90 protein-coding genes and 3 pseudogenes (2 of these 93 cut by a window edge) are annotated in these 115,343 nt (G+C 61.1%); 47 read left to right on the plus strand and 46 right to left on the minus strand.

Annotated elements, in window-relative coordinates:
- The 5 genes and pseudogenes from HHL24_RS00250 to HHL24_RS00270 all read left to right on the plus strand — a co-directional run.
- Positions 1–721: the 3' portion of a saccharopine dehydrogenase family protein gene (locus HHL24_RS00250; protein ID WP_169483386.1), read on the plus strand. It extends 311 nt beyond the left edge of the window; the window shows 721 of its 1,032 coding nt (coding positions 312–1,032); its start codon lies off the left edge, out of view; the stop codon is at positions 719–721.
- Positions 722–1,543: 822 nt separating this feature from the next.
- The gene (locus HHL24_RS00255) at positions 1,544–1,741 is read left to right on the plus strand and encodes a hypothetical protein (protein ID WP_169483387.1); all 198 of its coding nucleotides are present in this window, start codon (positions 1,544–1,546) and stop codon (positions 1,739–1,741) included.
- Positions 1,742–2,040: 299 nt separating this feature from the next.
- The gene (locus HHL24_RS00260) at positions 2,041–2,610 is read left to right on the plus strand and encodes a phasin family protein (protein ID WP_169483388.1); all 570 of its coding nucleotides are present in this window, start codon (positions 2,041–2,043) and stop codon (positions 2,608–2,610) included.
- Positions 2,611–2,764: 154 nt separating this feature from the next.
- A pseudogene (locus HHL24_RS43780) lies at positions 2,765–2,912 on the plus strand (beta-ketoacyl-ACP reductase); the annotation flags it as partial.
- Between the two features lie 6 nt (positions 2,913–2,918).
- A complete protein-coding gene (locus HHL24_RS00270) occupies positions 2,919–3,077 on the plus strand; it encodes a hypothetical protein (protein ID WP_169483566.1) in 159 nt (52 codons plus the stop codon).
- Positions 3,078–3,132: 55 nt separating this feature from the next.
- Here HHL24_RS00270 and HHL24_RS00275 read toward each other — a convergent pair whose 3' ends face one another.
- The 3 genes from HHL24_RS00275 to HHL24_RS00285 form a co-directional block, all read right to left on the minus strand.
- On the minus strand, positions 3,133–4,170 hold the full coding sequence (locus HHL24_RS00275; protein ID WP_169483389.1) for a methyl-accepting chemotaxis protein: 1,038 nt from the start codon (positions 4,168–4,170) through the stop codon (positions 3,133–3,135).
- Positions 4,171–4,455: 285 nt separating this feature from the next.
- A complete protein-coding gene (locus HHL24_RS00280) occupies positions 4,456–4,776 on the minus strand; it encodes a cache domain-containing protein (RefSeq protein WP_329606558.1) in 321 nt (106 codons plus the stop codon).
- On the minus strand, positions 4,760–6,433 hold the full coding sequence (locus HHL24_RS00285) for an FAD-dependent oxidoreductase (protein ID WP_169483390.1): 1,674 nt from the start codon (positions 6,431–6,433) through the stop codon (positions 4,760–4,762). Before HHL24_RS00285 ends, HHL24_RS00280 begins: the two co-directional genes overlap by 17 nt.
- Positions 6,434–6,624: 191 nt before the next feature.
- On the opposite strand from HHL24_RS00285, the gene HHL24_RS43550 reads away from it, so the two are divergent.
- On the plus strand, positions 6,625–7,431 hold the full coding sequence (locus HHL24_RS43550; RefSeq protein ID WP_206002649.1) for a 2OG-Fe(II) oxygenase: 807 nt from the start codon (positions 6,625–6,627) through the stop codon (positions 7,429–7,431).
- A 143-nt stretch (positions 7,432–7,574) separates the two neighbouring features.
- Here the strand turns inward: HHL24_RS43550 and HHL24_RS00295 are convergent.
- A pseudogene (locus tag HHL24_RS00295) lies at positions 7,575–7,787 on the minus strand (LysR substrate-binding domain-containing protein); the annotation flags it as partial.
- An 11-nt stretch (positions 7,788–7,798) separates the two neighbouring features.
- On the opposite strand from HHL24_RS00295, the pseudogene HHL24_RS00300 reads away from it, so the two are divergent.
- From HHL24_RS00300 to HHL24_RS00310, 3 genes and pseudogenes are all read left to right on the plus strand, one after another.
- A pseudogene (locus tag HHL24_RS00300) lies at positions 7,799–8,143 on the plus strand (MFS transporter); the annotation flags it as partial.
- Positions 8,144–8,677: 534 nt separating this feature from the next.
- Positions 8,678–10,603: a potassium transporter Kup gene (locus HHL24_RS00305; RefSeq protein ID WP_169483392.1), complete on the plus strand. Its 1,926-nt coding sequence runs from the start codon at positions 8,678–8,680 to the stop codon at positions 10,601–10,603.
- Positions 10,604–10,892: 289 nt separating this feature from the next.
- Positions 10,893–12,098, plus strand: a complete 1,206-nt coding sequence (locus tag HHL24_RS00310) for an oligosaccharide flippase family protein (protein WP_206002650.1) — start codon at positions 10,893–10,895, stop codon at positions 12,096–12,098.
- 44 nt (positions 12,099–12,142) lie between these two features.
- Here HHL24_RS00310 and HHL24_RS00315 read toward each other — a convergent pair whose 3' ends face one another.
- A complete protein-coding gene (locus HHL24_RS00315; RefSeq protein ID WP_169483394.1) occupies positions 12,143–15,088 on the minus strand; it encodes a putative bifunctional diguanylate cyclase/phosphodiesterase in 2,946 nt (981 codons plus the stop codon).
- A gap of 130 nt (positions 15,089–15,218) precedes the next feature.
- Entirely contained in the window at positions 15,219–16,337 is a 1,119-nt protein-coding gene (locus HHL24_RS00320) for an N-acyl amino acid synthase FeeM domain-containing protein (protein WP_230417277.1), read from the minus strand.
- An 80-nt stretch (positions 16,338–16,417) separates the two neighbouring features.
- Between HHL24_RS00320 and HHL24_RS00325 the strand changes: the two genes are divergently transcribed.
- Positions 16,418–20,887 (plus strand): NACHT domain-containing protein, encoded by a 4,470-nt coding sequence (locus HHL24_RS00325; RefSeq protein WP_169483395.1) that lies wholly within the window; start codon positions 16,418–16,420, stop codon positions 20,885–20,887.
- A gap of 8 nt (positions 20,888–20,895) precedes the next feature.
- On the opposite strand, the gene HHL24_RS00330 is transcribed toward HHL24_RS00325, so the two are convergent.
- The gene (locus HHL24_RS00330) at positions 20,896–22,230 is read right to left on the minus strand and encodes an MFS transporter (RefSeq protein WP_169483396.1); all 1,335 of its coding nucleotides are present in this window, start codon (positions 22,228–22,230) and stop codon (positions 20,896–20,898) included.
- A gap of 12 nt (positions 22,231–22,242) precedes the next feature.
- Positions 22,243–23,961, minus strand: a complete 1,719-nt coding sequence (locus HHL24_RS00335; RefSeq protein ID WP_169483397.1) for a hypothetical protein — start codon at positions 23,959–23,961, stop codon at positions 22,243–22,245.
- A 448-nt stretch (positions 23,962–24,409) separates the two neighbouring features.
- On the opposite strand from HHL24_RS00335, the gene ilvD reads away from it, so the two are divergent.
- On the plus strand, positions 24,410–26,272 hold the full coding sequence (gene ilvD / locus HHL24_RS00340; protein WP_169483398.1) for a dihydroxy-acid dehydratase: 1,863 nt from the start codon (positions 24,410–24,412) through the stop codon (positions 26,270–26,272).
- A gap of 1,485 nt (positions 26,273–27,757) precedes the next feature.
- Here ilvD and HHL24_RS00345 read toward each other — a convergent pair.
- The 5 genes from HHL24_RS00345 to HHL24_RS00365 form a co-directional block, all read right to left on the minus strand.
- On the minus strand, positions 27,758–28,483 hold the full coding sequence (locus tag HHL24_RS00345; RefSeq protein WP_169483570.1) for an aspartate/glutamate racemase family protein: 726 nt from the start codon (positions 28,481–28,483) through the stop codon (positions 27,758–27,760).
- 8 nt (positions 28,484–28,491) lie between these two features.
- Positions 28,492–29,718, minus strand: coding sequence for a DUF917 domain-containing protein (locus HHL24_RS00350; RefSeq protein WP_169483399.1), 1,227 nt, complete (start codon positions 29,716–29,718; stop codon positions 28,492–28,494).
- Positions 29,708–32,026: a sigma-54-dependent transcriptional regulator gene (locus HHL24_RS00355; protein ID WP_169483400.1), complete on the minus strand. Its 2,319-nt coding sequence runs from the start codon at positions 32,024–32,026 to the stop codon at positions 29,708–29,710. The genes HHL24_RS00350 and HHL24_RS00355 overlap by 11 nt, the downstream gene beginning before the upstream one ends.
- 607 nt (positions 32,027–32,633) lie before the next feature.
- The gene (leuB, locus tag HHL24_RS00360; protein WP_169483401.1) at positions 32,634–33,722 is read right to left on the minus strand and encodes a 3-isopropylmalate dehydrogenase; all 1,089 of its coding nucleotides are present in this window, start codon (positions 33,720–33,722) and stop codon (positions 32,634–32,636) included.
- A 473-nt stretch (positions 33,723–34,195) separates the two neighbouring features.
- Positions 34,196–35,125 carry a LysR family transcriptional regulator gene (locus HHL24_RS00365; RefSeq protein ID WP_169483402.1) on the minus strand — a complete coding sequence of 310 codons (930 nt, stop codon included), beginning with the start codon at positions 35,123–35,125 and terminating at the stop codon, positions 34,196–34,198.
- Positions 35,126–35,304: 179 nt separating this feature from the next.
- Here HHL24_RS00365 and HHL24_RS00370 point away from each other — a divergent pair, with 179 nt between their 5' ends.
- Entirely contained in the window at positions 35,305–35,907 is a 603-nt protein-coding gene (locus HHL24_RS00370; protein ID WP_169483403.1) for an NADPH-dependent F420 reductase, read from the plus strand.
- A gap of 268 nt (positions 35,908–36,175) precedes the next feature.
- On the opposite strand, the gene HHL24_RS00375 is transcribed toward HHL24_RS00370, so the two are convergent.
- From HHL24_RS00375 to HHL24_RS00430, 12 genes are all read right to left on the minus strand, one after another.
- Complete coding sequence (locus HHL24_RS00375) at positions 36,176–37,009, minus strand: AraC family transcriptional regulator (protein WP_169483404.1); 834 nt, start codon at positions 37,007–37,009, stop codon at positions 36,176–36,178.
- Between the two features lie 114 nt (positions 37,010–37,123).
- The gene (locus tag HHL24_RS00380; protein ID WP_169483405.1) at positions 37,124–38,626 is read right to left on the minus strand and encodes a DHA2 family efflux MFS transporter permease subunit; all 1,503 of its coding nucleotides are present in this window, start codon (positions 38,624–38,626) and stop codon (positions 37,124–37,126) included.
- 180 nt (positions 38,627–38,806) lie between these two features.
- The gene (locus tag HHL24_RS00385) at positions 38,807–39,484 is read right to left on the minus strand and encodes a glutathione S-transferase (RefSeq protein ID WP_169483406.1); all 678 of its coding nucleotides are present in this window, start codon (positions 39,482–39,484) and stop codon (positions 38,807–38,809) included.
- 159 nt (positions 39,485–39,643) lie between these two features.
- Positions 39,644–41,284 carry an AMP-binding protein gene (locus HHL24_RS00390; RefSeq protein WP_169483571.1) on the minus strand — a complete coding sequence of 547 codons (1,641 nt, stop codon included), beginning with the start codon at positions 41,282–41,284 and terminating at the stop codon, positions 39,644–39,646.
- Between the two features lie 76 nt (positions 41,285–41,360).
- Positions 41,361–41,756 (minus strand): RidA family protein, encoded by a 396-nt coding sequence (locus HHL24_RS00395; protein ID WP_169483407.1) that lies wholly within the window; start codon positions 41,754–41,756, stop codon positions 41,361–41,363.
- Positions 41,753–42,196: an acyl-CoA thioesterase gene (locus HHL24_RS00400; protein ID WP_169483408.1), complete on the minus strand. Its 444-nt coding sequence runs from the start codon at positions 42,194–42,196 to the stop codon at positions 41,753–41,755. Before HHL24_RS00400 ends, HHL24_RS00395 begins: the two co-directional genes overlap by 4 nt.
- Positions 42,193–43,383, minus strand: coding sequence for an acyl-CoA dehydrogenase family protein (locus tag HHL24_RS00405; protein ID WP_169483572.1), 1,191 nt, complete (start codon positions 43,381–43,383; stop codon positions 42,193–42,195). The genes HHL24_RS00400 and HHL24_RS00405 overlap by 4 nt, the downstream gene beginning before the upstream one ends.
- A gap of 28 nt (positions 43,384–43,411) precedes the next feature.
- Positions 43,412–44,263 (minus strand): enoyl-CoA hydratase family protein, encoded by an 852-nt coding sequence (locus HHL24_RS00410; protein WP_169483409.1) that lies wholly within the window; start codon positions 44,261–44,263, stop codon positions 43,412–43,414.
- An 11-nt stretch (positions 44,264–44,274) separates the two neighbouring features.
- A complete protein-coding gene (locus HHL24_RS00415; protein ID WP_169483410.1) occupies positions 44,275–44,832 on the minus strand; it encodes a MarR family winged helix-turn-helix transcriptional regulator in 558 nt (185 codons plus the stop codon).
- On the minus strand, positions 44,829–45,602 hold the full coding sequence (locus HHL24_RS00420; RefSeq protein ID WP_169483411.1) for an SDR family NAD(P)-dependent oxidoreductase: 774 nt from the start codon (positions 45,600–45,602) through the stop codon (positions 44,829–44,831). Before HHL24_RS00420 ends, HHL24_RS00415 begins: the two co-directional genes overlap by 4 nt.
- Positions 45,599–47,971: a bifunctional salicylyl-CoA 5-hydroxylase/oxidoreductase gene (locus HHL24_RS00425; RefSeq protein WP_169483412.1), complete on the minus strand. Its 2,373-nt coding sequence runs from the start codon at positions 47,969–47,971 to the stop codon at positions 45,599–45,601. The genes HHL24_RS00420 and HHL24_RS00425 overlap by 4 nt, the downstream gene beginning before the upstream one ends.
- A 412-nt stretch (positions 47,972–48,383) precedes the next feature.
- Positions 48,384–49,622, minus strand: a complete 1,239-nt coding sequence (locus HHL24_RS00430) for a LysR family transcriptional regulator (RefSeq protein ID WP_169483413.1) — start codon at positions 49,620–49,622, stop codon at positions 48,384–48,386.
- 590 nt (positions 49,623–50,212) lie between these two features.
- Between HHL24_RS00430 and HHL24_RS00435 the strand changes: the two genes are divergently transcribed.
- The 9 genes from HHL24_RS00435 (at position 50,213) to HHL24_RS00475 (ending at position 62,660) form a co-directional block, all read left to right on the plus strand.
- Positions 50,213–51,514 (plus strand): gallate dioxygenase, encoded by a 1,302-nt coding sequence (locus tag HHL24_RS00435; RefSeq protein ID WP_169483414.1) that lies wholly within the window; start codon positions 50,213–50,215, stop codon positions 51,512–51,514.
- A 504-nt stretch (positions 51,515–52,018) separates the two neighbouring features.
- Positions 52,019–53,107 carry a porin gene (locus HHL24_RS00440; RefSeq protein ID WP_169483573.1) on the plus strand — a complete coding sequence of 363 codons (1,089 nt, stop codon included), beginning with the start codon at positions 52,019–52,021 and terminating at the stop codon, positions 53,105–53,107.
- A 73-nt stretch (positions 53,108–53,180) separates the two neighbouring features.
- Entirely contained in the window at positions 53,181–54,530 is a 1,350-nt protein-coding gene (locus tag HHL24_RS00445) for an MFS transporter (RefSeq protein ID WP_169483415.1), read from the plus strand.
- A gap of 66 nt (positions 54,531–54,596) precedes the next feature.
- Positions 54,597–55,622: an amidohydrolase family protein gene (locus tag HHL24_RS00450; RefSeq protein WP_169483416.1), complete on the plus strand. Its 1,026-nt coding sequence runs from the start codon at positions 54,597–54,599 to the stop codon at positions 55,620–55,622.
- A 2-nt stretch (positions 55,623–55,624) separates the two neighbouring features.
- Positions 55,625–56,308 (plus strand): 4-carboxy-4-hydroxy-2-oxoadipate aldolase/oxaloacetate decarboxylase, encoded by a 684-nt coding sequence (ligK, locus tag HHL24_RS00455; RefSeq protein WP_169483417.1) that lies wholly within the window; start codon positions 55,625–55,627, stop codon positions 56,306–56,308.
- 13 nt (positions 56,309–56,321) lie between these two features.
- Complete coding sequence (locus HHL24_RS00460) at positions 56,322–57,029, plus strand: substrate-binding domain-containing protein (protein WP_169483418.1); 708 nt, start codon at positions 56,322–56,324, stop codon at positions 57,027–57,029.
- 278 nt (positions 57,030–57,307) lie between these two features.
- Positions 57,308–59,074 carry a tannase/feruloyl esterase family alpha/beta hydrolase gene (locus HHL24_RS00465; protein WP_169483419.1) on the plus strand — a complete coding sequence of 589 codons (1,767 nt, stop codon included), beginning with the start codon at positions 57,308–57,310 and terminating at the stop codon, positions 59,072–59,074.
- A 381-nt stretch (positions 59,075–59,455) separates the two neighbouring features.
- Complete coding sequence (alr, locus tag HHL24_RS00470) at positions 59,456–60,523, plus strand: alanine racemase (protein WP_169483420.1); 1,068 nt, start codon at positions 59,456–59,458, stop codon at positions 60,521–60,523.
- Between the two features lie 202 nt (positions 60,524–60,725).
- Entirely contained in the window at positions 60,726–62,660 is a 1,935-nt protein-coding gene (locus HHL24_RS00475; RefSeq protein ID WP_169483421.1) for a putative bifunctional diguanylate cyclase/phosphodiesterase, read from the plus strand.
- Positions 62,661–62,706: 46 nt separating this feature from the next.
- Here HHL24_RS00475 and HHL24_RS00480 read toward each other — a convergent pair whose 3' ends face one another.
- The 8 genes from HHL24_RS00480 to msuE are packed head-to-tail and all read right to left on the minus strand — an operon-like array spanning position 62,707 to position 70,563.
- Positions 62,707–63,501, minus strand: coding sequence for an ABC transporter ATP-binding protein (locus HHL24_RS00480; protein WP_169483422.1), 795 nt, complete (start codon positions 63,499–63,501; stop codon positions 62,707–62,709).
- Between the two features lie 2 nt (positions 63,502–63,503).
- Positions 63,504–64,865 carry an ABC transporter substrate-binding protein gene (locus HHL24_RS00485; protein WP_169483423.1) on the minus strand — a complete coding sequence of 454 codons (1,362 nt, stop codon included), beginning with the start codon at positions 64,863–64,865 and terminating at the stop codon, positions 63,504–63,506.
- Positions 64,866–64,923: 58 nt separating this feature from the next.
- Positions 64,924–66,000 (minus strand): branched-chain amino acid ABC transporter permease, encoded by a 1,077-nt coding sequence (locus HHL24_RS00490; protein ID WP_169483424.1) that lies wholly within the window; start codon positions 65,998–66,000, stop codon positions 64,924–64,926.
- Positions 66,001–66,008: 8 nt separating this feature from the next.
- Positions 66,009–66,890: a branched-chain amino acid ABC transporter permease gene (locus tag HHL24_RS00495; RefSeq protein WP_169483425.1), complete on the minus strand. Its 882-nt coding sequence runs from the start codon at positions 66,888–66,890 to the stop codon at positions 66,009–66,011.
- Between the two features lie 13 nt (positions 66,891–66,903).
- Positions 66,904–67,683 carry an ABC transporter ATP-binding protein gene (locus HHL24_RS00500; RefSeq protein ID WP_169483426.1) on the minus strand — a complete coding sequence of 260 codons (780 nt, stop codon included), beginning with the start codon at positions 67,681–67,683 and terminating at the stop codon, positions 66,904–66,906.
- Positions 67,684–67,701: 18 nt separating this feature from the next.
- Complete coding sequence (locus HHL24_RS00505) at positions 67,702–68,847, minus strand: AMP-binding protein (RefSeq protein WP_169483427.1); 1,146 nt, start codon at positions 68,845–68,847, stop codon at positions 67,702–67,704.
- Positions 68,848–68,849: 2 nt separating this feature from the next.
- Positions 68,850–69,953, minus strand: coding sequence for a dimethylsulfone monooxygenase SfnG (gene sfnG, locus HHL24_RS00510; protein WP_169483428.1), 1,104 nt, complete (start codon positions 69,951–69,953; stop codon positions 68,850–68,852).
- 28 nt (positions 69,954–69,981) lie between these two features.
- Positions 69,982–70,563 carry an FMN reductase gene (gene msuE, locus HHL24_RS00515; protein ID WP_169483429.1) on the minus strand — a complete coding sequence of 194 codons (582 nt, stop codon included), beginning with the start codon at positions 70,561–70,563 and terminating at the stop codon, positions 69,982–69,984.
- Between the two features lie 543 nt (positions 70,564–71,106).
- On the opposite strand from msuE, the gene HHL24_RS00520 reads away from it, so the two are divergent.
- Both HHL24_RS00520 and HHL24_RS00525 read left to right on the plus strand, forming a co-directional pair.
- Positions 71,107–72,336 (plus strand): acyl-CoA dehydrogenase family protein, encoded by a 1,230-nt coding sequence (locus HHL24_RS00520; protein WP_206002651.1) that lies wholly within the window; start codon positions 71,107–71,109, stop codon positions 72,334–72,336.
- A complete protein-coding gene (locus HHL24_RS00525; protein WP_169483430.1) occupies positions 72,333–73,448 on the plus strand; it encodes a sigma-54 interaction domain-containing protein in 1,116 nt (371 codons plus the stop codon). The genes HHL24_RS00520 and HHL24_RS00525 overlap by 4 nt, the downstream gene beginning before the upstream one ends.
- A 112-nt stretch (positions 73,449–73,560) precedes the next feature.
- Here HHL24_RS00525 and HHL24_RS00530 read toward each other — a convergent pair whose 3' ends face one another.
- On the minus strand, positions 73,561–74,805 hold the full coding sequence (locus HHL24_RS00530) for an acyl-CoA dehydrogenase family protein (RefSeq protein ID WP_169483431.1): 1,245 nt from the start codon (positions 74,803–74,805) through the stop codon (positions 73,561–73,563).
- Positions 74,806–75,147: 342 nt separating this feature from the next.
- Between HHL24_RS00530 and HHL24_RS00535 the strand changes: the two genes are divergently transcribed.
- The gene (locus tag HHL24_RS00535) at positions 75,148–75,567 is read left to right on the plus strand and encodes a hypothetical protein (RefSeq protein ID WP_169483432.1); all 420 of its coding nucleotides are present in this window, start codon (positions 75,148–75,150) and stop codon (positions 75,565–75,567) included.
- A 209-nt stretch (positions 75,568–75,776) separates the two neighbouring features.
- Positions 75,777–76,001, plus strand: coding sequence for a hypothetical protein (locus tag HHL24_RS00540; RefSeq protein ID WP_169483433.1), 225 nt, complete (start codon positions 75,777–75,779; stop codon positions 75,999–76,001).
- A 156-nt stretch (positions 76,002–76,157) separates the two neighbouring features.
- Here the strand turns inward: HHL24_RS00540 and HHL24_RS00545 are convergent, their stop codons facing one another.
- The 10 genes from HHL24_RS00545 to tssK all read right to left on the minus strand — a co-directional run bounded on the left by HHL24_RS00545 (position 76,158) and on the right by tssK (position 86,139).
- Positions 76,158–76,421, minus strand: coding sequence for a transposase (locus HHL24_RS00545; RefSeq protein WP_169483434.1), 264 nt, complete (start codon positions 76,419–76,421; stop codon positions 76,158–76,160).
- A 150-nt stretch (positions 76,422–76,571) separates the two neighbouring features.
- Complete coding sequence (locus HHL24_RS00550; protein ID WP_329606559.1) at positions 76,572–77,270, minus strand: DUF2894 domain-containing protein; 699 nt, start codon at positions 77,268–77,270, stop codon at positions 76,572–76,574.
- Positions 77,263–77,910 carry an OmpA family protein gene (locus tag HHL24_RS00555; RefSeq protein WP_169483435.1) on the minus strand — a complete coding sequence of 216 codons (648 nt, stop codon included), beginning with the start codon at positions 77,908–77,910 and terminating at the stop codon, positions 77,263–77,265. Before HHL24_RS00555 ends, HHL24_RS00550 begins: the two co-directional genes overlap by 8 nt.
- Entirely contained in the window at positions 77,907–80,261 is a 2,355-nt protein-coding gene (locus HHL24_RS00560; protein WP_169483436.1) for a DUF802 domain-containing protein, read from the minus strand. Before HHL24_RS00560 ends, HHL24_RS00555 begins: the two co-directional genes overlap by 4 nt.
- 10 nt (positions 80,262–80,271) lie before the next feature.
- Positions 80,272–81,027: a DUF3348 domain-containing protein gene (locus HHL24_RS00565; protein WP_169483437.1), complete on the minus strand. Its 756-nt coding sequence runs from the start codon at positions 81,025–81,027 to the stop codon at positions 80,272–80,274.
- 119 nt (positions 81,028–81,146) lie between these two features.
- On the minus strand, positions 81,147–81,569 hold the full coding sequence (gene tssE / locus HHL24_RS00570; protein WP_169483438.1) for a type VI secretion system baseplate subunit TssE: 423 nt from the start codon (positions 81,567–81,569) through the stop codon (positions 81,147–81,149).
- A gap of 131 nt (positions 81,570–81,700) precedes the next feature.
- Positions 81,701–82,186 carry an Hcp family type VI secretion system effector gene (locus tag HHL24_RS00575; protein ID WP_169483439.1) on the minus strand — a complete coding sequence of 162 codons (486 nt, stop codon included), beginning with the start codon at positions 82,184–82,186 and terminating at the stop codon, positions 81,701–81,703.
- Positions 82,187–82,304: 118 nt separating this feature from the next.
- Positions 82,305–84,035, minus strand: coding sequence for an OmpA family protein (locus HHL24_RS00580; RefSeq protein WP_230417279.1), 1,731 nt, complete (start codon positions 84,033–84,035; stop codon positions 82,305–82,307).
- Positions 84,035–84,775: a DotU family type IV/VI secretion system protein gene (locus HHL24_RS00585; RefSeq protein WP_230417280.1), complete on the minus strand. Its 741-nt coding sequence runs from the start codon at positions 84,773–84,775 to the stop codon at positions 84,035–84,037. Before HHL24_RS00585 ends, HHL24_RS00580 begins: the two co-directional genes overlap by 1 nt.
- Positions 84,776–84,789: 14 nt before the next feature.
- Positions 84,790–86,139, minus strand: coding sequence for a type VI secretion system baseplate subunit TssK (gene tssK / locus HHL24_RS00590; RefSeq protein ID WP_169483441.1), 1,350 nt, complete (start codon positions 86,137–86,139; stop codon positions 84,790–84,792).
- A gap of 572 nt (positions 86,140–86,711) precedes the next feature.
- Here tssK and tssB point away from each other — a divergent pair.
- From tssB to HHL24_RS00670, 16 genes are all read left to right on the plus strand, one after another.
- A complete protein-coding gene (gene tssB, locus HHL24_RS00595) occupies positions 86,712–87,224 on the plus strand; it encodes a type VI secretion system contractile sheath small subunit (RefSeq protein WP_169483442.1) in 513 nt (170 codons plus the stop codon).
- A 74-nt stretch (positions 87,225–87,298) separates the two neighbouring features.
- Entirely contained in the window at positions 87,299–88,888 is a 1,590-nt protein-coding gene (gene tssC, locus HHL24_RS00600; RefSeq protein WP_169483443.1) for a type VI secretion system contractile sheath large subunit, read from the plus strand.
- A 92-nt stretch (positions 88,889–88,980) separates the two neighbouring features.
- Positions 88,981–91,323: a type VI secretion system Vgr family protein gene (locus HHL24_RS00605; protein WP_230417281.1), complete on the plus strand. Its 2,343-nt coding sequence runs from the start codon at positions 88,981–88,983 to the stop codon at positions 91,321–91,323.
- Between the two features lie 8 nt (positions 91,324–91,331).
- Complete coding sequence (locus tag HHL24_RS00610; RefSeq protein ID WP_169483444.1) at positions 91,332–93,818, plus strand: glycoside hydrolase family 19 protein; 2,487 nt, start codon at positions 91,332–91,334, stop codon at positions 93,816–93,818.
- Positions 93,815–94,360 carry a hypothetical protein gene (locus HHL24_RS00615; protein ID WP_169483445.1) on the plus strand — a complete coding sequence of 182 codons (546 nt, stop codon included), beginning with the start codon at positions 93,815–93,817 and terminating at the stop codon, positions 94,358–94,360. The genes HHL24_RS00610 and HHL24_RS00615 overlap by 4 nt, the downstream gene beginning before the upstream one ends.
- Positions 94,357–94,695 (plus strand): glycoside hydrolase family 19 protein, encoded by a 339-nt coding sequence (locus HHL24_RS00620; RefSeq protein WP_169483446.1) that lies wholly within the window; start codon positions 94,357–94,359, stop codon positions 94,693–94,695. Before HHL24_RS00615 ends, HHL24_RS00620 begins: the two co-directional genes overlap by 4 nt.
- A gap of 90 nt (positions 94,696–94,785) precedes the next feature.
- Positions 94,786–95,580 carry a hypothetical protein gene (locus HHL24_RS00625; protein ID WP_169483447.1) on the plus strand — a complete coding sequence of 265 codons (795 nt, stop codon included), beginning with the start codon at positions 94,786–94,788 and terminating at the stop codon, positions 95,578–95,580.
- A gap of 140 nt (positions 95,581–95,720) precedes the next feature.
- Positions 95,721–96,395 carry a hypothetical protein gene (locus HHL24_RS00630; RefSeq protein ID WP_169483448.1) on the plus strand — a complete coding sequence of 225 codons (675 nt, stop codon included), beginning with the start codon at positions 95,721–95,723 and terminating at the stop codon, positions 96,393–96,395.
- Positions 96,396–96,447: 52 nt separating this feature from the next.
- On the plus strand, positions 96,448–96,705 hold the full coding sequence (locus tag HHL24_RS00635; protein WP_169483449.1) for a PAAR domain-containing protein: 258 nt from the start codon (positions 96,448–96,450) through the stop codon (positions 96,703–96,705).
- Entirely contained in the window at positions 96,706–97,950 is a 1,245-nt protein-coding gene (locus HHL24_RS00640) for a hypothetical protein (protein WP_169483450.1), read from the plus strand.
- Positions 97,947–101,918, plus strand: coding sequence for an ImcF-related family protein (locus HHL24_RS00645; RefSeq protein ID WP_169483451.1), 3,972 nt, complete (start codon positions 97,947–97,949; stop codon positions 101,916–101,918). The genes HHL24_RS00640 and HHL24_RS00645 overlap by 4 nt, the downstream gene beginning before the upstream one ends.
- 12 nt (positions 101,919–101,930) lie before the next feature.
- The gene (gene tssA, locus HHL24_RS00650) at positions 101,931–103,511 is read left to right on the plus strand and encodes a type VI secretion system protein TssA (protein WP_206002662.1); all 1,581 of its coding nucleotides are present in this window, start codon (positions 101,931–101,933) and stop codon (positions 103,509–103,511) included.
- A gap of 12 nt (positions 103,512–103,523) precedes the next feature.
- The gene (gene tssF, locus HHL24_RS00655) at positions 103,524–105,350 is read left to right on the plus strand and encodes a type VI secretion system baseplate subunit TssF (protein WP_169483453.1); all 1,827 of its coding nucleotides are present in this window, start codon (positions 103,524–103,526) and stop codon (positions 105,348–105,350) included.
- Positions 105,347–106,453 carry a type VI secretion system baseplate subunit TssG gene (gene tssG, locus HHL24_RS00660; RefSeq protein ID WP_169483454.1) on the plus strand — a complete coding sequence of 369 codons (1,107 nt, stop codon included), beginning with the start codon at positions 105,347–105,349 and terminating at the stop codon, positions 106,451–106,453. Before tssF ends, tssG begins: the two co-directional genes overlap by 4 nt.
- 13 nt (positions 106,454–106,466) lie before the next feature.
- Complete coding sequence (gene tssJ, locus HHL24_RS00665) at positions 106,467–107,009, plus strand: type VI secretion system lipoprotein TssJ (protein ID WP_206002652.1); 543 nt, start codon at positions 106,467–106,469, stop codon at positions 107,007–107,009.
- A 371-nt stretch (positions 107,010–107,380) separates the two neighbouring features.
- Positions 107,381–109,072 carry a purple acid phosphatase family protein gene (locus tag HHL24_RS00670; RefSeq protein WP_169483456.1) on the plus strand — a complete coding sequence of 564 codons (1,692 nt, stop codon included), beginning with the start codon at positions 107,381–107,383 and terminating at the stop codon, positions 109,070–109,072.
- 82 nt (positions 109,073–109,154) lie between these two features.
- Here the strand turns inward: HHL24_RS00670 and HHL24_RS00675 are convergent, their stop codons facing one another.
- Positions 109,155–109,760 (minus strand): ParB-like protein, encoded by a 606-nt coding sequence (locus tag HHL24_RS00675; RefSeq protein WP_169483457.1) that lies wholly within the window; start codon positions 109,758–109,760, stop codon positions 109,155–109,157.
- A 170-nt stretch (positions 109,761–109,930) separates the two neighbouring features.
- On the opposite strand from HHL24_RS00675, the gene HHL24_RS00680 reads away from it, so the two are divergent.
- The gene (locus HHL24_RS00680; protein WP_154567003.1) at positions 109,931–110,242 is read left to right on the plus strand and encodes a hypothetical protein; all 312 of its coding nucleotides are present in this window, start codon (positions 109,931–109,933) and stop codon (positions 110,240–110,242) included.
- Between the two features lie 65 nt (positions 110,243–110,307).
- Here HHL24_RS00680 and gcvA read toward each other — a convergent pair whose 3' ends face one another.
- Complete coding sequence (gcvA, locus tag HHL24_RS00685) at positions 110,308–111,198, minus strand: transcriptional regulator GcvA (RefSeq protein WP_169483458.1); 891 nt, start codon at positions 111,196–111,198, stop codon at positions 110,308–110,310.
- A gap of 194 nt (positions 111,199–111,392) precedes the next feature.
- On the opposite strand from gcvA, the gene HHL24_RS00690 reads away from it, so the two are divergent.
- The 5 genes from HHL24_RS00690 to HHL24_RS00710 form a co-directional block, all read left to right on the plus strand.
- The gene (locus HHL24_RS00690; protein ID WP_169483459.1) at positions 111,393–112,238 is read left to right on the plus strand and encodes a transketolase; all 846 of its coding nucleotides are present in this window, start codon (positions 111,393–111,395) and stop codon (positions 112,236–112,238) included.
- Positions 112,235–113,233 carry a transketolase family protein gene (locus HHL24_RS00695; protein WP_169483460.1) on the plus strand — a complete coding sequence of 333 codons (999 nt, stop codon included), beginning with the start codon at positions 112,235–112,237 and terminating at the stop codon, positions 113,231–113,233. Before HHL24_RS00690 ends, HHL24_RS00695 begins: the two co-directional genes overlap by 4 nt.
- Before the next feature lie 104 nt (positions 113,234–113,337).
- Positions 113,338–114,102 (plus strand): SDR family NAD(P)-dependent oxidoreductase, encoded by a 765-nt coding sequence (locus tag HHL24_RS00700; protein WP_054033623.1) that lies wholly within the window; start codon positions 113,338–113,340, stop codon positions 114,100–114,102.
- 170 nt (positions 114,103–114,272) lie between these two features.
- Positions 114,273–115,316: a TRAP transporter substrate-binding protein gene (locus HHL24_RS00705; RefSeq protein ID WP_169483461.1), complete on the plus strand. Its 1,044-nt coding sequence runs from the start codon at positions 114,273–114,275 to the stop codon at positions 115,314–115,316.
- A 4-nt stretch (positions 115,317–115,320) separates the two neighbouring features.
- On the plus strand, positions 115,321–115,343 hold the 5' portion of the coding sequence (locus HHL24_RS00710; RefSeq protein ID WP_169483462.1) for a TRAP transporter large permease. 1,837 nt of this gene lie beyond the right edge of the window; 23 of the gene's 1,860 nt are visible here — the first part of the coding sequence; its start codon is at positions 115,321–115,323; the stop codon falls past the right edge of the window.

Here is a 115,343-nt window from a genome sequence, read left to right on the forward strand (position 1 = left end):
GGAGCTAGAGGCCAATCTGGATACGTTCAAGCATTACGCCGAACGGGCGCGCGATGCGGGCATCGTGATTGTGCCGGCTATGGCGTTCTTCGGCGGCTTGGGCGATCTCCTTGCCACGGCGGCAATGGGCGATTGGGCGGCCGCGGATGAAATCTGCATCGCCTATGGGCTCAGCAGCTGGAAGCCGACGCCCGGCACAAGAGCTGCGGGTCAGGTTTCGAGGCAGCGCAGAGACGGGCGGCGACTTGTCTTTACGAACGGGCAGATGGCGTTCCGTTCGGACGCAGCGCCGATTGCCGAATGGAAGTTTCCCGCACCGCTCGGAACGCAGCCGGTGGTTGCAGAATTTACGATGGCGGACACGGTGACCATCGCGCGCCATCTGAAGACACCCGAGATACGCTCGTACATGACGGTTGCGGCGGTTAAAGACCTAATGGAGCCGGATGCGTCGCCGCCTGTCGCAGTTGAGGAGAACGGACGCTCCGCGCAAACCTTTCTGGTCGAGGTGGTCGCGCGGTCGGGTGGCAACGAACGCCGCGCATCGGCAAGCGGTCAGGATATCTACGCAATCAGCGCGCCCCTGGTGGTTGAAGCGCTCAGGCGTGTCGTCAGTGGGCTGGTCCATGGGACGGGCGTCCTCACCGCCGGCGAGGCCTTCGACGCACGTGACTTTCTGGAGTCGCTCCGTCAGGAGCATCTTGCATTGGAGATGCCATGAATTGTGGCGGTCAGTTCGCTCGGCTTGGGCCTGCTCGCCGATGCCGAGTCGTATTGGCGCCGTTTGATTCTACGTAAACACGCCGGTAGCTCAATTGTCGTCTGACCTCTTTGGTAGATGCTCGTGCGGGACGGGCTCCGCTTTTGCTGCATCAGGAACGTCACCCGGCGTGCCCGGCGCAGGTTTGGGAGCCGGCGACATGCTGTCTGGCGTAACGCCGTGGACGGGGTGGTTCGGAAGTCCTGGCCGGTGAATCGTTCGTGTGGTCGGGTTTGAGGGCATGATTTCCTCCTACTTTGACGTGACCAGCAACAACCATCATATCTCTATGGATGTTGAGTCTTTGCCTTAAGCTAAATTCGGGTAAGCAAATTCACACGCTGTAATAAATATTTCTCAATATCAGAGTATAGGTGGCGGCCTCAATAAAAAGCCAACCTATAAATGCAAGCTTCAAATATGAACTTAGTCAATGAAGTCAAAATGAAATGATATGAATAACTAAGTCATCATTTCAGACATTGACGTGTGGCCGGATAACCCGATCGGCTATGCCAGTCGGGCCTCCACTGGTGTCGGATGTCATGTTGCGGGTAATAATGCACGGTCGTGCGATATCACGTCATTCAACAGATGAAACGGCCCGTTTAAAAAAAGCATTTCGCATATTGCGTTCGAAAATTGAGCGGTTATGATGACGTCTCCGTGATCCGATCTCTCGAATGATCGCTTTACGGAGACGGCAGAAATATTTGCCGGGCACTTGCGCTTGAGAGGGTAATTAATACTCCCCCGTATGACAGACTAAATCGAGGAGACGATATGCTGAGTCCCCATGAATTTGCGACCTTAATGCTCATCAAGGACGCACCGGATCAGATTGAACTGGACCGCGCCGAGCTCGACGCTCTGTTCGAGCGGCAACTTATATCTCTGGAAAACCTCGCGTCAGGACGCTCACGTCCTCAGATCACGAGCGACGGCGATTCCATTCTCAAGGCGCTTGCCCGGGTGCGCTAGACATCTGCGACGTCCACCTTACAGCTCTGAATAAAATTGCGGCGTTTGCCGTCACCGATGCTCGACACGGGCGCTACTAATCCACACGGCGAGTGCACCGAAGAACAGTCGCGAACGAAGTGTCCCCGTTAGGGTTCAAGTTTTACTGCCTGTTGATGTAATGACCGTTCGAAGTCGTCGCGACGCGTGCTGCCTGGCAGGCGTCCCTGCGCTTCGATTTATCCACCATCGCGATCCGCCGCAACACGCCCGTTCAATTGGGGTTTCGCGCGCCGGAGCGGATTTTAAGGAATTCAACAATGACTCTATCGAGTCCCGAGCAGGTTGCTGTTGCGAAGGCCAACTTCGACGCGTTCTTCGGGTTGGCTGGGAAGGTATTTGAAGGCGTCGAAAAACTGGTCGCGCTGAACCTGCAGGTCATCAGGTCCACGCTGGCCGAGGCGCAGGAGAACTTGACGAAGGTACCCGGCACGCCAGAGCCGCAGCAGTGGTTCGCGCTGCAAGCAGGTTTCATCGGGCCCTTCGCGGAAAAGTCGCTGTCATACAGCCGGCAGGTGTTCGACATCGCGTCAACCACTCAGACTGAAGTCACGCAACTCGCCCAGACGCAGTACGAGCGGTATAACAATCGCGTGCAGGCACTCGTCGAGGAAGCGGCGAAGAATAGTCCCGCAGGTTCCGAAGCAGCGATCGCTGCGTGGAAATCCGCGATTGCTGCCACTACGACGCTGTACGAAACGCTGCAGAAAACGGGGCAACAGGCCGTTCAGGCTGTCGAGAGTAATTTTGATGCAGTCACGGCCACGGCGTCAAAGGCCGTGCGAAGCAACGCCGATCAGGCTCTCGTAGCCACGGGCGCGAAGCGGTAGAACTGACGCGGGCAGCAATGCCCGCGGTGACGCTTCTACAGTATATAAAGGATTCCTTACGGAGCAGAGATGCGGGGCTTTCAGTATCCCATGCTGGACTGAATACAGTATTGTTTCAGATGAGCATGACGCTGGCTTTTACGAGGACGATTCGATGGCGAAGCAGATTGTCGTGGTGACGGGTGGAATGGGCGGACTTGGCGAAGCGATCAGCATCAAGCGTGCATGACGCTGGGCATGCGCTCGTGGTCAGGTGTTCGCCGGGCAATACCTGCAGTGAAGCGGATAGGTCTCCAATGGAGGTTCCGATGAATGAAGCAGTGGCAATCGTTGTGGGTTCGTTTGTGCTGGGGATGGCACCCGTGTTCGTCGCCACTCATTATTACCTGGAGCAGATGCGTCGAAAGCGGCTCAGACAGCTGGATCACCATCACTACTGGCCGCACTGGAGCAACGCCCGGCATTGAGCTTCTGCGCTCGCTATGCTGTTGTTGCGCCACACCAGGCGGTCGAGGTAAAGGTCTAAGGCGGCGGTGACTGCACGATCACGCCGTACCACCCCAGGCCGCGATAGCTCTCGTAGCCCGGGGTGGCGGCGAACGATAGGGTGCGGCCATCAGTCAGTTGATAAAAGCCTGCCGGACGGCCGTTGGTATTCAGACGGAACTGTTCGTCGAGCACGCCTTTGTCGTCCGAACTCGCAATCACGCGGTGCGATGCGTTGACGATCATGCAGCGCGTGCGCCGCCATTCTTCCTCCGTGAGCCGCACGCCTTTAACAACGGCCGACGCTTGTGGCGCCCAATCGAAAAAAATCACCAGCGCACCAAGCGGCTTGCCGTCGACCGCGCCGTTTTCACGAATGGCCGTCGCATAGGTCGCGACGTGCGCGTGCTTCAGAAGCGGCAGCGCCTCGATATCGCCCGCAACAAAGTCCGCGCCCGAAGGCGTTTTCATCGCATCGCGAAACCAGCTGGCGTCAGCGACATTGCGGTCGTGCACCGCATACATATCCGGCCGGCCGTTCGCGACCACATTGCCCGCCGCGTCGATGATCCATAAATCACGGTACACGGTATAGCTGTCCAGAATCACCGACAGACGGCGCGACGCATACGCTCGAGTTTCGGCACTCTTATTGGCGAGGCAGTCGACCACGGCGGAATCGGTGGCCCACCAGCGCACATCGCATGAGCGCTCGTACAGATTGCGGTCGATCACGTCGATCATGTTCAGCGCGAGATCGGCACAACGCTGGCCCTCGTGTGAGCGCAGCCGTTCGATCATGCTGTCGCCGAGATCGGTCAGCTTGGTCAGCGAGCCGGCAAGCTCGCGATTGAGCACCGTAGTGATTTCGCCGATCCGCGCGGACACATGCTTGACCTGATTCGCCACGACCGCGAAGCCGCGACCCGCATTGCCGGCGCGCGCCGCTTCGATCAAGGCATTGAGTGCGAGGAAAGTGGTCTCGCGATTGATGTCGTTGATATCGGAGATTTTCCCCGTCGCGAGCTTCCTGACGTGATGCGTCAATTCGACGATTTCGAGCGGATTCGACATGGCCTTGCCCCGTAGCTGGAAAAATGTTGTGCCTGCATAAGAGCAAACATTGGGCCGGGTTGATTCCGCAGGCTTCGCGGGCGCTGTCATGCACACCGCAAACGTTTGGCGGTGCATCTCATGGTGCAGGCAGAACATGCGGTGACCGGCGACGCACCGGGTACGTGCATCGCGGCGAGGGACGGCATATCCAGCCAGCCCCGGTTTGTTGATGAAATATCAAGCGTTGAGTGCGGTTGTCTGAAACGCCCGCGCGTAACGCTTTGGCGGCAATCCGGCACATCGTCAGACGACCGCACCTTCCAGCCGGAACACGTTGACGACGTCCTTGTTGCGCAGATCCGCGAGCGTCGGATGCATGATGACGACCGGCGTCGCCGTCGTGATAATCATGTAGCCATTGCCGGGATAGCGCATTACGGACAGTCGCGCCATCGCCTGTTGCTTCGCCTGATCGAGCGTCAGCTCGTGCCGATCGACAAGCTTCGCGTAGTCGGCCACGATGCCGTACGCGCATTCAACTACGCTTTGTACCGCCGCATTGCGCTCCGACAGCATCGCGGACGAATTGGGTAACGCTCGACAGACGTCACCCGCAGCTTGCAAGATATTGGTGAACGGCCTGAATGGCGGCTGCGCCCTCTCCCACGGCAGCCGCCACTCTCTTGACGGAGCCACTCCGCACGTCACCGGCTGAAAAGATGCCAGGCCGGCTCGTCTCGAGATCATGCGGCGGCCGATCTGCTTTCCACTTGTCGCCGGTATCGGCACCGGTCAGCACAAACCCATCCTTGTCCAGGGCGACGCAATCGCCAAGCCATCGGGTATTGGGCTGGGCTCCAAGAAAAAGGAAAACGTGCCGGATGGACTTGTGTTCGATTTGCCCCTGCCGGTTCCATCGGATCGCCTCAAGTCTCGACTCGCCGCATAATTCGACGATCTGTGTGCTCGTGTGAAGCGTGATGTTGGCCGCCGCGTTGATCCGTCTGATCAAATACGCCGACATGCTTGCACTGAGTCCGTCGCCGCGAACAACGACGTGGACATGGCGCGCGAACCTCGCCATGAATACCGCAGCCTGTCCGGCCGAATTCCCGCCGCCCACTACAATCAGCTCTTGATTGTTGCAGAAGCCGGCCTCCATGAATGTCGCGCTGTAGTAGATACCGCGACCCTCGAAATGCTCAAGACGGGGAAGGTCCGGCTTCCGATAGCGCGCGCCCGTGGCAATGACGACAGCGCGAGCGTACACGCACTCGTCTTGATCGAGGCCGAGGTAAAACGATTGGGTGTCCGTGCAGTCGATCGTCAGCGCCTCGATGGGCACGCCGACCTCGGCGCCGAACTTGCGGCATTGAGACAGGCCGCGGCCAGCTAACGCTTGCCCCGATATGCCAGTCGGAAAACCAAAGTAATTCTCGATCTTCGAACTGGTGCCAGCCTGCCCGCCCGGCGCCTTGGCATCCAGAACCGCCACCTTCAGTCCCTCCGATGCGGCATAAACCGCGGCCGCGAGGCCTGCGGGTCCCGCACCCACCACAACGAGGTCGAAGTGCTCGCCATTGAGCCTGTCCGGACTCAGGCCGATTGCATCTGCGACGGCCCTGTGGCTGGGTTGCGTCAGCACAGCGCCTTGCAACGTGATCACCACCGGAATGTCGGTTTCCGCTGCACCGTAGCGCGTCAGGAGTTCTATGGCCTCGGCGTGCTCGACGATATCGAAGTAGGCCGAAGGTTGACCGTTGCGGCTCAAGAAGTGGCGCAGACGTAGCGTAGGCGGCGACGATGTACTGCCAATCACCATCAAACCTACTTGTTGACCCTGGATGAAAGCGACCCGGCGCAAGATATAGGCGCGCATGATGGTTTCGCTTAACTCCGCTTCGGCAATCACGAGCGCATGGAGGGATTCCTCATCGATGACGATGACCTCGCAATCCGAAAGGGCGCGTGTCGTGGCCACCGCAGCCCGGCCGGCGAGCGTGCCAACCTCGCCGGTGAAACTGCCGGGGCCATGCGTGCCCAGGAATCGGGAGCCCTGAACAGACCCTCTGGTCGCTTCGATCGTTCCGGAAAGAATGGCGAACATCCCCGTATGCCGGTCGCCTTCGGAATAGAGGATGTCGTTGGCTTTCAGCTTGCGCCGCTCGCCGTATCGCTCCAATATCGCCAGTTGCGTTTCGTCCAGCGTGGGATACACCTGATGGTAGCGGCTGCCGCCTGACGACAGTTCGTTGGGATTGCCTGAAGAGTCGTTGCTCATGGCGAGCTCCATCAAGTCAAGACGCGATCCTTGTCGTAGAACTGCTGCGTCCAGTGTGGATATGTTACCTCTGGTTGCGACCCAAGATCGAGCATCAACGGTCGGTTTGTCCGACTCGTGTAGACTGCGCCGTTGTCCCAACAGATCGGCTACCTCGACCCGGCTTTTCCTCCTGGGTCCGGCGTGTGTCAATGCCCGCGTTTGACGCGACCCCACCAACGCTTGATGGTTTTGACCAGCTGGTAGCAGGCCGGTGCGAGTACTCGATCGAGCCGCCAGCGGAAGAACAAATAAAAAGGGATGCGTTTCTGGAACACCCCCTGATTGAAGCGGAAATCGAATTGCTGGATGATTGCCGGATCGGCGACGCCGCTCCCGACGAGGCAATCGATGTCTCGACGAATTCCCGATCCGGCGAATTCGACATCGTGACAAGCGCGCTCGCCGTCAATGGCTGGTGTGTCGTGTCGAACTTTTTGTCACAGACCCAGACACAGGCATTAGCGACCGAATGCATGGCGATGTACGCAGCCCAGTTGCTGACACCGGCCCGTGTGGGGGCCAACCGCGCGGCCACGCTTTTGCGCGGCGATAGTACGCGATGGTTCCAACCCGACGCGCTGAGCACGCGGCAGCAGGCGTTCGCCGATCGCATCGAAGCGCTACAGAACGCGCTCAACCGCGAACTGCTTCTAGGGCTGGTCGATAGCGAATCACACTACGCGGTGTATCGGCCAGGTGCCGGATACGCACGCCACCTCGACTGCCTGCGTAATAATGACAGCCGCGTGATTTCCGCCGTGTTCTACCTCAACGAAGCGTGGCAGGACGCCGAGGGTGGCGCACTGCGGCTCTACCTTGCCGATCAGGCATATCACGACGTCTTTCCGCGCGCCGGAACGCTGCTGTTGTTTCTCTCTGCACAGTTTGAACACGAGGTGCTGCCCGCGACGCGCGATCGCATGAGCATCGCGTGCTGGATGAGGCAACGGGTGTAAGCCGAGGCGTCCGCAGCGATGATTTACGTCCATGATCGCGCCTCCTTTCGGGGGCGAATGGCGACCCATGTCCGCTGGAGCATGGGGCGCTCCTTCAGCGAGTTCATGGCCGATCAGGTTGGCCAGCGTCATGAGCCGTCCCTTTACGGAACCCTAAACAGTTTCGCGCACATGAAATCGACGAACACCCTAAGCTTCGACGACAACTGCCGACTCGATGGCCACAGGATCGAGAACTGTCCTGGGGCGATCCAATGCTCGTCGAGCAAGGTCGTGAGCATGCCCGTCGCGAGCGCGTCGCGTCCCAGAAAGTCCGGCAGGTACCCAATGCCAAAACCCGCGATGACAGCCTCTCTGGGGAGCGTCGATGAGCAAAACTTTTTTTTCCGTTTCATTGGGGCGGCCAGTCGCAATTTTCACCGCCGTTTGTCTCGCTGCGCTCGCGTTGCCGCTCAGTTTCTCGGCTGGTGCGCTGGCAACGCCCGCGATCGGCCGGGAACTCGCTGGTGGCCCGGTCGAGTTGAACTGGATCACGAATGCATTCATGTTGACCTTTGGCAGCCTGCTGATGGCGGCGGGGGCACTCGCGGACAGGTTTGGGCGCAAGCGTTTATTTGCGATTGGTGTAAGCGGATTCACGCTGGTCTCGCTGCTGCTCGGCTTCGCGCCGTCGATCCTGGTTGTCGATCTGCTGCGCGCTATGCAGGGCGTACACCGACGCGTTCAGTCTTTTGCTCGGGGGTTTGACTGTCGTTACGCTGCTGTGCGCAATTGCGGTGTTCGTGATTCTTGGGCGCACTCGCGCCGACGACGATTCGTCTGCGAATCGCGAGAGGCGCGCGCGCGTGATGACGAATGATCGAGAACACGCATGAGTTGTCGTCTGATCAGTCTGCCCTTTCCGGACACCTGCTGTCGGACATGATGCGCAATTCCTTCTATACGCAGTGGCCAATGGTATATGTTGAATTGGTAGCACCCTGTTGTCCTTCAGGCAAGGAGACAAGTCACGTCTGACGAAGACAGGGTACGCAAAACATCAGAAGAATTCGGCGTCGCGTTCAGCAGGTTGGCCAAAGGGATGTGCGTTCAACGCAGGGATGTTGCTTCGGCGATGCCGGCTGTTGTATGGGGGCGCAGGCGACTCCTCGAAACAAACGAGGCCTGATAAAAGCATGAATCCGTTCCGCAGCCGCAGCGGCCTACCCGTGTGTTGCACTGCGAGAACGCTAAATTGGAGTGAGACATGGGCTCGTCAGTATCCGCCGTGCCCGATGCGGGCCATTCCAGCGGGCATGGGCATCACCGGCCGGCGATGCCTGCACTCGCGCTTGCTGCTCTGGGCGTGGTGTATGGCGACATCGGCACCAGCCCGCTGTATACGCTGCAGACAGTGTTCGATCCAGCCAACGGTCTGTCGCTCAATGCGCTGAATGTGGTCGGCATCGTCTCGCTGATCGTCTGGTCGCTGATCGTCGTCGTCTCGCTCAAGTACGTCACGCTGATTCTCCGCGCGAATAATCATGGCGAGGGCGGCATCATGGCACTGCTGGCGCTGGCCGCGTCGTCGGTCGCTGCGCGGCCGCGATTGCGCCAGACGCTGCTGGGTGTCGGCATCATGGGCGCGGCGCTCTTCTACGGCGACAGTGTGATTACGCCGGCGATCTCGGTGCTGAGCGCGGTCGAAGGCCTGGAGGTCGCGGCGCCGTTTCTCAAGACCTGCGTGATTCCGGTGACGCTGGCTGCGCTGGTCACACTGTTCCTGATGCAGAAGCGCGGCACAGCCGGTATCGGCATCGTGTTCGGACCGGTGATGGTGCTCTGGTTCCTTGTGCTTGCCGTGGTGGGGGTCATCAACGTGATGCGGGCGCCCGCGATTCTGGTTGCGCTCAATCCACTCACGGGGCTTGCATTTTGCCTCCATCACCGATTGCTTGCGTTCGTTGCGCTGGGCGCGGTCGTTTTGTCGTTGACGGGCGCGGAAGCGCTGTATGCCGACATGGGACATTTCGGCGCGAGGCCGATCCGGCTGACGTGGTTCGGCCTGGTGTTTCCCGCGCTCGCCTTGAACTATCTGGGGCAGGGCGCGTTGCTGCTTGCCGATCCGGGGGCGCTGCAGAATCCGTTCTACAAGCTGTTCCCCTTATGGGCGCTGTATCCGATGATCGTACTGTCGACGGTCGCGACCGTCATTGCATCCCAGGCAGTCATTTCGGGTACGTATTCGATGACCAAGCAGGCGATGCAACTCGGCTTCCTGCCGCGCATGAGTGTCATCTACACGTCGGAAAGGGAAATGGGGCAAATCTACGTGCCAGGAATCAACTGGACGTTATTGGCTGCCGTCGTGGCCGCTGTGATCGGCTTCGGGTCATCTGCGGCGCTCGGTGCCGCGTACGGCATCGCCGTCACCGGCACGATGCTGATCACGACGATCCTGACGTTCTTCGTGATTCGCTACGCGTGGCATTACAACTGGCTGTTATGCGTGTTTGCGACCGTATTCTTCTTCGTGATCGACGCAGCGTTCTTCTCCGCGAACTTGCTGAAGATAGTGCAGGGCGGCTGGTTCCCGCTTCTGATCGGGCTGATTATCTACACGATCATGGCGACCTGGGGGCGAGGCTGGGAAATAATGCGTGCCGAAGCGCGCGTCAGGGCCGGGACGATGCCGCTCAAGTCCTATCTGACGACGCTGCTGGCCCGCTCGCCGATCAGGGTCGGCGGGACGGCGATCTTTTTGTCGCCCGATCCTGATAGCGTGCCGCATTCGTTAATAAACAATCTGATGCACAACGGCGTGCTGCACAAACGCGTTGTTTTCGTGACAGTGAACAGTGAGGAGATACCCTGGGTTCCTGCGAGTGAGCGTGTGACCGTGCACCCGCTAGATTCGGACTGCTATCAGATCACGATCACGTATGGCTTCATGGACGAGGTCGATCTGCCGTGCGCACTCAAAACTTGCGAGGCGTATGGTCTTACCTTCGAGCCCACGGAGACTTCCTATTTCCTCAGCCGCGCGACCTTGGTGCCCACGCGTGACAGCGGCATGGCGATGTGGCGCGAGCGCCTGTTCTCGGTCATGCTGCACAACGTCGGTAACGTCGCGGCCTATCTCAAGCTACCAGCCAATCGGGTGATCGAGTTGGGCGCGCGCGTGGAAATCTGACAACGCCCGGCCGCTGCATGTTGGGAATTTTTAATGACTTGCGGTCGTTGCGCCAGAAGGGAGGCCGGCGCGGCACCGCGGGAACCTATCTGCAGCGCGACGTTCAGTGCCGCACAGTTCTTCTTGAGCCGATGATTCACATTCGATCGACGTCGCATCAGCCCTGATCGCTTAAAAGCAAGCCATCCAGGGAAGTAAGCGACCAGGGAGGGGTGGAGTGAGACCGGTTAGGGGGGCGGCATTCTCAGTGCGAGCGGGCCTCGGGCCGAGTGCTCCCACTTGGGTACTGATGCAGCAGCTTGTTGTGCGCGGTCTCGTCGCGGTGAAGTTCCTCGCGCTCGGCCGCATTCTCGGGCCGTCTGCGATCGGGAGCGTCAGCATCGCGCTACTCGCGGTCGCGATCGCGGAATCCCTTTCCGACACGGGTCTCCCGCAGGCGGTCATCCAGGGGGGCAATGCACCGACCCGCTCAGAACTCTCGGCCGTCTGGACAACACTCGCGACACGCGGCGTGCTGGTCGCGCTGCTGCTGATCGCACTCGCGCCGGTGATGAACAGCCAGTTTCACCTCGGCAATGCCCTCGCGCTGTTACAGCTTGCGGCAGTGCTGCCTCTGATTCGCGGTGTTGCATCGCCCGCTTACTTTGTGGTTCAGCGCAACCGCGGCTTTCAGCACATCGCGGGGATCGAAATGGCTGCGGCGTTTGTTGATTGCTGCATTGGCCTCACGTTCGCGTTTGGCGGTGCGGGAGCTTACTCCTTGCTAGTCGGCATGATCGTCGGCGATACGCTGAAAAGCACCCTCACGTGGGCGACGATGACGCCGCGGCCGCCGCTTCGACCCGCCTGGTCGGGGATCGGCCATTACCTTGGCTTCAGCCGCTGGATCTGGGCGGGGAGCGTCGTGAATCTACTGCTCAACCAGTTCGACAAGATTGTTGTCGGGAAACTGCTCGGGCCGGCGCAACTGGGCGCGTATCAGATGTCGTCAAAGCTCGCGCAGATGTTGCTGACGGACGCAGCGTTTGCAATGGGGCAATACCTTTTTCCGACGTTTTCCGCGCAACACCGGCACGACGCGCGCGTGGCGGCGCGGCTTGTCAAACTGTACCTGGTTGTCGTCGCCGGAGGCCTCACGATGTTCGTCGTGCTGCTGCGGAGCACTGCGGAGCCGCTCTTCGCGTTGATTCTCGGTGCCGCCTGGATGTCGGCGGTCCCGCTCTTCAAGATTTTCGTCATCAACATGGCGATCGGTGCATTGATCGCGGTGCTCGTCGCCTACTTGCGCGCGGTCGGCGATGCGAAGGCGACGACGCACGCGTCGCTGATACAGATGGTCATTCTGTTCGCGATCGTGCCGCCCGCGACGCACTACTGGGGCGTGACGGGCATCGCATGGTCGATGACGGTCGGCATGGGCTCGGCAGCCATGTGGATGCTCTACCGAACCTTGAGGCGGCATGACGATCCGGTCCGCGAAAAGTGGACGCCATAAGGTTGATACTCAGCCTTATGGCGGCCGGAGCGCGGTGACTCGCGTCAGACCGCGCTTTCGCGCTCCATGTGCTCGTCACCTGCGCTGCGGTGCAGCGTCTGCTGTGCTTTCAGATAGCGTGCGAGTTCGGCGTTAGTCACGAAGCTCGCGGCGGAGGAGGCCGCGAGAATGTCCTTGGCCTCTTGCGGTCTCGCGATCGCGAAGCCCTGCACGTAGTCGACGCCTAGTTCCTTCAGCGCGCGCAAGGTCTCGAAGTCTTCGACCCATTCGGCGATGCTACGCATGCCGAGATTGCGTGCGAGCGTAATGATCGCCTCGACGATTGCGATGTCGGCCGGATGGTTACACATCGTGCGCACAAACTCGCCGTCGATCTTGAGTGCATCGGCCGACAGCTTCTTCAGGTAACGTAACGATGTCTGACCGGCGCCGAAATCGTCGATCGCGATCTTTGCGCCCATGTCGTGCACGCGCGCGATGAAGCGCTCTGTGTGCTCGAGATCGTGCAGCGCGATGCTTTCGGTGATTTCGATGCACAGGTAATGGATGATGTCCTCGTGACGCGAGAACAGCGCGAACAGCTCGTCGAGGAAGTGTTCGTCGTTGAGCGAACCACCGCTCAGGTTCACGCACACGAAGCAGGTGTTGGAGAGCGACGCGCGGTTCTCGCTGAGCCATGCGAGGGTCGTCGTGAGCACCCAGCGGTCGATCGCGATGATGGTGCCGGAGTCCTCGGCGGCGGCGATCAGCTTCGCGGCGGTCGCCACCGAGCCGTCCGGCATGCGCAGACGCAGCAGCACCTCGAAGTCGAGCGCTTCTGCCGGTGCGCGCATCGACATGATCGGTTGCATCACGAGGAACAGTCCTTCGGGCAGCCGGCTCTGTCCCAGCGCCTCGATCAGATTGATCTCGGCGGCGCGCTCCTCGAACGCCGGCGCACCCTTGCGCAGTGCGACGAGCCGCGCATTGCCGCCGCGTTTCGCGGCGCGACACGCGCGGTCGGCATAGGCAAGGGCGTCCAGGACCCGTTCACCTTGCGAGCACTCAACTACGCCGATCGACCCCCTGACCTGGAACGCTCGTGTGTCGACATGAAACGGTGCGGAGTTCAACGCCATGACGAGTTCACGGCAGCGCGCGATTGCATCGTCGATCGCCATGTTCGCGAGCACGCACACGAATTCGTCACCGCCAATGCGCCCGATCTGTACGTGAGGGCCGAGACGCTCGACGAGGCGCGCCGCGACATGCCGCAGTATTTCGTCGCCGGTCCCGTGGCCGAACAGGTCGTTGAGCAGCTTAAACCGGTCGAGATCGAGATACGCGAGTGCCCACGGGCCGCTTTCGCCGCTTTGCCGGCCGATTGCATGCTCGATGCCGCGACGGTTCAGGAGACCGGTGAGGGGGTCGTGCTCGGCTAAAAAGTGCAGCCGCTCGACCGCTTTCGAGCGGTCCGTCACGTCCTCGAGCGAACCTTCGATGAAGCCGTTCGCGCGAATCGCCCGCAGCGAATAGCGCCGCGCGTCTGTCTTCGTGCCGGCTGCGCCCTCGATTTCGATCGACGCCGAGTCTTCGCGCTCCAGCAGTTCACCAAGGGCGCGCTCGGCGCCCGGGGCAAAATAGTCGGCCCAGCGATACGTGCCCTGGTGCTGATGAGACAGGCCCAGCATCGAGTGCAGCGCCGGATTGGCACGGACGAAGCAGCTTTCCCCGTTCAGCGTGAAGAGGCCGATCGGCGTGACGTCATAGGTATTGCGCAGCTCGATCTGCATTTGCCGGCGGCGCTCGCGCTCTTCGCGCATGCGTTCCGCAATCGCGAACGCACACAGCATGCTCGACGACAGCGCCGTCACCACGGGGCTCAGCGCGCCCGCCAGCGCTTTCACACCGAGCGCGGCGGCGAGTACTTCGGACAGTGTCGCGAATAGCACGATGGCCATTGACGCGACATACCAGAGCACGGTGCGCGAACGCGCCTTGACTACCAACTGCGCGAGGAAGTAGGTCAGCACCAGTATGCAGAAGCTGGCGCTTGCCCACAGCACCGGAATGAAGTGCGCGTAACTCAGCGTGAATGCGGCGGCCATCAGCAGGCAGCCGCCATACCGCACGGCATGCAGGCTCCAGCGCAGGCCGATTGCTTTCAGCTCGCGGCGAAAGAGCTCCACAAAGAGCGTCGTGGTCAGCACGTAGTAGGACGCGAACGTGAATTCCCGCAAAAACGCGATATGGTCGGGCGGGATGAGCCGGCCCAACCATTCGGTATCGAAGCCCAACGCGTTGGCGCTTAACCGGAGGTTGCCGACGAGCCAGGCGGCAAAGATCACGTAAGTCCACTCGCGATTGATGATTGCCGTAACAAACACGAAGATCGCGAGCGTCAGCAGGCCGCCGGTGATCAGCGATGCGCCCTGTTGAAAATCAAGGGTTGATATCTCGAGCTTTTCTTCGCTCGATGCAGAAGCGGCGATATACGCGGGTCCGGAGAAGGTGCCTCGGCACAGAATCTGCGCAGGGGGAGCATGCTCGTCGAGCCTGAGCGCAAAGCCGGCCTTGTTGAAGCTCATCTCGCCGCTCGTGCCATGGCGGTCGCCCGTGCCGAGCAGCGTCAAAACGGGGGCCGTCCGCCAGCAGGATAGCGTCTGCGCGTGCCGCGACGGCAGGTCGATGAACGTGGCGCCTTCACTCGCCAGGACAGGCGCGGTGAGCATGAACCAGAATGGCGTTTCCGCGAGATGGGTGCTGTAACGTGCAGTGGGCGCAGTGTCGCGCAGGCGGGCGATGGCGATGGCGGGCGACAGCGTCGCCGACGGATCCGCAAGCACGGGAAAGCTAAGCGGGACCGTCCCCGTGGTATCGAATTGGCGCGGCGCCCAGAGCATGACCGCGACGCTGCCAAGCACGATCACAAATGGCGCCACGTATACTGAGAACCGCTGGAAAGCCCAGCCGGTCAGTCGGTCCCGAAACGCCCACTTAACGCTTGTCATTTGCTGCCCTTCCCCAATGACTTCATTCTCGATTTCATTGTGATGCTGCGATGGTCAGCAGCGAAAGCACGACTGCGCTGACGCCACCGACTTCTTGCCCGCCCGAATTCCTTCGGGCGGGCATCTTGCTTTACGCTTCGCTCAGCGACCGCGGACGGCCTAAGGCGCTGCCCGGCAGGTCGCCGCACTCAGCGCCGTGGCCGGTTTCACCCTGCTTCGACGCAACGCTGACGTCGATATCGGGGTGATCCGTTTCAAAAAAGAATCCCAGGAACGGATGGTTGACCTTCGACCAGCGCTGACGGACCAAAGCAACCGGTTTCGCCATCACCCGATGGGGCATCCCGCCAACGTGCGCCATCGGCAGGAATTCGTTCTGGCCATATACATCGCCGAACAGCATCGCTTCGTATTCCCGATCGAGCGGTGAACGCGCCGTAATTAACATCCAGTCGACCCCGTTCTGCGCGCAATACATAAAAAACGCCTTGCACAGCGCCACCTTCACCGTCCGGCCGATTGCACCGCGCGCGACGCCGAGCCGCGTCGCCTCGGCGAGGCGCGCCTGGCCCAGCCAGTCCGGCAGGCGGACCGATTGTTCGACGGCAAGCGGACCGAATGCGTTCGTCTGGACCCGCATGGTGCCGAGCGGGCCGCCATCCAGCCGCGACTGCGCGAGTAGCACGACCGTGCCGGGCGCGCCATCCAACGCCTCGACGCCCATGGTCTCGGCAAATTCCGGCAAGTGGCGCCGATAGGCGGCGCGGCGCATCTCGACGGCCTTGTCGAGGTCAGCCAGGTTACTTACCACCTTTATCGTAAACGGCAACCTTTCCGTTTTCTTTACGGTGCTCAGATTAAAGCGTTCTTCGAGCGGCGCATAACCCGTATTTTGCGTCAAAACGACTGAATCGATGCGGTCCATTTCAACCCCGTAGGTGAGTGAGAAAAAAAAGCGTCGCTGTGTCGACGCGGCAGAGACGCGCCTAACGCGACAAACTAGATTCTCATGAACGCAAACACGGTGATATGCACAGCCGGGAAAATTCGGAGAGCCGGGTTTGAGGAGAAAGTTTTTGGAATCCGAAAAGAATTTGCGCCAGAGACCTCGAACCGCCTTTCTGACTGAGGCGGCGAGCGCAAAAGTGCGTTTGAGGGAAGATTGAATCGATACCCGGCGGACGCCGGGCGGACACGGGCGAAAGCGCGAAACTTGTGGCCCGGCGCGCTCATCCGGGAAAAGCACCACATCGCGCGGCGTGTTAGCTACCTATACTCGGTTTTGGCCTGCTGTCGCCGACACGCGGCTTACCTCTTCTTGTCCACGCGATGAACCCGATCGACTTCGAGTCACTGCACGCGCGGTTGCTAGCTTCGGACGATGACGACATCAAAAAGACGGCGCATCATTTTGAACCGGTGTTTCGTAGCGTAAAGTTCCGGCCGCGCGAGCCGGTTTCTGCCGTCGACGACGCGCGCCTCGCGCAACTGTGCGCCGCTTTTCCGACGCCGTTCGCCCGCAAGGTGTCGGACTGGTCCGTTGCAATGGACACGCTGAACGCGAACTGTCGCGCGTGGGAAGCAGCAACAGGCGAATCGTCGTTAAAGCGCGAACTGCTGGCGGCCCAGGTTTCAAAAAGCTTTCAGGAGGTCTTCCTCAGCATCTGGGACTGCTGGCGGCAAATTGTCCATTTCCTGCCCTTCATCCTGATTGCGATGCTGCGTCGCATCGACGACGACACGCTCCGCCAACATGCAGCGCACCAACTGGGTAGGGCGCTCTTTTTCTACAAAACCTTCTACGAAAAAATCGGCGACGCGCGCCGCCGTGAAGCCGACCAACTGGAGCTGGTGATCTTCCTGCTGCTCGTGTTTCGCCGCCTGTCGCGCAGCCGTCAGCTAGGCAGTGAGTTTTTTTTCGCTCCGCTTGCGGCCAGTCATCCGAACGGTTTTTCAGGCGTGTTCCCCGAGCGTTTCGACGAGAACCTGAGGCTGATCCAGCGAATCCGCAATCGCGTGATTCACGACGGCATTCAGAGCCGCGCGCCCGACCTGATCGAACCGGTCATCCGCCTCACCAGCGTGTGCTTTCTGGACATGCTCGGCACGCTGCTGCCGGTGTGCGAGGCGTATTCCATCGGCTATGTGCTGAACCTGCAGGTCGGTGAGGATCGCATCAAGGCCACGGTGCTGGATTTCTCCGGGCTCGAGGGTCCGCTGGAAATTCAGCGCGAGGTGGTGACCGAGCCGCAATCCAGCGAATACGCATTTGAGGAGTTGCAGCTTTATCTGATCGCCAGACAGAGCGCTGCGAACACTGCGCCGCTCGGCCATGCGGATTATCTCGATCTCACGCCGTTTCTGATCTCCGAGCGCCCGCGTGAAGCACCAGGCGGCCCGAGGCAAATGCTGTTCGCGCTGCAGCAGTATCTTGCGCCGCTCAGCCAGTTGCTGTTTCGGGAGTTGAGCGGCACGGCGCAACGCAACCTGCCACTCGGCGTCGACAATCCACAGGGACGCTCGCTGCTCGACAAGATCGAAAGCTTCAAGTCGCGCACCGGCGAACTGACCGCGCAGATCGTGATTCGTACCGGCTCGGGCGTCAGCGTCGCCCAAATGCGCAGCGTGCTGTGGAGCATCGCCAAACATCATTTGAGCGATCTTCTGCCGACCTCGCTTTATGACGAACGCGGCGCGCTCACGCCGCTGCAGATGACGTTGCCCGACGCGTCTCGCATGGCCTACGATCCCGCATTATTCGTCGAACCGCAAAACGGCGGCCAACTGCTGACCTTCTTCGGCTCCGACCGGCGTGGGCTGCTGGTGATCGGCGACTCGGGCTGCGGCAAGTCGAATCTGCTGATTCATCACTATCTGGCGAGCCTGCGCGCCGGCGGTCTCGCGATTTTTCTGGCCGGCAGGCAGTTCGATACGGCGTTGTTTCGCGACACGCTGGCCAACAGCGTGCTCGCGAAGGTGTCCGCCGACTGGAGGACGCTCGCCGACCTGCACGAATTTCTGGACGAGTACGACGAGACACTGCTGATCTTCATCGATGCGGTGAACGAATACAGCGGCAAGCAAGGCGCGCTCGCTCTGCTCGACGATCTGATCGATACGGTGCAGACCGATCCTGCGCTGCGCCGCTGCAAAGTGATCGCGAGTTGCCGCAGCGAGACGTGGAATCGCTATGCCGAGCAGCGCAGAAGGACGCTCGATGCCAGCGTTTTTCTACTCGAAGACGGTGCGCCGCTGCACCTGCACGCCTTCGACAGTGTGGCGCTGAGGCGCACACTTTATGAGCATTACCAGCAGCACTATCGCTTGCTGCCCGCCTCGTTCGACGCGTTGTCCGACGCGGTGCGCGAGTTGATTGCGCAGCCTCTGCTGATGGCGCTGGTCGCGCAAGCCTATGCCAACGACAGGCCCGGCGAGGCCGCGCCCGGCGTCTCGATTCCCGCCGATCTCGACTACTACACGCTGTTCGACCGCCTGACTGAGCGCAAGAAAGACGCGGCCCTGGTGCTCGTACCGGTCGATGACGTGCTCGATCGGGAAACCGCGCCGGAAAAGCTCGACAAGTTCTGCAGGCTGCTCGCCGAGATGATCTATGCGCGCCTGACGGCCCCAGGCTCGCGCAAGGACGGCGCCGCCAGCCGCGACGCAGTGCCGGTCGACGAAGTGGACAAAAACCCCGCACTGCAAGCGTATGTGCGGCGCAGCGGCGTACTTTGCATACTCGATCTGGCGCTCGGCGTCGGCCTGATCGAGCGCAGCGAGACGCCGCAGCGCGATCCGAACGGCAAGCGCATCGTCGGCCGCGCTTTCCGTTTTTTTCATGATCAGTACACGCAGTACTGGCTATCGGCCGCCTATCAGCAAAGTATTCTCGGCTGGTTGGACGTCGAGGCGCTCGCCGATCCGGCACGGCTTGACGCACTAGTCGCGACGATGGCATCGATCGCCGCACACGCGATCGATGCGCCGGTGCTGACCGGCGCGCTCGACCACTGGCTACAGCGCAACCTGATTGATTTGCACGAAGGCAAGCTCGCCCCCATGATGCCGCTGCTCGAGCGGATCGTCGCGCACGAGTCGGCCGCGTTGCAAGTGCAACTGGTATCGATGCTATCCACGTTGATCTTGCGCGGCGCGCTGCCGGCGCCACAGGTGTACGAGCCGATCTTTGCGCAAGGCACGCCCGCGTTGCGCTTGCGCCTCGTGAGCAGCTTCGTCGATTTCTGGCCCGCGCTGCCGCCCGCCGCGGCGCGCGCACTGATCGAAGCCTGCGATGCGGAGCGCGACCGCGAAGTTCTGGAGCGTCTCGCGGACGTGTTTACCGTGCATCTGCTCGAAGATCATGCGGCGGTCATCGCTTACCTCGATACGGTGATCGACGCGTTCACCGCCGGCAGTGTGCTCAAGCTGGCGAGCGCGCGGCGGCAATTCCGTTTCATGCTGCAATTCACGGTGTTTTCGCTGATGGCGTCGTTCGATCACGCTGAGCGCGTCGCCGCGTTGCGGCAGTTGTTTCGCGCCAAATATGCGTCGGTCGCCGATCTGCTGTTCGGCGCGGATCACGGTGCGAGTCTGAAGGCGAAAGCCCGCACGCTGTTCCGCCAGATCCTCTATGCGCGGGCCGAGAGTTTTGGTGTGTCGCAATGGCATCGCTTCATCGGCTACATGGAGGAAAGCGGCAATCGCGAGTTCTACGTCGCGCGCGACGGCGTGGTTCAGCACGACCTGCTGCGCGAATTCCTGCCTTACGCGATCCAGTTGCATAACGGTGAGTTCGGCCAATTGACGCTCGAGCCGGGCACGCCGTTTCACGATTTGATGCTGCGTATGCTCGACTATCGCGTGATGAGCATCGTCGGCTATAACGCCGTGCTGGCGCTGCCGAGCGTGCTGCTCAGGCACGACTGGCCGGAGACCGAAGCGTTCGTGATGACATTGCTCGAGCGGCGTACCGACGCGGTCCGCTTCTTCGGCAACCTGCTGCTGCTCAATCTGTCGTATAGCGATCCGGCGCGGGCGCAGGCCTGCCTGAAGCTGATGCACGAGCGCATCGTGCCACTGATGCTGAGAGAGCGGCTCGACTGCGACTGGTCGATCATCTTCTGCATTGCCGATCTCGACGTGGAGGCGCTGTGGCCGACCTTCGAGCCCATCGTGCGGCAGCTGTTGGACCATGTCGAAAGTGCGGGCGATGCCGCCGCATGCGCCGCGTTCGGCGACGTACTGTACAAAGTCTGCTATTGCCCGGAGATCCGGCTGGGCCGCCGTATGATCGAGTTTCTGCTGACCGGTCAGTCGCGCTTTCTCGGGCCGCTATGGCGCGTGTGCACGCTGAAGGTATTCGCCGCGATGCTGGCGCGCAGCCCGGCGACGCTGCGCGCCGTGTGCGCCGCGCATGGCGTCGGCGAATCAGTGATCCGCGAGGCGCGTGCGCTGCAGTCGGACGATATCGTCATGCAGAGCCGGTTGTTTCCCATGCAGGTCGATGTGAATCGATTTACCGCATGGGTGTATGTCGGCGAGCCGCGGCTGCGCCGGACCGTCATCAAGTACTTTGTCGGCAGCCTGGCAACCGGAGATTCAATCGAGGATTTTTCGACCGGCGTGCGGCAAACCGTGGTGGCACTGATGCGCGTGTTCTTCGGCGGCGACGCGACCCGTACGCACGAGGTGCCGGCCGGGCCACTGTCATTCGACGATATCGAGGCCGCCACGCTTGCAGCACGCGGCTGGCGACGCCGCGCCGCGCGGGTGGCGATGGGGCCCGCCAGTTCTCCCTGAAAGCAGGATCAATCGCCAGCGGCGGCAACCGCAACAGCCGCGCCCGGCGCAAGCCGCACCCGCGACACCAGCCACGCCGCCAGCACGAACCACGCGGCGGCAATCGCAAACGCGACCACATAGGCAGGCCCCGCGCCCGCAAAACCCTTGACCCACGAGAGCATCCAGCCGGTACCCGCGGGCCCGAGGATCTGCGGCAGCACCATCGAAATATGCCAGATGCCCATGTCCTTGCCGGCCGATGAGCCGGTCGGCAGTACTTCGAGTGCGAGCGCCCAGTCGACCGACTGATAAGCGCCGTACGCGGCGCTGAACACGAGCGCGACCGGCACCACCAGCACCAGTGCCGGATGCAGCGCGAGCAGCACGTATCCGACCGCCGCGCCGGCCATGATCCAGCTCGTCACCCGGACAATCGCGACCACGCCGTGCCGATCCGCCAGCCGCGCGCCCCAAACGCTGGCCGGAATCGCCAGCACCGCACCGGCGCCGAGCAGCGCGTTTAGCACGTCAACCGGATGATGCAGGCCGATGGCGTCTTGCAGATAGAACAGCATGAAGGTGAAGATCGACCAGATGCCCATGTTCGCGAAGAGCCGCGTCACCAGCACCCAGTAGAAGTTCGCATGCGCATGCGGGTCGAGATAGAACGACCTGACGAACGCGCGCCATGCGATCGGTTCGTGCGCAGCAACGGGCGTCGGTTCGCGCTTGCCGCGCACGGTGAAATACAGACAGACGAGTGCAATCGCGATGAATGCTCCAAGCGCCGCGCCAAGATGGCCCGGTTTATAGAGCGCGAGCAGCACGGCGTTGCCGGTCACGCTGCCCAGCACCGTCATCACATTCAGCCACGCGCTGGCTCGAGTACGCTCGCCCGGAGGCACGACATCCGGCACCAGACCGGCATACGCGCCGGCAGCCCAGTTCCACCAGAACTGCAGATGCAGAAACGCAAGCGTATAGAGCAGCACGGTGCCGGCCGAGTCGAACGGCGCGAGCAGCGCGAGCGCGACGCAGGTGCCGAGCATGCCCGTCACGATAAACGGCCGCCGCCTTCCGCCTGGCGCCACGCAACGGTCTGATAACGCGCCCGCCAGCGGCGCGACGACCAGCGCCATCGCCGCACCGGCCGCGATCACGCTGCCGCTCACGCCTTCCTTGAGCGCGGCGTTCGGTCCGAGCAAGCGGGCAATCTGGTCCGGCACGATCACCGGCACGACGGTCATCCACTGCGCAAACAGCGCAAACCACAATGCGGCGAGCTGCACATGGGTGAGCGTCGAAAAGCGCCGCGCCGACGACACGGTGCGGGTAACGGGCGCGGCGCTGGAGAGGCTCATCTGCGCCGCCGTTCAGGGTCGCCGCACCAGATCGGCGGCGCTCGACGCGGACGCGCGCTCTTCCGAACTCTGCAGCATCTGATCGAGCAGGGCGTCTTTGGCGCGGTCTTCCTGTTCTTCCTGCTCTTCCTGTTTTTCCTGCTCGGTGGCTTCGTCGCGGCCGTGGCTGCGCGCGTGATGGCTGGAGACACGCCGGTACGTGCGCCAGAACACCAAAGCGAACACCGCAATACCGAACACCGCGCCGATCAGATCGGCCTTGCCTTCGAACGTGAAGTGGCCCAGCAACTGCGCGAAGCCTTTGATTAGCTCGCGTGCGATCGTCAGCGCGGTCAGCCCGGCAAACGCTCCGGCACCGACGGCGGTGAGCTTGCGCGCGCTATACGCGCGGCGCAACTCGCTCTCCGTGCGCAGGTAGGCGTCGATGTCGTTCACGTCGTCGGTGAATTCGCGGAACATCTGATCGAGACCGAGCGCGCGGCGAAATGCCCGGTTCAACTCGTTGTGCATGCTGATGTGGCTGACCTGCGTGAAGCGGAACCAGTCGCGAAACAGTAGCGCGTCCCGGCGCAGCTCAGCGAACTTTTCGATGGTCTCCTCGGAACGGATGTCGTCGATGTGATGTGGCATCACCGAGCGGTGCGTGCGATCCACCAGAAAGCCCAATTCATGGGTCGCCAGCAGCGCAATCGGCACATAGTGCTGGCGCAGCGTATTGCTCTTATAGTCGAGCAGGAACGACGGCAATTCACCCGCGCCCGGTGCGGGCGCGACGATGGTCGCGCTGCCTTCCAGCGACACCGTATGCCCCACCGTCTCGAACGTCCGTACGCGCTCAATGCCGGCAAGCTGCGCGTCCACGACGTAATCGGTCGTGTAGTGGCGAGCGAGGTAGAGACCGAAGTGATCGGCATCCGCATGTGTCATCGGCGTGGCGAAGCGGGCGTAGGTGTAGCTGCGCAGGCGCCGCGTGTCAGCGGGCTTGCCGGCGCCGATCAGGCTGCGCACCAGCTGGTCGAGCGAAAACGCCGGCGCGTCGAGCGGCGTGCCTTGCCGCTCCACCCAACGGAGTTTGTGCGCATGCGTGAGCGCCACCAGGACCTCGAGTAGTTCGAGGGGCGTGAGCGCACCGCCGCCCAGCGGCGACGCGACTACGCGCACCGACATCAGCTGCTTGAGGGTCGACGGAAACACATACAGGTTCACCGCGTCGAGCGTGAGGGTCAGCGGCCTGGCTGCGACGCCGTGCGCTTCAAGCCGGGCCAATTCACGCCCGCGCCAGGTCAGCGCGATGCGCTTGCGCAGGCGCTGCTCGGGCGGCACGCTTTCTTCGTACAGGTCGGCGGAGTCAATCAGACGCTGCGCATGGACGCTGAGTTTGCAGCGGGTGGCGCGCAGCGGCACCGCCTCGCCGCCGCACGCCAGATCTCTGACATGGGGATAGAAGTCGCTGCCGACATCGCCGGGGGCTTTTTTCCAGACGCATTCGTTCGCATAACGGCGGCTCAACGCGGCGAATTGATCGGGTGGCAAACCAGAGAGGGCGACGTCCGCCAGGGCGGCGAGCGGCGTTGACGGACAGATCGTCGGGGGTTCCGTGTCTGGCGACCAGAAGCGGGCCCACCACCCCTGCGGAGGGGGCGGCGGCTCCGGGAGATCGAATTCATAGAACAGATGAATCTCATGATCCGCAAGCACCTGCCCGGCAATCCCCGACCATGCGCCTGCCATGATTCATGTCCTTGCTTTTGACCGCGTGCTTTTGACCGTTTAACGACGGTAGGACATCGATCGGCATTGCGCAAGCGCCGCCATCGCGCGCGCGTTCGGCGCACCGCGCAGCGCTGCCGGGGCGCCGGGACTGTGGATCGATCAGCGTCATTAACTACGGTTTCCGCGCAGTTCGAATTGCAGTAGCTATCGTGTCAGGACAGCATCACAGCCCTTTTCTTGCCTTGGCCACTGTCAATTAATATCTTTTGCGACCTAATTGCGCCGGAAAAATATATTGGACGTCTTACCGGTGCTCTCGCATTATTCGTACTTTCCCAGCAAACGCCGCCCCGCTATCGCGCGCCACCGCCTACGGGCCATCGGCGCGCCGGCACTGTTTTCAACCGTGCAGTGGCTGAACCGGGCGCAATTCTAATTTCAATTACCCCAATACCTGAGGACACAGATGCCTGATTATCGATCACGAACTTCGACCCATGGCCGCAACATGGCCGGCGCCCGCGCCTTGTGGCGCGCCACCGGAATGAAGGACGGTGATTTCGGCAAGCCCATTATTGCGGTGGTGAACTCGTTCACCCAGTTCGTGCCGGGCCATGTGCATCTGCGCGACCTGGGTGCGCTGGTCGCGAAGGAAATCGAAGCGGCCGGCGGCGTAGCTAAAGAATTCAACACCATCGCAGTGGACGACGGCATCGCCATGGGACACGGCGGCATGCTGTATTCGCTGCCCTCGCGCGAGCTGATTGCCGACTCGGTGGAATACATGGTCAACGCGCACTGTGCCGACGCCATGGTCTGCATCTCCAATTGCGACAAGATCACCCCGGGCATGCTGATGGCCGCCATGCGCCTGAACATCCCCGTTGTGTTCGTCTCCGGCGGTCCGATGGAAGCGGGCAAGGTCAAATCGCCGACCGACGGCCAGGTGATCGCCAAGATCGACCTGATCGACGCGATGATCAAGGCGGCCGACCCGAAGGTCAGCGACGCGGAAGTAGCCGAAATCGAGCGCAGCGCCTGCCCGACGTGCGGTTCCTGTTCGGGCATGTTCACCGCGAACTCGATGAACTGCCTGACCGAGGCCATCGGCCTCGCGTTGCCGGGCAACGGCACGATCGTCGCCACGCATGCATGGCGCAAGGGCCTGTTCGAACAGGCCGGGCGCCTGGTGGTGGACCTGTGCCGCCGCTACTATCAGGAAGAAGACGCGTCGGTCCTGCCGCGCAGCATCGCCAGCAAGCAGGCATTCGAGAACGCCATGGCGCTCGACGTGGCCATGGGCGGTTCGACCAATACCGTGCTGCATCTGCTGGCAGCGGCGCAGGAAGCCGGTGTCGATTTCACGATGTCCGACATCGATCGCATCTCGCGCAAAGTGCCGTGCCTATGCAAAGCGGCGCCCGCAACCGACAAATACCATATCGAAGACGTGCATCGTGCCGGCGGCATTCTCGGCATTCTCGGTGAACTGGCCCGCGCGGATCTGCTCGACCTGTCGTGCGGCAACGTGCATAGCGGCACGCTGGACAATGCCATTGCGAAATGGGACGTCGCTGGCGGCGCGGGCGAAGAAGCGCAGAAATTTTTCCGCGCGGCCCCGGGCGGCATTCCGACTACCGTCGCGTTCAGCCAGGAAGCCACGTTCGCGTCGCTGGATACCGACCGCAAGACCGGTTGTATCCGCAGCAAGCAGGACGCGTATTCGAAAGACGGCGGCCTCGCCGTGCTCTACGGCAACCTCGCGGAGAAGGGTTGCATCGTCAAGACCGCCGGTGTCGACGAATCGCAATGGATTTTCTCCGGGCGCGCGCGCGTCTTCGAGAGCCAGGACGACGCCGTCGAAGCCATTCTGGGCGACAAGGTGGTGGCGGGCGACGTGGTCGTGATCCGTTACGAAGGCCCGAAGGGCGGCCCGGGCATGCAGGAAATGCTTTACCCCACGTCGTATCTGAAATCCAAGGGCTTGGGCAAGACCTGCGCGCTGTTTACCGATGGCCGCTTCTCCGGCGGTTCGTCAGGGCTGGTGATCGGGCATGCTTCGCCGGAAGCGGCCGAAGGCGGCACGATCGGCCTGGTGGAAGACGGTGATGTGATCGAGATCGACATTCCTACGCGCAAGATGCACCTGGTGGTGTCGGACGCGGAATTGGCACGCCGTCGCGAAGCCATGGAGGCACGCGGCGACAATGCCTGGATGCCGGTGGGTCGTGAGCGCGTGGTGTCGCAAGCGTTGCAGGCCTACGCGGCGCTGGCGACCTCGGCCGACCGTGGCGCGGTACGGGATCTCTCGCAACTTAAGCGCAAGTGAAGCAGAACGGCTCTGTCGCGCCAAGGCGATCAGGGCCAAAGAGATCGATAGGCCGAGTAAGGCCTATCGGTCGCGGTGCTGATCGGCCTACAGGCGTCGACCAGCGACAGCCGCGGACGGCCACGCCCTCGCAATGAGTGCGGGCCGCCCCGATACCCCCCGCATCGGGTGGGTAAGCTGGCAAATGCTCCGGAACGTCACGCTCCAAACTTATCATTCCAACGGTGCGTTCCATCATTGCCATGTGCCCCGTTCACCGGGAAGTATCGAAGGTTGGGGTTACCCGCTAAGTTCGGCGACAAGGCCGGACAGGCGGGCAATGCGGTAGCGGTACAGGGGTGCTTGCGGACAATTTTTTAGATGTTCGACGCGATCTCGCCAGTATGTCGGCGGAAAAGGTTTTTGTGGCGCGCATGCGATCACGCGTTCTAAATGAACGAGTTCGCTTTCGAAAAGGTGGTGGTGCATTGTTTGAATCCCCCGTGGATGGCCAGTCTGGTCCGTTCGCGACGCCGCTAACAATCTGACACCGCGTAGGGCTGCTAAAGCAGATTCTCTTTCCGCGCAGTGGATCTCGGCGGCTATGCAATGCAAAAAGACCGCTGACCTGGCTCTCCAGATAAATCTGTCGGAGTGGCCGGGTGTGCGAGTGCCGCGGTCAGATTATTTGAATGCTCTGCTGAGGATCGGTGGATTTGCCGCGGTCGGCGCAGGCTAATTAAAAAGGGCGAGCCGCCGCTGCTTGTCCCCGGAAGGGGGCAACGACGGCCGAACCCCGCAGCGTCTCGCCCGGTGCGTAGCCAGACGAATTCCGCCATTTCGGCGCCACGCATCGCAACGATCTTCTCTACGGAAGCATTCAGTCGCCATGTGTCGACACACGACAGTCACAACTACAGCACGGCCCTCTCTCAATCTGCCACCATCGACTCGGTGTCGTTGGCGTCGATCGGCGCGTCGGCAATAATTCGGAAAACTAACCGAAGGATCGTGATGACTAGCGGCGATCCCTCGATCAGCGACGTCGGCTATCCAGCAACAAAAACGGGACGTCGCCGGACGTCGGTGCATCGAATACATTGCAGCGCGCGATCTTGTTTGGTCTCTCAGGCTCCCCGGTATTTCGGACAGATTCATTGCACGTTCTGGGCGCCGCTACCGCCTGTCTGGGCTGTTCTTTTGAGGCGGTGATCGCTATCGGTTTTAAGTAAGCAATGATCGTGCCATATCGGTAAGCCGCGTGGAAGCGGGAACATCGGAACATTTCATTCACGACATTGGACAGTCCCGTCCATGTGTTGCGTTGAAAGTGGACGATTTCGTCCAATTGAGTGGTTCCGGCACGTTGAGGGGCCATTTCGTCCACTTGGGGGGCGAAATCGATAAGGAGGCTGGGAAGCGTTTGGGACAGGGCCGATTAAGGCGAGAACATCCGGCGCGGCAATCGCGCGCCGCGCCGGATGGACATGGAGAGACGCGCGGCGGTTACGACTGGAGGCTGACCTTACTGTAGGTCAGCCGGCTGGGGCGCACCTGCATACGAACCAGCGACACGAGGAAGCTGAAACCGGCCTGATTCGGATCGATCACCGGCACATAGGCGCCCAGTTCCTCGCTAAGCAGCGTGGAGACGCGGCTCGCGACGTCCACGAAACCTGTGCACCCGAGCAGAATGGCTTGCGCGCCGTCGTCCTTGATCGCCTTCAGCGCCGCTTCAAAGGTGTGAACGACCACTACGTCGATGTTGTCGAGTTGCGCGACGGGGCAATCGATCGCGCGGATCGACGCGAAAGAGTCCTCAATGCCATAGGTTTGTGGATGACCGCGCTGCATCGCGAGCGTGCTTTGCAGGATCGTGATGATCGAGAATCGCTGGCTGAGCGCTAGGGCTGTGAACGCCGAAGCGGGAAAACCGCCGATGATCGGAATGTCGATCACCTCGCGCGCGGCTTCAACGCCGCACATATCGAAGTCGGTCAGCCAGATGCCGTCGAAACCGTCGTTTGCGATGGCCTGCGCGAGTTCGACCACCGGCATGCCGTTCTGCAGCCAGTTCGTGCGGTTCTCAATGTCGGGATGCCCCTCGGTGATGTTGCGAATCTCGACCTGTACGTCGGGCGGTACGACTGGCGCGATCGCCTTCAGGATGCGGTCGTTGTATTGCGACGTGGCGACGGGCACGAGCACGCAGATGCGCAGAGGTGACTTCAAAGGTGAGTTCAAGATGCGTCTCCCTTACGCACGGACTGGAGCGACTGGAGTGATTCCAGCGGCACATACGGGCCGAGATAGCCGAGCGAGTTCAGCAACTGCATGAAGCTGTCGAGGATCAGGCCTGGCTTGCGCAGTTCGGCTTCGGCACGCCAGGCGATTAGTGTCACGGGACGCTTGCCGATCACCGGGTTCAGCGAACCGTCATCTTGCACAAGATCGCCGTTACTGAAGATCGACTGGCCTTCGCCACCGACGAAATAGGCGACGCTGTCCGGCGACAGCACGATCGGCTGAGGACACGCGCTGTCCCACGCGAGCAGCGACTCGTTCTGGTACATCACCGTGTAGGTACGCTGGCCGGCCTGAATGCGAATCTTGCCGACGTCGAAGCCGCCGCTCGTATCGACTTCCGCCGAGACCAGCTCGCCGGGCTCGGAGATGGCCCGCGCGGCGAGCCCGCAATGTTCGGCGAGATAGCCGATCATCTGCCGGGCGCTGCCAATCTGCCCGGCTTGCAATGCGCGCCCAAGGTCCAGTGCGCGCGTCAACGTGCCACGAATCGGCGTCGCGCGGCCGATGTCGGTCGGCTTCATGACCCACATCGCGAGGCCGCCAAACTGGCCGAATTCGGGATCGGCGACGACCGGCCGCATCATCTGCTCGACGATCGCCGACACGTCGCGTTGATGGGTCGGACCGCCGTGGTTGCTGTCGCGCGGCGTCACGTCGAGCTCGACGCACAGGCCGCCCTGGCTCACGAGGAACGCCGGGCGTGGATCGATCTCGGCGGCCGCGAAGGTGAGCATTGGCAGCGAGGGCACGGCGCGGCCGGCGCCGTCGGCGTCGATGACCGCGAGGCCGAGCTTCGCTGCCACCAGCGCCGCCACCGTAAAGCCCAGCGCGCCGCTTTCCGGCGGCATCACATAAGCAAGCTTCACGGATTGCGAAGCGAGCCGGGTCTGGACGTTCTGCACGGCCGTCACTGGCCCGATCGGGTAGGTCGCTGAGTTGATTGCTTCCGGCGCGCCGAGATAGGCGACCATGACTGCCGCGCCTTCTGTGGCCTCGTCGACCGACACGACCTTGACCGTGTCGGCCGGGTAGTAATCGCCGGCTACAAAATGCGCGGCAAGGTGCCGCGCGGATTCGATCGTGCCACCGCCGCCGCTGCCGAAGAACGCTGCTCCCAATAGCAGCGGTTCCAGATCTTCCCGACGTAATTCATATGCCATTTATGGTTCCTTTATTGTCGACGTTGAAAGTAGCGTCCTGCTGGAGTTCGGCGAGCAAACCCATGGCGCTGGTGAAGCGAGTGGTCGGATCCGCCGTCAGCGAGCGCAAACCGCGCTCAAGTGTGTCGATTGCTTCGGCTATGCGGCCGGTGGAGCGCAGCAGGTCGGCGAGGTAACGCGCGGCGTCCACGCGCGCAGGCACCGAGCCGAACGCGAGTGCGGTGGACAGCGCGGTGCGCAGACCCAGTTCGGCAGCGTTCACTTCGCCGAGTGCCCACTGCGCGCGTGCCCGGGTGACCAGGAGTTCGCCCAGGTAGACACGTTCCTGACGGGCGAGGGTCTCGTCGATCGCGGCGGCGAGAATCGCCTCGCAGGTCTTCGCGCGACCGGCGCGCAGCAGCGCCTCGCCGTGCTGCCACGCCTTGAAGGAATAGAACAGCGCACCGCCGTTGCAAACGACGTGGTTGTCGTAGCCATCGAGCATAACCGCTTCCGCTTCGTCGGAATGGCCGAGCGAGCTGAGGTGGCACGCGCGGAGTATCTGGCCGATGCCGCGATAGAACGCGAAGCCGTTCGCGATCGACACCGATTCGAGTTCGCTCGCGAGGGGCCCTAGCCGGTCCAGGTCTTCGAACAGGCAGGCGAGCCAGGCGGCGCCCTGCAGGTTGACGGCATGAGCGAACGCGTGCGCGCCTGGCTCGGACGCGCGCAGGATCAACATCTCCATGGCGCGCCGCGCCTGCGCGAATGCGCCGATCTGGTAGGCGGCGAGTCCTTCGAAAGTCAACGCGAGACTGGCGAGATCGATCCCTTGCGAGCCAGTACGCGTGTCGTCGCGCGCCACGCCAAGCAGGTTGCCGCGCGCGAGACAGGCGAGGGCTTCCTCGCTGTCGCCAAGCCAGAAGAGGGTATTGGTCATCGCGACGTGAGCTTCGTCGAGTGAAACCCGGTCACCGCCGTTCTGCGCGCGCTCAAGCATGTTCTGCGCGGTCGCACGCGCTTGCTTGAGTTGAAGCGTCGTCAGCTGTGTGGTCCAGACGCCGAACTGGATCGCGGCGATTTCGGCGGGGGCACAGACGCCTTCGCCAATTGCCAGTGCGGCGGCGTAGCAGGCGGTAGCCTCCGCGTACAGCCAGCCATGCACGCTACGCAAGCTCATGCCGAGCAACCGGTAGGCGTCGAACTGTAGACGGCGCGCGGCCTCCTGTTCGTGGGGTGTCTGTAGCAGGTCGAGGCAGCGGCGCAACGGCGGAATGGCTTCGGCGAACTTCGATTCCTCGATCAGCGCGCTCGCATGTTCGAGACACTTGCGCGCTTCCCGGTGATGTTCCTCGCGCGATTTCAGACGCCGCTCGATTGTCTTGCGGCCCACGCCCAGCAGTGTGGCCGCCGCACTCTTGTTGCCTCCGGTCCGCTCGAGCGCGCGGTCGATCAAAAGGTCTTCGGCAGCGGCGAGCTTGTCGCGTCCTTCGAGTTGCAACAGCATGTCGGCCAGGCTTGCGCGCGACACCGGTCCACCGGTTTCGTTGGCGAGAAACGGCTCGAGCGAGTCGACATCGATGAGTGTGTTTTCGGCGAGCACGCTCAACTGGCTGATCAGGTTGCGCAATTGCCGGATGTGGCCCGGCCACCCGTGCTGAGCAAGCCGGCGGACGGCGGCCGGTGAAAACTCAAGACGACGCGCGTGCTGCGACGCGAAGTGGGTGACTAGGGCAGGGATGTCCTCGACGCGCTGCTCAAGTCCGGGCACTGCAAGCACGAAGACCGCGAGCCGGTAGAAGAGGTCCTCGCGGAATAGCCCTTCGCGCGCGAGTTCGCGCAGGTCGCGGTGGGTCGAGGCAACCACGCGTCCTGCGAAGTGCAGACTGGTTGACGAACCAATCGGACGGAAAGTTCGCGTTTCAAGTACGCGCAGCAGTTTGGGTTGCAGCGCGAGCGGCAGTTCGCCGATTTCATCGAGCAGCAGCGTGCCCTTGCCGACCTGCTGGAAAAGTCCCTGGCGGTTTTCGCCCGCGCCGGTGAACGCGCCTTTAACGTGCCCAAACAGTTCGGCTTCGACGAGGTTCTCTGGAATCGCGCCACAGTTGACGTCGACGAACGGTTGATCCTGGCGCAGGCTGTGCGCGTGCACACGGCGAGCGATCAGTTCCTTGCCCGAACCGGTTGGCCCAAAAATGAGCAACGGATGATCGGTAGGAGCGACCCGATCGATCATGCGGACCAGTTGGCGAAACGCTGGCGCGCCGCCCACGAAGGCGCCGGAATCAGCCTTGTCGTGGACGAACGGAACGATAGGGGGATAGCTCATTACAAAATACGCTCCACAAGAACCGCGCGTGGCTCTACGCGGAAATTGCCGTCGAAAAGACGGCGGTCATGCATTGACCTGGTGTCTGGCGAAGTCTTCCGATTGCACTGTCGGGACCGCCCGCCGCAAGAAGACAAGGAGTATGACGGCTTGTCGTCGCTATTGTCCTTTCGAAATTAATCCTCGCGCCAGCGCCTCTGCGGATTTCATCGCAGTGTCCTGCGAACTATGTATCGCTTTCTGGCTGATGACTGATGAAAGGTTGCAGCGGTGACGCCGATTCGGCGACGGTCGTGGTTTATTGCGGGTAAGGGCCGGGCATAAATGAGTATTTGCCGCGACGGCGGAAGCACGCCTAGCCGGTTTGACGATGCATTACCCGGATAACGGCGTCTCAGCGATGGTTCTTTAATGGTACCGAAGGGAGCGTTACAGAACCTGGACTGTGCAGCGGACTTGAGCGAGCAGATGAGCTCTCTGCGGTAGCGGTGATCGTAAAAATGAAAAGCGTCACGGATGCCGTCCCTGGCCTATCGCGCGAAAGGTGAATGTCAAAATTGGCGACCGCGCCGCAGCCGCCTGATCATTGAGCTTGCGGCCGAACGGTTCAGCCCGTGGAAGCATTCCTGGTAATGGCCGCCACGACTGCGTCACCCATCGCGCATGTGCCGACCTTGGTGGTGCCTTCGGAATAAATATCTGCCGTACGTAATCCCGATGCGAGCACATCTCTGACCGCAGATTCAATACGGTTTGCGGCGGCAGCCTGATTGAGTGAGAAACGCAACATCATGGCAGCGGACAGTATCGTAGCCAAAGGATTCGCGATGCCTTTGCCCGCGATGTCCGGAGCGCTGCCGTGGCTGGGTTCGTACAGGCCCTGGTTGCCTGCGTTCAGGCTGGCCGATGGCAGCATGCCAATGGAGCCAGTGAGCATTGCGGCTTCGTCACTGAGGATGTCGCCAAACATGTTGCCGGTGACGATCACGTCAAATTTCTTCGGCGCCTTGACCAGTTGCATCGCCGCATTGTCGACGTACATATGGTCGAGCTCTACGTCTGGGTAGTCCTTGCTGACTTCGGCCATGATGTCCCGCCAGAATTGAGAGGTTTCCAGCACATTAGCCTTGTCGACGCTGGTGACACGCCCATTGCGTTTGCGCGCAGCCTGGAAGGCGACATGGGCAATGCGCTCAACTTCGGGACGCGAGTAGCGCATGGTGTCGAAGCCTTCTTCCGCGCCGGGGAAATGACCGTCCGCCGCGGTGCGGCGTCCACGGGGTTGGCCAAAATAAACGTCGCCGGTCGCATCGCGGATGATCAGTATGTCAAGACCTGAGATGAGTTCCGGCTTGAGACTTGAAGCGCCGACCAGTTGCTCGTAGCAAATCGCAGGGCGGAGATTGGCAAACAGACCGAGATTCATACGCAGTCCGAGGATTGCCTGCTCGGGACGCAAGGGGCGGTCCAACTGGTCGTATCTCCAATCGCCCACGGCGCCGAACAACACGGCGTCGGCCTCCTTGGCCAGCTTCAGCGTGGCTTCCGGCAGCGGATGATTGGTTGCCGCGTAGGCCACACCTCCAGCCAGGGCGAATTCGGTTTCAAGTTTCAGGTCCAGGACATTCAGGACCTTGATGGCTTCAGCGACGATTTCGGTTCCGATGCCGTCGCCCGGAAGGATTGCGATTTTCATGGGCAGATTTTCTGTAGGTTGAATAATTCACTGGCTCGTTTCAGGTCTTTTCGTATCGACCGGCGCGTCGATTCGCTCAAGATCTCTGCCTTTGGCGTGGGTCTGCTTTGACTAGATACGCGTGCGCACTGGGCTCGAACCGCACACTGAAGACTGCGTTGGATCCGTTGTTATCTGAAATGAACTCGCGGCTGGTGAATTAAAAAGTATTGTTCACCCACTTTTAAACCCGGACAAGGCAAGTGTCGATCCCGGTATAAATGGTGCCGTGATCGATTCTCATACTCGGCGAGCGCAGAGAACTTTCAAGCTCGAACTTCCTGATCGGAGCAACGTACGCGCGGCGGTCGGCGAACCCTGGCTCGAAATGTTGTCGACTCTTCCCGTCCCGGTGAGCTCGCCGAAATCGAGCGACACCAGCAGTGGCTCCGGCAGCTTCTGCGTTGCCCGGCTTCGCCGGCCGGCGGCGCGACTCATGCGATGCTGCCCGCAAACCTTTCAGCTAATCGCTCCCGCTCGAACGCCTCGACGACGAAATCGACAAACACCCGTGTTTTCGCCGGCAGCAGCGCTCGCGTTGCGTAATAGATCGAAATCGTTCCGGCGTCCGCGTACCAGCGCGGTAGCAATCGCACGAGTTCGCCCCGTCCGATCGACGACAGCGCGTCCGACACGGCCAGCAGCGCAACACCCAGTCCGAGAATCGCGGCCTCGCGCATCGCTGCCGGGTCGTCGACCGTGATGGTCTCGCCGAGTCGCGCAAGCATTTCGCCGCCCACCGTATCGCGCATCGTCCGGTGGAGCACGCGGCCGGTGCGGCTCGAGCGCATCACGATGCCGTCGAGGTCCGCAAGATCACCGGGATCGGTTGGTGGCACGCGGCCGGCCATGTAAGCCGGAGACGCCACCGCCACGAGATGCGCAGGCGCCAATGTGCGCGACACGACGCCCGGTGCGAGCTCGAAACCACCACCCAGCGCTGCATCGTATCCCTCTGCAATCAAGTCGACCTGTCGGTTCTCGAAGTGCCAATCCGGACGAATCATCGGATAGCGGGCGAGGAACGCCGGCAGCAGCGGCATGACGTACGTCATGCCAAACGTCGGCGCCATGCTGACTTTCAGCGCGCCCGCCGGCTCGCTGCGATCGGTCGAGACGGACGCGATCGCTGCCTGCAGCGCGTCCAGACTACCGCCAATTTCCGCTAGAAAGCGCTCTCCCGCCTCGGTCAGCGTGAGCTTGCGCGTCGAGCGTTGGAACAGTCGCGCGCCAAGATTGCGTTCTAGCAACGCAACGTTCCGACTAACCGCAGCGGGCGTCAGCGCAAGACGCCGCGCGGCCGCGGAGAAGCTGCCCGTTTCGGCGCTGCGTACGAACGACTCGAGGTTGGCGAGGGTTTCCATACACGGATCTTAAAGCATTGCTTGAAAATAATTCAAGAAATTACCCGCTAATCATCGAGCAATTAAGGCGGCAACATTCGCTCGTTCGCCTTGGGGAGTGAACGTCACATGTCCTTCCCTTGCCGGCACGGACGGCGGCTTTACCACTTGATTCATCACCCTTCATCAGGAGCATTGTTATGAGCACCATCGGTATCATCGGAGCAGGCGCCATCGGGTCCGCGTTCGCGAAAGCGTTGGCGGGCAAAGGCCTCGAAGCCATCATTGCGAACAGCCGAGGGCCGGCCTCACTCGCGGACCTTGCGCGCGAACTCGGCCCCTCGATCACCCCGGGAACGCGCGAACAAGCGGCCGCGCAGGACATCGTCCTCGTCGCAGTGAACTGGTCGAAGCTGCCGGCCGCCCTAGCCGGGCTGCCGGACTTCGGCGGACGTATCGTGATTGACGCGAACAACCCGATCGAGGCGCCGCTGTTCGAACCAGCCGAATTGCATGGCCAGACGTCGAGTGAAGCATTCGCGGACCTCGTGCCGGGCGCACGCGTCGTGAAGGCGTTCAATCATCTGCCGGCGCACCTCATCTCCGATGATCCACAGGCCGAGGGCGGACACCGCGTGTTGTTCTTCGCAGGAGATGACGCGCATGCGAAATCGGCTGTGAGCGGACTGATCGAGCGGCTCGGCTTCTTCGGTATCGACCTGGGTTCGCTTGAAGGCGGGGGGCGGCTAGTTCAAATCCCGGGCGGCCCGCTGCCTGTGCTGAACCTCGTCAAACTGGGATAGGCAATGAAAGGCGCGGTATGAGGCGCCTTTCACACAAAAACTCAGGCACGCCCCGCGAGCGGCTGCTCTAGTGCGCAAACGGTCACTCCTATACCGAGTTCGCGTACGACAGCTCTGGGTCCGATCGTGCGCATTCGCTGAAGTCGAGATCGGTTGTTCGGTGCCGCCGCATTACGGTACGCCGTGCGGCGAGCCTGCTTGCAGAGGCAACGCCTCAGCGCAAGCACGGAGACTTTCCCGCCGACGATCAAGCCGGCCAACCCGCAAATCAAGCCCTCAACGGCAGCCAGATCTCGAGCCCGCCCATGCCGCTGATGGGATCGAACTTCTCGTCATAGCGCTCGAAATTCGGCGCATCCGCAGGCACATGCCCCGACGCCGGCAGCCATTGATTCCAGATCGTGTTCACGGTGCGCCGGATCGTCGAGATATGCTCGCGATGGCTGAATACCGCATAACGTTGCGCGGCAATGCGTACGCGGCTTAACTCCGCGGGCAGGGCCGAGAAGTCGCTGACTTCGACGCCGCACAGGTAGTCGAAATTGCCCGCGTCATCCGCGTTGTAGCAGACGCCGTAAGCTACTCCGCCCACTTGCCCCGGCACCTCACCGAAGTAGTCGCCAAAGCGCTGCCATTGCGACGGAATGGCTGTGCTGGTGTCGCAGGTATACCGCTCGCTCAGGCCTGCGACGAGAAACGGTTTGCCGTCTTCGAAACGCGGCTGTTCGAAATGTGTGAGAAGGGTTTCGTCCATTTTGATCGGCTCCACGAGGTTGAGATTGTCGAGGTGACCACGCGCGCGCAGCGCTTCGGGCGTGAGTCCGAATTGCTCGCGAAATGCGCGCGTGAATGCTTCGTGAGAACCGTAACCGGCGTCGATGGCGACCGTCAGGATGTCGGGGGCACCGTGGGCGAGGCGCCGTGCCGCTTCGCTCAAGCGACGGGCGCGAACATAGCGCATCACCGAAAGCCCAGTGGCCGCCTCGAAAGCACGCGCCAGATGAAAGCGCGACACGCATCCGCAGTTGGCGATATCGTCGAGCGTCAGTTCGCGGGCAAAATGGCTTTCGATAAACCAGAGCGCTTTTCCAACGGGGTTCATATCGGCTCTCATGTCTGCATGAAGCCAGCATAGCCAAGCGTGATGCGCCGCATTTGATCGCGCTTGCGGTCTTGCAGTTGGGCGTGATCGATTGCCGACACGGCTCGTGTTCGGTCAGTAGTGCTCTGTCTCTGCCGCGTTGCCGGTTGTGGGTGCAGGGCTCGCTGTCGTTACGCCGTGACTGTCTGCATCGGGGTGCGCATCGGCGCCACCTGGCTGCCCCGGACGCAACAGCAAACCGCCCAGCACACCCGCCGCCGCCGCGAAGATCGCACCGAACAGAAACGCCACGTGATAACCGCTATTGAGCGCCGCCGTGGCGCTTTCAGAAGCCTGCATCGCGTCGCTGCGCGCGGCAGCGAGACTCGCGAGCACCGCGAGACCGAGTGCGCCACCCATCATGAACGACGTATTGACGATACCGGACGCGAGGCCCGAATCGCTCGGGTCGACGTCGCTCATGGCAGCCAGCAGCATGGGATTGAACGCGATGCCCGCGCCGAAGCCGAGCAGAATCATGCCGGGCAGCACGTCGAGCACGAAGTTGCCGTTGACCGGTGCGCGTGCGAATAGCGCGAGGCCACACGCCGCGACGAGCAGCCCGACGGCAAGCGGAAGGCGCAGACCGAAGCGCATCACCACACGCGCCGACAGGCCCAGCGAAAAGAACGCCATGATCAGATTGGCCGGCAAAAACGCGAGCCCCACCTGCAAGGGCCGGTAGCCGAGTACGCGCTGCAGATACAACGCGGAGATGAAAAACCACGCGAACATGGCCGCCGCCCACAGCACGCCAATCACGTTGGCGGTGGCGACATTGCGCAGGCGGAACAGACCAAGCGGCATCAACGGATGCTGCACGCGCGCTTCGATAACGAGAAACACGGCCAACAGCGCGAGCGCGGCGAACAGCAGGCCCAGCGTCTGCGCCGAGGTCCAGCCGGCTTCGTTGCCGTTCACGACTGCGTACACGGCGAGCATCAGCGAAGCAGTCACCGTCACCGCGCCAGCCACGTCGAGCCGTTCGCCATGAGCATGGCCGCGTGCCGACGGCAAGAGCGCGACGCACAGCGCGTAGACGGCGATGCCGATAGGCAAGTTGACGAGAAAGATCCAGTGCCAGCTCAGCAGGTTGGTCAGCAGACCGCCGAGCAATACGCCGATGCTGCCGCCCCCCGCGCAGACAAAGCCGTATACGCCCATCGCTTTGGCCCGTTCACCGGTCTCGGTGAACAGATTCATGATCAGCGACAGCGAGACAGCGGAGACAACCGCGCCGCCCAAACCCTGCACGGCACGCGCGCACACCAGCAGGATTTGCGAATTCGCCATGCCGCATGCGAGCGACGCCAGCGTGAATAGCGTGATGCCGCCAAGGAACAGCTTGCGGTGGCCGTAAAGATCGCCGAGCCGCCCGCCAAGCAGCAGGCAGCCACCGAAGGTGAGCATGTACGCATTGACCACCCACACCAGCGAGGTCTCGGTAAAGCCGAGGTCCGCGGCGATCGACGGCAATGCGACGTTCACGATCGTCGTATCGAGCACGATCATGAGCACGCCGAGGCACAGAACGATCAGCGCCAGCCAGCGTTTGTTGCCGTGGATGGAATGGGTCATGCAGGGACTCCTTTGCCGTGGTCAAGCGGATGCAATCGGGTACAAACGGATGCCGGACGTGCCGCCGCTCGGCACGAAGTCGGAAACCCGGTCGGCAACCCGTTGATGGCAATCGGAAATTTTAGTCTAGCACCCGCGACTTTTGACCCACAACTACGAATTCCTGGGCGGCGTTGGCCGTCAATCGCCACCCAGTAGTTCGTACTTGCCGCCGCGCTCCAAGGCCCGCTGATAAGCCGGCCGCGCGTGAATGCGCTTCAGGAAATCGACTACGGCGGGAATCTGCCCTTCCATGCCCCCGCGTGCAGTGGCGGCTTCGAGCGGAAAGCTCATCTGAACATCGGCCGCCGTGAAATCGTTGCCGACGAACCAACCGGTCGCGCCCAATTCCTTATTGATGTAGCCGAGGTGCAGCTTCAACTGCGGATCGATGAAACTCGATTGCAGCGTCGACGCGATCTTGCGGGCGATCGGTTTGGCGAAGAACGGCATCGGCGCGCTGGCGATGCGCAGGGCCACCAGCTTGAGCAGCAGCGGCGGCATCGCTGAGCCTTCCGCATAGTGCATCCAGTACGTGTAACGCAGACGCTCGGGCGTGCCCGCTGCGGGCGCGAAGCGGCCTTGACCGTACTTGTCGACCAGATACTCGATGATTGCGCCCGATTCGGCGATGGTCTGGCCGTCGTCGGTAATGACGGGCGACTTGCCGAGCGGATGGACCGCACGCAACTCGGGCGGCGCCAGCATCGTTTTCGGGTCGCGCTCGTAGCGCTTGATCTCGTACGGCACGCCGAGTTCTTCGAGCAGCCACAACACGCGTTGCGAGCGGGAGTTGTTCAGATGATGGACGATCAGCATGGGTCGAGGGACGTTGGCCTGTGGAGTGTCACATCATAGGGATGTTGTGCCGAGGTGTGGCTCTAGTTGCTCGCCCCTTCGATGAAAGAGGCGGCCATGTGGCGCTTACTCCGATCCCATGCAAAATAGTTGCTGAGGAAAGAAGCGCTACTTAAGAGGCTACGCGAGCGTACGCAATTCAAAGCGTTTGAGCTTGCCGGTTTCGGTGCGCGGCAGCGAACTGATGAACGCGATGACGCGCGGGTATTTATACGGCGCCACGCTTTTTTTCACGAAATCCTGCAGTTGCGCGACCAGTTTGTCATCTGGCGTATAACCTGGGTTCAGCACCACGAAGGCTTTGACGATCTGCCCGCGCGTCTCGTCGGGCACACCGATCACGCCGCATTCGGCCACCGCGTCGTGTTGCAGCAGCACGCTTTCCACTTCCGGTCCGGAGATGTTGTAACCGGCGGAGACGATCATGTCGTCGGCGCGGGCCTGATAAAACACGTAGCCGTCTTCGTCGAGATAGACCGAGTCGCCGGGAAGGTTCCAGCCGTCGCGGACGAACTTCGCTTGCCTTTCGTCGGCGAGATAGCGGCAGCCAGTCGGCCCACGTACCGCGAGTTTGCCGATCGTGCCGGGCGCAACGGGTTGCATGGCGTCGTCCACGGCTTGCACGACATAGCCCGGTACCGCGCGGCCAATGGCATGCGGGCGGATTGCGTCGCCTTGCGCCGAGATGAAAATATGGATCAGTTCCGTGCCGCCGATCCCGTCGATCATTTCAATGCCGGTTGCGTCGTGCCATAGGCGGCGCGTCGAGTCCGGCAAGGCCTCTCCTGCCGAGACCGTTTTCTTCAAGCTTGAAACGTCGTGATGCGCGACCAGCGGCGCCATTTGCCGATAGAACGTCGGCGCGGTGAACATGATCGTCGCGTGAAAGCGTTCGACGGTTTGCAGCAAGGTCTCGGGCGTGAGCCGCTCGATCAGCACGGTCGATGCACCCACTCGCAGCGGAAAGCACAGCAAGCCGCCAAGGCCGAATGTGAAGGCGAGCGGCGGCGTGCCGCAAAACACATCGCTCGATGAAGGCTTTAAAACATGACGCGGAAACAGATCGCACATCGCCAATACGTCGCGATGAAAATGCATGCAGCCTTTCGGTGCGCCCGTTGTGCCGCTGGTGAAGGCGATCAGGCAGACGTCGTCAGCGGCGGTATCGCACGCGGTGAAGTGGTCCGGTTTGTTGACCGCGAGGGTGTCGAGCGAATCGGCGGAATCGTCATGAAACAGGCGCGTCTGTTTCAGGTCCGCGCAGTAGAACTCGTCCTGGGGATTGTTGCAGCGCGCGAGTTCATCGGTCAGGCGTGCGTCGCATAGCGCGGCGCTGACTTGCGCCTTCTCGATGATCTGCTTGAGTTCTTTCGCACGCAGCAGCGGCATGGTGGGCACCACGACAAGGCCGGCCTTCAGCGCGGCGAGCGCCGTCACCGCCATATGCAAGGTGTTCGGTCCGCGCAGCAGCACGCGGTTGCCCGGCTGCAAACCCATTTCATCGACCAGCACATGCGCGCTACGATTCACCAAGGCAAGCAACTCACCGTAAGTGGTCGCTTGCGGCTTCCCATCTACGTCCGACCAGATCGCCGGACGGTCGCGATGTCCCGCTTCGATCGTTCTGTCGAGCAATTCCGTCGCGCAATTGAAGCGAGCCGGGTAGGCAACGTCCGGGTTGTCGAGCAGAAAGACAGGCCATTGATCCTGCGGCGGAAGATTGTCGCGCGCGAAGGTATCGACGTGTGCTGACGGTTCCATCATGGTCTCCCGGGCGTTGAGCCGGCTGAATGCGCTTCGGTTGGCGTGGTGGTTAGGTGTTTCGTATTTCGTGCGCTTACTGAGGAATCACTGCCGTCGCTTCGATTTCAACCTTGGCTTCGTCTTCGATCAATGCGACGACCTGTACCGCGCTCATCGCGATGTCGTAGTCGCCGATCAGTTCGCGAAAGGCACGGCCGATATCTTTTAGCGCGGCCAGGTATTCGCGCTTGTCAGTGACGTACCACGTCATGCGGACCAGATGCTCGGGTCTGCCGCCTGCTTCATGGAGTACGGCGAGTACGTTCTTGAGCGCCTGAATCGCTTGCTGCGCGAAGTCGGTGGTTTGAAAACGCGCCTGTTCGTCCCAGCCGATCTGGCCGGCGATGAACACTTGCGTGCCGATTGCTGCGACGCCGTTCGCGTAGCCGCGCGGCTTGATCCAACCGGCGGGAAGGAGAGATTTTTTCATGAGCGATGCGCCTCGATGGATTCGGGTTGTGGGGCGAACGTCGCGAGTGCTCTCGCGATGTCGGCGGGAATGTCGATGGATGTGCCGCTTTCGAGCGATGTCGTGACCAGCACCTGTTTCGCGCTGAAGCGGGTTTCGTCGCCGTGCTGGCCGACGATCTCGATGCTGATCGAGCGGCGCCCCACATTCGTAACGTTGAGTGACAGGGTGATCGTTTCACCCATCTGGCTCGGCCGTGAAAACTCACAATCGAGTTTGACGATCGGCAAGCCGACACGGCGTTGCGCGATCATCTGCGCATAGTCGATCTGCAGGCCTTCGTTGAACCAGTCTTCGACCAACGCGTTGGTCATCACCAGATATTGCGGAAAGAACACGATGCCGGCGGGATCGCAGTGCTGGAAGCGGATGCGGACCGGTCTTTCGAAGGTCGTGTTCATTTCGCTGCATCCTTGATGACTTCCGCAGCGTGGGCCTTCAGGAGGTCGCGGCCGACAATCAATTGCTGCACTTCGGTCGCGCCTTCATAGATCCGCAACGCACGAATTTCGCGGTACAGCATCTCGACCGCTGTGCCGCTTTGCACGCCCATGCCGCCATAGAGTTGCACGGCGGCGTCGATCACCTGTTGCGCGCCTTCGCTTGCGTGCCACTTGGCCATCGCGGCTTCACGCGTGACGTTTTCGCCTTGATCGCGCAACCAGGCCGCGCGATAGACCAGCAACGCGCTGCTGTCGATCGTCAATGCCATCTGGGCAAGCTTGGCTTGCGTCAGCTGAAAATCGCCGAGCGTTTGCCCGAACATCTTGCGTGACGATGCACGCGAGAGGCCTTCAGCCATGGCATGACGCGCGAAACCCAGCGACGCAGCCGCCACCGACGTGCGGAAAATATCCAGCGTACGCATCGCGAGCTTGAAACCTTCGCCGGGCGCGCCGAGCATCTGGCTGCGCGGCACGCGTGCGCCGGCAAAGTGCAAACGCGCCAGCGGATGCGGCGCGATTACGTCGATGCGTTCGGCGATTTCCAGACCCGGTGTGTCGGCATCGACGATGAAGGCGGTAATGCCGCGCGCGCCTGGCGCTTCGCCGGTCCTGGCGAACACCACGTAGAAATCGGCGATGCCGCCGTTGGAGATCCACGTCTTGTCGCCGTCGAGTACGTAGGCGTCACCGTCTTCGCGTGCGCTCAATGCCATTGCCGCGACGTCCGATCCCGCTTCCGGTTCCGACAATGCGAAGGCGGCGATGGCGGTACCGTTCGCCACGCGCGGCAAATAGCGCGTTTTTTGCTCATGCGTGCCGCCGAGCGAGATCGCGCCTGAGCCAAGCCCTTGCATCGCCAACGCGAAATCGGCGAGGCCGGAATGTTTGGCGAGCGTCTCGCGCAGCAGGCACACGGCGCGTGTGTCGATGGTGTCGCCATTCCCGCCATAAGCAACGCCGCCGACACCGTATTTCAGCCAGCCTGCCGAACCGAGTTCGCGGACAAGTCGACGGCAGGTCGCGTCGACATCATCGTGTTCTACATGCTGGAGATTCTCGCGGCACCATGCTTCGATACCCGCAGCCAATTCGCGATGGCGCGGTTCGAAGAACGGCCAGGCCAGCGCGCTGTGCAGATCCATATCGCCCTTATCGCTGTGAGTGCTCAATTCAATCTCCCTCGAACACAGGACGCGACTTCGCGGCAAACGCGCTATACGCACGTTCGAAATCGCGTGTGCTCATGCAGATGGCCTGGGCTTGCGCTTCCGATTCGATCGCTTCGTCGATGCTCATGCTCCATTCCTGGTGCAGCATCTTCTTCGTGATGCCGTGCGCGAAAGTCGGACCGGCGACGAGATCGGCGGCGAGCTTTTGGGCGTCCGCGAGGAGCGCAGCCGGTTCGCACAGGCGGTTATAGAAGCCCCATGCGTGGCCTTCGTCACCGCTCGCGGAGCGGCCGGTGAACAACAATTCGGCGGCGCGTCCTTGGCCGATGATGCGCGGCAGGATCGCGCAAGCGCCCATGTCGCAACCGGCCAGGCCGACGCGTGAGAATAGAAACGCGAGCTTGCTGCGCGCGGTGCCCAAGCGCAGGTCGGACGACATCGCCAGAATCGCGCCGGCGCCGGCGCATACACCGTCGACCGCGGCAACGATGGGTTGCGGGCAGTGGCGCATCGCTTTGACCAGATCGCCGGTCATGCGCGTGAACAGCAACAGTTCCGGCATTGGCAGATCGATCAGCGGCGCGATGATGTCGTGCACGTCGCCGCCGGAGCAGAAGTTCTCGCCTGCGCCGTGAATCACTACCGCCTTGACGTCGGTCGCATAGGCGAGTTGCCGGAACAGATCGCGCAATTCCGCATACGATTCGAACGTCAGCGGGTTCTTGCGTTCGGGGCGGTTCAGCGTGATCGTCGCGACCTTGTCGGCGACCGACCAGCCAAAATGTCGCGCCTCGTAACCGGCGAGTGTCAGGCGGTTGCCGGCCAGTAGGGCGTCGGCATTGGATCGTGTCATGAGTGTCTCCTTCAGTCTTTCAGACTGTCGAGCAGGTGTTTCTTGAGTTTGCCGAGGCGCTGATGAGTGCGTGATTTTTCGTCGAGGCTCAGGCCGCCGAACAGTTCGACGACCCATTGCTCATGCGCGACTGCCATCTTGTCGAAGGCCTTGCGGCCTGCGGGCGTCAGACACACGCTGATCGAGCGGCGATCGTTCGGATCGGTGTCGCGCGAAACGAGCCCTTCTTTTTCGAGCTGATCGGTAATGCCGGTGACGTTGCCTCCCGTCACCATCAAACGGCGCGACAGCTCAGTCATCTTCAGGCCATCCGGATGACGTTCGAGTTGCGCCATCAAATCGAAACGCGGCAGCGTGGTGTCGAATTCGTTGCGCAGGCGCTTGCGCAGTTCGGCTTGCACGAGATTGGTTGTGGTCAGCATGCGCAGCCACAAACGCAGGCCCATGTGACTATCTGCGCCGGTACTCATTTCCAGATCCACGACGTTCTCCGCTGGGTTGGCGACGCCTTTGCGCGGCGGCTTGGCTTCGGCCGCCGTGGGCTTCTTGATGTTCGATGACTTGGTCACATTACTTCTCCACCGGAGACGGAAATGGATTGGCCCGTGATCGCGTCCGAACCGGGTTGGCAGAGCCAAAGCACGGCGTTGGCGACTTGCTCCGGGCTTACGAACCGATGTTGCGGATTCGAGCGCAGCAAGGTTTCACGCGCCTGCTGTTCGGTGCGTGAAGTCTTGCTGGTGATCTGTTCGAGCGATGCGTGCAGCAGTTCGGTCTCCGTGTAGCCGGGACACACGGCATTGACGGTGACGCCTTTCGTCGCGACTTCCAGCGCGAGTGAACGCGTCAGGCCGATTACACCGTGTTTCGCTGCGCAGTAAGCGGCGACGTAGGCATAGCCGATTTGCCCCGCCGTGCTCGCGACATTGACGATGCGGCCGTGGCCACGTTCGAGCATGCCGGGCAATACGGCGCGCGTGCCGAGGAACACACCGGTGAGGTTCACGTCGAGCATGCGCTGCCAGAGCGCCATGTCGGTGTGTGTGAACGGCGCGGCTTGCGCCTGGCCGGCATTGTTGACAAGGATGTCGATCGCGCCGGCTTGTGTGAATGCTTTCTCGACCGATTCTTCGCTAGTGACGTCAACGCTGATACAGGCGACCTCGCCGAGCCCGTTGAGATTTTCCCGCTGCACATCGAGACGTTGTGCGTTGCGGCCCATCAAGGTGACGTGAGCACCGGCGCGCAGCAGCGCTTCGGCCACTGCCGCGCCAATGCCGCTGCCGCCGCCGGTGACGACAGCGTGCTGTCCTGCGAGCGTTCTGGTGGGCGTGTTCACGTGGTTCCCTCTGCGCGTTGCGCGCGTTCTTGTGGCGACAGGCCGGCATTCGCCGCAGCCTGTGCACGCTCACGTTCGAGATTGCGTTCGAGTTGCGATTTGGCCGCTGTGTAAGGCTTCGGCCACGTCACGTCGAAATAGCCTATTTTTGCGGCTTCATTCAACGTCCACGACGGATTTGCCAGGTGCGGCCGCGCTATCGCGCAGAGATCGGCGCGGCCCGCCGCGATGATGCTGTTCACGTGGTCCGCTTCCGAGATCGCGCCAACGGCGATCGTTGCGATGCCGGCTTCGTTGCGCACACGGTCGGCGAATGGCGTCTGGAACATGCGGCCAAAGACGGGCTTTTCCTGCTTGCTGACCTGGCCCGACGAGACGTCGATCATGTCGGCGCCGGCGGCTTTGAAGGCACGGGCAATTTGCACGGCGTCGTCAGGGGTGGTGCCGCCTTCGACCCAGTCGTTAGCGGAAATACGTACGGAAATCGGCTTGTCTTGCGGCCAGACTGCGCGAATTGCCTTGAAGACCTGCAACGGATAGCGCAGACGGTTCTCGAGCGAGCCGCCGTATTCGTCGGTGCGTTGGTTGGTCAACGGCGACAGGAAGCTCGAGAGGAAATAGCCGTGTGCGCAGTGCAGTTCGAGCCAATCGAAGCCCGCCTCCGCGGACATTTGCGTGGCGCGTACGAACTGCGCTTCGATTTCACGCAGTTCGTCACGGGTGGCTTCGTGCGAGTACTGGCCGACGCCGCTTAGGTATTGCTGTGGCGAAGCGGACACGAGCGGCCAATTGCCTTCATCGAGCGGCTGGTCGATGCCTTCCCACGCAACGCGTGTCGAGCCTTTGGCGCCGGAGTGCCCGAGCTGAATGCCGATCTTCGCGTCCGACTGACCATGCACGAGATCGACGATGCGTTTCCACGCCGTGAGATGTTCCGGCGCGTACATGCCGGGACAAGCGGGCGTGATGCGCGCTTCGGGCGACACGCAAGTCATTTCCGTCATCACCAGTGCGGCGCCGCCCATGGCGCGGGCGCCGAGATGCATCAGGTGGTAGTCGCCGGCGATACCGTCGACGGCGGAGTATTGCGCCATTGGCGAGACGACTACGCGGTTTTTCAGCGTGACGCCGCGCAACGTGAAGGGCGTGAACATCGGCGGGACGGAGTGTTTTCCAGGCGCGCGCTCAATGCCTGAGCGGTGCGCGAGCCAGTCTTCGAAGCCGGATAGGTAGCGCGCGTCACGTTCACGCAGATTTTCGTGCGAAATACGCTGCGAGCGAGTAAGCAGCGAATACGCGAACTGTTCCGGCTCGAACGACGTATAGCGGTCGACATGCTCGAACCACTCCGTCGAATTGCGCGCGGCGTTCTGGATGCGCAGTACGTCGATGCTGCGGACATCCGTGTAGTGCTTCAACGCAGCGGGCAAATCACCCGGATGCGAGCCGATGCTGTTGGCGAGCTCGATCGAATCTTCGAGCGCGAGCTTGGTGCCCGAGCCGATGGAGAAGTGCGCAGTGTGCGCTGCGTCGCCCATCAGCACGATTGGGGTTTGCGTGCCATCGGCGTTGCCACGCCAATGCACCCATTCCTCGTTGACCACGCGTGGGAAGCGAATCCACTGCGATGACCCGCGCAAATGCGCGGCATTTGATAGCAGCGCGTTGCCGTCCAGATACTTGGCGAACAGCTTCTCGCAGAACGCGATGCTGTCTTCCTTGCTCATTTCGTCGAGCCCGGCGGCGCGCCACACATGCTCCGGTGTTTCGACAATGAAGGTGGATGTCTGATCGTCGAAGCGATAAGCGTGGGCCTGGAACCAGCCGAACTCGGTTTCTTCGAAGGCGAACGTGAAGGCGTCGAAGAGTTTCTTGGTGCCGAGCCAGACGAAGCGGCAATCGCGCATGTCGATCGCGGGCTTGTAGGTGGCCGCGTGCTTCTGACGGACTGCGCTGTTGGCGCCGTCGCAGGCGACGATCAGGTCGGCCTCGTAGGTTGTGTCGTCCGTGACCTGGGTTTCGAAAACCAGCTTGACGCCCAGCTCTTCGCAGCGCGCCTGCAGGATATTCAGCAGACGTTTGCGGCCAATGCCGCAGAAGCCGTGGCCCGACGAGCGAATCTGCTTGCCGCGGAAATTGATCTCGATGTCGTCCCAGTGATTGAAGGCGTCGAGGATCGCGTCCGCGCTCGGGGCGTCGGCGGCGCGCAGGTTGCCGAGCGTCTGGTCGGAGAATACGACGCCCCAGCCGAAGGTGTCGTAAGGGCGGTTGCGTTCGACCACCGTGACGTCATAAGCCGGGTTCCGGCCCTTCATTAACAAGCCGAAGTACAACCCGGCCGGGCCGCCGCCGATACAGACGATGCGCATGCTGACTCTCCCACGTGGACTTTGCTCTGGAGGGTAATTTAGGTCTATATAGTTTAGATGTCAAGTAAATGGTGAGGGTGGGGCGGGCTGAAGGAATAGTGATGATCGTAGAAATAAAAAGTGTCAGCGGAAAATAAACAGTGTCACGATTTTGGTGCGGATCCTACGATGTGGGATGGGATAACTTGCCTCCGTCTCTTGCGAAATACCCCCCGGGCGCTGAACCGAGGCTGCTTTCGGCGTCGGCACAGCGGAACTCGCTCGGCATCACGTCGTATGAGATCGGACAAGGCGGTAAGACACAGGTGATGTACACCGACGACATCATCGGCGGGCGCCACGTCGACATCATCAAGATCGATACTGGCGGCTTCGAAGCCGGCGTTGATAACGTTAGACGAGTTGACAAACTTCAGCCGCTGGTCGTACGCGCAACGTCGACAACGGACAAACGGATCGCATCGATCAACGCCCGCGCTGCAGGAGAAGGGTTGCCGGTCGAGCGCATGGTTAGACCGATGTCGCGCCGGGTATTGTGTAACTTGACATCCAGAACCGCCAATTGTCCCGATTGAATCTCCAAATGTAATTGGTGTGCCGACAGTGCTGCGATCATGTCCGTGTCGAACAGCAACCCGCGAATCACGGCGAGGTCCGCTGTCTCGACGGTCGGCGTGGGCGGCTTCACTTTCATCCGCTTGAACTGCGCTTCGAAGAGCGCACGAGCCGGGGCATTGCTGCGCGGCAGCACCCACTGTGCGCCGCGCATATCCACAATGGTCAGATCGCGCGTGTGCGCGAGCGGATGATCGCGGCGCACCAGCAGCGCCATATCCGACGACATTAGACGCTCGTTTTTCAAACCACTCGAGGCGTCATTGTCCCGCAGCGCGCCGAGGATAAAGTCGATGTCGCCCGCACGTAGATCCGCGACCAGTGCCTCGTAGGCGCTTTCGTTGGTGATGGTATGCACGCGTGGATTCTCTTTGGTCATCCGCGCTATCGCTTTGGGCAGGATCAACGTGCGCCCGAGCGGTAACGCGCCGACCGTTACGGTGCCCTGGATCTTGCCGTGCGTTGCCGCGATATCGTCGGGTATATGCCTTAACTCGTTCAGCGCACGGCGCACGCGTAATAGAAACGTCTCGCCTTCCGTCGTGAGCTGAATGCCGCGCGGGCTGCGATGAAACAGAATCAGGCCGGCGCCGCTTTCCAGCACGCGAATCGCCGTGCTTACCGCCGGCTGGGTGATACCGAAGGTCTTAGCCGCGCTCTGCATGTGCCGATGGCGGGCAAGCGCGATAAACAACTGAAGCCGCCGTGTGTTGAGCAGATACGCCGGCAACGCGCCTTCCACTGCAGGCCGGCGGCGTGCCTGTCTCGCCGAACACCATTGCGCGAGTTCTTCCAACTCGGCAAAGATCCGCTCGCAACGCTTCAGAACAGCGCGGCCGACCGGTGTCGGAAGCATGCCCGAGGGGCTGCGGTCGAAAAGCGGCTCGCCGAGTGCCGATTCCAACTCTTGCACGGAACGTGTCACGGCAGACTGGGCGCGAAAGAGCGTGGCGGCCGCACGCGTTGCGCTGCCCGTATCGGCGACCAGCCGGAACGCGCGCAATTGCGACAGGTTGAGGAGTTCGTTGTTGCTCATGGATGGCGAGCCTGCTGGCAGACCTTGATTATTGGGGCGAGCTTCAATGTCGATGCCACTACGCTTTTGCAAACTGGATTGCGATCTGGTTTATGAGGTATCTATTCCATTTATGGCGTGCCGGCGAATATCGACAGCCGTCTCGGATGGGTTATGCGCGCTTGGGATCTCCAATGTGCCTGATGCGTTGCGGTTTACGGGGGTACGGCAAAGCTGACAATCAGTAAAAAGCCATGTTGCAGGCCGTATGACAGCGATTGAACGTGGTTTACCCTCCCCTTCCTGAGGGCCCCCGTAATCCCTATATTTGTATCGCAAAGTGAGTGCAATGGATAGCCTTACTGGCCGCCGTACCCATTCAATCTGCGCATGAGTAGGCGCGGCACAGAGTATGCGCTGCGCAAAGTAAGGGAGGCAAGAACCTGGCGGGCTCATTCGGCGCTCGTATCGGAACGTCACACCAGCCGCCCACTGCCACGACTTATGCCGGGCTCCGCTGTCGCCGGTTCATCAGCAAGCATTTTGTCCTGCACTCGCCATCGGTGGGGCCGCGACTGGCGGTTATATAAGTTTTTTTGAGGAGTACTGGCATGGCACGGATCATTGGCGGCATCGCCGCCTCGCACACACCCACCATCGGCTTTGCTTTCGACAAGAACAAGCGCGACGATCCAGTGTGGGCACCGATCTTCGAAAATTTCGCGCCGGTGGCCGACTGGCTTGCCGAAAAGCGTCCTGACGTGCTGCTGGTCATCTACAACGATCATGTCACCTCGTTTTTCTTCGACCACTATTCGGCATTTACGCTAGGCGTGGGGTCTGAGTGGCATGTTGCCGACGAGGGGGGCGGCGCACGGGACCTGCCGCCTATCAAAGGGCATCCGGGGCTGGCCGCGCACATCGGCACCTCGCTGATGACCGACGAATTCGACATGTCCTTTTTCCAGAACAAGGCGCTCGATCACGGCTGCTTTTCGCCCTTATCGATGCTCTGCCCACACGCACCTGAATGGCCAGTGAAACTCGTGCCGCTGCAGATGGGCGTGCTGCAACTGCCCGTTCCGAGCGCGCGGCGGTTTTACAAGCTCGGGAAAGCATTGAGACGCGCAATCGAGAGTTATCCAGAGGATCTAAAAGTCGCGATCGTCGCAACGGGTGGCCTGTCGCATCAGGTGCATGGAGAGCGCGCGGGCTTCAATAACACGGACTGGGACCAGCGTTTTCTCGATCTCTTCGAGAGCGATCCTGAGAAACTGGCTGAGATGACGATTGCCGAATATGCGGAACTGGGCGGCTTCGAGGGCGCGGAAGTGATCATGTGGCTGACGATGCGAGGCGCGTTGTCGTCCAACGTCGTTTGCAAGCACCGCAGCTACTACTTGCCGTCGATGGCTGGCATCGCGACCGCAATCTACGAAGGCGAAGACAGTGAGACGAAGCCTTCAGTCGTAGAGCGCCACCGGCAGCGGATGGCGATTCAGCTCAATGGCGTCGAGAAGATCGAGGGCACCTATCCGTTCTCAATCGAAGTGGCCGTGCGGGCCTATCGGATCAACGATTATCTTCACCGGATGGTGGAACCAGCGCATCGCGAAGCTTTCATGAGCAATCCGGCGGCGAGTTTTGAGGCGGCGGCCTTGACTGAGGAAGAGCGGGACCTGATCCGCCGTCGCGATTGGCGCGGCCTGCTGCACTACGGTGTGATCTTCTTCATGCTTGAGAAGCTAGGCGCGGTGACCGGCGTGTCGAACCTTCACATCTACGCTGCAATGCGCGGGGAAACGCTGGAGGCCTTCCAGCGCACCCGTAATGCGCCGGGAGCGCTGTACTCGGTGGCGGGAAAGACCGCTGGAAAACTCGACTGGGATGGTGCGGAGAAAGGGGAGAGTTAAGAAATGGATTGGAGTGGCGTGATACCGACGCGCCGCTTTTTTCACCGACCGCCTTGCCAAGTACCACAGAATGCCATCTGTTTTATTTATCGAATCGGAGTAGCCGGCCTCATGTACAGGACCTAAACATGTCATCGAGACTCAGCGGCAACCCTCTGAGTCTCTCATCAAAAATGCAAAAAAATAGATAAGTATCAATGGGTTATTGAATTCAGTGCTTGTGCCGTGCCATGGGTGGGATTGTCGGATGCATGAAAACCCTTGTATCGAAAACGATGTTCAGCGCTTTCCGTTTGTCCCGCTCAGCATCCCCCGACCTATTTCGAAAGCAGGGTAAGCCAACTATATTGACCCGGTGCGACTGTTTCGCGTCGTAACTGTGCAGCTCGGGTCTGCCTCACCAAGTAGAAGTGAGTTTCCAGGTCCGTGCTTCGGATATGGAATAGTCAATAGGTAGTGAAATTAGTAAAACTAATTAAATTGTAAGGAGACTTTGTGAAGAATATAAAAAAAATCTCGCTGGCCCTGTTGGGCATCACCTTTGCTGCCACAGGAGCTCACGCCCAGAGCAGCATTACGCTGTTTGGTTTGATCGACACGGGCATTAGCTACGTAAGCAATCAAGCAGGCAACCACAACGTCAAGATGGACGATGGGGTCAACGGACCGAATCTGTGGGGCTTCAGAGGAGTGGAAGATCTTGGCGGCGGCACCAAGGCTATTTTTGAGCTGGTAGATCAATTTCAGGTGGACAACGGACAGTTCATGCCGAACTCGAGTCTTTTCAGCCGCACCTCGTTCGTTGGATTGGTCAACGACCGTGCTGGGAAGATCACCCTCGGTAACCAGTACGACTTTATGACGGATTCGCTCTACTTCGCTGGCGACGACCCGGCCGAAATCTCGGGGCACTTTTATGATTTCCGCGCGGGCCCGTTCCAGAAGCTGGCCCTGCCGCAGAATCCCACGGGAGCTTTTGACTGGGATCGCATGGCCGGTGAGCGCATTGCGAATTCCGTGAAATACGTGTCGCCTGTTTTCGGTGGTTTCAGTGCAGGGGCTATGTATGGGTTCGGCGGTGTGGCGGGGTCCATCGGGGCAGGCAATTCGCAGAGCTTCGCTCTGAATTACGCCGCGGGATCGTTCGGAGCAAACGCGGCGTTCACGAACATCAAGTACTACACGGCAGGCTCGCCCGATGTCAGCGTGCGCAACTGGGGCGCCGGCGTGCATTACCACTTTGGCTCATGGATCACGAATGCGCTGTTCACAACGGTTCATAACACCGCAAACGGCGCGGCGGTATACGAAGGCTCCGTAGGCGCGCATTACAACTTCACACCGGCACTCAGCGCCGGGGCTTCGTACATGTACATGAAAGGCAACTCGACTGTCGACAACAACCACGCTCATCAGATCGGCGCCAACGTCGACTACGCGTTGTCCAAGCGTACGAGCGTCTATGTACTTGGTCTTTATCAGCGCGCCAATTCTGGAGCGCAAGCACAGATCAACGGCATGAACAGTTCGGACGGCGCATCCAGCAGCGCCACCCAGGCGATTGCACGAGTGGGCATTCACACTCGCTTCTAAATAGACGCGGTTGCAGACCAACTCAGGATCGTCGCCTTACGTGAAGCAGGCGGCAAGGAGACAGGAGGAACGAATGACTAGCGGAAAGACAATTGATATCAAGGCCTTTATCGACGGAAGATCCATCTCGCCTTACCAGTGGCTACTGGTGGCGCTGTGTTTTCTCGTGGTGACTGCCGATGGCATGGACGTGGCCATCATGGGCTTCGTGGCACCTTCGATCATCCACGACTGGGGGATTTCGCGCCCAGCGTTCGGTCTGGTGATGAGCGCGGCGCCGCTTGGTCTCGTGATCGGTGCTCTGGGCGCAGGACCTGCGTCGGACCGTATCGGCCGTAAGTGGGTGCTGATTACCTCCGTTTTCCTCTTCGGCGTGTTCACAATCGCGACGGCCTTTACCCAGTCGCCTATGGAAATGGCCACCCTGCGTTTGCTGACGGGCATCGGCCTGGGCGCCGCGATGCCTAACTCGACGACGCTGCTGTCGGAGTACGCACCTCAGCGCAAGCGTTCGCTGTTGATCACGATCATGTTCACCGGCTTCAATCTGGGTTCGGCCCTGATCGGTTTTGCAGCCGGCTGGCTGATTCCGGAACATGGCTGGCGTTCGGTGTTGATCTTCGGTGGCGCTCTGCCGTTGGCATTGATCCCGCTGCAAGTGTGGCTACTGCCGGAGTCGGCCCGCCTGCTCGCGGTGCGCGGCGCATCTCCCGAGCGTATCGGCGCGGTTCTGGGCCGGGTGTGCGGCGCGCGGTTCTCCGGCGGCGAGGTTTTCGTTTCCAACGAACCGCCATTGCCAACGCGCAAACCGATCGGCGTACTCTTTGCGCAGGGTTATGGCGTCATGACGGCGGCGCTTTGGGTGACCTATTTCATGGGCCTGCTCGTCATCTATCTGTTGACGGGCTGGTTGCCGACGCTCATGAAGGATGCCGGATTGACAGTCACTTCAGCAGCCAATGTGACGGCAATGTTTCAGATCGGCGGAACGATCGGCGCCATTCTTGTCGGCTGGATGATGGACAAAGTGCGGCCGGCGCCCGTCATCAGTGCGGCCTACCTTGGCGGTGGTCTGTGCGTGCTTGCGTTAGCGTGGATCGGTGCATTGTCGTCCTCGCTGGCGCTGCTGGTGTTCGCTGCGGGCTTCTGCATGAGCGGCGCGCAGACGGGGCTGAATGCGTTTGCACCGAGCCGTTACCCGACCGTTGCACGCGCAACCGGAGTCAGTTGGATGCTGGGCATGGGTAGATTCGGGAGCATTTTCGGCTCCGCAATAGGTGGCGCGCTGCTCGGATTCGGTCTGCAGTTCGGGGCGATTCTCGCGATGCTAGCCGTGCCCGCAACGCTGGCTGCGGTCGCCATTCTGTTGGCCCAACGGGCGAGGGCCGGCGAGCCGGCTGTGCAGCCCAACACGGCACATTGACGAAGTAATCGGGCGATGCCACTCGTGGCATCGCGCCAGTAATCAATTTAGCTGCTTGGAGCAACAATGATCATCGACATCCACGGCCACTACACCACCGCGCCAAAAGCGTTGGAGATGTGGCGCAACCGCCAGATCGCAGGCATCAACAATCCGTCGGATAGGCCGAAGGTGTCCGAATTGCGGATCGGCGACGACGAGTTGCGGGAGTCGATCGAAAGCAACCAGCTCCGGTTGATGCGCGAGCGCGGCCTCGATCTGACCATTTTCAGTCCGCGTGCGAGCTTCATGGCGCATCACATTGGCGACTTCGAAGTGTCGAGCACGTGGGCCGCCATCTGTAACGAACTCTGCTACCGGGTGAGCCAGCTCTTTCCGGAGCATTTCATTCCGGCTGCGATGCTTCCGCAAAGCCCGGGCGTGGACGTCGCTACCTGCATTCCCGAACTGGTGAGGTGTGTCGAGCAGTACGGCAATGTAGCGATCAATCTGAATCCGGACCCGTCGGGTGGCCATTGGACCAGCCCGCCGCTCTCGGATCGCTACTGGTATCCGATCTACGAGAAGATGGTCGAGTACGACATCCCCGCGATGATCCATGTGAGCACGAGCTGCAACGCATGCTTTCACACGACCGGCGCGCACTACCTGAACGCGGATACGACTGCCTTCATGCAGTGCCTGACGTCGGACCTGTTCCGGGACTTTCCAAGCCTGCGCTTTGTGATCCCGCATGGCGGTGGCGCTGTCCCGTACCACTGGGGTCGTTTTCGTGGGCTCGCCCAGGAGCTGAAGAAGCCGCTACTGACGGAACATCTGCTCAACAACGTCTTCTTCGATACCTGCATCTATCACCAGCCGGGCATCGACCTGCTCACGCGCGTGATTCCCGTGGACAACATTCTGTTTGCCAGCGAGATGATTGGGGCGGTGCGCGGCATCGATCCGGAGACCGGCAACTATTTCGACGACACGAAACGCTACATCGAGGCGGCGCACATCGATGCGGATGAACGGTACAAGATTTACGAGGGTAACGCGCGACGTGTCTACCCGCGTCTGAATGCAGCATTGAAAGCGAAGGGGCATTGATCATGGTTGAGCTTGGCGTTGTGTATCGCAACATTCAGCGGGCAGACGGCGACGTCGCCGCGAAACTCGGTGCTCTCGGGGCTGCAACGGTGCACGAGGCAATGGGACGTACTGGGCTGATGAAACCCTACATGCGGCCGATCTATGCCGGCGCACAGGCTGGCGGCACGGCAGTCACGGTGCTGCTGCAACCGGGCGACAACTGGATGCTGCATGTCGCGGCGGAGCAGATCCTGCCAGGCGATATTGTCATTGCCGGGGTTACGACGGATTGTACGGACGGCTATTTCGGCGACCTGCTGGCGACGAGCTTTCAGGCTCGCGGTGCACGGGGGCTGGTCCTCGATGGTGGCGTGCGTGACATACGCGTGCTGACCGACATGAAGTTCCCGGTATGGAGCAAGGCAATCTCTGCCAAAGGGACGGTCAAGGCGACGCTTGGTTCGGTGAACATACCCGTGATATGCGCAGGCGCGCTGGTGAATCCTGGCGATGTTGTCGTGGCCGACGATGACGGTGTGGTCGTCGTACCTGCGGCCTCGGCGCAAAAGGTTCTCGAAAAGGCGGCTGCGCGTGAAGCCAATGAAGCGGAGAAGCGCGCGAAGCTTGCCTCTGGCGTGCTGGGCCTGGATATGTACAACATGCGCGAGCCGTTGCGACAGGCCGGACTGCGTTACGTGGACTGAAAGGGTCGCAAGCATGGTCATCGAACCAACCATGAGCCACGCGATCACCGGTATCTCCTCGATGGCTACCCGCAACGTGCTGGCCGATCTCGTCGAACAATACGCGCGACATTCGCGGCAACGGGTGTTAATCGAATCTGTCGGAGGGGTCGAGGCGGCTCGGCGCGTTCTGGACGGCGAGCCGTTCGATATTGTGGTGCTGGCGGCCGAGGCTATCGATCGGCTGGCTGCGGCCGGCCGGATCGTTCCGGGCAGTCTGGCAGACGTAGCCCGCTCGGGCGTGGCGATTGCCGTGGCGGCCGGAGCGACGCAGCCGGACATCGCTGGTGAAGCAGCTGTTCGCGACGCCGTTCTGGCCGCGCGCAGCATCGGCTACTCCAGCGGTCCCAGCGGTTCGCAACTATTGCGTCTGTTCGAGCGATGGGGCATTGCCGAGACGATCACGCCGCGCATCGTGCAGGCTCCGCCCGGCGTTCCAGTGGGCTCCCTTGTCGCGAGCGGGGAAGTCGAGCTCGGTTTCCAGCAACTGAGCGAGCTGATGCACCTTCCTGGCATCGATGTCGTCGGGACGCTGCCGCCTGAAATCCAGCTCGTCACTGTTTTCTCGGCTGCGGTTTGCACGGTGTCTGAGCAGACGAGCGAAGCGCAGGCGCTCATCTCGTTCCTGGTCTCGCCTCAAGCGGCTTCGGCCAAGCTTGCGCACGGAATGGAGTCAGTGTGAGGTAATCCAGAGCGCGCGGTATCGATGCAAAGCGTGCCGCGCTATGTGTTGGGTATGTATTTAGAATAACTAATACATTTAACATTAAACAATTGAACTGCATGCATGGATCATGCGATAAAAAATGGGAGCCGAAGCATGCCAAATGGGAGGCGTAGAGCCATCATATAAATAAGGAATATTAAATAATTACGCCGTCATCGCAAGTGCGTCGTGTGCTCACGGCGTACAGGGACGGTTCTGATATCCGACAGAAGAGACAAGTCATGGAGACAAGCATGAAAACTCGGCATCCCCTAGGGTTGCTCGCTCGCGCCCGTACGCGTGCAGGTTCGCTGCTGACACTGTTCGCAATCTGCGTTACCGCGACCATTGTCGCCGCCTGCGGTGGCAGTAGTGCCAGCACCAGTGCCGCCAATACCCCGCTATCCGTCGTTGCCCCGGTTGTCGATTGTTCGAAGTTGGCCTCGGTGGACATCAGCGACATCGGCGGTGCGGGTAGTACGATTACCTCGGCTACCGTCACCGCCGCCACCGTCAATGGCGCCACCGTCAACTATTGCACAGTGAAGGGCACGCTTGCACCCTCGAACACCTTCGAGGTGGCCCTGCCTGTCAGCACCTACACGCAACGTTTCGCGGAACTGGGCTGCGGTGGGCTGTGCGGCAACTTGAGCGATCCGACGCAGCAAAGCTCGTTCAGCTTCAGCTACACCTGCCCGCTGGTGCAGAAGGGCGGCTTCGTGACGGCAGCGACCGACATGGGCCACTCGGGCCAGAGTTCCGCCTGGACCACGAATCCGCAACAGCAGGCTGACTTTGCCTATCGCGGCCAGCACATCACGACGCTCGCGGCGAAGAAGCTCATTCAGACCTATTACGGGCAGGCGCAGAAGTACTCGTACTTCGTGGGTTGCTCTGACGGTGGCCGCGAAGCCCTGATGGCCGCGCAGCGCTATCCGAGCGACTACAACGGCATCGTCGCCGGTGCCCCGGCCGCGCACTTCCAGATTCAGAACTCGCTGTATCACGGCTGGAGTGTGGAATCGAACAGCACCACCGGCACTAGCACCGGCAATGCCGTGCTCTATGCCGACAAGGTTGCCGTGCTGCACAAGGCGGTCGTTGCTGCCTGCGGTGGCCAGCCCGGCGTGCCTGACGGCCTGCTGACCGATCCGCGTATGTGCAATTTCGACCCGGCATCGATCCAGTGCCCGAACGGCGCGACGAACACCGCAAGCTGCCTGACTGCTGCCGAAGTCTCCACCGCCAGCAAGATCTACGGCGGCCCAATGGATGCCACTACCGGTGAACGCATGCTGGCCGGTTCGCCGCAGTTGGGTTCGGAAATCAACTGGATTGGCGTCGAAGTGCCGACCACGAACTCGACGGCCACGCCCGTGCCTGTTACGGGTCTGTTCAGCTACTCGATCGTGACCGGTGCTTACAACCTGATTTTCACGGGTTCACCGAGCATGCCGAACATCGACACCTTCGGCTATCAGGACGCGAGCTTCTATCCGAACTTCCTGCAGGCTAACCATCCGCTGATGGATGCGACTAACCCCGACTTGTCCGCTTTCCAGAAAGCGGGCGGCAAGCTGATCCTGTGGCACGGCTGGGCTGACCAGCACATCTCGCCGCTCTTCACGATCAACTACTACGAGGCCATGCAAAACACGATGGGCGCATCGAACGTGGACGCGTTCGCGCGCCTGTATCTCGTGCCGGGCGTCGGCCACTGCGGCGGCGGCGAGGGCTTCCCCAACATCGACCTGGTGACGCAGATCACCGGCTGGGTCGAGCAGGGCAGCGCTCCGAATGCCGTCATGACGTATCAGACCAATTCGTCGAACGTCGTGACCGCCTCGCGCCCGATGTACCCGTATCCGGCGGTCCCCCAGTACACCGGTACTGGCGACTGGCACAACGGCGCCAACTATACCCAGGGCGCACCGCTGTATAACGCCCCGACGCCTACCTGGGCCGGCATTAGCTTCTACTCGCCGTACACGGCGACGACGGAGGGTGTAGCGGCTCCGTAAGCAGGTTCCCTTCCTTCTAACGGAATCACCGGCCGGCTCTTCGGAGCCGGCCCACCCCGCACACGCAATCGCCGTGAGTCTTCAGACCAGGCTACGGGCAGGCTAACTGTTGCGAACAATCTGGGCGAAATCGCTGTTTGACATCTGCTGGACTCGTGCTGGCTGATCGCGCACATCGACCGGGACCGACCTCAAGAACCACCGTGGCGGATTTCAAGCAGCAACAAGCGGCCGGCAAATAAACCCAAAAATCAAAGCAATACAGTAACAAAAACTGGCTAGTGCTAGATACGATAGTGGAAAAAGCTGCCTGTTGGCCATAACACCGGTCCTTAGCAACGGGCATCCATTCCCTTTCCAAACAAGCCCTCAACGCCTCCTATGCCACGCCCGATCGTTGCACAGATTCATCCCGCCGCAGTCAGCCACAACCTTTCCATCGTCAAGCAACGGGCACCTCGATCACGGGCTTGGGCCGTGGTCAAAGCCAACGCCTACGGACACGGAATCGATCGCGTTTTCCCTGCACTCGCGAATGCCGACGGTATCGCGCTGCTCGATCTCGACGAAGCGGTCCGTGTGCGTGAGTTGGGTTGGACCAAGCCGATTCTGCTTCTGGAAGGCATTTTCAAGCCAGGTGACGTGCAAATCGCCCAACAGTTCGATCTTTCCATGGCTGTGCACTGCCGTGAGCAACTCGATCTGTTGCGCCTGTCGTCGTCACGTGAGCGCGTCCACGTGCATCTGAAGATGAACTCAGGGATGAATCGCCTTGGATTCCGGCCCGACGCGTACCGAGACGCGTGGGAGCAGGCGAGATCGATTCCGGGCATCGCGGACATCACGTTGATGAGCCACTTCGCGAACGCTGACGACGGCGACGTGGCATGGCAGATGGATCGCTTCGATGCGGTGACGCACGACATGCCGGGCCAACGAAGCCTCGCGAATTCAGCGGCCGTTCTGTGGCATCCCCAAGCGCATCGTGATTGGGTACGCCCGGGTGTTGTGCTTTACGGCGGGTCGCCCACCGGACAGTCGCGCCACATTGACGACGTGGGCTTGCGTGCTTCAATGACGCTCAAGAGCGAAGTGATTGGTGTGCAGTCATTGTCGGCGCAGGAAACAGTTGGTTATGGCCGTGCCTTCGCTGCGACTCGTGAAATGCGCATTGGTGTGGTCGCATGTGGGTATGCGGACGGATACCCCCGGCACGCATCGACGGGTACACCAATCGCTATCGACGGCGTCATGACGCAAGTGGTGGGCCGCGTTTCGATGGACATGCTTACCGTCGACCTGACGCCATGCCCGCAGGCGCAGATCGGTTCAAAGGTCGAGCTATGGGGCGACCAGGTCAAGATCGATGACGTCGCTCACGCTTCGGGAACGATCGGGTACGAACTGATGTGCGCCTTGGCAAAACGGGTGCCTGTAGAAGTCGCCTGAATGACCTTCTTTCTCGCCGGAGCGTGAGGCAATCCGCAAGGGATAATCACGTCTTCGGCTGAGATGCGGCGCACCCTCGTTGCTGTATAGGCGTCGTGGTTTCTAAAGCAGTGCTATAACGTTACACCGGACATTTTGTGTTTACGTAATAATCGCGAGGCGCGTACTATTCGATCAACAAACCATTAAAAATGCGTAGGTCATGGCTTTCAGCGAACCAAGGTCTCCATTTTTCAAGTGGGTTGTGTCCTCCGCTCAGAACCTGAGCGCCGACAACCGGCAAATATTGCTTGCCAACCTGTTCACTCGAACTGCATCGATTGTATTTGCATCGATCTGCGAACTCAGTGTCTGCGCAACGGCCTATTATCTGTATCCAAGAGCCCTTTACGCGGCGTGGGGCGGCGCCGTAGTCGCGCTGCTGATTGCGCGTCTCACGTTGATCTGGCTGTGCTGCCGGCGCTGCGCCCGCAACCTGCCAACCCCTACCTCAGCCTTTCTCTTTGCAAGCCTTCTCTGGGCGGCTTTATTCGGCTTCGGCACCTTTTTGTGCAATACCAGCGGAAATCAGACGCTTTTTCTGCTCGGCAACGTTTGCGCCGTGGGCGTGATCGGTGGATTGGCCGGACGCAACGCCGGCACACCCCGGCTGGTGCTTCTTCAGATTTCCTTCATTCTCGGGCTATTGGGTTGGGGGGCGGCGCTTTCTCCGGGCTCCGGCAAGCTCGTGCTGCTGTTTCAGGCGCCGTTTTGTGCGGCGGGTTTCTTTACCGTGGCATTGCGCAGCAATCGCGACACCGTTGCGTTACTGTTGGCGCGCGAAAACAGTCATCGGCTCGCTCACGAGGACAGTCTCACCGGCCTGCCCAACCGCGCTCGGATTACGGAGCTTCTGCTGGAGCGCACCGCGGCAGGTTCTTTACAGAAGGATCATCGATTCGCGGTTCTACTGATCGACCTCGACGGCTTCAAGGCGATCAATGACAGCCTAGGCCATGCCGCCGGCGATCAGATCCTTCAGGAGGCCGCGATTCGGTTGCGTGAAGTACTGCCGCCCGACGACCTGGTCGGACGTCTGGCCGGCGACGAGTTCGTCGCCATTTCCGACGGCACGGCGTTGACTCGCGACGTCCATTTGCTCGCAGAGCGCATCGTCAAAACCCTGGCGCGTCCTTTCGCATTGAGCGAGGCGTGGGTGCATATCGGTGCGAGCGTGGGCGTCTCGCTCTATCCGGAGCACGCAAAGACGGGGCCGCAATTGCTGATCTGCTCGGACCGCGCGTTGTACTCGGTCAAACGCAGTGGCAAGAGCGCTTTCGCTATCTTCGATGCTGTCAGGCACGCATCCGACGAAAGTTTGAGCCTACTGCGAAGCGATCTGGAAGGCGCAATGCAGTCTTATAGCGGTTTGCGCATGGAGTACCAGCCGATTATCGATCTCGACGACGGCACGATTTCCGGCCGCGAGGCGCTGCTTCGCTGGACGCACCCGACTCGCGGCGAGCTTTCTCCCTCCGCATTTATTCCCACCGCGGAACGTACCGGCCTCATCCTCGCACTCGGCGAGTGGGCCTTGCTGCAATCATGCACGGAAGCTGCCACCTGGCGTGATGCAGTGACCGTCGCGGTGAACGTTTCGCCGGTGCAATTGCGGGAGGAATCGTTCGCGTCGACGGTCGCTGCGATTCTTGGCAGGACGGGGTTGCCGCCGGCGCGTCTGAATATCGAAGTCACGGAAACGGTGTTGTTGAGCGACGATATCGTCACGCGGCACAACGTCGAGAAGCTTCGCGCGTTGGGAATTGGCCTCGCGCTCGACGACTTCGGCACCGGGTTTTCAACCATGTCGACGCTCGTGCGCTTCTCATTCGACAAACTCAAGATCGACAGTTCGTTCGTGAAGGAGTCCGTGCATCGGCGCGAATCCGCGGCCGTGGTTCGCGGGATTGTGGCTTTGGCACGGGAAATCGGCATACCGACCACGGCGGAAGGCATCGAGACGCAGGAACAGTTGAATTTTGTGCGTGTCTGCGGATGCACACATGCTCAGGGTTTTCTGCTGGGCAAGTCGGTCCGGGGTGAGGAGATTCCGCACCTCGAAAGAACGCTTGCCACCTACTCCGCGGATAAGGCGTGAGCGGTAGCGTTGAAACGTTGAGGAGTCCGCGGCGTTGGCCGGCCGGTCACGGGGCAGCGTGGCGCGATCCCCTCCGCGTGCTACGTGTGGCCGGTTTGCCACTCCCAAGATAGGCATCGCGCAACGCGTCCAGCTCCAGCAAAGCATCCGCGTTACCATGCGCAACCACGCGGCCGCCTTCCAGCACGTACCCGGACTGCGCATACCGCAGCGCAATGGCAGCATTCTGCTCCGCCAGCAAGAAGCTGACGCCGTCGTCGCGATTGAGTGCAGCCACCGTCTCGAAGATCTCTTCGACGACTTGCGGAGCGAGCCCCATCGAAGGTTCATCGAGCAACACCAGCGAGGGCCGCGCCATCAACGCGCGGCCGATCGCAACCATCTGCTGTTCTCCGCCGGACGTATAGCCTGCAAGCGTCTTGCGACGCTCCTTGAGCCGCGGAAAGATCCCGTAGATACGGTCGAGGTCCGCCTCGAGATCAGCGCGGTCAGGCCGCCGCACGAAGGCGCCGAGCCGCAGATTCTCATCGACGGATAAATGCGCAAAGCAACGCCGCCCCTCCAACACCTGGACGAGTCCACGTTCGGCGAGCGTCCACGGGTCCGCGTCGGTAATCGCGTTGCCGCGATACGCGATGCGGCCCGACGTCAACTCGCCCCGTTCGGCGCGAATCAGGTTCGAGACGGCTTTCAGCGTGGTCGTCTTGCCCGCACCATTGCCGCCCAGCAGGGCAACGATGGCGCCGGACGGCACCGTCAGTGAAACGCCGCGCAATGCCGGAATGAGCTGGCTATACGTGACGGCAATGTCCTCGACCTGCAGGATCGGGGCGGCGCTCATGCTCAGAGATCCTTGCTGCAATCACGCGGCGTAATACCCTTTTCTTTGGCATACGCGTTCGCCGACTTCTCGATGATCGGACGCAGCAGCGCACGATCCGCCTGGACCCAGCCGCTGATGACCTTCCATTGCTGGCCGTCCCATTGCTGGAAACGTACGGCGCCGCCGCCCTCGTGATCGGAGCACGACAGTTTCAGTGGTTGAACCAGGCCGTATGCGCCCAACTGCTTAAGACGCGCGTCGTCGAGATTCAAATGTTCGAAACCCCAGCGCACCTGTTCGCCCGTCAGCGGTTTGTTGCCGAACTTGGCTTGTGCCACGCGCAACGCTTCGACATTGAGAATGCCGTTCACGACGCCGAGGTTGTAGTACACCGTACCGAAGCGCGCAGGATCCTTCAAGTTGCCGTTGCCGGGTTTGATCACGTATTGATCGATCGCCTGAAGCACCGGAAAATCGGTGCCTGACGGATGCGTGGTGATCGAAATGAAACCCTTCGCGGCGTCGCCCGCCGGACGTGCATCTTCCTCCGAATTGCTCCAGATGTTGCCGATGATGTGATTCGCCGGGAAGCCCACCTTTTGCGCCGACTTCAACGCGACCGGATTCATCACGCCCCAGCCGCGCAGAATCACCCAGTCCGGATTGATCCGGTGGATGGTGAGCCACTGCGAGCCCTGCTCGTTACCCGGGTGCGGGACTTCGATCTGCGTGAGTTCGAAGCCGTACTTTTTAGCGAGTGCGTCGAGCACAGGAATCGTCTCGCGGCCATAAGGAGAACCATGGTAGAGCACCGCGATCTTCTTACCCTTAAGCTGATTCAGGCCGCCCGATTGCTGACCGATGTAATTGATGATCGCCGAGACTTCGCTATACGGATTGAGTTGGAGCGGAAACACATACGGAAACACCGCGCCGTCGGTGGAATCCGTGCGGCCGTGATTGATCGTGACCAGCGGAATCTTGTCGACAGTTGAGCGGTCGAGCGTCGCATAGGCGATCCCGACCGAGAGCGGATTGGTGGCCGCAGCCGGCGCACCGTTCAAGCCGCCCTTGAGCCGTTCGTAGCACTCCACGCCTTTTTCCACGACGTATTCGGTTTCGCATTCGCTCCACGTCAGCTTGACTCCATTGACGCCGCCATCACGCTTATTGATGAGGTTCATGTAGTCGATAAAGCCGCCGAAGAAGCCACTGCCGCCTGCCGCATACGGCCCGACGCGGTAGCTTTGCAGCGGAAAGTATTCTTCGCCCGCGGCCTGCGCGGTGGGCGCAAACGCGGCGGTGAGCGCAAGCATCAGGCTTGCGGCAGCGGCGACGCGCGAGACTGTCCCGCGCCGTTTAAAGGAGTCGATGAAATTCATGCTGAATGGACCTCGAATGGATAAGCGATGGTTTAAAGAGCGATGGATGAAATCGGAGTCATGCACGCAGTGGCCAGTCGCGCTGACGGTTCCGCGCGGTCTGAACCAGCCTTGCGAGCCCGTCCGGTTCCTTGATGAGAAAAACGATGATCAACGTGCCGAAGAGGATCTTCTGCAGGTTCTGCAACTGACCGGCTTCAATGCCGACGCTGGCAAGCGCGCCTGCCGCATTCGAGAGAAGAATGGGCAGCAACACGATGAACGCCGCCCCGAGAAAATTCCCGCCGACGCTCCCCATGCCGCCAATGATGATGATGAACAACACCTGAAACGACAGATTGAGATCGAAGCCGTGCGGCTCGACTGTTCCGAGGTAGGCAAATGCCCACAACGCGCCCGCAATGCCGATCACGAATGAACTCAGCGCGAAGGCGAGCAACTTGGTGCGGCCGATCGGAATGCCGATCACGCGCGCGGCGGTGTCCATGTCGCGCACGGCCATCCAGCGTCGGCCGAGTTCGCTGCGTACAAGGCGGGTCGCAAGCACGAACAGGACGGTGGTGACGCCAAGTACGAGGAGATAGCGTGCGGCCGGCGTGTCGATTTTCCAGCCGAACGCTGTGAGGCGCGGCGCGCTGAGTACGCCCGAGGTGTCGTCGTTGGAAAACCAGCTAACTCGCGTAAAAATCCATTCGACAAAGAACTGCGCGGCCAGTGTCGAGACGATCAGGTAGAAGCCCTTAATACGCAGACTCGGCAAACCAAACACGGCGCCCACCGCGGCAGTGATCAGTCCTCCGAGCAGCAGATCGACGACCAGCGGCAAGCCTGGCACCCGCACCATCAGGTTGTAAGTGGCATAGGCACCGACCGACATGAACGCTGCGGAGCCGAGCGAAAGCTGGCCTGCGTAGCCCGTGACCAGGTTCAGTCCGAGTCCTGCGAGAGACAGCACGAGGAACGGAATCAGAATGGCATTGAGCCAGTAGTCGTTGCCGAACAGCGGCACGGCGATGAACGCGATCAGCGCGATCAGCCCGAGAACCGCCGTGAGCAATAACTTCGGTAGCGGCCATTGCAGCGGGTACGGTTTGAATGTGCGCGGCGCGTTCAGGGTGGGGCGAGGAGATGACATAGCTAGCCTCACACGCGTTCGACGGCGGGTTCGCCGAACAGGCCGACAGGCCTCGCGAGCAGGAACAGCATCGCGAGCAGATAGGGAAACCAGTTTTCAATGCCACCGCCGAGCAGGCTGCCGACATAGACCTCGGCAAGCTTCTCCGATGCGCCGATCAATAAACCGCCGACAATCGCCCCGCCGATCGACGAAAACCCGCCGATGATCAGCACCGGCAGCGCCTTCAGCACCACCAGCGACAACGAGAACTGCACGCCGAGCCGCGCGCCCCACAGGAGCCCCGCCACGAGGCTGACGAAGCCGGCCAGCGCCCATACGATCGCCCACACGCGCGGCAGCCGTATGCCGATGGCGAGCGCCGCGAGCGGATCGTCGGCCACCGCGCGCAGCGACAGCCCGAGTCGCGTGCGATTGGTCAGAAGCGACAGGCCGATCACCAGCACGCAGGCGATTGCCGCGGCAAAGATGTCGAACTGGCTGATCATGACGCCGGCCACATTCAGCGGTTTGTCGTCGATACCGAGATCCAGACCGTGCACCTGGGCGCCCCAGAATAGCTGTGCAGCGCCTTCAAGAATGAAGCTCAAGCCGAGTGTCGCCATGAACAGGACAATGGGCGGGCGATTCACCAGCGGCCGTAATACGAGCCGGCCGATCAGCAACGCAATCAGCACCAGTGCCACAAGCGTTACGCCGAATGCAAGCACGGGGTTCACGTGTCGCTCGACGAGGCTCACATACGTGAGCGCGCCGAACAGCACCATCGAACCCTGCGCGAAATTGAATACGCCGGACGCTTTATAGATCAGCACGAAGCCGATCGCGACCATCGAATACATCACGCCCGCCAGTAATCCGCCGACGAGTACTTCGAGGAAAAATCCCATGTCGTTCAATCTCTTAGTGACGGGTGCCGAGATAAGCGGCCAGCACGTCCGGGTTGGTGCGCACGTCGGCGGGGGCGCCGTCGGCGATCTTCTTGCCGTAATCGAGCACCACCACGTGGTCCGACAGGTCCATCACCACGCCGATGTCGTGCTCGATGAGTACGACGGTCACGCCGAATTGTGTGTTGGCGTCGAGCACGTAGCCGGCCATTGCACGTTTTTCATCCGCATTCATGCCGGCCATCGGCTCGTCGAGCAGTAAGAGACGCGGCTCGGCGGCGAGGGCGCGGGCCAGTTCGACGCGTTTTTGCACGCCGTACGGCAAGGTGCCGACGGTCGTATGCCGATAGCGCTGCAGGTCGAGCGCTTCGATCACGACCTCCGCATAGCGACGTTGCACCGTCTCATCGCTGCGCGCGCGGCCAATGCTCAAAGTCTGTTCAAGCCACGTGCTGCGCCGATGCAGATTGCGGCCGGTGAGCACGTTGTCCAGCACGCTCATCCGGCGAAACAGCGCGATGTTCTGAAACGTGCGGGCAATGCCGCGGTGCGCCGCGTGATACGGATTCATGCGCCGATAGGCGTGGCCGTCGAAATGCACGCTGCCTTGCTGCGGTTGGTAGACGCCATTGATCACGTTGAGCAGCGAGCTTTTGCCCGCACCGTTCGGGCCAATCAGCGCGCAGATTTCACCCGTGTGCACAGCGAAGCTGATATCGGTGACCGCCTTCACGCCTTTGAAAGACAGCGAGATATGGTCGAGCGAGAGCAGAGCGTTGGAGGACGAAGTCATTGAACGTTGGGTCATGCGTCAATAGGCCGGTTGTTCCGACGCGCCGTCCGCCGCATAGCGTTGCGGTGCCGCCGCCTGACGCTTATGTTCGACGCGCCGCCAGTCGCCGGTATCGGGCCAGGCACGCACATCGACGCGTAATGCGGCGAATAGCGCGGCGGTCTTTTCGTCGAGCGGCGGCCCAATGACGAGCGCAGCATGGGTACGCGAGAAACCGATCACTTCGCGTAGCGGACGGGTGATGAGCCACCAGGTCAACGCACGAGCAAGCGGGCCGCCCTGTCTGCGTTGCGCGCGGCTGATCAGGCGGCGTCGCCATGAGCGTGTGCCGGGCAAACGGTCGTCGACGAGTTGTGCCACGCGGGCGTAGGTTTCGTGAGTGCCTGCTACCAGCGTGGGAGCGAGTTCGCGGCGATCGTTGTCGCGGGTTGCGAGCGACTCGGGAAAATTCAGGCGGAATCCGCTCAGTACCCAGGGCGCAATCAGGTAACGCGCCTGGGATGCGGCGGCGAATGCGCGTGCGGCAAACGCTTCGTCGTCTGCGGTCAGTTTCTCGGTGGCAACGAGTTGCTGTGCTTCGCGCACCAATACCGCATGCGGGAAACGCTGTTCGACGAGTTGCCCATCAGCATCGAGGCGCACGAAGGCGAATGCGTCGTCGTGGGGGCGAGCAGCGGATGGAAAGCCGCCCTCGTTCTGGACCGACAGAGCGCGATAGTCGGTCACGGCACGATGCGGATGCGGCGTCAGATTGCGCGGGTTGGCGTTAATCACGCGCAATCCTTCATGCGCCAGCAGGCGGTCGATCTGACTGTCGTCTTCGCCGAATACGAAACGCGGCGCGATATGCGTGAGCACCGAGCGCAATGCGTCGCCAGTGAGTTGCGGGTCGAGCGGTATCGCGACACCGCCGTTCCACTGCGCCGCCAGTGAGAGCAGCAGCGCCTCCTCGCGCGGATGACTGACGAGCAGCAGCGCGTCGCCCACGGCAAAGCCGTGTTGTGCGAGACCGGCGGCCAGTTGCTCGACCGCGATGGCGACGTCTTGCCACGATAACGCGTGCCATGCGCCCAGCCGCTTGTGCCGCAGTGCGACGGCGTGTGGCCGCTGCTGCGCCTGATGGCGCAGCCAGTCCGGTAGCGTCGACGGCTGTGCGTTTGTCATGATCAAGCGGCCTTAGCCTGTTGCTTGAGTTCGAGTTCGCGCACCAATGGCAAGACTCGCTTGCCGAAATACTCCACCTCTTCGATGAAATGGAGAAAGCCAGTCAGCACGAGATCCACCCCGACCGATTTCAGTTCGACGATGCGCTCGGCGATCTGCTGCGGTGTGCCGATGAGATTAGTGCGGAACCCGTCGTTGTATTGCACGAGGTCCTCGAAACTCGACTTGGCCCAGTTGCCTTCACCTTCCGGCGAAGCCTTGCCGGCCTGTTTGACGGCGTCGCCGAAGGCATGCACGGCTTCGACGTGCGCATGCTTGATGATGTCGGCGAGCACGGCCTTGGCTTCTTCCTCGGTATCGCGGGCGATCACGAAGGCATTCACACCGATACGTACCTTGTGATTGTTTTTTGCCGCCTTGGCCTGAATATCGTCGATCTGTGCTTTCAGATTCTCAGGCGTATTGCCGTTGGTGAAGTACCAGTCGGAGACGCTGGCAGCGTTGTCGCGTGCGGCGCGTGAACTGCCGCCCTGAAAGATCTCCGGATGCGGCTTTTGTACCGGCTTCGGACTCAGCGTGTAATCGTTGAAGCGGTAGAAGTCTCCCTTGAAGGTGAAGTTGTCCTGCGTCCAGATGCCCTTGAGCGCCTGAATGAATTCGTTCGAACGGCGATAGCGTTCGTCGTGTTCGAGCCACGGCTCGCCGATCGCGGTGAACTCACCTTTGAACCAGCCACTCACCACGTTGATTGCGATGCGGCCATTCGAAATATGGTCGATCGTGGCCAGTTGTTTGGCGACGACAGCGGGGTGCCACGGACCTGGAAGAATTGCCGCCAGCACCTTGAGTTTGGTTGTCGCGTGCAACAGGGCCTGGCTGAACGACACCGATTCGTGCTGATATTCCGCACCATAGCCGGCGGTGAAGCGAATCTGGCTCAGCGCGTATTCGAAACCCGCCTTCTCCGCGGTTTGTGCGAGCTTCTGGTTGTACTCGAGACTCCAGTCCGTGCGCTGCTCGATCGTGCTGACGACCAAGCCGCCGCTGACGTTGGGCACCCAGTAGGCGAACTTGAGGGCGTCGTCGTGAGAGGGATTCTGGCTCATGATGTTCCTGATGATTGAATGAAGCGGTCTATGCAGCCAGCGTTGCGGCTTGCGGGAAAGAAGCAGGGAGGCGTCCGGCATGCAGCCACGGAAGCGCGCGTGTCACCGCCAGTGCAATGCGCTCGTCCAGTGCCGGCTTCGAGATCGCATAGCCGCTGAAATCCTCTTCCGACGCATACACACCGATCGGTAGCGTGCGAGCCTGAAAGAAGCTGAACAGCGGACGCAGTTGATGATCGATGACGAGCGCGTGACGATCGCTGCCGCCCGTTGCCGCGAGCAGAACCGGCACGTCGAACAGCGCCTCGTGATGCACGAGATCGAACAGATGCTTGAAGAGCCCCGTATACGACGCGCGATAAACCGGGCTTGCAGCGATCAGCAGGTCCGCTGATTCAACGGCCTCGATGTGCGCTTCCACATCGGCAGGGACCTGCGAGCGATGAACCGCACCGGCGAGGCTGGAGGCGATCTGCCCCAATTCGACGAGATGCGTGTCGATCGGCAGCGAGTCGCCGAGCGCGGCAAGCAGGCGCTCCACCACGACGAGGGTACGCGACGGCCGTTGCAATCCACCTGAGACGGCGACCACTTTCAATCTGTTGCTCATTCGAACGATCCTTTCAGGCGCAAGAAAATTAATCGGGAGTGCAGCTTATTTAGCGAATACCGTGCCATCCGGTTTTGTACGGACAAGATGGGCTGGCGGTAAATGGGCGTACCAACGTCGATCGCGCGCTGAGTCAAAGGGCATAACCGTTTGAGGTTTTTTTCCTGGACGCATATCGCAGTCGCATAGAACCATTGCAGGCTGACGTATGAAGCTGGCAAAGCAATATGGCCTCAGCGCTGCTGCTGGAGAAGCAGTTCCGTGTATCGGCGATGGGTCTGAAGGCTTTTAGTATCCCAACAGGTCTGCTGCTTGAGAGGCGCTGCGTAAGCACGGTGCTGATGCAGAGGCAGCATCCATAACGACGCTGCTGCGTAATCAGCAATTCGACTTTGGTTACCACAACAAAATGCATCGGAAGTCGCGCTAGATGGTCAGAATAGTTGCTCAGGAAGCAACGCTGATCGATGCCGTTTAACACCCCGTCAGCTGTCAGATGACGGTCCACGTCCGCGCTGCGCGGAGTGAGTGTCCTTTGTCCATATGAATTCGACCTACGTACTGCCGGACGCACCGGCTTCCGTGCTACCGAGCGCGGAGACAGCATCGGTAACTGAAACGCCTCTGCAGATCGCGCAGCGACTCGCGGCTACTTTCGCGGTAACCGCCGCCGAACGCGACGCGCGGGGCGGAACGCCGAAGGCCGAGCGGGACGCGTTGCGCGCCAGCGGTCTTCTTGCGATGAGCATTCCCGAGGCACATGGCGGCCACGGGGCCAACTGGCGGCAGACGTTGGATGTGGTACGCACGCTCGGCCGGGCCGACAGTTCGCTCGGACATGTATTCGGCTTTCATCATCTGATGCTGGCAACGGTGCGTCTGTTCGGTGCGCCGGCCCAATGGCGCGCGTGGTTCGAGCAGACTGCCCGCCGCCAATGGTTCTGGGGCAATGCCTTAAACCCGCTCGATGAGCGGGCCGTGAGCCATTCGCATGCGGATTGGCGGGAGTTCAGCGGGCAGAAGAGCTTTTGTTCCGGTGCGCTCGATTCCGAAATGCTGATCGCCTCCGCGCGAGACGCCGGCACCGGAACATTGCTGATCGCGGCGGTACCGACCGGGCGTACGGGCATCTCCGTTGCGGAGGATTGGAACAACATCGGCCAGCGGCAAACGGACAGCGGCACGGTGACGCTGGAAAAGGTGCGGGTGGAGAATCACGAGCTTCTGACTGACCCCGGGCCGCTGTCGACGCCTTTTGCCTGTCTGCGCCCCTTACTCGCTCAGTTGATTCTGACGAATGTCTACCTCAGCATCGGCGAAAGCGCGTTCAACGACGCCCGCCATTACACGCTTCATGAAGCACGGCCATGGCATACGTCAGGTGTGCAAACTACTTCGGCGGATCCCTATATCCTCGGTCAGTACGGGGAGTTCTGGGCAGGCCTCGAGGCGGCGCGGTTGTTGACCGACCGCGCAGCAGATCGTTTCGATGCGGCCTGGACCAGAGCGGATGCGCTGACCGACACCGAGCGTGGCGAAGTGGCGTTGGCGGTCGCTACGGCCAAAGTTGCCGCCACAGAAATCGGGTTCACCATCTGTACCCGTATGTTCGATGTGGCCGGCGCGCGCGCGACGCACGGCGCACTGAGGCTGGACCGTCACTGGCGAAATTTGCGCACCCATACGCTTCACGATCCGCTTGCCTATAAGCTTCGAGAAATCGGCGAATGGGCTCTGACGCAACGATATCCGACGCCGAGCTTCTACTCATGAACTATTCACTCAATCACGTTTTACCGGACCGGTCAGCTATCGCGCGAACGGAAGCGCCGCCTTTGTTGACGATGCCCGACAAGCGCACGCTGACCACCTCCATTCGCGCGACCGCTCAGGTCTTCTCGGACCCGCAGTCGCTGGCGTTGCTCGAACGTATTCGCATGGTGGCGCCCAGCGACGCCAACGTGCTCGTGATCGGCGAGACAGGCACGGGTAAAGAACTGGTCGCGCGCCATGTGCATAACCTGAGTGCTCGCAAGGACGGCCCGTTTGTGGCGGTCAATTGCGGGGCGTTCTCCGAGTCGCTGGTGGAGAGCGAGTTGTTCGGTCACGAGAAAGGCGCGTTCACCGGCGCGTTCTGCGCCAAACCCGGCTGGTTCGAAGCGGCCAATGGCGGGACGTTGTTTCTGGACGAGATAGGCGATCTGCCGCTGTCGATGCAGGTCAAGCTGCTGCGCGTATTGCAGGAACGTGAGATCGTGCGGCTCGGTTCGCGCAGAAGCATTCCCATCGATGTGCGCGTGCTGGCCGCCACCAATGTGCACCTGCAGGATGCGGTGGCGGCGGGCCATTTCCGCGAGGACCTGTTTTATCGCCTGAACGTCGTGCATCTGGCTGTGCCGACGCTGCGCGATCGTCCCGGCGATATATTGCCGCTGGCCCGCTACTTCATTGAAGAGTACCGAAACCGGCTGGGCTACGGCCCCGTCGGTATCGAGCCGTGCGCGGAGCGAAAGCTGCTGGAACATAGCTGGCCCGGCAACATCCGTGAACTTGAGAACGTCATCCACTATGCGTTGCTGGTGTGCCGCAGCGACTCGCTAGGCGAGAGCGATCTGCAGATGTCGTCGTTCGGGATTCACGCCGCGCGACGCGCGGCGAGTGAGCCCGTCGCATCGACACCGCTGGAAGGGCTGGAGGGGGCGTTGCGTCATCTTTTCGATCACGCGGAAGGCAACCTGTTCGAGCAGATCGAAGACACGGTGATGCGTGTGGCGTTCGACTTCTGCTACCGGAATCAGATTCAGGCGGCACGGCTGTTGGGCATTAGCCGCAATGTTTTGCGGGCGCGGTTGATCCGGGCCAAGCAGATTTCCGCGCAGAAGTAGGCTCACATGCGTGATGCCAGATGCAGTACTTCCTTTTAGGCGGCTTTAGAAGTCGAAGCGGACCGGCCGCGAGACCGGTCCGCATGTCGCCGCATGTCGCAGCGGTAGCAGGCTAAGCGGCGGTTCTGCTGTTGCCGATCTGCCAGACAAACGGCGGTTGAGTGCCGTTGATTTCCCAGTCGCCCACAATCCTCTCCTTGTAGATCAGCGGGTTGTGTGAGGCAGCGGTGCGCGCGTTTCGCCAGTGACGATCTAATAGTTTGTTTTCGCTAGTGCCCGAAGCGCCGAGTGCGTTGAACAGGTCGGTGGTCGCTTGCAGAATCAAACCGGCCACGGCGACTTGCGCCTTGGCCGATTCAATTTCGGCCGCCACGTTCGCGGCTTGTTCAGCATCGCGGTCTGCGCCGAAGCGTGTTTCATAGGCTCTTTGTGATGGCTCCGCGGCTCGCACAGCGGCGGCCTCTGCCGCGTACACGCGTGCCGCTATTTGCCCCACCACCTGCTGCACCTGTGCGTCTTCGCTGACGCGTGGCGCGTTGCCGTGGCTGTAAACCCGGGTGCGTTTGCGTACTTCATGCGAGATGTCACGCAAGGCCGCGCGCCCTGTGCCCGCGATCACGGCGATCAGCACGAGTTGATAGAACGCCGTCTGGTATTTGAAGCGCGTGGAGAAGTCGATGATGTTCTCTTCGTCGACCACAGCGTTTTCGAATACAGACGTCCCGCTTCCGGTGGTGCGTTGGCCGAAACCATCCCAGTCGTCGCTTTGTTTGACGCCTGACTGGTGCGTGCTCACCGCTGCGATGACATCGGCGCCGTTGTCGTCGCGCTGTGCGTAGACGTCGATCCAGTCGGCAAAGATGCTGCCCGTGCTGTAGTACTTCGTTCCGTTGACGACCCACTGGTTGTCGTTGCGCGATACACGCGTGATCACATCGCCTATCTTGACCGCGCCGACTTCGGTCCACGCATTACCGACGATTTCGCCCGCCACGAAGCGTTGCAGCCATTTTTCCCGTGCAGCGCCGGGCGCTGCGTTGATCCTGTCTTCGACGAAGGCGAAGTGGCCGCGCAACGCTTGCGGCAAACTCGAATCGGCTTCGGCCAGTTCGATGAGCAACTGCACGAGTTGTGGAAGTGACGCGCCGGCACCGCCGTATTCGCGCGGCACTCTGACGGCGCCGAACCCGGCTTCCTTCAACCAGACAATCTGCTCGTACGGTAGTGCACGAGTGCGTTCGCGTTCGAGTGCGCCCTCCGCGATCCGGGTGAAGACAGGCCTGAACCTGGCGGCCAACTGTTCATAGTCGGTGCCGTATGAAAGTGGCAACTTTTCACGCTGGTTTTGTGATGTCATGCGCCTGCTCTTGAGTCGATAGGTGGAATAAGGCAGAGCGCTTGGGCTCTTGAGCGTATGGACTACAAAGCACGAGCTATGCCATCGAGGCGAGCGTCCCGTCTTGCGGACCTATAGGTTGCGCGGGTGTTTCTTGCTGCTGGCTTGAGAGCAGTATGCTGGTGAACTGCTTTCCTGAAAGCAGCCTGAAGTCGATGCGTTGCCAACTAGCGCGAGTTGAGAGTTGAGAGTTGAGAGTTGAGAGTTGAGAGTTGGCGCGTCGGCTCGAAGCGCCGACGGATCGTGGCCGTGCTACCTTCTTTCATGTCCACGAGTGCGCTCTTGATTCGATACGAGGTAGATATGGAACCCACATGGCAATTCCAGCTAAGGATCGCCGTCTCACCTGAATTTGCAAACGATCTGCGCGCGGACCCGCAGGGTGCTTCGCATGCCGCGCTTCGTGATGTGCTACGCAGGCACAACGCGACCTTGAAGTGTCAGTTCGACGCTTTTGCTGATTACGTGAATGAAGCGGAAAAGCAGGGGCCTGAAAACTATCCGCTTTATCAATGGACGCGGCAGACGATTGAGAACCCGGAGAAGAAAGCGAAATACTTGCAGTCGTTCACTGTCTATGTGAATGGCGACGAGATATACGGCAAGGAAATCGCCGACGTGATGGAAGCTGAATTATTGGCACTGGTTGATGACGACGGCATCAGAAGCGTCGCCAGGTTCGATACCAATCCGGCGAATAATCCGCAGCCGCCCAAGCGCTAGCGGTTACAGGTAGTCCGCCTATGGCCCGGCGTCGCTCACGGTTGACGGTACCGGCGGGAAAAACGTGCAGGCGCATTGGGACCTGTCATCGAGATTTCTTTCAATGTCATTTCGGATTGGTGCCAACTGACAAAGTCAATTTTACATTTGGCGACAAGGCGTCGAGTTCGTGAGAGGATGGCGTTTCACTTTTTCTCGCGGAGGGCGAAATGGGACTCTTGGACGAAGTAGGCAAGATCGCTGGAGCAGTAGCGGCCGTTGAAGCAGCAGAAAAAGTCGATCCGGAAGCAGGTCTGCTAACGAAAGGCGCTGCTGCGGTAGCGGGCTTTGAAGGCGCCGGTGCATTGGAGTCGTTGGTCGAGAAGAAAGACGGCGAGAAGCAGGACGACGCCGACAACGCTCAAGCCACAGACGATACGAATCCTCAGACGTGATTGTGTGCGCTGAGTGTGTGCGCTGAGTGTGTGCGGTGAGCGGGCCAGTCCTTCGCAGGACTGGCCCGTTTTTTTATGTCGAGCCGGGATGATCCGCGGAGCGACGCATTGCGCTCTTATCCTGCCGTCGTCGCGCTCGACCGACCAGCGCGCTAACTACTCGCTCATGCCAAGTTCGGCGAAAACTTTCGACATCATTCCGGAGCGTCGCCACTCCAGCCATTTGATGTAACAGGTTTGCGATGGTGGAAAGCGTGCGGGGAGACGTTGCCACTTTTCGTCATTACGAACGATCCATAGTATGGCGTTCATGATCTCGCGCGGATCTCGCCGTGGTCGGCCGACTCTCGGCGTGGCGTCATGGTGGAACAGGTGGGCAATGCGTTGCCAATCTTCATCAGACAGCAAGGATTCGAACATCTTCAGATTTTAACTGGATAGTACAATCTGATTATCCCAAGTAGAGCCCTGCTTCTAAATTGCGATTTTGGACGTGAAAACGGCGCAGACCGGCGGATTGTTTTTGGCCGGACTGTGATCGCTAAGGGCCTCAACTGACCTGCCCCCGCGTTAACGTGCTTTGCTTCGGGCGCTCTTTCTGATGGTCGCGGCGCGCGGCGCATCTTTAGCCGGCAAGGCGCTGCCGCCGTTCATCTGCTCCATCCACGACAAAGCGTCGACGTACGACAGGAACTGCTGAAGATACCCGGGCGACAGCTCGCGCATCAGCGAGAGCGACCGATGCACGAGGCTGCTCGAGTTGAGCGGACCGGCATTACCCGGCGCTTTCTTGAGCGACTGCCGCAATTGTTTCTCGGACCGAACCTTGGACCACGTCTCCCTGAAGTATTCGAGCGCCTCCAGTTCCGGATATGAGGTGCGCCGGGGCACGGCGGTACCTGCTGCGGGGTCGTTTCCATCTGCTAGGGCATGATGGCTGGCGATGTGGTCGATCAGTGTGGCCAGCGCTCCGCGAGCGGGTTCGCTGGATGATGCGGCGGTGCCGGTGGCCGTGCCGGCATCGGCAGCCTTGGATGCGGCGCGCTCGAGATCGCCGGCATAGGCAGCGATCAGTTTGGACAGCCTGTCGTCCAGGAGACGCCGCGCCGCGCCGCTATGGCCGGCTGCCCGCCTGTCCAGCGCCTCGATGAAGTGAAAGCGGACGGGATCCAGACGATCGGCACCGCGCTCGCGCCATGCGTCGAGCGTCGCCCGGGCGCCGCTTGTCACACCGCCAGCTTCACCGTTCGCACTAGTCACATTACTCACGGGGCTTCACCGTTGCGGTCGACGGCCTTGGGACCGGCGCTATTTCCACACGCCGGTTTTTGGCCCGGCCCTGGTCGTCGGCATTCGAGCTGACGGGCTGCTGGGAGCCGAACGCAGCCGCAAATACGGACGAGGCGGGCACGCCTTCATCGATCAATGCACGGGTCACCGTCAACGCGCGCTGGGCCGACAGCTCCCAGTTATCGGCAAAGCGGCGGTTGGCCTCGCGCACCTGCCGGTCATCCGTAAAGCCGCTCACCATCAGGATCTGGTCATTGGCCCGGAGATAAGCGGACAGCGGCCCCGCCAGGCTCTTCAGGACGTCCCGGCCTTCGGGTTGCAATTGATCGGAGTTCAGCGCGAACAACACATTGCCGTTGATGCCGATGCGCCCGTTGACCAGCGTCACCCGGCCCGCTGCCAGCGGTCCTGCCAGCGCCTGCTCCAGGGTCTTGCGGCGCTGCGTTTCCATCTGCCGCTGCTTGACCTCTTGCTCCAGCCTGGTCGAGAGTTCCAGTTGCACGCCGATGACGCCCACCAGGATCAGCACGAAGGCGCCCAGCAGCACCGACATCAGGTCGCCGAAGACGGGCCATATGGGCGCCGCCGTCTCCACGCCGCCGTCGATTTCCTCGCTCATGCCGCTTCAGCTCCCGCGGAGGCCCGCTTGCCCGCGAGTTGTTGCAGGTCTTCGACGATCTGCTTCTGCGACATCATGCTCAGGTCAATGACTTCTCGCGCCTGGGCCACGTAATAGGCCAGCTGCTCGTCACTGCGCGCGAGGGATTTGTCCAGCGCGGCTTCGATACGTTGCAGGTGCGCCACCAGCGTCGTGTTCGACTCGCCGAACAACTGGACGGCCGCGCCGAATGCTTCGCCCAGGCTCGCCACTTCGACGGCGCTGCCGGTGACCTGCGCGGCAACGGCGCCCAGCTTCCCGGTCTCGAGTTCGACCTTATCGGTGAAGCGCGTGCCGACACGATCCAGCAGATCCGCCGACGTCGCGACCAGTGCGTCGACGGCCGAGCGCTGCTCGGTGGACGCATGGTTCACTGCATCAAGCAGGGTTTCCAGCGTTGCCAGCAGGCGGCTGCGCTCGTCCAGCATCGCGGTGTCGCGGACCATGCTGTCGGAGAGCTTCTGACGCAATTCGGCGACGACTTCCGCTGCGGCCTTGGGGGCTTCCGACGCGGCTTGCACGAGTTGGCCGATCTCGGCGATCGTGCTGCTCGCGTGCGCTTGTGTCTGGGCCGAGATGTCGCGCGCGGTTTGCGCCAGCGTGTCGCAGATTTCCTGCTGCCGGCTCGCGGTGTGTGCGCCGGCCTGCTCCCATTCCTTGCTCAGCGTAGCGGCCATCGAACCGAGTGCTGCGGTCCAGGCCTCCAGTCGCTGCTGGTCTCGCGCGGCCAGTTCCGCCTGCAAGTCCGCCGCGGCCTTGGGGGCTTCCGCCGCCGCTTGCACGAGCCGGTCGATCTCGGCGATCGTGCTGCTCGCGTGTGCCTGAGTCTGAGCGGAGATGTCGCGTGCGGTTTGCGCCAGCGTGTCGCAGATTTCCTGCTGCCGACTCGCGGTGTGTGCGCCGGCCTGCTCCCATTCCTTGCTCAACGTCGTGGCCATCGAGCCGAGGGTCTCGGTCCAGGCCGCCAGTCGTTGCTCGTCTCGCGAGGCCAATTGCGTCTGCAAGTCGGTATGCGATTGGCCCACTGCGCGTAGCAGGGAAGCCGAGTGCTGCTCGAAGGTCGCAGCAGCCGCCGCTAAGGCTTGCTGATTGTGGCCCGCCAGCTTCTCGCCGACTTGTTCTTGCCGGGCCAGCGCCTCGTTCCATGCTGCCGATACGCTGCCAGCCGTTGCGTCCAGGCGCGCGGCGACGCCATCCAGCAGGCCGGCCGAGCGTTGCTCGAAGGTCTCGGCGAATCGATCCAGCGACGTGCCGAGATGCTGGGTGAGCGCTTCGCTCGACCGCTGCTGCCCCTCCAGTGCTTTGTTCCAGATGTCCGCGACGGTGGTGGTGGTTGCCTCGAAACCGCTCGAGAGCCCGTCCAACTGCCGCTGCACGGCGTGCGTGACGGTGTCGTGCAGCGAGGCTGTCTCGCGCGCGAGACCCGCCATCGTGGCCTCCATGACCGGCTGTAGCGCGGCGCTGGCGGCGCGGGTGCTTTCGGCGACGCTCTCCTTCAACGACTGCTCCACGGAGGCAGCAAGACGCGTATAGGCGGCCTCGGCCTTGCCGTGGAAAGCGTCCTGGCCGGTGATCTGCCGTTCGTTCGAGGCGAGGCTCTGTTGCTCGATGGCCGCCATCATCGCCTGCAGACGATCGACCAGGGTAGGCATCACCTCGACCTGCCGCTGCAGTAGCTTGAAGCTTTCCTCGCGCTGATGGGTCTGCGAATAGATGCGCAAGGTCGTCGCGATCTTCACGTCGAGCATCTGCGCGGCATGGATCCGCTCGCGCCGGCTCAACGCCGAAAGCAGCCCCAGCATTGCGGATGTCGCCACGCCCGCGATCGAAGTGCCGAACGCGAAGCCCAGCCCCTTGACCGGCGCGGCGAGCGAATCGCGGATAGCCTGCAGGTCCGTTGCGCTTTCCAGCGCCATGCCGGTGCCGCGGAGGGTCGCCACCATGCCGAGGAGCGTGCCGAGCATGCCCAGCAACACGAGCAAGCCGACCAGGTATGGCGTCAGCGCAGGGCCCGGCAAGGCCACACGCTCGCCCTCGACGCGCAGGCGCACCGTATTGCGCAGGCTGGGATGCAGCGGGTCAAGCCAGGCGTTCAGGCTGGGCGGCGGCCCGGACAGGCCCGCGACCGCATGCGCCAACGTGGAAGTGGCCTGGCCGTAGCGCCGCAGTTCGAGTGCGCCCGCCACGTAGCAGACGCCGATCAACAGCGTGACCGCCAATGCCAACGGGTTCGAGCCGACATAGCCGGCACCGATCCAGCACACCGCGGCCAGACCTACCAGGAAAACAACGAGATTGAGATATCTGGACATAGTGTCCCAGTTAGCTGGTGCGAAGGGCCGCGAGCAACCCTTCGACCGGTTGTAAACGAACATCCAGTTCGGCAAGCAGCACGCTCTGCATATCCTTACGGAACACTTGCAGCCATGCGCCGGGCGGGGCGGCTGGGGCGGTTGCGGCTTCTCCCGAGGCTTCGGCGTCGGCCAGCGTCTGTTGCTCCGCCTGGCGCAAACGCTCGAAGTGCCCCTTGAGCAATCCGGGCACGGCGGCCAGCAGACTCCGCTCACGCTCGCTGAGCGCGCGCTCCATCACGGCGTCCACCACCGCGAGCCGGGCCATGGCAGGCGTTTTGGCGGCCAACATGGCCCGCAGGCGGCCGCGCAGGTTGCCGATGCCGGTCTCCATCGTCTGTTGCATCGAGAGATAGCGCTGGCGAAAAACCGCGTAATCGACCGGCGCATCCACGGGGGCGCCTTGAGTGAGCGCTTGCGCCGCAGGCCCGCGGCGCCTCGCGGCGGCAAATATGCTATCGCCGACGATGGCATTCGCCAGCGACGTGCGCACGCGGGCGCACTCGCTCTCTTCAGCGTCGCCGAAGGCGCGCGCGCCGGCCGCGACGGCAGGCGGAGCGTTGTTCAGCGCCGAGGACAACGCGATTGCGTCGGTCCAGCCGAGCCATTGGCTTAGCCGGTCCGAGAGCGATTGGCTGGATTCGGGAACATCGACGTCCGTCAGGCGAGCAAGTAAGCGAATGAGCGCCGGGCCGCTGAAAGCTGTGCGCTGTGGGACTTGCACCATACCACCAGAGTCAAAAAAGTCAGCAGTTTACACGCCGACGGGGTGGGGGATGCCCAGGACAATGCATTAGGCCATCTTTAACCACCTTCCTTTCAACTCATTTCGCCTGCTGGCCCGGCTTAGCGTTCCCCCTGAATCCGCTGCACGCGCATGCGGCCCGGCGGCTCGAAGTACGTTCCAAACCGTACCAGCCCGGCCTTCTTCAGGTGACACGTCATTTCATAGCTCACCAGGACGCCCGGATCGGGGTTGTCGATGTACACCACGTCGATCGACCGGATACGCGGCTCGTACACCAGCAGCGTCGCTTCCATCTGCTGCTTGAGCCGATGCGCCGAAGCGGGCAGCGCCTTGTAGATGTTCGTAAGATCGGGCAGTCCGTAGTCGGGCAGGTGCTTGAGTGCGCCCGCCCGTGCGTTGAGAATGCGGCGGATGTTCTGCTGGACGCTCAGGATCTCAAGTGTTCTGTCGTCGTAGGCATCCAGCGGCTGACCACCGATCTGGCCAAGCAGCTTGTCATACAGAGAAGGGCCAACTGGCATCACGCACTCCTTCAGATATTTCCGGGCGTGAATAAGAAGCGCCAGCCCGTACACGGCGGACTGGCGAAACGGAGCGACGCAGTCCCTGACCTTGAGCGATCAGGTGGTCCGTGCAGCCTCTCGGATAACGCTTACGAGCGTTCGTTCCAGCTGTCGGCGTGAATGATGTTGCCGTCCTTGTACGACCACGTAATCTTCTCGTAGCGCAGTTCGACGTCTTCGAGGTGGTTGTGCTTCTCGTAGGCCGGGTTCTTGATGTCGAGCATCTTCGGCTTGACCGCCACCACCTTCACGTTGTCGAGCCTGGTATTGAAGTATTCCTTCTCCTTGCCCGCATCATCGATCTTGTACCACTTGATTTCGATCGACTTCAGTGTCTGGCCGCTCGTCACCGCCTTGTAGAGGTACGGCGTCGAGGCGTCGGTTTCCTTCGTGAAGGTAATCGGGTCATGCACGCGCGTGCCGGTCAACTTGCCGCTATTGGAATCGGTTGGAATGCTCACGCCGTGATCGAGCGCGACGACTTCAACGCTGCCTTCCCGGCCCTGTACCGTAACGGAACCCTTGACGTCGGCGCCGCCATCGTCCTTGATCCACATGTATGCCGGAATTGCCATTTTTTCTTTCTCCTTCGTTTTGACTGCAACAATCGTCCGGAGTCGAGCCCCGGACCGCGAATGCCCCAAAGCCATGCTCTGGGTCCGAACTGTGTCGAGCGGCGTGCTCGTGTCCTGTTCAGGTGCGGGGCGAGCGCTCAGCGGGAACATCCTTTGGTGCCTCCGGCACTAGCGTGATCTCGACGCGCCGGTTCTTCGCACGTCCGGCGTCCGTACCGTTATCCGCAATCGGGCGGGTGTCGCCGTAGCCCTGGATTGCAAACTGCATTACCGGAATACCCGACGCTTCGACTAGCCAGTCGCGTACCGCGCCAGCACGCGCCATTGACAGTTTCAGATTACTGTTGGCGTTGCCAACGTTGTCGGTGTAGCCGGCGACCAGAATCCGCTTGTCCGGGTGGGCCTTGATCATTTCAAGTGCGCCGACCACCGCGCGGGTCGACCCCGGCTTGAGCTGTGCGCTGCCACTGTCAAAGAGCGACATGCTGTCGAGCGTCACCACTGCGGGCGGCGGAGGCGGCGCCTGATACGAGGCGATCGCATCGTTGAGTACGGGCATGAGAAGCGTTCCACGGTACATGCCAAACGACAGGCGCATGGGCACGCCCAGCCGTGCGTAATAGTCGATCTGGTCGCGATCAGCGACGATTGCCTTCAAGGCGTCGCGGCGCGCGGTGTCATGCTCCGCCGGAATCATCGAGAACCGGCCGAGATCGGCGCCGATGTATGTGAGCAATGTCTGGTTATTTTTTGCGGAACCCCAGATAGCCACGGCTCCGGCGCAAGCGAGCAGGGCGATCGCGTGAGCGAAGGCAGCGAGGCGAGGCGACACCCATAGTCGCCGGGGCATGGCTTCGATTACCGGCTGGGGCAGTGGCCATGGCGCGGGCGACGCGTCCATCGGCGGCGGCATGATTCCCGATCGCGCGTGTACGTCCGTGGCCCATGGCGAGCGCGGGTCACTCGCCGGGCCGCAATCAATCCAGCCCAGACCGAAAAGCGCCCAGGGCGTCGCCGGTTGCGACCGGTCGGTGAGCGGACCGAGCACAACGCGCTGTGTCCAGCCGATGACCGATGCAAGCGCTGCCGCACGCGCTGCGGCAACAGGATCGCCTCCGGCCTGGTGGACCTGCGATTCGGCTGCCTGCATCACGGCTTCGAAACGGTGCGCGTCCCCCGGGGGGACTTCCTTCGGGGCGTCGGTCAGCCGGGTTGTTGACGACACCCCGTACCATTGCAGGCCCACAGCAGCAGCGGGCGTCGCGGTAAGCCGCTGGTAGATTGCGATGTAGCCCGGGAGCCCTGTGCCGAGCATTCGCGAGGTGTCGCTCACTGCCTGACGGGCAACGCGCAGTGCCTGTGTCAACGCGTCTTCGCTCGCATGCAAGGCTGGCGAGATAGACAGCACGATGCCATCGGGTGCGCGTCCGTCGCGCCACTGCTTCACAGCAACACCGATCCGTGGCAGGTCGCGTGGGTTGTTGACCCGCAGCCAGATCGCACCGTCGCCGATGTGCGCCAGCCGCTCTTCGTCAGCTCCGCGGTTAAATAGCTGGACGAGCGAATCTCCCGTGACCAGCGCAAGCGGCATGCGCGTGCGCAGGCTCACCGGCAGATCGGCGGTCGCCGTGCCGAGCGCCGCCAGTACATGCGCGCTTTGTTCGCGAGCCCGATTGCGCTGCAACGTACGAAGCGCAACCGCGGCAAGCGTAAGCAGCGCGATACCTACGGCGACCGTCCACGCCACGCCACGGCTGACGGGAAGGATCAGAAACAACACAGCCAGCGCCAGCACGGCCGAAAAAATGACCATCGCGCGAAACGGATACCCCACACGCAGATCGGACATCACGGCTTCATGGCGGGTGCCGAGGTCACCAGATGGGCGAGCTGCGCACTGAGCGCCTGGCCCCAGATCAGGTGGACGAGCCCGGCAGCGATACAGCTGAGTCCAGCGAGCCCCCAAGGCGAGAGGCGATAGAACCAGTCCGCAACACGTCGTCCGGTGCGGTCGGCGATAAACGTCCGTGTGACGGCAGGCCGCAGCTTTTCCAGCCGGGCATTGAGCGCCGCAATCAACGTCGCGCGCTTCGCGTCCCCATCACGCGTCCCGAAGGAAGTCCCCGTGGAGGATGCATAGCGCCCCATGAAACCGAGTCCGAGGATAGCGGCATAACACTCGAGCAGATCGACGTTGGGTGACGACTCACGCATGCGTTCCGTGAGCCGGTTAAGGACGTGATCGCCGGCGTCTAGCTTGCCGAAACGCTCGACCTGCAACGGGTGAGCTTCCCAGCTGGCCCGGTCGTCTATTGACGGACAGCGCAACACCGCCTCGTCGAGCAGTCCGCACTGGGCGTAAAGGGCGTCCTCCCGCACGTCCGCTGCAAAGCCGCGCTGCTCGAGAGCAGTGGAAAACGCCGCCATCAACTGCATGCAGCGCTGGCGCAACTGCTCTACAGGTTCGGTCTTGCCACCTTGCCTGAGCATGCTGACGAGGAGTGCCGTGTCACGCAGCAGGTCACGAATACCGCCGCCGGCTACGCGGCTGGCGGCAGGCTGGGCATCCATCAACTGGAATTCCTTCATACTACTGATCGTCGTCATGAGCGCAGTACCGCGTAGAGTTCAAGCGACGGATCCGCCACTGAGGTTGGCAGGTAGATCTGGCAGGCGCGGGCGGCCACCATCCTCGCGTGCGCCGGATTGCTCGGGTCGAGTGAGAAATACAGGTTGTCGAGACGTACAGGAATCGCGGCGGGCACACGCTGGACCGCCTTGAGCGGGATGCCCGCAAGCGCGGAATTGACGATGTGCTCGACGTCGTCTGGCGCGCCGATCTTGCACAGCTTGGGCAACTGCTCGACCAGTTCGAACGGCGCGACCGATGCGTTGACAGACAGGTAGTAATCCGCGCCGGCGACGAGCCGTTCGTCCAGAAACTGGCCCGTCCATGTGGTGGGACTTTTGCGCGTGAGTCCGATGGATATCACACGCGACGGAATGATCGAGTCGAGCAGGTCGCGAATCATCGTTTCGAGTTTCGCGAAAATCGCGTCGGCCCGCGCGTGGTCGTACGTCGGGATCTCGTTCAGTTGCACGCCGGTCGAAAACGTCATCAGCACGCTAGCCAGTTGGGCGAGTGTTGAATAGATGCGCTCGGGCGGCTGGCTCGGGTGCGTGGCGAAAAACCGAAGCTGTGGCCAGTAGGTGTGAACGCAGTGCAGCAGCCAGAACAGCGACACGTCGGCGACGCCGTATTCCGCAACGGCCTCGATACGCTCGCTTTTGCGCGCACCTAGTGCGGCGCTCTTCGCCTGCGGGATGTCGGCAAGGCGCTTCGCTCGTTCGACGTGCAGGGGATGGCCCGCGAGTGTCAGACACGGTGGCACGTAACGGTGGTCGGTCTGGAAATGACCGCCCGTGCCGCGCGTAAGACGGGCGATTGCACAGACCGTGTCATCTGCGTGCTGCTCGAAGTCGAACAGCAGGCGTACTGAGTGACGTTCGGCGGCGATTTCCGCCTCGCCCGTGCCGTTCAGATCGGTGACCTTCACAAACTCCCGATATGAGCGACGGGGCCGCGCGAGCGTCGTCTCGTCGAAGCGGCAGTTGCTGCCCGTGGCGTTCATGAGCGGCAGGGCTGCCAGCACCACGACGCTTTGCGTATCCGGTGACAGGCCTTGCGTCAGATCGCGTGCAGAAGGCAGTGCATCGCTCACTGACGTGTTGAACAGCGTACCGTCAGGAAAACGAAGTTTCAGGCACGTGAGTTTGAGGCGTCCGTTGGGCAGCGCTTCCTCGTCAATCCCTACCTCGAGCGTGCCCCACGGCTCGGCGATCGCGACAGAAGCGAACTGCCGGTGCACGAAGTCCGTCCACTGGTCCTGCTGCTGGAATTGCTGCTGGTTGAGGATCAGTCCTTCGTGCCAGAGCGGTTTGTCGATCCGCATGAGTGTGGTCTTCTCTGATTATCTTTGGTCTGGGTTGCGGATTCTATACGCGATAAATCACGCCGGGATACCCCTCGAAAGAGATTTTGATATTGAATGGTGGGGTGGCGAAAATTTCTCGTTTACTTGATATAGATCAAGTAAACGGTACGCATTAATTCAAAATGACTATCTCTTAATTGGTTTGCTGAAGTTGTGACTTGTCTGATCGGCATATCTATGACTAGCAGGGATCTCGTTAATTTTTGTTGATGCGGGAAAACTGTAATTTTTTGTGGTGATTATGAGAGTGCTCTTAATTAATCTCATTTTTCGAATGTTTCAACTAGGCAGAATAAATTAAGGTCGTGGTAATTAAATAACGGATTCTTTGACTTGATCGTTGAATTCCGTGTTTAATGCGGGTCGAACTAAAAACAATCGCATAAATGAAGGCCGCGCGATGGGGTGCCTGAAAGCGTCATTCGAAAGCGGAATGCGGTTGCCGCCAGGGAGGGACGAAGGGATACCGCATTGCATGGAGCGCGTATCTGCGATACCACGGTGACCATCCTTTTATAAAGGACTACATAATGGACAGCTTCCAGCGCGAAATTCCGAAATCTCGCGTCTCAATCACATTGGATCTCCACACGGGCGGCGCACAGAAGAAGGTCGAGTTGCCCCTCAAGCTGCTCGTCGCCGGGGACTTCAGCGCGGGCAAGGAGCAGGCGCCGCTCGCGGAGCGCAAGAAGATCAATATCGACAAGAACAACTTCGACGCTGTCCTGTCCGACCTGGCGCCGCAACTGAATGTGGACGCCGAAAACACGCTCGCCAAGGACGGCTCCGAGCTTCCGGTGTCCCTCAGCTTCAGGTCGATAAAAGACTTTGAACCGGAGCAGGTGGCACGCCAGATTCCCGAACTACAGCCGCTGCTTGCAATGCGCAATCTGCTGCGCGACCTGAAGTCGAACCTGCTCGACAACGGCACCTTCCGCCGCGAGTTCGAGAAGATCCTGAAGGACAACGCACTCTCCCGGCAATTGCGCGGCGAGCTTGCACAGATCGCTACGGCGGCCACGCAGCCAGAAGGCCATGCGTAGGGCCGGGACGGCCTTCATTGCATTCCGGACAACGAGCAACGCGCGTCCCGGTGGGACGGCAGAGAGGATCCAACATGTCACGTAACGAATCCCAGCAAGGCGGCACGACCGAGGCGGTTGTGCTCGATGCCCATATGGAAGTCCTCGCGCGCCCCGAAGGAAGTGCCCTTCGGGCGGGGAATAGCAACAGCGTCTATGAATCGCTGTGCAGCAAGATCAACCTGAAGCCCGTCAGCGCGGCGCGTCCGCTCGAAGCGTTCCGGGATAACGACCTGCTCTCCGAGTCGTCGGCCGACGAGCGGTTGGCGCGGGGCATGAGCGCTTTCCTGCAACTGGTGGGTGAGGCGAGCAAGCCGGTCGACCGGCTGGACAAATCGCTGCTCGATTTCCACATCGGCCAGCTCGACCGGAAGATCAGCCGTCAGCTTGACGCCGTGATGCATACGCCGGAATTCCAGGCGCTGGAAGGACGTTGGCGCGGCCTCAAAATGCTCGTGAGCCGCACGGCCTTCCGTAAAAATGCACGCATCGAAGTGCTTGATGTCTCGAAGGATGGGTTGATCCGTGACTTCGAGGACACGCCGGAACTCATCCAGAGCGGACTGTATCGCCTCACGTACATCGAGGAATACGACACCCCGGGTGGCCAGCCGATCGGCGCACTGATCAGCGATTTTGAGTTCGCGAACTCCCCGCAGGATATCGGTCTGCTGCGCAATATCTCGAAGGTGGCCGCCGCCGCGCACATGCCGTTCATCGGCTCCGTCGGACCGGCGTTCTTCGGCAAGCAGTCGATGGAAGAGGTGGCCGCGATTCAGGATATCGGCAACTACTTCGACCGGGCCGAGTACATCAAGTGGAAAAGCTTTCGCGATACGGACGATGCCCGTTACGTGGGGCTGACGATGCCGCGCGTGCTGGGCCGTCTGCCGTACGGCAAGGACACGACGCCGGTGCGTGCGTTCAACTATGAAGAGGCAGTGAAGGGACCGGACCACGACCGCTATCTGTGGGTCAACGCATCGTTTGCGTTCGCCGCCAACATGGTGCGCAGCTTCACCAGCAATGGCTGGTGCGTGCAGATCCGCGGCCCGCAGGCGGGTGGCAAGGTCGAGGACCTGCCGGTTCACCTGTATGACCTCGGCACGGGCTATCAGCCGAAGATTCCAACGGAAGTACTGATCCCGGAAACGCGCGAGTTCGAGTTCGCCAACCTCGGCTTTATTCCGCTGTCGTTCTACAAGAATCACGACTTCGCTTGCTTCTTCTCGGCCAACTCGGCTCAGAAGCCGGCACTGTACGAGACCAGGGACGCGACCGCGAACAGCCGGATCAACGCGCGCCTGCCGTACATCTTCCTGCTCTCGCGCATCGCGCATTACCTGAAGCTGATCCAGCGCGAAAACATTGGCATGACAAAGGATCGCCGCTTGCTTGAGCTCGAGCTGAACAACTGGGTCAAGGGTCTCGTGACCGAGATGAAGGACCCGGGCGACGAACTGCAGGCGTCGCATCCGCTGCGTGAGGCGCAGGTGGCGGTTGAAGACATCGAGGACAACCCCGGCTTCTTCCGCATCAAGCTGTTCGTCATCCCACACTTCCAGGTGGAGGGGATGGACATCGGTCTGTCGCTGGTGTCGCAGATGCCCAAGGCGAAGAACTGATCGGCTGTATCTGCGTGTAGCACGTCGGGATGCGAACGCACGCGTCCCGGCTTCGCTGTCTTTGACGTCACACGTGTTCAAGGGAGTCGTTGATGGGGTCCATGGTTCTGCCGTCGCAGGCTTACGAGGTCAAACTCGCGCCACACCCGGCGCCGTTCTCGGTGTTGAAGTTCGAAGGTGATGAAGGTGTCAGCCGGCTGTATTCCTACGACATTGAGTTCACGAGTGCCGTCGCCGATATTCCGATGGATCAGGTGCTCGGGCGACCTGCGAAGTTCGTGATCGACCCCATCGATCCGAACGCCGACTATCTCCTCAAGATGTTTGGCGAGAACGCGTCGAAGTTCAGTGAAATGCCGCCTGCGCGCACCGTTCACGGCATCGTGACGCAGTTCGACCAGTTGGATACGTCCGCCGATGAGACGCGCTACAGGTTGCTCATCGAGCCACGACTAGCTGATCTTGCCCGCACGGTGACTAGCCGGTTGTTCCAGAAACAGTCGGTGCAGGAAATCATCACTGACACGCTGAAGCACTACGGGTATCGCGAAGGCGTTGACTTCAAGTTCAACCTGCGGGCGCAGTACAAGCGTCATGAGTACATCACCCAGTACCACGAAACGACGCTCGCCTTCATCCAGCGGATTGCGGCTGACGAAGGCATCTGGTTCCGCTTTGAGCAGGCGAAGGACCACGAGGTCATCATCTTTGGCGACGACCTCGATGCGTATGCCCGTAAGCAGCGCGTCGTGCCGTTCCGGCGCCATGCCGGGCTGACCAACTCAGGGGCCGAGTCCACCAAGTCGATTGAGCGCCACATGCGCCGCGTGCCCGAGGCGATCCAGCTGAACGACTACAACCATCGCAAGGCTGGTGTGTCGCTGCTCGTCGAGCAGAACGCGGCGCGTGACGACAAGACCACAAACGCGGTCGACTACCGATGGGGCGAGCATTACGAGACGCCTCAGGAGGGGCGGCGCATTGCGCAGTTGCGTCACGAGGCGCATCTGGCGCAGCAGATTACCTTCGATGGCGCGGGCAATGTGTTTGCGCTTGAGGCGGGTGAGGTGCTGAACCTTGACAGGCAACTCGCTGACGCACCGCACGGGCTTTTCATTGTCTCTGTCTCGTCCAGTGGTGGCCGCAGGCAGGCGTATTCGAATTCGTTTACCGCGATTCCGTCTGATCGCGTTTGGCGCACGCCGGTCGATCCGGCCAAACGACCGGTGATCGACGGCATCCTGCCGGCACGCATCACATCGCCCGGAAACTACACGCGGGCGTATCTGACGGAGGAAGGCTGGTATGTGATCAAGCTGCCGTTTGACCTGGACACTTGGAGTCCGGGTGGCACCAGCCGGCCCGTGCGGCTTGCAAAGCCGTACAGCGGTGGCAACTATGGTCATCACTTCCCGCTGATTGACGACGCGGAGGTGGCGATTATTCACACCTACGGCGATCCAGATCGACCCGTGATTATCGGGGCGATGCACGACAGCCTGCATCCGGATCTGGTCAACAACCTGAACCACACCCGCAACCTTATCCGTACCGTTGCGCAGAATGAGATGCGCATGGAGGACAAGGAGGGTAACGAGCATATCCATCTGACCACGCCGTACCAGACCAGCGAGTTGAATCTGGGGCATATGGTCGATGGCGACCGCGAGGAACGGGGGCAGGGCGCGGAGTTGCGCGCCGATGGACATGTGGCGATGCGCGGCGCGAAGGGCGTGCTGGTCAGCGCCGAGGCGCAACCCAATGCATCCGGCCAACAGCTCGACATGGCAGACGCGGATGTCACCCTCCGGCAGGCCATGGACATGATGCGTTCCCTGCATGACTCGGCCAATGCGGCAAAGGCGTGGCTTGCCGAGATCGATCAGCAGCGCGTGCTCATTGAGCAGAAGCTCACGAGCCTTCAGAGACCCGTCATCGTCGCCAGCGCCCCGGAGGGCGTAGGCATCACGAGTGGCCAGCACATGCAACTGGCCGCTCGCAAACAGATGTTCGTGACAGCGGGAGACGGCTTGGACATTGGTGTGTTCAAGCGCATCACCGCAGCAGCGGGCGAAGCGATTTCACTCTTTGCCGCGCAGCTCGGCATCCGGATATTCGCTGCCAAAGGCAAGGTGCAGGTCCAGGCGCAAGGCGATGCGATGGAACTGATGGCGCTCAAGAACGTTGCAGTCAGTTCATCAACGGGCGAAGTGATCATTACCGGTTCGAAGGGCATCACGCTGGGTGACGGCTCTGGTGCCTACGTGAAGATTGCCAACGGGAAGATTGAGATCGCGAGTCCTACTGGGCAAATCGAAGTCAGGGGCAACCTGAATACCGTCGACCCTGCGGGTGGCAATTTCACGTTCCCCAACTGGTCTGACGCACCCCTCAAGGATGTGAAGGGAGATATGAACTTCGGGTTCTCTGAATAGGCGCAATCATGGCAAATACGACACCGCCGAATTCGCCCAGCGCTCGGTTGAAGCAGCTTGGCTTTGTGTTTCCGTTTCGCAAGAAGGGGCAAGGCAATGCGGGCTCATCCACTGAATTTACCGATGAGCACGATTTTTACAAAGCATTGGCACAGGAACCGTCGGGCTCCTATTCGGTCAGCGGCAAGGGCATGTGGCATGGTGGAATTCATGTTACTGAGGCCGGAGCGGGTCAATTTCTGGACCTGAAACATGGCTTGCGAAGCATTACCGAGGGCGAAGTAGTTGCCTGGCGTCTCAACCGCACTTACCTGGTCAGCGAAATTCCTGCGCAGAACGGCAAGCCGGCGATCAGCGCACCGTACAGCACGGGGTTTGCGCTGGTACGTCACACGATGGAGTTTCCGCGAGGCACCACGCTGAAGTTTTTCACACTGTATATGCACCTGCAGGATTTGGCGGGCTATGAGAGTGATACGTCTCTGCCGAAACCTGCGTACTGGTCGACGGAGTTCAAGGTCACTGGGTTCGCGATGGACAAGCCTCATGCCAGTCCGAACGGTCAGGTGGCGCCCGCTGGACAGCAAGGGCTAAGGGTTCGTGTGACAAAGCACCATGGCACGATCCTCGGCATCCTGCCGCAGGGGGCACAGTTCAGCCTGAGCAAGCGTGAAGAGGACTGGGGGCAGATAAAGGATACTCACGGGGCCCAGATGTTTGCGCCTACGGTGGGCGCATATGTCAATCCGGATACGGCGATCAACGCGTGGGTTTTCCTGGGCAAGGAAAACGGCGGACCCGTTGTCGAGGAAATCATGCCGGACTCGTCGCTCGATTGCGTGGTGGTGCCGACCACGCCGGTTCACATCAATGCAGGTGACCTGATCGGTCATCTGGGTCGCTACGACTCGTTGAGTCAGCAGACCTCAAACCGCATGGTCCACATTGAGGTGTTCTGTGACGACAGCATCAAGTCGTTTATCACGCAGGGGCAAAAGTGGATTGCCGATAACGGGGCACACGAACTGGCATGGCAGCAGCTTGGGTTACCCAAGGATCCCACGATCCTGCGTGTCGATCGGTCGACAACGTTGTACTTGGCGGCCAACCAGCCTGGCGAGAATCCAAAGCAAACCGGCGTGATTCAGGTGGCCTCGCTTGCCGAACTGGCCCGGCAGCCGGGGAACCCATCCAAGGAGGCCACGGCGGAAAGCGACGGGCAGAAACTGAACTGGTGGAAAGTCGACAGTGCGGACGCACTGGGCAACGACATCAGCGGATGGGTGCGCGAGCAGAGCTTCGCCGGTGGCAAGGTGACGCGTGAGTTTGCGCAGAAGTGGGTGGACTTCCAGACCTTGGAAGATGCGCACGACCCGACGCATACGATGTTTGCGACGACCAAAGGATACGTCGACTATGCAAGCGGCGCGCCCGTGCCGGACGCGGGGTCGCTCGACAAACTGAGCCCGTTGATGCAGTCAATTTATCAGGCGCTGGGCCTGACGGGCGACCGTAGTCAGGCTGCGGGCCGGCTTTGCGACGCGGCGAATCATCCGTGGATCGCGTTGCGGATGTCGAGGTTGATCGTCAAGCACGAGAGTGAATGGGCTAATCCGGGCAAGTGGAAACAGCTTGTCGCAGAGATCGAAACGCAGACTGGGCCTCAGCCGCAGCACAAGGCGGAGCAGCAACGTATCGAGAAGCTTGTCTGGTGGGATGCCGTCGAGGCTGGCCCGACTGACCTGCCTGCGTCGGATGTCTTTCATATTCATCCGATCGGGTTGGTGGCAAATTTTTTTCGTGTCCCGGGCAAGATCACCGTTGAAATGCTTAGGCGCGTCTTCACACAGGCATCGACTGATCAGTTGCAGATTGTGGCGGATGAACTCAATCCCCGCCTCGGCGACTACAAGCTTGGTTCGCCACTTCGGTTGTCGCACTTCTTTGCCCAAATCCGGCAAGAGGCGGGCACCAGTCTTAACACGTCGGAGAACCTCAACTATCGGTCGGACGTGTTGTCACAGAAGTTTTCGTATTTCTCAGCACATACGAGCGAAGCTGAGTTGTACGGAAAAACCGCGTCGCACGCGGCGCAGCCAGAACCTATTGCAAACCGTGCCTACGCACACAAAATCGGAAATGGTTCTGTGGAGAGTGGCGATGGTTGGCGGTACAGAGGCAGAGGGTTCAAGCAACTTACTGGAAGAGCCAACTATGGTGGCTTCCAGAGTTTCTATCCTACTTTGTGGGCTGGCGATGATGTCAATTTTATCGCTAACCCTGACTTGGTATCAGAAATGCGGTATGCGGTTCGTTCGGCGATCTATTTCTGGATTGCCAATCATCTGCCGGAGATCGCAGACACGGGACACACAGACAACGTAGTCGATCAGATAACGGCGGTTATTAATCTTCACACGGACAGCTACGGCGCTCGGAAAAACAACTTTCACGCCATATGGAACACCGGAATTTTCAGGGAGGTTGGCCAATGAGAAAACATGTTCTAACAACTGTTGTGCGAATGTTAATCCTGAGTTTGACTCTCGCCCTGTTTTGGTCCGGTATATCGAGCGCCGCCGAACAGCAGAGCTACCGAATCCCATTTTTGGGTGGTGGGGCGAGCATAGAGTTCCGTTCGGAGCAGAGCCAGGATGGAGATGGGGTAGGCGCATATATAACAGGTGTTGCAGAAACAGGGGGTGTTTTCGTTGATTTGTATGAGGCAGAGGGCGGGGCTACTCCGGAAATCAAGAGCGTATTCGTGAATGGAAAAAAACCGAAGAAACTTTTCATCATAGTAGCCTGGCCCTCTGACAGTCCATCGATAGGAACCGGGGGAAGCATTTATCAGGTGTTTGCCTACGACGAACGGATCGAGAAACGCGGGGCGTTGGCGAAGTTGCGGCGGGATACCGGACTGACCAAACGCTTCGGCGTTGGCTTCGATGGTACGCGCGAAGGACAGTCAGTAACTTACAGATATAGGAACGCATCAGCTGTAAAGCGTCAGCTCCTTGAATGGGGCTACATATGAGCTTTGCAACTCCCGCGCCAAAAATAGCATGGATTCAAGATCATTTGATCGTGAATGACTCTGCCTATGGAGAGCCCTGTTTTGGCACAAACGAACAACCTGGCAAAGACTTCCGCGGTCGTGGCCCGCGTCAGTTGACTCATTACGAATCCTACAGACGCTGTGCGCAGACGATTGGGTATCCTATTGATAGTCAGCCAGAACTTGTTGAAAATAACCCGCTGGTTATTATAGAAACTGGATTATGGTTCTGGAATGACAGAGGAATTGGTTCGATTGCCGATAATCCGACTGCCATCGGTGACGAGGGGTTAAGAAGGTCACCCGTCCGATAAATTCGGGATACAAAAATCTTCCAGAACGGCAGCAGTTCAAAAGAGAAATTTCTTCCATATTTAATCAAGATTTTTCGTCGGGATGTACTGATGACTAAGCACTGGCCTTTTATGTCGATCGTTTTTATAAGTGGTTCGGTGTGTGCGGAGAGTACATGTGCCGATATCCATGGCCGGCAAAGTTATTTGCCGCTAAGCATAAAGAATGGAACTATCTGCTTTGTTCAGGAGCCGGTCTTGGACCCTAAGGCCAGGGCGCCGATCGGTGCCGATGCGATTTCTTTATATTATATTTACAATGGAAATGTCCCCGTGAAGGCGGAAGGGCGGGGTCTTCTTTATGAAGATACACCCGGTGAAATTGTTGACGCATTTTCATCGAGTGTTGGTCGCGATCATCAAGAAAAAATATTCGTGATCCATTCCATGGAGATACGAGAATCTCTCGTGGAGCCAAATTCGTCTGGTAAATTTTATTCGGTTTCCGTCTTTGACGCGATGGAAAACGCCCTGCAGCGGGATGAGCACGCTTCTAATTGGTTCGGGGCCGACTACAGCTGGCTATCAGACGGGCAAAGGGTAACGTATAAATTTCCTTATCAGTCAAGAAATGACGTTCGGCAGGCAATAGATTCTCCTTTCGCCTCGCTGATGAGTAGGGAGCAACCTATCCCTGTCAGATTGAAAAGTAAAAGCTATCTGTTTGAAGGCCCTAATGTTAAAGATAAGACAAGGAAATACCTGGTCGGAGGGGACCGAGCCATCGTTGACAAAGTTACAGCGGGATGGTGCCAGGTTCACTACTCCGGAGGCGCGAAACCACTAGAGATGTGGTTAATGTGTAGTGCACTTGATATTGATGCGCAGGAAAAAAAGATAGATTAGTGACTGATGTTATATGAGATTCACGCAAGAGCTTTACGTTCAGGGGCGAAGCTGATGCCCTGATTGCATCGCCATCGATCAACGGTCTAAATAATAGCGTTTTCACCAATAATTTGGAGTTGTAAAGGACTGTTGCGTGGATGCCAGTAGTGTTCGTGCCGTTACGAGAAAGGGTGGCGATGGTGATAATGGGTATTCAAACACAAAAAATCGCATTTAACGACGTTGACCGCTTGTTGGTTTCCCACTTGACGAGGCGCAGCGTGTTTTTCATGAAATTAATAATTGTTTATTTCATTATTTTTTCTTTAAGTGCCATCTTCTTTGCTTCTGATGCGCGGGCGAAATGCCATGCGGCTCAAAACGATCGCAACATATTTAAGGCGTCGCAGATATCAAAAAATTCTGTTGTTGCCATTGAGAGGAGAGATGGTGACTATCCTATCGTCTTGGTCGTGTACAACCTGGTTGATAGCGGGTTATGCAAAAAGTCAGAGTTTGCTAGATACTCGATAGAAGGATCTGTCCCGACGGTTGAATCTCTATTTTTTTACAAACTAGATGGAGAAATCAATCTCTTTGCGATCGTCTCGTGGGCTATAAACAACCGAGGTGAGGGTGCATACGGGACGCTTTACCAAGTCTATGCTTACAGGAAAAGCAATGATGGTTCTTTGAAAGAGAACAAGAAAATTGCCGAAGATAATGAGCTGACGGGTATAGACGGCTACGATAATTGGCGACAGTCAAAGTTTCTATATAAGACTGCCGCCGATGTGAAACGCGCTTTATCTAATTTCCATGGCCGCAATTAATTACAGGGATGCGTCATCAAATTCAAGATCAACTTCTCCTGAGCACTTTGTAATGAAGAACCTAGCCTACGAAGGCGACAGCACGATCCACCGCGGAAAGATCCTCAGCGGTTCCGACCGCATCAAGATCAAAGGTCGCCGGGCGGCGCGGATTGGCGACATCGTGTCGTGCCCTATCCACGGCGACGACAAAATTGTCAAGGGCGGCGAGAGCATGACAGACGCCAGCGTGCCAGTTTCACGGGACGGTGATCGAACCCAACGCGGCAGCGTCCTCATCGCTACGTCAGCCCGAGCGACGGTCCAATAGATGCCAATTGACTTTGGAAGGGTGCCACCACGGGTCGCGGTGCCGGAACCTCCTCGACCGTCAAAGCTTCTCTGGGCTGTCCTGCTCGGTGTGGTTATGTGCCTGGGCGCTGCGCTGGCGATATTTGTGTGGCCCGCGGGAAGGCCGACGAACACCGTTTGGTTCTGGTTCTGCGTCATCGGCTATCCGTTGCTCGCATGCGCACTCCTGCTGTGTTGCTGTCTCGGATATGTGTACGGACGACGCAGCGGAGCCATAGCGAACAATCGCATTAGCGACAATGAGGAATTGAAATGCCATACGCTGGCCAGCGTGCCTCTCGCGGTGCTCGGACATGCCTGGTGTTTTTCCTGCGACGATCAGGAGAACGACATCGAGGGACTGCTCAACGGCACGGTGAAGATGGACACTCGATCCAGCCGCGCAGTGCCGGGGCTCGATGTCAAGGCACGGTGGCTGGAAATCACTGATAAGCCGTTCTACGCTGGAAATGAACTCACCGAGTACGCGCGTCATCGGCTGGTGTCCGACTGGCTTCTGAACAGGTTAATCGACAGGATTGCTACAGAACTGGCCGCGCTTCCTGGTCGCACCGCCGTGCAGGTCGATCTGCGCATACGCTCGGAAATGGAACTGACGGACGTGCGCTCCCGCTTGCAGGAGCAGATTTCAACCAGGGTGCCGGCTCTACGAGTGACGGTCAATGCGAGTGGAGAGCACTTATCGCTCTTTCAGGCGGACGCGTGGCATGACCGTCTGAAGCCGGACGAGGCGCATTTGCTGATAGCGATCCAGTTGCGTAGAGCGGTCAGCGAACGGTTGCGGGAGGGCGTCGCCGAGACGGGCGTTGCGCTGCTGCTGGGCGACCCTCGCATTGTCCGGAACATGCCTGCAAACGGGACGTCGCCACGTTTGCATCGCCCGGCTATCGGAGCGTCAGACGCGGTGAGCAAGCCACTCGAACTTGCCGCGCGTTGGGGGCAGGCTGAATCAACTGACATCAAAACGATATGGAGTCACGGCCTCTCGGAAGAGCTCGTGCGTTCGGTTAGGTCATCGCCTCAACTCAACGAGCAGACGCAATGGATTGATCTCGGGGCAACGGTTGGAACATGCGACGGCGCGGGTGCCTGGCTTGCGGCCGCACTCGCTGCGGAACATGCGTCAGTCACAGGCGATCCTCAACTCGTCCTCACTCAAGAAGGTAGCGACATGATCGCCCTCGTGTGCAGAAAGCAACTATGAATGAATACAAGCCACAGCCTGTGCCGATCTTCATCGGTATCGCAAATGCCATTGTTTTCCTTGCGCTGGGCATTGCCGTTTGGGTCGAGGGTGCCGGACGGGGATGGTCGCTCGATACACGGATCATCATCGAGTTGGTTCTGGTAGCGTGCTGGCTTGTATCAATCATTCTCGTGAAGTACTTCGAGGCTGTCGTGTTGTGGATCGCTTCGATGCGGGCAGTGAGGTGGCTCGCGCAGTACGATCGGAAACGGCAAGCTCACGGTGTCGCTGGACAAATCACGCCGTCGCAAGAAGGGGATTTGGGGCGGCTTGATGCCCTGCGCAATGTGCTTCGCGAGCGTCACGGGTGGCGCTGGCAACATCGGGATCGGCGGGTTGTGATCGCTGGGGATGAGTCGATCGTCAAGCGCCTTGCACCTGGCCTCGTGCGCCGCGGTTACACTATCTCGGGCAACACTGTCCTGCTCTACGCGAAACAGACCGGCGACCAGTTGGATACCGCCTGGCTCGACCAGATTCGCCGGCTGCGGCGTCAGCGTCCCGCCGATGCGATCGTGGCTGTGGTCGAGGCGCGGACCGCCGGCAAGCAACCGTTCGATGGCGAAAGCCTCGCCCAGCGCCTGGTCCGCCACGCCCGTGCACTGCGCTGGGCTGCGCCGGCCTATCTGCTGAACGCCACGGACTTCGACATCGACAGCACCAGCCTAGACGAAGTAATCGGCTGCACATGGTCAAACGCGCGGACCCGCCCGGACGACATCAATGGCTCATTGCGTGCGCTTTCGACCGATCTCGCCGATGCCGGTGTCGTGCGTCTTATGAATAATCCGTCAGACCGGTATGCGGGCGAGCTGTCCCATCACATCTCGCAACACGAGCAGTCATTGTCCGACCTGGTCGTGCAGATTGGCCAGTCGCGCATCTGGCGCAGTGCCGTACATGGCTTGCTCTTTGCGCCCCTGTCCAAGGAGCGTACTGCAACGGCTTCTGAAGCTCCACCGGGTGAGGGCGGAACGGCGCAAGCTGAGACCGCTGCCGTCGCACAGGGCCACGCTGAGGAACAGGACATCCCCCGTGGCGTCTGGCAGACGATCGCCGAGCATAGCCGCCGCATCCACGGCCGCCGCGTCGGCTTCTCCCTCTCGACTACCGCTGCATGGATAGCAACTGCACTCGTCGGACTATGGATCGCCGGCACCATGCTTTCGGGATTCACAAACAGGTCGACGATCCAGGCAGACGTTGACACCGCGACGAAACTCTCGACCTTACGGGACCCCACGCAAGCCGCGCTCACCCTCGACACCCTGCAAAAGCAGATCGACACCCTCGAAGTCCATCAGCACGACGGCGCACCGTGGCACACCCGCTTCGGCCTGAACCGCGACGCGGCGCTTTTCGCAGCGCTGTGGCCGAGCTATGAGAACGCGGCCGCTCGAACTGTCGTCGCTCCGATCCGCACGAGGCTCGAGGAACGGCTGCGACAACTCGGATCGCTTTCGGATGCGGAAATTGCAAGCGGAGGGGATGCACAGATCAAGTCAGCGTACGACACGCTAAAGACGTACCTGATGCTCGCAAAGCCTGACCACGCCGACCCGAAATTCCTCACTCCGCAACTCATCGCGACCGCCGCGCCTGAGCGACCGATCAATTCAACCCTGAGCGAGGGCACGTGGCAGGATTTGCGCCAGCGCCTGCTCGCGTTCTACGCGAACCACCTCGGGCAACGCGTCGCGGCCAACGGCTTGGCGCTTGCGATCATTCCGGACGCGGGACTTGTCAACGCAACACGTCAGACGGTGATTGGCGTGCGCGGCATCCAGAACTCGACCGATACGATCTATCAGCAGATCCTCGAGGAGGCAAAGCCGAAGTATCCGCCGGTATCGCTCGCCACACTGCTCGGCGACACCAGCAGCCGGGGCCTCTTCAACACAACGGCCACCCTACCTGGCGTTTTCACGCGCGCGGCCTGGGACGAGCGCATCTCAAAGGCCATCGACGAGGCCAGCGAACAGCGCACCGTTACGGGCGACTGGGTGCTGTCAGACTCCCCGAAGGAAGGCCCTTTGGGGCGCGCACCTAAGCAAGCTTTACTTGGGGGCACCCGAACCAGCACAACCCCAACCCCATCTCTGAAAGCCGAACTGCAACAGCGCTACTTCGACGACTACGCCCGCGCATGGGAGCAGTTCCTCAACAGCATCCGCTGGCAACCCGCCTCGACGCTTTCGGGCACCGTCGACCAGTTAACGCTGCTGGCCGACCCACAGCGTTCACCGCTCGCATCGCTCATGAACGTCGTCGTCTATCAGGCTGGCGCAGGCGCAACCACTCAGTCTCTGTCCGACACGCTGATCAACAAGGCACAGCAACTGGTCGGCGCCACCGGATCCTCCGAGGGTGCAAAGGACCCATCGAAGGCAACCCAGCCGCAGAACACCGCACCGCTCGCCTCCGCATTCGGCCCGCTCCTGCGCCTGGCGGGCAGCGATCTGGCTGGACCCGCCAACACCAGCGGCAACGCCACGGCCGCAACACAAGCGGCCGCCACGAGCGAACTCAGCGTGCCACGCTACATGGAACGCGTAACCGCGATGCGCCTCAGGCTACAGCAGATCATGATAGGCAATGATCCGGACGCAATGTCACGCGCGGCAGCCCAGGCCGTACTGCAGGGCAAAACCTCCGACATCGCCGACAGCCGCGACTACGCAAGCCGGGTGGCCGCGAGCCTCGGCCAGCAATGGGCGGGTTTCGGTGACCTGTTCCAGCAGCCGCTCGACCAGACGTGGCAGGTCGTGCTACAGCCGGCGGCATCGAGCCTGAACGACACCTGGCGCAGCGGCATTCTCGCCGACTGGAACCGGAATTTCGGCGGCCGCTACCCGTTCGCCGACTCCGACAACGACGCATCACTGCCGGAAATGGCCCGCTTCATGCGCCCCGACAGTGGCGTGATTAGCCAGTTCGTCACGACACAACTGGCGGGCGTCGTCGAGCGGCAGGGCGATCGCTGGGTCACCGCACAGGGATCGGGCCGTAACTCGCTGACGATCGACCCGACTTTCCTCAGCGCGTTGAACACGCTCATGCGCGTGTCGACCTCGCTCTTTCCATCCGGCGATGCGCGCGTGCGTTTCGAGCTGCGCCCAGTGTCGACACCGGGCGTCACCGACACGAAGTTCGTGCTGTTGGGCCGGGAACTGCATTACTTCAACCAGAAGGAAGAGTGGACGCCGTTCATCTGGCCGGGCGATACGTTGGAGAACATCTCGCGCATCGAATGGCAGACGCAGGAGGGTGGCCTGCGCTCGGCCCTCGATACACAAGGCCGCTTCGGACTCATCCGGCTGCTCGAACGCGCGACGGTCACGCCACAGGACAACGCTCGCTATCTGCTTGCCTGGACGCCGGACGCCCTGAAAGAAGCCCCCTCGCGGGGCCTGAGCCAGGGCATCCCACTGAAGGTGCAACTACGCAGCGAAGCCGGCGCGGGGCCGCTCGACATGCTGGCCCTCCGGCATTTCTCCCTGCCGCAGCGCATTTTCCTGACGGGGTCGCCAAACGGCGCCCAGAAGCAGGCACTCAGCGGACTCCCTCCACTGCCTGCAGCGATGCTGGAATCCGCCAGGCTTGCCGAGGTGCCGCTCCCCTCTGGCTGGCTAGGCGGCACCAGCCGGGCCGGCGATACCGACAGCGTCTCTATGAGTGCAAGCGCCCGTCCGGCCGCAACGGTCAGTGCACCGAAACAGACCCAGCCGGTCACGCCCAAAGCCACGGAAAGCCGGGCGAGGCCCGCAGCCAGCGAGGCGGTGACGGCGGCGACGGCGGTGACGGCGACGTCCACCGAATCCCTCGAGGGCAAACCGCTGTCCGAGTCGAAACCGCCCCGAGGCAGCCGGCCGACAGCGGGATTGACCAGCGCGAATTATCTGCAGTCCGACGCATTTGCTTACTGAGGTCAACGGGTGCTGACTCATTTCGTCAAGAATCTGCTGGGCACGAACCCGGCTCCTTCGTTGCCTCCCGCACGCGCGGACGTCTGGTCGTCGTGGCTCGTGCCATGTCCCGGCGAACATCCCTGTGGGCGCGATCCCGGCTACGAGGATGCGTTCTTCGAACTAAAGGACGAAGCCGCGAAGCTCACGGGCATAGATGACGCGCTGATCGTGCGTTCGTGCGAGCAGTTAATCAGGGAAACAGGCAAGGATCTGCGCGTGGCCGGTTACTACACGTTCGCGCGATTGCGCCTGGACGGCCCGCCAGGTTTTGCGGACGGCCTCGAGCTGACCGCGGCGCTGGTCGACCGCTTTGGCATTGCGCTGCTGCCGGCACGTGCCGAAACAAAGAAGGGTGCGCTTGAAATACTCGCGACCACGCGCATGGTCGATCTGCTCGAAAGCCGGGGCGACTTCGCGCCGGCGGACCTTGGGCGCGCGATCACGGCGCTTGACCTGCTCGTCACGCGTACCGGCGAGTGGCCCGAAGCGGCGCGCCCGAACCTGCAACCGCTCGTCGCACGCTTTGAACGCAACGGCGAGTCGCCGCGCAGTGCCGATCAGGAAGCGGACTCATCCCAGCAGGCATCGCAAGGCGCCATGGGCAAGGCAATCGGCACGGTGTCTTCAACGAGCGATCTGCTGGATCAGGCGCGCACGATGGCGGCGTGGCTGCGCGATCAGGAAAACGGCTACCTGCCGTCGGTGAGGCTGGTGCGCAGCGTGCGCTGGGACACGCTGCACGAGGTGCCGCCCGCAGACGCGCAGTTCCGTACGCGCCTCGTCCCGCCGCGCCCTGAATTGCGCCAGCAGATGAAGCGGCTCGTGCTGCAGAAGCACTGGCACGAACTGCTCGAACGGGTCGAAGGCGCGTTCATGGAAGGCGTGAATCATCTGTGGTTCGACCTGCAGTACTTCCAGCACGTCGCGCTCGACCATGCCGGCGCACCGTATCACGCCTGGCGCGAACTGTTGCGGGCGGACTTCGCGCTTTTCCTCGAGCGCCTGCCTGGCATCGAGCGGCTCGCATTCAACGACGGCACGGCGTTCGCCGACGACACGACTCTTGAATGGATCGCGCGGCATGCGGTCGTACGCGACCTCGAGGCGGGCGAGATGGTCGCACCGTTGCCGGTCTCGGCCGACAGCGACGATGGTGCGAGTGGCGACTGGCCCGAGATCGAGGCACAGGCGAGAGATCTTGCAGCAAGCCAGGGTCTTGAAGCCGCGTTCGCGTGGCTGGAAGCGCTCCCCGGCCTCAGGACCGAACGCCAGCGCTATCTGCAACGCTTCGTGATGGCGCGCCTTGCTGATCACGCCGGCCGCACCGATGCCGCGTTGCCGCTGCTGACCGAACTCGACGCCGCCACGCAAACCGTGCCGCTCGTACGCTGGGAGCCGGCGCTCGCCTTTGAGGTGAAGCACCAACTGATCAAGGCGCTCAAGGCGATGAGCAACCGCAAGGACGCGGACAGGCCCACGCTCGGCCGCCGCATCGATCAACTCCAGGGCGAACTGACCGTGCTCGACCCCGCGCGAACCCTCGCGCTATAACAACGAGATTCCATGAACCAAGACGATTCAATCCTGCGCTACTACGAAGCCGAGATGCGCTACCTGCGTGAGTCCGGCAAGGAATTCGCGCGGACGCATCCTGATCGCGCACGCATGCTTAACCTCGATCGCGTTGGCGATCGCGATCCATCCGTCGAACGCCTTTACGAAGGCTTCGCGTTCCTGACGGGGCGTTTGCAGCAGAAACTCGACGACGAACTGCCCGAGCTGACCGAGGGACTGGTGAGTCTGCTGTGGCCGCACTATCTGCGTATGATTCCGTCGCTGTCGATCGTGGAGTTGTTTCCGCTCGCCGAGACGCTGCAGAAGACCGAAACCGTGCCCGCCGGCGTGCCGATGCGCTCGGCGCCGATCGTGACGCCGCCGACTCCGGGCATGGAAGGCACGACGCCGAAAACCGTGCAATGCGTCTATCGCACGACGCAGGCGGTGACGCTCCAGCCGGTACGCCTCACGTATGCGGGACCGGACGTGCGCCACGATGGCCGGTCGGTGATCCGGCTGCGCTTCGATATCTATCACTCGGCACGGCGTGACGCCACCAATCTGTCGCGGCTGCGCCTGTACCTGAACGCCGATCTGCCGACGGCGTTCGCGATGCACCTTGCGCTTACGCGTCAGGTCGACTCGATTTCCTGGCGCATTCCTGAGGCACATCAAGACCGGGCGGCCGGCGAAGCACGTCTGCTTGAGGGCGTGACCATTGAACCCGCTGGCTTTACCACTGAAGAACGCCTGTGGCCAAAAGCCGAAGCCGCTTTTTCCGGCTACCAACTGCTGCTCGAATATTTCGCATTCCGCGAGAAATTCCTGTTCGTTGATCTGTGCGGTCTGGATATTGCGAAGCTGCCGGCCAAGGCGTTCAGCTTCGAACTGGAAATCCTGCTTAAACACAGTTACCCGTCCGACCGGCGCTTGACGGCGGAGAACGTGCGGCTCTTCTGTACGCCCGTCATCAACCTGTTTTCGCTCGACGCCGAACCGATCGACGTGACCCACCACGAGACGGAATATCGGGTGGTCGCCGCGGGCCACCAGGGGGCCAACGTCGAAACCTACTCGGTCGACGCGATCGAATCGTTCGATCACGTCAGCGCGGAGCGCTACGAGTACGTCCCATTCGCGACGTTCCGGCACCGCGGCGGGATGCTGCGCCACGAGGCGCCGGAGCGGTACTTCCATACGCGCGTCAGGCAGGGCGTGACAGGCCTGCATGACACGTGGGTCATCCTCGGCGGTCATGCGTGGGAGTCGATGGAAGATCTGCCGGCAGAAAACCTCTCGCTGCGCGTGACGGGCACGAACGGCATGCTGCCGAGAAAGGGTCTGCGCGAAGCGAACATCAACGAACTGGGCGAGAGCACGCCGAACGTTTCAGCCGTGCGTAATCTGGCAGCGCCGACGTTGCCGCTCTATCCGCCCACTGGCGATCGCTTCCAGTGGCGGGTGCTGTCACACCTTGTGCCGAACTTCCTGTCGATGATGGACGCGGAAGTGCTACGCGGTGCCCTCGCACTCTACGACTGGACCCATGATGAGCTGAACCGCCGCCGCCTCGCGGGCATCCTGCATGTGTCGGAGGAACTGCTCGAAGAGGTATCGGGTGGTTCGGTCGAGCGCGGCGTGCTGATCGAGGTCACGCTCGACAGTCATGCGTTCGCGGGTGAAGGCGACGTGATGCTGTTCGGTGAACTGCTGCACCGGTTCTTCGCGCTGTATGCGGAAATCAACCTGTTCACGAAGCTCGCGATCGTGAGCCTGCCGTCGCAGCAACGCACTGAATGGCCGCGCAGCAAGGCGCTGCGCTCCCCGCTATGAAGCCCAGAGCGTTGCCGAACCTGGAGCCGCTGGTCGCGTCGCTGCTCGCACGCGCGCCGATGATGAACTTCATGCAGCTGTGTCAGCTGCTCGAAGTACGCGTGCCTGAGCGTCCCGGCTTCGGTACGCGTGACACGCCGGAACACGAACCCGTGAGATTCCGCCCGCGAGCTCGCGTCGGTTTTCCGGCCGGCGAAATCGCCTCAGTCGAGCTTGACGAGGAGGGCGTCACATACGGAGCCAACGCCCCGCCGACCGTACGCACGACGTTCATGGGACTGTACGGCGTGGACGCGGCAATGCCCTCGCACATGATCGACGACATCGTGCTGCGAACGGAAGGACACGAAGCGCTCGAAGCGTTTCTCGACCAGTTCAATCACCGGTTTGTCACGCTGCTGTATCGCGCGTGGAAGAAGTACCGCTATCCGATCGGCTTCCGTCCAGGCGGCACCGATGCGCATTCGCGCAAGCTGCTGTCGCTGGCAGGTTTTGGTTGGGGTGAGAAGCCCGCGCGCGCCGGGTTGCCGGATTCGCGGGTTCTTGCGCTGCTTGGGCTGCTGATTCAGCGTACGCGCACGCCAGAAGGTCTTGCCGGTGTCGTCGCACTCGCCGTGCCGGGCGTCGATGTTCGTGTCGACGAGTTCTTCCCGACCCTCAAGGGCGCGGGCAAGCCTCAACCGCTCACGTCCGCGGGCAGTGCCGACGGCGCACAGGGCGAGGGCCCGCGCCGTGGCCTCGGTGGCGGCTACGTGCTGGGCACGCGCCTCGTGTACCGGAGCCGGGCCGCCCGCGTGACATTACGGCCAGCCAGTGCGGAACAGGCCCATGATCTGTTGCCCGGCGCATGGCTGCACCGCGAGCTGATGGCCTTTATCCGTCTATACGCCGGTACGAAGGCCGATGTGTTCCTGCGCATGGAAGTATCGTCGCGAATCGCCCCCGCTCCGAAAATCGGCGCGGCGCACGAAGGTCCGGCGCCGCGTCTTGCCTGGACTACGGTTCTGCCTTCAGACGACGAACGTCTGATCACCATTCCGTTCGGTTCTTATGAAGCGTTTCCGGCGCCGGGGCCGAACCCGTTCCTCGCGCCGCTTGCCTGATTCTGGAGTACTTATGCCTTTCCGCCCGATGACGATAACCGTCACCCTCCTTGCCGCCAGTCTGATGCTCAGCGCATGTGGTGCATGGCAGACAGTGTCGGAATCGACCTCAAGCGCGTATCACGCCGTGTTCTACAAACAGGTCAAGGTGCTGAACGTCGACCTGACCGCACGTGCCTCGGTCAACCCTGACGAAGCAAGGCGGTCGACGTCAGTCGCCGTGCGCGTGTACCAACTCAAGGATCGCAAGCTTTTCGACAAGGCCTCGTATGACGATCTGCTCAAGAACGACAAGACCGTCCTCGCGCAGGATCTGCAGGCCAGCATTGCGACGGTAGTCAATCCCGGCGCTGCCGCAAGCGTGTCGCAGCCGATGCAGCCGGATACGGAATACGTGGGTGTCGTCGCGTTCTACCGGAACCCCGATTCGAATGGAACCTGGCGTCGTGTTGTACCGAAGAAGAAGCTGTCGGCGGATGTGCCGCTGAAGCTCGAACTGGTCGACCGGGAACTGGTCGCCTCGGGCGACGTGGCAAAAGAAAGGCCCACTCAGTGAGAGCAGGGTCCTCACTAGTATCTCCCGTACAACGCGACCGCCGAGACGCTCGACGCCCTTCTGGATGAAAGACATCGGGCAGGGCGCGAGCCGCGCGGCCTTCCGGAGTGGAGCGTCTGCTACCCGATACGCAGCCTGGGTTGCGAGGGCAATCGCCTAAGAACATGGGCCGCGTGCCGAGCACATCGCGATGCCGGTTTTTCCTACGTACGGCCATTTCATCGGGCTGTCATAGTTTCACGACTAGGATGCCCGATCACCGCTGTCGCACTCTGGTCCGGCACGGCATTCACGGCCCGCATATCGCTGTGAGCACCGTGCGCTCGCTGTCCGCGTCGGCGACCTTCCACCTCCATGCAAAAACACCAGACATGTCGAACAAGAAAATCGCCAAGGATTCGCCGACCGATCAGGGCGCTACCATCGTCTCGCGCCGTGGGTTTTTGAAGTTTGCCGGCGCATCCAGCCTCGCGACGGCCGCAGGCACGCTCGCGTCGGCGGCGCGGGCCGCGAACAGCGCGCCCGACGGCACACCGGAGCAGATCCACCTGACGTGGGGCAACGATCCGACGAGCGAGGTCACCGTGTCGTGGGCGTCGCCGGCGCCGGCGGTCAATCCGAAGGTGCGCTTCGGCGGTGCGGGCGCGGCGCGAGAGACGGTGCATGGCGTCCAAAGCACCTATACCGATGGCATCAACGGAGAGGTCGTGTTCACCTATCACGCACGTCTGCGTGGCCTGAAGGCCGATACGAGTTACGAGTACGAGGTGAGCGCCGACAATGACAGCAACGCGGCTCAGCCCTTTACCGCGAGCTTCCGCACGGCGCCCCGAGGCCGCGCGCCATTCCGCTGGACGAGCTACGGCGATCTCGCGACGCCCAATACCGGCTGGGTCCTGTCGTCGCCGCAGAGCCGTTTCGCGGTTCAGGCTGTCGAGCGATTTCAGCCGCTGTTCCACCTGCTCAACGGCGATCTCTGCTACGCCAATCTGAACCCGACACACCAGCCGGACGTGTGGCGCGATTTCGGCAACAACTGCCAGACCTCCGCGTCGAACCGGCCGTGGATGCCGTGCCCGGGCAATCACGAACTCGAATTCCACAACGGCGAACAGGGCCTCGCCTCGTATCTCTCACGCTACACGCTGCCCGAGAATCACACGCGCTTTCAGGGACGCTGGTACAGCTTCCGCGTGAGCTCGGTGCTCTTCATTTCGCTCGATGCGGACGACGTGGTCTATCAGGATGCGGCAGCGTTCGTTGCGGGCCCGAGTCCCTTGGTGCCGGTGGCGAGCACCGGCAATCCGCCGATTCAGCCGGGCACGTCGCTCTATGTGCGTGGATATAGCGAGGGCGAGCAAACCCGCTGGCTCGAGAAGACGTTGCGCCGGGCGGCGGAAGACGACGAAGTCGACTGGATCATCGTGCAGATGCATCAGGACGCGCTAAGTTCATCGAAGACCGGCAACGGCTCCGACAAGGGCATCCGCGAAGCCTGGCTGCCGCTGTTCGACCGCTATGGCGTGGACCTGGTGTTGTGCGGGCATGACCATGATTACGAGCGCAGCTATCCGGTGCGCGGCTGCAATCACAACAAGGGCACCGATATCGCCACCGGGCGCGTGGTCGATACGTTGCAGCCGCGGCCGGTGATGTCGGCGGTATCGTCAGGGGCGTCGACGTTCGATACGAGCCACGGCACGATTCACCTGATTCTCGGCGGTGGCGGGACGAGTGCGCCGCTCGATGTGTATGGGGTGGATATCGGTACCGGCTTGCCGCAGGCGCGTATTTTCACGCGGCCTAATCGTCCGGTTGCCGGTACGACGGCGGGTACTTTTGTGCGTGCCAGCGCGGATGCCGTTGAAGATGCGGTCTGGTCGGCGCAACGGGATACCGGCACCGGCTACGGTATCGCGGTGTTCGATCATGATCCGGGGCATCCGGGTGGCGAGACCACGATTACGATGAACTACTATCACGCGCCGGGGGCTGACCAGACCCCGACGCAGAACTATGAGTTGTTCGAAACGATTGAGTTGAAGAAGAAACGGCGAGGGTAAATTGCTCTTCGCTGCAGTTCGACGCTCCAGCAATTTGCTATTCAGGGCGTCGAACCGTTTCTCTGCCGGTACGACCTCGACGCTATTTCACGCGTCGTGACTTGAAGCCCGGCAGTGTCCGGGCGTCGGGGCTCCACGCAAGGTGGGCAGCCTGCTCGACGGCTGCCTTGAATTGCGATTCGCTCGTCCATATCGGAATACGCGTGCGATAAAAATCCGCCCACTGAAATTCGGCGAAGGGTTCGGGCGTTTTCAGATAGCCTCCCGCGTCGCGCACGAATGCGGCGAGGCTGCGGTACGGATCGTCGATGAGGCCGGAGATCTCATCGGGAATCGCGGAAATGGCTCGCAGGATGCCGCGTTCATCGTAGGGATGCACCCAGCGTCTATCAATCACGGTGTCCCAGAACTTCGCGTCCGGCAGCCGCGACAAGTCGTCCACCACCGCGGCGAACGCCTTCGTGATGCCGCCATCCCACAGCGCGCGCGCGAGATGGTGGTGGTCGATGACGTAGTGCCTGTCATGCTTGCCAATGACGGTTGGAATCGGCGCGCTTTTCAAGAAGTCTTTCAAAGACTTTGTATCCATCGCCAAAAGGCGTTTTCGTTTGGCATCGACTTCCAGCATGCCCACCGTTGCCTGCAGCGGGCGCAGTTGTTCAATGCCGACACTTGTTGTCGTTGCCATAGGTGACCCTCCGTCTCCGGGGTCATTCTACTGCTGCGCCTACGCCCGGTCATTGTCCACCCACTTCGCAACGGCCCAGGCTGGACTCCCTCAGACAGAAGCGGTAGGCTGTGAGTGCTGGTGACTCTGTTTGGCTATGCTGGTCTTAAACGACAACGTGGAGCCTGCACATGGACGTAAGCACGGAAACGCTGGTGGAACTGCTGCGGGAAGTGGAAGCCGACGACCCGATCGATTACGCGGACCTTCCATTTGGAGAGCAGGAACTCAGGCGGCTCGTCATGAGTTCACTTGTCGAGCGTCACCACCAGGTCGAAGCAGGCAACATGTCGATCTCCGACATCCACGCGTTGTATCTGCTGAGCACCGCCAAACTTGTCCTCGAAAACACGGTGCTTCACGCGAGGCTGCTTCTGCTCCAAGGGCAACAGGTCGATGTACGGTCACTGTTGGCGCCGTTTACCCTCAAAGGCAAACCTTAAAGGCCGAAAGGCCACTCTATCGGCGGCAGCGCATTGCGCATGACCAGATCGGAGCGGCGCGCGCATCACTTCTCAAGTTCTGCAAACAGCCAATCCTGGAAGCTATGCAGCTTCGGCAATTCGGCGCGGGATTTCAGCAGGTTCAGCGTGTAGCCGTGTACCGGCAGTCCGTCCAGCCCGAACGGCGCCACCAGTCGCCCCGTTTCCAGTTCGCGTTGCGCCAGAAGCAGGCTTTCGAGGCAGACGCCCAAGCCGTCGACCGCCGCGCTGATCGCCATGAACGAGCGATCGAAACGTGGACCGCGTCCAATATCAAGCCGCGTCTTGCGATGGAGGCGCATCCAGTCTCGCCAGCCCACCAGACACCCCTCGCTATGAATCAGCGCATGGTGCCGCAAATCCGCGACGCTCTGCAGCGGATGTTCCCCCGCCATGAGCGCGGGCGAGCACAGCGGCACGATCGTCTCAGGCGGCAATTCGAGCACCATTGTTCCGGCCGGTTGCAGTTTTCTCGGACCGTAGCGGATGTCGATATCCACCGCTTCTGAAATCAGATTCACCGCCTCTGAAGACGCGTTCAATCGCACGTCGATATCTGGATGCGCTGCACTGAAACGCGCGATGCGCGGCATCAGCCATTGGGTCGCAAAGCTGGGCGTGCAATGGATCGTGAGGATGTCGCTCTTGGCGGCGCGCCCGATTTCACGGGTGGCCGAGTCGATCCGCGCGAACGCCGCGGTGATTTCCTCAGCGTATTGCCTCCCGGAGTCCGTCAGGATCACCGTGCGGTGCAGCCGATGGAACAGACGAATGCTCAATTGCTCTTCCAACAGCTTGATCTGATGGCTGACGGCCGAGGGTGTGACAAACAGTTCGTCTGCTGCGAGCGCGAACGACGAGAGCCGCGCGGCGGCCTCGAATGCCTGTATTGACTTGAAGGTAACGCGATTGTGCATAGCAGCATCAAGGTGAACTGAATTCATCAATTGACCCATCTTAATTCGTTTGAGCGCGTGTGAGCACGAGATTACGCTTGAGTTACTGGGAACGGCATCACAGCGGTCCCTGCCAAGAGATCCACGCCCAACTACGTTACATGGGACCGGAGTAGCGCGCTAAAGCGCGAACTCCGGTCGACAGGAGACAAACAGTGACCACCAGCGAAACCGCGCCATACACCAAGCTCGCGGAGCACGCCTACCAGATTCGCCGCAACGCGCTGCGCATGGGCGAAGTGCAGGGGCAGGGTTATATCGGCCAGGCGCTCGATATCGCCGATGTTCTGGCCGTCGCCTACTTCCGCGCCATGCGCTATCGCGCCGACGACCCCGAATGGGAAGGCCGCGACCGTTTTCTGCTATCGAACGGCCACTACGCCATCGCGCTGTACGCCGCGCTGATCGAGGCCCGCATCATCGCCGACGAAGAACTGGAAACCTACGGCAGCGATGACAGCCGTCTGCCGATGTCCGGCATGGCCAGCTACACGCCCGGCATGGAGATGTCCGGCGGCTCGCTCGGGCAGGGACTGACGATTGCGGTGGGCCGCTGCCTGGGTCTGAAGCGCAAAGGCTCGGACGCCCGCGTCTACACGCTGTTCTCCGACGGCGAGCTCGATGAAGGCGCGGTCTGGGAGGGCCTGATGTCCGCGGCCCACTGGAAACTCGACAACCTGATCGCGATGGTCGACGTCAACAACCAGCAGGCCGACGGTCCGTCGTCGAGCGTCATGGCGTTCGAGCCGCTGGTCGACAAGCTCCTCGCTTTCGGCTGGTTCGTGCAACGCGTGGACGGCAACGATCTCGCGGCCGTCGTCGCCGCGTTCGATGCGGCGCACGCACATCCGGAAGCGCAACCGCGAATCATCGTCTGCGATACCCGGATGGGGTGTGGCGTGCCGTTCCTCGAAGCGCGCGAGAAAAATCACTTTATCCGCGTCGATGCGCACGAGTGGCAACTCGCGCTGCAGGCGCTGGAAGCCGGGAGAACCGTATGAGCGCCGCCGTACCGAAACCGCGTCTGAAGACATCGGCGATGATCGCCTCGATCGCCGGCGAAGGACAAATAACCCGCTCGGCCCCGTTCGGCCACGCATTGGTCGAACTGGCTCGCAACCGGCCCGAAGTGGTCGGCATGACCGCCGACCTCGGCAAATACACCGACCTGCATCTATTCGCGAAGGAATTTCCCGAGCGCTATTACCAGATGGGCATGGCCGAACAGCTGCTGATGGGTGCCGCGGCCGGCATGGCGCACGAAGGCGCGCAGCCGTTCGTCACCACGTACGCCGTGTTCGCCGCGCGCCGTGCTTATGACTTCATCCATCAGGCGATTGCCGAGGACAACCTCGACGTCAAGATCGTCTGCGCGTTGCCGGGTCTTACCACCGGCTACGGCCCGAGCCACCAGGCTGCCGAAGACCTCGCGCTGTTTCGCGCGATGCCGAACCTCACGGTGATCGACCCGTGCGACGCCATCGAAATCGAGCAGATGGTGCCGGCGATCGCCGACCATCGCGGACCAGTATATGCGCGGCTGTTACGCGGCAACGTGCCTGTCGTGCTCGACGAGTACGACTATCAGTTCGAAATCGGCAAAGCGAAGCTGCTGCGCGATGGCGCCGAGGTCCTGATCATCTCGTCCGGGATCATGACGATGCGCGCGCTGGAAACGGCCAAAGCGCTGGCCGCCGACCGCGTCGACGTGGGCGTGCTGCACGTGCCGACCATCAAGCCGCTCGACACCGTCACGCTGCTGCGCGAAGCGCGCCGCTCAGGCCGCCTCGTGGTGGTGGCGGAGAACCATACGGTGATCGGCGGATTAGGCGAGGCAGTGGCTGCCGTGCTGCTGACCAACGGTGTTACGCCGCCGTTCCGTCAGATCGGCCTGCCCGACGCGTTTCTGGATGCGGGCGCGCTGCCGACCTTGCACGACCGCTACGGTATTTCCACCGAGGCGATGTGCGACACGATCAAAGGCTGGCTGCGGTGAAGGCCCATAAGCGTCCTCAAGCGTCGATCAGCGCCACACACACGTAGTCACCGATAGCGAACAACGTAGCAAACCATAAGCTTCATATTCAGGAGATCCGCATCATGTCAGAGTCACGTCTACTCGACGGCAAGGTCGCCGTCATTTCCGGCGGTGCGTCGCCGCGCGGCATCGGTATGGCGACCGCCCGTATGTTCGCGGCGCACGGCGCACGCATCGCCATCTTCGATCTCGACGAAAACGCCGCGGTCGAAGCCGCCGCGTCGATCGGGCCCGAACATCGCGGCTATGTGTGCAATGTGACCGACCGCGGCGCTTGCCAGGCTGCCGTCGAACGCACCGTCGCCGATTTTGGTTCGATCGATATCCTGATCAACAACGCCGGCATTACCCAGGCCGCCAAGCTGCTCGAGATCGATCCGGAAAGCTGGGACCGTATCCTCGACGTCAACCTGCGCGGCGTGTTGTACCTGTCGCAAGCGGTCGTCCCGCAGATGAAGAAGCAGAAGAGCGGTTCGATCGGCTGCATGTCGTCGGTCTCGGCGCAGCGCGGCGGCGGCATTCTCGGCGGCCCGCATTACTCGGCGGCGAAGGCCGGCGTGCTGGGTCTTGCCAAGGCGATGGCGCGCGAACTCGGCAACGACGGCATCCGCGTGAACTGCGTGACGCCGGGTCTGATCCAGACCGACATCAACGCGGGCAAGATCAGCGACGACAAGCGCGGCGAAATTCTCGCCGGCATTCCGCTTAATCGCCTGGGCGTGCCCGACGATGTAGCCGGCGCCTTCCTGTTCCTCGCGTCGAACCTGTCGTCGTATATCACCGGCGCGGTGATCGATGTGAACGGCGGCATGCTGATTCACGGCTGATGCACGGTTAAGCTTGGTCCGGCAGAACGGGTCGTCTGGCGGGAGGCTGGGCGGCGGCGATGGAGACCCGGTAGTAGAGAACAGATGACCGTGGCGAGCGACACGTGCAGCCGCTGCGGTTTAGCTTCGCAAACTATAACGACACGCCATCAGAGTTGGAGGAAGACACCATGACTACCCGTTCTAACGCCCCGCAGGGCATCAGCCGCCGCACCTTTCTGAAGGCCGGTGCGGCCATGTCCGCCGCCGCGCCGCTATGGAGCATCTCGCGCAGCGCGATGGCGGCCCCCGAGTTTTCGTACAAACTCGCGACCGGCCAGGACCCGACGCATCCGGTCAACATTCGCGCGCAGGAGGCGATCAATCACATTCGTGAAGCGACCAAGGGCCGCCTCGATATCAAACTGTTTCCGCAGAATCAGCTGGGCTCCGACACCGATCTGCTCTCGCAGGTGCGAAATGGCGGCGTCGAGTTCTTCAACCAGGCTTCGTCGATTCTGGCGACGCTGACGCCCGCAGCAGGCATCGTCAACACCGGTTTCGCGTTCAAGGACTACGACGCGGTCTGGAAGGCGATGGACGGCGATCTCGGCAACTACATCCGCGCGCAGATCGGCAAGTCGGGCATCGTCTCGGTGAGCAAGGTCTGGGACAACGGCTTCCGGCAGATCAGCTCGTCCACCAAAGCGTTGCGCGCGCCGGCCGATCTGAAAGGCTTCAAGATTCGCGTGCCGCAAGCGCCGATGCTGACCTCGCTGTTCAAAGCGCTCGACGCCGGCCCCGCACCGATCAACTTCAACGAGCTGTATTCGGCGCTGCAAACCGGCGTGGTGGAAGGGCAGGAGAATCCGCTGCCGATCATCGCCACGGCCAAACTCTATGAGGTGCAGAAGTACATCAGCCTCACATCGCACGTGTGGGACGGTTACTGGATTCTCGGCAATCGCGCCGCATGGGAGCGCCTGCCCGCCGACATCCGCGCGATCGTCACGCGTGAATTCGAAAGCGCCGCGATGCTGCAACGCGCGGATATCGCCAAGCTCAGCCTGTCGTTACGCGACGACCTGAAAAAGAAGGGCATTACCTTTATCGATGTCGACCGCGAGGCTTTCCGTGCCGCGCTGGCCAAGACGAGCTTCTATCACGACTGGAAAGCCAAATACGGCGACGAGGCGTGGGGGCTAATGGAGAAATCCGTCGGAAAACTGGGGTAATGCGATGATCTCGATCTCCTATTCGCA

This window comes from Paraburkholderia polaris, from assembly GCF_012927345.1.
GTDB lineage: Bacteria > Pseudomonadota > Gammaproteobacteria > Burkholderiales > Burkholderiaceae > Paraburkholderia > Paraburkholderia polaris.

What these genes read in the sequence shown, in the direction of transcription:
- HHL24_RS00560 (WP_169483436.1), bottom strand. Translation starts at nt 80,261, where the DNA reads ATGTCCAGATATCTCAATCTCGTTGTTTTCCTGGTAGGTCTGGCCGCG.
- HHL24_RS00260 (WP_169483388.1), top strand. Translation starts at nt 2,041, where the DNA reads ATGACTCTATCGAGTCCCGAGCAGGTTGCTGTTGCGAAGGCCAACTTC.
- HHL24_RS00680 (WP_154567003.1), top strand. Translation starts at nt 109,931, where the DNA reads ATGGACGTAAGCACGGAAACGCTGGTGGAACTGCTGCGGGAAGTGGAA.
- HHL24_RS00430 (WP_169483413.1), bottom strand. Translation starts at nt 49,622, where the DNA reads ATGAGCAACAACGAACTCCTCAACCTGTCGCAATTGCGCGCGTTCCGG.
- HHL24_RS00480 (WP_169483422.1), bottom strand. Translation starts at nt 63,501, where the DNA reads ATGAGCGCCGCCCCGATCCTGCAGGTCGAGGACATTGCCGTCACGTAT.
- HHL24_RS00705 (WP_169483461.1), top strand. Translation starts at nt 114,273, where the DNA reads ATGACTACCCGTTCTAACGCCCCGCAGGGCATCAGCCGCCGCACCTTT.
- HHL24_RS00525 (WP_169483430.1), top strand. Translation starts at nt 72,333, where the DNA reads ATGAACTATTCACTCAATCACGTTTTACCGGACCGGTCAGCTATCGCG.
- HHL24_RS00400 (WP_169483408.1), bottom strand. Translation starts at nt 42,196, where the DNA reads ATGAACACGACCTTCGAAAGACCGGTCCGCATCCGCTTCCAGCACTGC.
- HHL24_RS00405 (WP_169483572.1), bottom strand. Translation starts at nt 43,383, where the DNA reads ATGGATCTGCACAGCGCGCTGGCCTGGCCGTTCTTCGAACCGCGCCAT.
- HHL24_RS00310 (WP_206002650.1), top strand. Translation starts at nt 10,893, where the DNA reads ATGCAGCAGCTTGTTGTGCGCGGTCTCGTCGCGGTGAAGTTCCTCGCG.
- HHL24_RS00490 (WP_169483424.1), bottom strand. Translation starts at nt 66,000, where the DNA reads ATGTCATCTCCTCGCCCCACCCTGAACGCGCCGCGCACATTCAAACCG.
- HHL24_RS00390 (WP_169483571.1), bottom strand. Translation starts at nt 41,284, where the DNA reads ATGGAACCGTCAGCACACGTCGATACCTTCGCGCGCGACAATCTTCCG.
- HHL24_RS00350 (WP_169483399.1), bottom strand. Translation starts at nt 29,718, where the DNA reads ATGGCATATGAATTACGTCGGGAAGATCTGGAACCGCTGCTATTGGGA.
- HHL24_RS00605 (WP_230417281.1), top strand. Translation starts at nt 88,981, where the DNA reads ATGGGGTCCATGGTTCTGCCGTCGCAGGCTTACGAGGTCAAACTCGCG.
- HHL24_RS00540 (WP_169483433.1), top strand. Translation starts at nt 75,777, where the DNA reads ATGGGACTCTTGGACGAAGTAGGCAAGATCGCTGGAGCAGTAGCGGCC.
- HHL24_RS00475 (WP_169483421.1), top strand. Translation starts at nt 60,726, where the DNA reads ATGGCTTTCAGCGAACCAAGGTCTCCATTTTTCAAGTGGGTTGTGTCC.
- HHL24_RS00325 (WP_169483395.1), top strand. Translation starts at nt 16,418, where the DNA reads ATGAACCCGATCGACTTCGAGTCACTGCACGCGCGGTTGCTAGCTTCG.
- HHL24_RS00535 (WP_169483432.1), top strand. Translation starts at nt 75,148, where the DNA reads ATGGAACCCACATGGCAATTCCAGCTAAGGATCGCCGTCTCACCTGAA.
- HHL24_RS00380 (WP_169483405.1), bottom strand. Translation starts at nt 38,626, where the DNA reads ATGACCCATTCCATCCACGGCAACAAACGCTGGCTGGCGCTGATCGTT.
- HHL24_RS00425 (WP_169483412.1), bottom strand. Translation starts at nt 47,971, where the DNA reads ATGCGCATCGTCTGTATCGGCGGCGGCCCGGCCGGGTTGTACTTCGGC.
- HHL24_RS00305 (WP_169483392.1), top strand. Translation starts at nt 8,678, where the DNA reads ATGGGCTCGTCAGTATCCGCCGTGCCCGATGCGGGCCATTCCAGCGGG.
- HHL24_RS00520 (WP_206002651.1), top strand. Translation starts at nt 71,107, where the DNA reads ATGAATTCGACCTACGTACTGCCGGACGCACCGGCTTCCGTGCTACCG.
- tssK (WP_169483441.1), bottom strand. Translation starts at nt 86,139, where the DNA reads ATGCGGATCGACAAACCGCTCTGGCACGAAGGACTGATCCTCAACCAG.
- tssB (WP_169483442.1), top strand. Translation starts at nt 86,712, where the DNA reads ATGGACAGCTTCCAGCGCGAAATTCCGAAATCTCGCGTCTCAATCACA.
- HHL24_RS00365 (WP_169483402.1), bottom strand. Translation starts at nt 35,125, where the DNA reads ATGGAAACCCTCGCCAACCTCGAGTCGTTCGTACGCAGCGCCGAAACG.
- HHL24_RS00370 (WP_169483403.1), top strand. Translation starts at nt 35,305, where the DNA reads ATGAGCACCATCGGTATCATCGGAGCAGGCGCCATCGGGTCCGCGTTC.
- HHL24_RS00355 (WP_169483400.1), bottom strand. Translation starts at nt 32,026, where the DNA reads ATGAGCTATCCCCCTATCGTTCCGTTCGTCCACGACAAGGCTGATTCC.
- HHL24_RS00645 (WP_169483451.1), top strand. Translation starts at nt 97,947, where the DNA reads ATGAATGAATACAAGCCACAGCCTGTGCCGATCTTCATCGGTATCGCA.
- HHL24_RS00330 (WP_169483396.1), bottom strand. Translation starts at nt 22,230, where the DNA reads ATGAGCCTCTCCAGCGCCGCGCCCGTTACCCGCACCGTGTCGTCGGCG.
- HHL24_RS00375 (WP_169483404.1), bottom strand. Translation starts at nt 37,009, where the DNA reads ATGAACCCCGTTGGAAAAGCGCTCTGGTTTATCGAAAGCCATTTTGCC.
- HHL24_RS00385 (WP_169483406.1), bottom strand. Translation starts at nt 39,484, where the DNA reads ATGCTGATCGTCCATCATCTGAACAACTCCCGCTCGCAACGCGTGTTG.
- HHL24_RS00530 (WP_169483431.1), bottom strand. Translation starts at nt 74,805, where the DNA reads ATGACATCACAAAACCAGCGTGAAAAGTTGCCACTTTCATACGGCACC.
- HHL24_RS00575 (WP_169483439.1), bottom strand. Translation starts at nt 82,186, where the DNA reads ATGGCAATTCCGGCATACATGTGGATCAAGGACGATGGCGGCGCCGAC.
- sfnG (WP_169483428.1), bottom strand. Translation starts at nt 69,953, where the DNA reads ATGAGCCAGAATCCCTCTCACGACGACGCCCTCAAGTTCGCCTACTGG.
- gcvA (WP_169483458.1), bottom strand. Translation starts at nt 111,198, where the DNA reads ATGCACAATCGCGTTACCTTCAAGTCAATACAGGCATTCGAGGCCGCC.
- ilvD (WP_169483398.1), top strand. Translation starts at nt 24,410, where the DNA reads ATGCCTGATTATCGATCACGAACTTCGACCCATGGCCGCAACATGGCC.
- HHL24_RS00585 (WP_230417280.1), bottom strand. Translation starts at nt 84,775, where the DNA reads ATGAAGGAATTCCAGTTGATGGATGCCCAGCCTGCCGCCAGCCGCGTA.
- alr (WP_169483420.1), top strand. Translation starts at nt 59,456, where the DNA reads ATGCCACGCCCGATCGTTGCACAGATTCATCCCGCCGCAGTCAGCCAC.
- tssF (WP_169483453.1), top strand. Translation starts at nt 103,524, where the DNA reads ATGAACCAAGACGATTCAATCCTGCGCTACTACGAAGCCGAGATGCGC.
- HHL24_RS00610 (WP_169483444.1), top strand. Translation starts at nt 91,332, where the DNA reads ATGGCAAATACGACACCGCCGAATTCGCCCAGCGCTCGGTTGAAGCAG.
- HHL24_RS00460 (WP_169483418.1), top strand. Translation starts at nt 56,322, where the DNA reads ATGGTCATCGAACCAACCATGAGCCACGCGATCACCGGTATCTCCTCG.
- HHL24_RS00620 (WP_169483446.1), top strand. Translation starts at nt 94,357, where the DNA reads ATGAGCTTTGCAACTCCCGCGCCAAAAATAGCATGGATTCAAGATCAT.
- HHL24_RS00500 (WP_169483426.1), bottom strand. Translation starts at nt 67,683, where the DNA reads ATGACTTCGTCCTCCAACGCTCTGCTCTCGCTCGACCATATCTCGCTG.
- HHL24_RS00315 (WP_169483394.1), bottom strand. Translation starts at nt 15,088, where the DNA reads ATGACAAGCGTTAAGTGGGCGTTTCGGGACCGACTGACCGGCTGGGCT.
- HHL24_RS00495 (WP_169483425.1), bottom strand. Translation starts at nt 66,890, where the DNA reads ATGGGATTTTTCCTCGAAGTACTCGTCGGCGGATTACTGGCGGGCGTG.
- leuB (WP_169483401.1), bottom strand. Translation starts at nt 33,722, where the DNA reads ATGAAAATCGCAATCCTTCCGGGCGACGGCATCGGAACCGAAATCGTC.
- HHL24_RS00630 (WP_169483448.1), top strand. Translation starts at nt 95,721, where the DNA reads ATGCCAGTAGTGTTCGTGCCGTTACGAGAAAGGGTGGCGATGGTGATA.
- HHL24_RS00335 (WP_169483397.1), bottom strand. Translation starts at nt 23,961, where the DNA reads ATGGCAGGCGCATGGTCGGGGATTGCCGGGCAGGTGCTTGCGGATCAT.
- tssE (WP_169483438.1), bottom strand. Translation starts at nt 81,569, where the DNA reads ATGCCAGTTGGCCCTTCTCTGTATGACAAGCTGCTTGGCCAGATCGGT.
- HHL24_RS00395 (WP_169483407.1), bottom strand. Translation starts at nt 41,756, where the DNA reads ATGAAAAAATCTCTCCTTCCCGCCGGTTGGATCAAGCCGCGCGGCTAC.
- HHL24_RS00640 (WP_169483450.1), top strand. Translation starts at nt 96,706, where the DNA reads ATGCCAATTGACTTTGGAAGGGTGCCACCACGGGTCGCGGTGCCGGAA.
- HHL24_RS00695 (WP_169483460.1), top strand. Translation starts at nt 112,235, where the DNA reads ATGAGCGCCGCCGTACCGAAACCGCGTCTGAAGACATCGGCGATGATC.
- HHL24_RS00625 (WP_169483447.1), top strand. Translation starts at nt 94,786, where the DNA reads ATGACTAAGCACTGGCCTTTTATGTCGATCGTTTTTATAAGTGGTTCG.
- HHL24_RS00465 (WP_169483419.1), top strand. Translation starts at nt 57,308, where the DNA reads ATGAAAACTCGGCATCCCCTAGGGTTGCTCGCTCGCGCCCGTACGCGT.
- HHL24_RS00635 (WP_169483449.1), top strand. Translation starts at nt 96,448, where the DNA reads ATGAAGAACCTAGCCTACGAAGGCGACAGCACGATCCACCGCGGAAAG.
- tssJ (WP_206002652.1), top strand. Translation starts at nt 106,467, where the DNA reads ATGCCTTTCCGCCCGATGACGATAACCGTCACCCTCCTTGCCGCCAGT.
- HHL24_RS43550 (WP_206002649.1), top strand. Translation starts at nt 6,625, where the DNA reads ATGCCCGCGTTTGACGCGACCCCACCAACGCTTGATGGTTTTGACCAG.
- HHL24_RS00445 (WP_169483415.1), top strand. Translation starts at nt 53,181, where the DNA reads ATGACTAGCGGAAAGACAATTGATATCAAGGCCTTTATCGACGGAAGA.
- HHL24_RS00505 (WP_169483427.1), bottom strand. Translation starts at nt 68,847, where the DNA reads ATGACAAACGCACAGCCGTCGACGCTACCGGACTGGCTGCGCCATCAG.
- HHL24_RS00565 (WP_169483437.1), bottom strand. Translation starts at nt 81,027, where the DNA reads ATGGTGCAAGTCCCACAGCGCACAGCTTTCAGCGGCCCGGCGCTCATT.
- msuE (WP_169483429.1), bottom strand. Translation starts at nt 70,563, where the DNA reads ATGAGCAACAGATTGAAAGTGGTCGCCGTCTCAGGTGGATTGCAACGG.
- HHL24_RS00670 (WP_169483456.1), top strand. Translation starts at nt 107,381, where the DNA reads ATGTCGAACAAGAAAATCGCCAAGGATTCGCCGACCGATCAGGGCGCT.
- HHL24_RS00285 (WP_169483390.1), bottom strand. Translation starts at nt 6,433, where the DNA reads ATGAGCAACGACTCTTCAGGCAATCCCAACGAACTGTCGTCAGGCGGC.
- HHL24_RS00615 (WP_169483445.1), top strand. Translation starts at nt 93,815, where the DNA reads ATGAGAAAACATGTTCTAACAACTGTTGTGCGAATGTTAATCCTGAGT.
- tssC (WP_169483443.1), top strand. Translation starts at nt 87,299, where the DNA reads ATGTCACGTAACGAATCCCAGCAAGGCGGCACGACCGAGGCGGTTGTG.
- tssG (WP_169483454.1), top strand. Translation starts at nt 105,347, where the DNA reads ATGAAGCCCAGAGCGTTGCCGAACCTGGAGCCGCTGGTCGCGTCGCTG.
- HHL24_RS00275 (WP_169483389.1), bottom strand. Translation starts at nt 4,170, where the DNA reads ATGTCGAATCCGCTCGAAATCGTCGAATTGACGCATCACGTCAGGAAG.
- ligK (WP_169483417.1), top strand. Translation starts at nt 55,625, where the DNA reads ATGGTTGAGCTTGGCGTTGTGTATCGCAACATTCAGCGGGCAGACGGC.
- HHL24_RS00435 (WP_169483414.1), top strand. Translation starts at nt 50,213, where the DNA reads ATGGCACGGATCATTGGCGGCATCGCCGCCTCGCACACACCCACCATC.
- HHL24_RS00700 (WP_054033623.1), top strand. Translation starts at nt 113,338, where the DNA reads ATGTCAGAGTCACGTCTACTCGACGGCAAGGTCGCCGTCATTTCCGGC.
- HHL24_RS00555 (WP_169483435.1), bottom strand. Translation starts at nt 77,910, where the DNA reads ATGAGCGAGGAAATCGACGGCGGCGTGGAGACGGCGGCGCCCATATGG.
- HHL24_RS00485 (WP_169483423.1), bottom strand. Translation starts at nt 64,865, where the DNA reads ATGAATTTCATCGACTCCTTTAAACGGCGCGGGACAGTCTCGCGCGTC.
- HHL24_RS00545 (WP_169483434.1), bottom strand. Translation starts at nt 76,421, where the DNA reads ATGTTCGAATCCTTGCTGTCTGATGAAGATTGGCAACGCATTGCCCAC.
- HHL24_RS00270 (WP_169483566.1), top strand. Translation starts at nt 2,919, where the DNA reads ATGAATGAAGCAGTGGCAATCGTTGTGGGTTCGTTTGTGCTGGGGATG.
- HHL24_RS00255 (WP_169483387.1), top strand. Translation starts at nt 1,544, where the DNA reads ATGCTGAGTCCCCATGAATTTGCGACCTTAATGCTCATCAAGGACGCA.
- HHL24_RS00450 (WP_169483416.1), top strand. Translation starts at nt 54,597, where the DNA reads ATGATCATCGACATCCACGGCCACTACACCACCGCGCCAAAAGCGTTG.
- HHL24_RS00580 (WP_230417279.1), bottom strand. Translation starts at nt 84,035, where the DNA reads ATGTCCGATCTGCGTGTGGGGTATCCGTTTCGCGCGATGGTCATTTTT.
- HHL24_RS00675 (WP_169483457.1), bottom strand. Translation starts at nt 109,760, where the DNA reads ATGGCAACGACAACAAGTGTCGGCATTGAACAACTGCGCCCGCTGCAG.
- HHL24_RS00410 (WP_169483409.1), bottom strand. Translation starts at nt 44,263, where the DNA reads ATGACACGATCCAATGCCGACGCCCTACTGGCCGGCAACCGCCTGACA.